This window comes from Flavobacterium sp. (assembly GCF_044361015.1).
GTDB lineage: Bacteria > Bacteroidota > Bacteroidia > Flavobacteriales > Flavobacteriaceae > Flavobacterium.
This window is the reverse complement of record NZ_JBIKJL010000003.1, coordinates 1-115,343: the sequence shown is the minus strand read 5'-3', so window position 1 is coordinate 115,343 and position 115,343 is coordinate 1. Positions and strand designations below refer to the sequence as shown.

Annotated in this window: 105 protein-coding genes, 1 tRNA gene and 1 other RNA gene (1 of these 107 running past the window's edge); 45 read left to right on the top strand and 62 right to left on the bottom strand. The window is 33.9% G+C overall.

The window, feature by feature from the left end; genetic code table 11:
- Positions 1 to 349, bottom strand: the 5' portion of a protein-coding gene (locus ACIQ2Z_RS02325; protein ID WP_396182555.1) for a S41 family peptidase. It extends 1,103 nt beyond the left edge of the window; only the first 349 of its 1,452 coding nucleotides appear in the window; the start codon lies at positions 347 to 349; its stop codon lies off the left edge, out of view.
- A 118-nt stretch (positions 350 to 467) separates the two neighbouring features.
- Here ACIQ2Z_RS02325 and ACIQ2Z_RS02320 point away from each other — a divergent pair, with 118 nt between their 5' ends.
- From ACIQ2Z_RS02320 to ACIQ2Z_RS02300, 5 genes are all read left to right on the top strand, one after another.
- The gene (locus ACIQ2Z_RS02320) at positions 468 to 977 is read left to right on the top strand and encodes an RNA polymerase sigma factor (protein ID WP_396182554.1); all 510 of its coding nucleotides are present in this window, start codon (positions 468 to 470) and stop codon (positions 975 to 977) included.
- Positions 964 to 1,422, top strand: a complete 459-nt coding sequence (locus ACIQ2Z_RS02315; RefSeq protein WP_396182553.1) for a hypothetical protein — start codon at positions 964 to 966, stop codon at positions 1,420 to 1,422. The genes ACIQ2Z_RS02320 and ACIQ2Z_RS02315 overlap by 14 nt, the downstream gene beginning before the upstream one ends.
- A gap of 4 nt (positions 1,423 to 1,426) precedes the next feature.
- Entirely contained in the window at positions 1,427 to 1,960 is a 534-nt protein-coding gene (locus ACIQ2Z_RS02310; protein ID WP_396182552.1) for a DUF4252 domain-containing protein, read from the top strand.
- A 100-nt stretch (positions 1,961 to 2,060) separates the two neighbouring features.
- Positions 2,061 to 3,275: a carboxypeptidase-like regulatory domain-containing protein gene (locus ACIQ2Z_RS02305; protein ID WP_396182551.1), complete on the top strand. Its 1,215-nt coding sequence runs from the start codon at positions 2,061 to 2,063 to the stop codon at positions 3,273 to 3,275.
- A complete protein-coding gene (locus ACIQ2Z_RS02300; RefSeq protein WP_396182550.1) occupies positions 3,276 to 3,809 on the top strand; it encodes a DUF4252 domain-containing protein in 534 nt (177 codons plus the stop codon).
- A 69-nt stretch (positions 3,810 to 3,878) separates the two neighbouring features.
- Here ACIQ2Z_RS02300 and ACIQ2Z_RS02295 read toward each other — a convergent pair whose 3' ends face one another.
- The gene (locus ACIQ2Z_RS02295; protein WP_112084757.1) at positions 3,879 to 4,130 is read right to left on the bottom strand and encodes a type B 50S ribosomal protein L31; all 252 of its coding nucleotides are present in this window, start codon (positions 4,128 to 4,130) and stop codon (positions 3,879 to 3,881) included.
- A 237-nt stretch (positions 4,131 to 4,367) separates the two neighbouring features.
- On the opposite strand from ACIQ2Z_RS02295, the gene ACIQ2Z_RS02290 reads away from it, so the two are divergent.
- Genes ACIQ2Z_RS02290 through ACIQ2Z_RS02265 form a run of 6 tightly spaced genes read left to right on the top strand, consistent with a single transcriptional unit; the run spans position 4,368 to position 10,705 of the window.
- The gene (locus tag ACIQ2Z_RS02290; protein ID WP_396182549.1) at positions 4,368 to 4,898 is read left to right on the top strand and encodes a DUF4199 domain-containing protein; all 531 of its coding nucleotides are present in this window, start codon (positions 4,368 to 4,370) and stop codon (positions 4,896 to 4,898) included.
- A complete protein-coding gene (locus ACIQ2Z_RS02285) occupies positions 4,898 to 5,857 on the top strand; it encodes a glycosyltransferase family 2 protein (protein WP_396182548.1) in 960 nt (319 codons plus the stop codon). Before ACIQ2Z_RS02290 ends, ACIQ2Z_RS02285 begins: the two co-directional genes overlap by 1 nt.
- A 39-nt stretch (positions 5,858 to 5,896) precedes the next feature.
- Positions 5,897 to 6,388, top strand: a complete 492-nt coding sequence (locus ACIQ2Z_RS02280; RefSeq protein WP_396182547.1) for an ORF6N domain-containing protein — start codon at positions 5,897 to 5,899, stop codon at positions 6,386 to 6,388.
- A gap of 5 nt (positions 6,389 to 6,393) precedes the next feature.
- On the top strand, positions 6,394 to 8,121 hold the full coding sequence (locus ACIQ2Z_RS02275) for a phospho-sugar mutase (RefSeq protein ID WP_396182546.1): 1,728 nt from the start codon (positions 6,394 to 6,396) through the stop codon (positions 8,119 to 8,121).
- Positions 8,121 to 9,950 (top strand): ABC transporter ATP-binding protein, encoded by a 1,830-nt coding sequence (locus ACIQ2Z_RS02270; protein ID WP_396182545.1) that lies wholly within the window; start codon positions 8,121 to 8,123, stop codon positions 9,948 to 9,950. Before ACIQ2Z_RS02275 ends, ACIQ2Z_RS02270 begins: the two co-directional genes overlap by 1 nt.
- Before the next feature lie 53 nt (positions 9,951 to 10,003).
- Positions 10,004 to 10,705 carry a hypothetical protein gene (locus ACIQ2Z_RS02265; RefSeq protein WP_396182544.1) on the top strand — a complete coding sequence of 234 codons (702 nt, stop codon included), beginning with the start codon at positions 10,004 to 10,006 and terminating at the stop codon, positions 10,703 to 10,705.
- Here the strand turns inward: ACIQ2Z_RS02265 and ACIQ2Z_RS02260 are convergent.
- Genes ACIQ2Z_RS02260 through ACIQ2Z_RS02250 form a run of 3 tightly spaced genes read right to left on the bottom strand, consistent with a single transcriptional unit; the run spans position 10,702 to position 15,644 of the window.
- Positions 10,702 to 11,427, bottom strand: a complete 726-nt coding sequence (locus tag ACIQ2Z_RS02260) for a hypothetical protein (protein ID WP_396182542.1) — start codon at positions 11,425 to 11,427, stop codon at positions 10,702 to 10,704. The genes ACIQ2Z_RS02265 and ACIQ2Z_RS02260 overlap by 4 nt on opposite strands.
- Before the next feature lie 44 nt (positions 11,428 to 11,471).
- Positions 11,472 to 13,937, bottom strand: a complete 2,466-nt coding sequence (locus tag ACIQ2Z_RS02255; protein ID WP_396182541.1) for a carboxypeptidase-like regulatory domain-containing protein — start codon at positions 13,935 to 13,937, stop codon at positions 11,472 to 11,474.
- 9 nt (positions 13,938 to 13,946) lie between these two features.
- Positions 13,947 to 15,644, bottom strand: coding sequence for a M23 family metallopeptidase (locus ACIQ2Z_RS02250; RefSeq protein ID WP_396182540.1), 1,698 nt, complete (start codon positions 15,642 to 15,644; stop codon positions 13,947 to 13,949).
- Between the two features lie 186 nt (positions 15,645 to 15,830).
- Between ACIQ2Z_RS02250 and ACIQ2Z_RS02245 the strand changes: the two genes are divergently transcribed.
- From ACIQ2Z_RS02245 to rny, 4 genes are all read left to right on the top strand, one after another.
- Positions 15,831 to 16,121 (top strand): hypothetical protein, encoded by a 291-nt coding sequence (locus ACIQ2Z_RS02245; RefSeq protein ID WP_396182539.1) that lies wholly within the window; start codon positions 15,831 to 15,833, stop codon positions 16,119 to 16,121.
- A gap of 6 nt (positions 16,122 to 16,127) precedes the next feature.
- Positions 16,128 to 16,421, top strand: coding sequence for a cell division protein ZapA (locus ACIQ2Z_RS02240; protein ID WP_396182538.1), 294 nt, complete (start codon positions 16,128 to 16,130; stop codon positions 16,419 to 16,421).
- 54 nt (positions 16,422 to 16,475) lie between these two features.
- Positions 16,476 to 16,584, top strand: a non-coding RNA gene (ssrS, locus tag ACIQ2Z_RS02235) — 6S RNA.
- A 49-nt stretch (positions 16,585 to 16,633) separates the two neighbouring features.
- Complete coding sequence (gene rny / locus ACIQ2Z_RS02230) at positions 16,634 to 18,199, top strand: ribonuclease Y (protein WP_396182537.1); 1,566 nt, start codon at positions 16,634 to 16,636, stop codon at positions 18,197 to 18,199.
- 160 nt (positions 18,200 to 18,359) lie between these two features.
- On the opposite strand, the gene xerD is transcribed toward rny, so the two are convergent.
- From xerD to ACIQ2Z_RS02215, 3 genes are all read right to left on the bottom strand, one after another.
- Positions 18,360 to 19,256, bottom strand: a complete 897-nt coding sequence (gene xerD, locus ACIQ2Z_RS02225; RefSeq protein ID WP_396182536.1) for a site-specific tyrosine recombinase XerD — start codon at positions 19,254 to 19,256, stop codon at positions 18,360 to 18,362.
- A 79-nt stretch (positions 19,257 to 19,335) separates the two neighbouring features.
- Entirely contained in the window at positions 19,336 to 19,920 is a 585-nt protein-coding gene (locus ACIQ2Z_RS02220) for an outer membrane beta-barrel protein (RefSeq protein WP_396182535.1), read from the bottom strand.
- Between the two features lie 101 nt (positions 19,921 to 20,021).
- Positions 20,022 to 20,639: an outer membrane beta-barrel protein gene (locus tag ACIQ2Z_RS02215; protein WP_396182534.1), complete on the bottom strand. Its 618-nt coding sequence runs from the start codon at positions 20,637 to 20,639 to the stop codon at positions 20,022 to 20,024.
- 385 nt (positions 20,640 to 21,024) lie between these two features.
- On the opposite strand from ACIQ2Z_RS02215, the gene ACIQ2Z_RS02210 reads away from it, so the two are divergent.
- Positions 21,025 to 21,567, top strand: coding sequence for a porin family protein (locus ACIQ2Z_RS02210; RefSeq protein ID WP_396182533.1), 543 nt, complete (start codon positions 21,025 to 21,027; stop codon positions 21,565 to 21,567).
- A gap of 689 nt (positions 21,568 to 22,256) precedes the next feature.
- Here the strand turns inward: ACIQ2Z_RS02210 and ACIQ2Z_RS02205 are convergent.
- Both ACIQ2Z_RS02205 and ACIQ2Z_RS02200 read right to left on the bottom strand, forming a co-directional pair.
- The gene (locus ACIQ2Z_RS02205; RefSeq protein WP_396182532.1) at positions 22,257 to 24,026 is read right to left on the bottom strand and encodes a M14 family metallopeptidase; all 1,770 of its coding nucleotides are present in this window, start codon (positions 24,024 to 24,026) and stop codon (positions 22,257 to 22,259) included.
- Between the two features lie 8 nt (positions 24,027 to 24,034).
- A complete protein-coding gene (locus tag ACIQ2Z_RS02200) occupies positions 24,035 to 25,675 on the bottom strand; it encodes a M14 family metallopeptidase (protein ID WP_396182531.1) in 1,641 nt (546 codons plus the stop codon).
- 130 nt (positions 25,676 to 25,805) lie between these two features.
- Between ACIQ2Z_RS02200 and aroQ the strand changes: the two genes are divergently transcribed.
- Together aroQ and ACIQ2Z_RS02190 are read left to right on the top strand one after the other, a co-directional pair.
- Complete coding sequence (gene aroQ / locus ACIQ2Z_RS02195) at positions 25,806 to 26,222, top strand: type II 3-dehydroquinate dehydratase (protein ID WP_396182530.1); 417 nt, start codon at positions 25,806 to 25,808, stop codon at positions 26,220 to 26,222.
- A gap of 53 nt (positions 26,223 to 26,275) precedes the next feature.
- Positions 26,276 to 28,756 carry a DUF5686 and carboxypeptidase regulatory-like domain-containing protein gene (locus tag ACIQ2Z_RS02190; RefSeq protein WP_396182529.1) on the top strand — a complete coding sequence of 827 codons (2,481 nt, stop codon included), beginning with the start codon at positions 26,276 to 26,278 and terminating at the stop codon, positions 28,754 to 28,756.
- Positions 28,757 to 28,963: 207 nt separating this feature from the next.
- Here the strand turns inward: ACIQ2Z_RS02190 and murA are convergent, their stop codons facing one another.
- Genes murA through ACIQ2Z_RS02175 form a run of 3 tightly spaced genes read right to left on the bottom strand, consistent with a single transcriptional unit; the run spans position 28,964 to position 31,289 of the window.
- Positions 28,964 to 30,274, bottom strand: a complete 1,311-nt coding sequence (murA, locus tag ACIQ2Z_RS02185) for a UDP-N-acetylglucosamine 1-carboxyvinyltransferase (protein ID WP_396182528.1) — start codon at positions 30,272 to 30,274, stop codon at positions 28,964 to 28,966.
- Positions 30,275 to 30,289: 15 nt separating this feature from the next.
- Positions 30,290 to 30,994 carry a DUF4290 domain-containing protein gene (locus ACIQ2Z_RS02180; protein ID WP_396182527.1) on the bottom strand — a complete coding sequence of 235 codons (705 nt, stop codon included), beginning with the start codon at positions 30,992 to 30,994 and terminating at the stop codon, positions 30,290 to 30,292.
- Between the two features lie 10 nt (positions 30,995 to 31,004).
- The gene (locus tag ACIQ2Z_RS02175; RefSeq protein ID WP_396182526.1) at positions 31,005 to 31,289 is read right to left on the bottom strand and encodes a DUF493 domain-containing protein; all 285 of its coding nucleotides are present in this window, start codon (positions 31,287 to 31,289) and stop codon (positions 31,005 to 31,007) included.
- Between the two features lie 234 nt (positions 31,290 to 31,523).
- Between ACIQ2Z_RS02175 and ACIQ2Z_RS02170 the strand changes: the two genes are divergently transcribed.
- From ACIQ2Z_RS02170 to ACIQ2Z_RS02150, 5 genes are all read left to right on the top strand, one after another.
- Positions 31,524 to 32,063 carry an AAA family ATPase gene (locus ACIQ2Z_RS02170; protein ID WP_396182525.1) on the top strand — a complete coding sequence of 180 codons (540 nt, stop codon included), beginning with the start codon at positions 31,524 to 31,526 and terminating at the stop codon, positions 32,061 to 32,063.
- Between the two features lie 3 nt (positions 32,064 to 32,066).
- Entirely contained in the window at positions 32,067 to 33,959 is a 1,893-nt protein-coding gene (locus ACIQ2Z_RS02165) for an ATP-dependent DNA helicase RecQ (protein WP_396182524.1), read from the top strand.
- A gap of 1 nt (position 33,960) precedes the next feature.
- Positions 33,961 to 34,908: a methionyl-tRNA formyltransferase gene (gene fmt, locus ACIQ2Z_RS02160; protein ID WP_396182523.1), complete on the top strand. Its 948-nt coding sequence runs from the start codon at positions 33,961 to 33,963 to the stop codon at positions 34,906 to 34,908.
- A 178-nt stretch (positions 34,909 to 35,086) separates the two neighbouring features.
- A complete protein-coding gene (locus tag ACIQ2Z_RS02155) occupies positions 35,087 to 35,359 on the top strand; it encodes an HU family DNA-binding protein (protein WP_129464469.1) in 273 nt (90 codons plus the stop codon).
- Positions 35,360 to 35,480: 121 nt separating this feature from the next.
- The gene (locus tag ACIQ2Z_RS02150; protein ID WP_396182522.1) at positions 35,481 to 36,041 is read left to right on the top strand and encodes a YqgE/AlgH family protein; all 561 of its coding nucleotides are present in this window, start codon (positions 35,481 to 35,483) and stop codon (positions 36,039 to 36,041) included.
- Here ACIQ2Z_RS02150 and ACIQ2Z_RS02145 read toward each other — a convergent pair.
- A complete protein-coding gene (locus ACIQ2Z_RS02145) occupies positions 36,038 to 36,874 on the bottom strand; it encodes an aminotransferase class IV (RefSeq protein ID WP_396182521.1) in 837 nt (278 codons plus the stop codon). The two genes, ACIQ2Z_RS02150 and ACIQ2Z_RS02145, sit on opposite strands and share 4 nt — an antisense overlap.
- 47 nt (positions 36,875 to 36,921) lie before the next feature.
- Positions 36,922 to 37,314, bottom strand: a complete 393-nt coding sequence (locus tag ACIQ2Z_RS02140) for an START-like domain-containing protein (RefSeq protein ID WP_396182520.1) — start codon at positions 37,312 to 37,314, stop codon at positions 36,922 to 36,924.
- Between the two features lie 147 nt (positions 37,315 to 37,461).
- Here ACIQ2Z_RS02140 and ACIQ2Z_RS02135 point away from each other — a divergent pair.
- Positions 37,462 to 37,535: transfer RNA gene (locus ACIQ2Z_RS02135), tRNA-Met, on the top strand.
- Between the two features lie 417 nt (positions 37,536 to 37,952).
- Positions 37,953 to 40,598: a LamG-like jellyroll fold domain-containing protein gene (locus ACIQ2Z_RS02130; RefSeq protein WP_396182519.1), complete on the top strand. Its 2,646-nt coding sequence runs from the start codon at positions 37,953 to 37,955 to the stop codon at positions 40,596 to 40,598.
- Between the two features lie 110 nt (positions 40,599 to 40,708).
- Here ACIQ2Z_RS02130 and ACIQ2Z_RS02125 read toward each other — a convergent pair whose 3' ends face one another.
- From ACIQ2Z_RS02125 to hisS, 3 genes are all read right to left on the bottom strand, one after another.
- On the bottom strand, positions 40,709 to 41,878 hold the full coding sequence (locus ACIQ2Z_RS02125) for an acetate/propionate family kinase (RefSeq protein WP_396182518.1): 1,170 nt from the start codon (positions 41,876 to 41,878) through the stop codon (positions 40,709 to 40,711).
- 8 nt (positions 41,879 to 41,886) lie between these two features.
- The gene (pta, locus tag ACIQ2Z_RS02120; RefSeq protein WP_396182517.1) at positions 41,887 to 43,977 is read right to left on the bottom strand and encodes a phosphate acetyltransferase; all 2,091 of its coding nucleotides are present in this window, start codon (positions 43,975 to 43,977) and stop codon (positions 41,887 to 41,889) included.
- A 123-nt stretch (positions 43,978 to 44,100) separates the two neighbouring features.
- Entirely contained in the window at positions 44,101 to 45,468 is a 1,368-nt protein-coding gene (hisS, locus tag ACIQ2Z_RS02115) for a histidine--tRNA ligase (protein WP_396182516.1), read from the bottom strand.
- A 178-nt stretch (positions 45,469 to 45,646) separates the two neighbouring features.
- Here hisS and ACIQ2Z_RS02110 point away from each other — a divergent pair, with 178 nt between their 5' ends.
- Complete coding sequence (locus ACIQ2Z_RS02110; RefSeq protein WP_396182515.1) at positions 45,647 to 46,894, top strand: ABC transporter permease; 1,248 nt, start codon at positions 45,647 to 45,649, stop codon at positions 46,892 to 46,894.
- A gap of 15 nt (positions 46,895 to 46,909) precedes the next feature.
- On the opposite strand, the gene prmC is transcribed toward ACIQ2Z_RS02110, so the two are convergent.
- Positions 46,910 to 47,761, bottom strand: a complete 852-nt coding sequence (gene prmC / locus ACIQ2Z_RS02105) for a peptide chain release factor N(5)-glutamine methyltransferase (RefSeq protein WP_396182514.1) — start codon at positions 47,759 to 47,761, stop codon at positions 46,910 to 46,912.
- A gap of 9 nt (positions 47,762 to 47,770) precedes the next feature.
- Entirely contained in the window at positions 47,771 to 48,250 is a 480-nt protein-coding gene (locus ACIQ2Z_RS02100; RefSeq protein ID WP_396182513.1) for a GNAT family N-acetyltransferase, read from the bottom strand.
- An 80-nt stretch (positions 48,251 to 48,330) separates the two neighbouring features.
- Between ACIQ2Z_RS02100 and ribD the strand changes: the two genes are divergently transcribed.
- Genes ribD through ACIQ2Z_RS02080 form a run of 4 tightly spaced genes read left to right on the top strand, consistent with a single transcriptional unit; the run spans position 48,331 to position 51,449 of the window.
- Positions 48,331 to 49,371: a bifunctional diaminohydroxyphosphoribosylaminopyrimidine deaminase/5-amino-6-(5-phosphoribosylamino)uracil reductase RibD gene (gene ribD, locus ACIQ2Z_RS02095; protein ID WP_396182512.1), complete on the top strand. Its 1,041-nt coding sequence runs from the start codon at positions 48,331 to 48,333 to the stop codon at positions 49,369 to 49,371.
- On the top strand, positions 49,364 to 49,972 hold the full coding sequence (locus tag ACIQ2Z_RS02090; protein ID WP_396182511.1) for an HAD family hydrolase: 609 nt from the start codon (positions 49,364 to 49,366) through the stop codon (positions 49,970 to 49,972). The genes ribD and ACIQ2Z_RS02090 overlap by 8 nt, the downstream gene beginning before the upstream one ends.
- The gene (locus tag ACIQ2Z_RS02085; protein ID WP_396182510.1) at positions 49,969 to 50,829 is read left to right on the top strand and encodes an EamA/RhaT family transporter; all 861 of its coding nucleotides are present in this window, start codon (positions 49,969 to 49,971) and stop codon (positions 50,827 to 50,829) included. Before ACIQ2Z_RS02090 ends, ACIQ2Z_RS02085 begins: the two co-directional genes overlap by 4 nt.
- Before the next feature lie 5 nt (positions 50,830 to 50,834).
- Positions 50,835 to 51,449: an IMPACT family protein gene (locus ACIQ2Z_RS02080; protein ID WP_396182509.1), complete on the top strand. Its 615-nt coding sequence runs from the start codon at positions 50,835 to 50,837 to the stop codon at positions 51,447 to 51,449.
- Here the strand turns inward: ACIQ2Z_RS02080 and ACIQ2Z_RS02075 are convergent.
- Positions 51,446 to 51,862, bottom strand: coding sequence for an acyl-CoA thioesterase (locus tag ACIQ2Z_RS02075; protein WP_396182508.1), 417 nt, complete (start codon positions 51,860 to 51,862; stop codon positions 51,446 to 51,448). The genes ACIQ2Z_RS02080 and ACIQ2Z_RS02075 overlap by 4 nt on opposite strands.
- A 197-nt stretch (positions 51,863 to 52,059) precedes the next feature.
- On the opposite strand from ACIQ2Z_RS02075, the gene dnaA reads away from it, so the two are divergent.
- The 3 genes from dnaA to ACIQ2Z_RS02060 are packed head-to-tail and all read left to right on the top strand — an operon-like array spanning position 52,060 to position 54,739.
- Positions 52,060 to 53,487 (top strand): chromosomal replication initiator protein DnaA, encoded by a 1,428-nt coding sequence (gene dnaA / locus ACIQ2Z_RS02070; RefSeq protein ID WP_396182507.1) that lies wholly within the window; start codon positions 52,060 to 52,062, stop codon positions 53,485 to 53,487.
- A 59-nt stretch (positions 53,488 to 53,546) separates the two neighbouring features.
- The gene (locus tag ACIQ2Z_RS02065; RefSeq protein ID WP_396182506.1) at positions 53,547 to 54,020 is read left to right on the top strand and encodes a low molecular weight protein-tyrosine-phosphatase; all 474 of its coding nucleotides are present in this window, start codon (positions 53,547 to 53,549) and stop codon (positions 54,018 to 54,020) included.
- Positions 54,017 to 54,739, top strand: coding sequence for an SAM-dependent methyltransferase (locus ACIQ2Z_RS02060; protein ID WP_396182505.1), 723 nt, complete (start codon positions 54,017 to 54,019; stop codon positions 54,737 to 54,739). Before ACIQ2Z_RS02065 ends, ACIQ2Z_RS02060 begins: the two co-directional genes overlap by 4 nt.
- 3 nt (positions 54,740 to 54,742) lie before the next feature.
- On the opposite strand, the gene ACIQ2Z_RS02055 is transcribed toward ACIQ2Z_RS02060, so the two are convergent.
- The 5 genes from ACIQ2Z_RS02055 to dapF form a co-directional block, all read right to left on the bottom strand.
- Positions 54,743 to 55,381 (bottom strand): peptidoglycan-binding protein LysM, encoded by a 639-nt coding sequence (locus tag ACIQ2Z_RS02055; protein WP_396182504.1) that lies wholly within the window; start codon positions 55,379 to 55,381, stop codon positions 54,743 to 54,745.
- Positions 55,382 to 55,478: 97 nt separating this feature from the next.
- Positions 55,479 to 56,330, bottom strand: coding sequence for a DUF2279 domain-containing protein (locus ACIQ2Z_RS02050; RefSeq protein WP_396182503.1), 852 nt, complete (start codon positions 56,328 to 56,330; stop codon positions 55,479 to 55,481).
- A gap of 49 nt (positions 56,331 to 56,379) precedes the next feature.
- Positions 56,380 to 57,420, bottom strand: a complete 1,041-nt coding sequence (gene mltG, locus ACIQ2Z_RS02045) for an endolytic transglycosylase MltG (protein WP_396182502.1) — start codon at positions 57,418 to 57,420, stop codon at positions 56,380 to 56,382.
- 28 nt (positions 57,421 to 57,448) lie between these two features.
- Positions 57,449 to 57,973: a GNAT family N-acetyltransferase gene (locus ACIQ2Z_RS02040; protein ID WP_396182501.1), complete on the bottom strand. Its 525-nt coding sequence runs from the start codon at positions 57,971 to 57,973 to the stop codon at positions 57,449 to 57,451.
- 2 nt (positions 57,974 to 57,975) lie between these two features.
- Positions 57,976 to 58,767 (bottom strand): diaminopimelate epimerase, encoded by a 792-nt coding sequence (gene dapF / locus ACIQ2Z_RS02035; RefSeq protein ID WP_396182500.1) that lies wholly within the window; start codon positions 58,765 to 58,767, stop codon positions 57,976 to 57,978.
- 135 nt (positions 58,768 to 58,902) lie between these two features.
- On the opposite strand from dapF, the gene ACIQ2Z_RS02030 reads away from it, so the two are divergent.
- The 4 genes from ACIQ2Z_RS02030 to ACIQ2Z_RS02015 all read left to right on the top strand — a co-directional run bounded on the left by ACIQ2Z_RS02030 (position 58,903) and on the right by ACIQ2Z_RS02015 (position 62,859).
- Positions 58,903 to 60,291, top strand: a complete 1,389-nt coding sequence (locus ACIQ2Z_RS02030) for a S1C family serine protease (RefSeq protein WP_396182499.1) — start codon at positions 58,903 to 58,905, stop codon at positions 60,289 to 60,291.
- A gap of 152 nt (positions 60,292 to 60,443) precedes the next feature.
- On the top strand, positions 60,444 to 61,895 hold the full coding sequence (locus ACIQ2Z_RS02025; RefSeq protein WP_396182498.1) for a glyceraldehyde-3-phosphate dehydrogenase: 1,452 nt from the start codon (positions 60,444 to 60,446) through the stop codon (positions 61,893 to 61,895).
- Positions 61,896 to 61,934: 39 nt separating this feature from the next.
- A complete protein-coding gene (locus tag ACIQ2Z_RS02020) occupies positions 61,935 to 62,699 on the top strand; it encodes a hypothetical protein (protein ID WP_396182497.1) in 765 nt (254 codons plus the stop codon).
- The gene (locus ACIQ2Z_RS02015; protein ID WP_396182581.1) at positions 62,692 to 62,859 is read left to right on the top strand and encodes a T9SS type A sorting domain-containing protein; all 168 of its coding nucleotides are present in this window, start codon (positions 62,692 to 62,694) and stop codon (positions 62,857 to 62,859) included. Before ACIQ2Z_RS02020 ends, ACIQ2Z_RS02015 begins: the two co-directional genes overlap by 8 nt.
- Positions 62,860 to 63,270: 411 nt before the next feature.
- Here the strand turns inward: ACIQ2Z_RS02015 and ACIQ2Z_RS02010 are convergent, their stop codons facing one another.
- The 3 genes from ACIQ2Z_RS02010 to ACIQ2Z_RS02000 all read right to left on the bottom strand — a co-directional run bounded on the left by ACIQ2Z_RS02010 (position 63,271) and on the right by ACIQ2Z_RS02000 (position 68,458).
- Entirely contained in the window at positions 63,271 to 64,386 is a 1,116-nt protein-coding gene (locus tag ACIQ2Z_RS02010; protein ID WP_396182496.1) for a Fic family protein, read from the bottom strand.
- A gap of 501 nt (positions 64,387 to 64,887) precedes the next feature.
- Complete coding sequence (locus tag ACIQ2Z_RS02005; RefSeq protein ID WP_396182495.1) at positions 64,888 to 67,152, bottom strand: aconitate hydratase; 2,265 nt, start codon at positions 67,150 to 67,152, stop codon at positions 64,888 to 64,890.
- Positions 67,153 to 67,336: 184 nt separating this feature from the next.
- Positions 67,337 to 68,458 (bottom strand): acyltransferase family protein, encoded by a 1,122-nt coding sequence (locus tag ACIQ2Z_RS02000; protein ID WP_396182494.1) that lies wholly within the window; start codon positions 68,456 to 68,458, stop codon positions 67,337 to 67,339.
- A 33-nt stretch (positions 68,459 to 68,491) separates the two neighbouring features.
- On the opposite strand from ACIQ2Z_RS02000, the gene ACIQ2Z_RS01995 reads away from it, so the two are divergent.
- Positions 68,492 to 69,634, top strand: coding sequence for a hypothetical protein (locus ACIQ2Z_RS01995; protein ID WP_396182493.1), 1,143 nt, complete (start codon positions 68,492 to 68,494; stop codon positions 69,632 to 69,634).
- Between the two features lie 9 nt (positions 69,635 to 69,643).
- On the opposite strand, the gene ACIQ2Z_RS01990 is transcribed toward ACIQ2Z_RS01995, so the two are convergent.
- From ACIQ2Z_RS01990 to ACIQ2Z_RS01975, 4 genes are read right to left on the bottom strand one after another with little or no spacing between them, the layout of a single operon-like run.
- The gene (locus ACIQ2Z_RS01990) at positions 69,644 to 70,597 is read right to left on the bottom strand and encodes an AAA family ATPase (protein WP_396182492.1); all 954 of its coding nucleotides are present in this window, start codon (positions 70,595 to 70,597) and stop codon (positions 69,644 to 69,646) included.
- A gap of 42 nt (positions 70,598 to 70,639) precedes the next feature.
- Complete coding sequence (locus ACIQ2Z_RS01985; protein ID WP_396182580.1) at positions 70,640 to 72,076, bottom strand: peptidylprolyl isomerase; 1,437 nt, start codon at positions 72,074 to 72,076, stop codon at positions 70,640 to 70,642.
- The gene (locus ACIQ2Z_RS01980) at positions 72,039 to 72,890 is read right to left on the bottom strand and encodes a hypothetical protein (RefSeq protein ID WP_396182491.1); all 852 of its coding nucleotides are present in this window, start codon (positions 72,888 to 72,890) and stop codon (positions 72,039 to 72,041) included. Before ACIQ2Z_RS01980 ends, ACIQ2Z_RS01985 begins: the two co-directional genes overlap by 38 nt.
- Entirely contained in the window at positions 72,890 to 74,857 is a 1,968-nt protein-coding gene (locus ACIQ2Z_RS01975) for a peptidylprolyl isomerase (protein ID WP_396182490.1), read from the bottom strand. Before ACIQ2Z_RS01975 ends, ACIQ2Z_RS01980 begins: the two co-directional genes overlap by 1 nt.
- 187 nt (positions 74,858 to 75,044) lie before the next feature.
- On the opposite strand from ACIQ2Z_RS01975, the gene ACIQ2Z_RS01970 reads away from it, so the two are divergent.
- The 3 genes from ACIQ2Z_RS01970 (at position 75,045) to ACIQ2Z_RS01960 (ending at position 77,765) form a co-directional block, all read left to right on the top strand.
- Positions 75,045 to 76,634 (top strand): peptide chain release factor 3, encoded by a 1,590-nt coding sequence (locus ACIQ2Z_RS01970; RefSeq protein WP_396182489.1) that lies wholly within the window; start codon positions 75,045 to 75,047, stop codon positions 76,632 to 76,634.
- Between the two features lie 120 nt (positions 76,635 to 76,754).
- Entirely contained in the window at positions 76,755 to 76,964 is a 210-nt protein-coding gene (locus ACIQ2Z_RS01965; RefSeq protein WP_396182488.1) for a hypothetical protein, read from the top strand.
- Between the two features lie 114 nt (positions 76,965 to 77,078).
- Entirely contained in the window at positions 77,079 to 77,765 is a 687-nt protein-coding gene (locus tag ACIQ2Z_RS01960) for a tyrosine-protein phosphatase (protein ID WP_396182487.1), read from the top strand.
- On the opposite strand, the gene ACIQ2Z_RS01955 is transcribed toward ACIQ2Z_RS01960, so the two are convergent.
- The 28 genes from ACIQ2Z_RS01955 to recR form a co-directional block, all read right to left on the bottom strand.
- On the bottom strand, positions 77,745 to 80,135 hold the full coding sequence (locus ACIQ2Z_RS01955; RefSeq protein WP_396182486.1) for a GumC family protein: 2,391 nt from the start codon (positions 80,133 to 80,135) through the stop codon (positions 77,745 to 77,747). The genes ACIQ2Z_RS01960 and ACIQ2Z_RS01955 overlap by 21 nt on opposite strands.
- A 3-nt stretch (positions 80,136 to 80,138) precedes the next feature.
- Entirely contained in the window at positions 80,139 to 80,900 is a 762-nt protein-coding gene (locus ACIQ2Z_RS01950; protein WP_396182485.1) for a polysaccharide biosynthesis/export family protein, read from the bottom strand.
- A gap of 70 nt (positions 80,901 to 80,970) precedes the next feature.
- Positions 80,971 to 82,932, bottom strand: a complete 1,962-nt coding sequence (locus ACIQ2Z_RS01945; protein WP_396182484.1) for a polysaccharide biosynthesis protein — start codon at positions 82,930 to 82,932, stop codon at positions 80,971 to 80,973.
- 181 nt (positions 82,933 to 83,113) lie between these two features.
- Positions 83,114 to 84,253 (bottom strand): DegT/DnrJ/EryC1/StrS family aminotransferase, encoded by a 1,140-nt coding sequence (locus ACIQ2Z_RS01940; RefSeq protein WP_396182483.1) that lies wholly within the window; start codon positions 84,251 to 84,253, stop codon positions 83,114 to 83,116.
- Complete coding sequence (locus ACIQ2Z_RS01935) at positions 84,246 to 84,854, bottom strand: acetyltransferase (protein ID WP_396182579.1); 609 nt, start codon at positions 84,852 to 84,854, stop codon at positions 84,246 to 84,248. Before ACIQ2Z_RS01935 ends, ACIQ2Z_RS01940 begins: the two co-directional genes overlap by 8 nt.
- A 1-nt stretch (position 84,855) precedes the next feature.
- A complete protein-coding gene (locus ACIQ2Z_RS01930) occupies positions 84,856 to 85,458 on the bottom strand; it encodes a sugar transferase (protein WP_396182482.1) in 603 nt (200 codons plus the stop codon).
- A gap of 126 nt (positions 85,459 to 85,584) precedes the next feature.
- Entirely contained in the window at positions 85,585 to 86,739 is a 1,155-nt protein-coding gene (locus ACIQ2Z_RS01925) for a glycosyltransferase family 4 protein (protein ID WP_396182481.1), read from the bottom strand.
- A complete protein-coding gene (locus ACIQ2Z_RS01920) occupies positions 86,726 to 87,853 on the bottom strand; it encodes a hypothetical protein (RefSeq protein WP_396182480.1) in 1,128 nt (375 codons plus the stop codon). The genes ACIQ2Z_RS01925 and ACIQ2Z_RS01920 overlap by 14 nt, the downstream gene beginning before the upstream one ends.
- Before the next feature lies 1 nt (position 87,854).
- Entirely contained in the window at positions 87,855 to 88,811 is a 957-nt protein-coding gene (locus tag ACIQ2Z_RS01915; RefSeq protein ID WP_396182479.1) for a polysaccharide deacetylase family protein, read from the bottom strand.
- A gap of 4 nt (positions 88,812 to 88,815) precedes the next feature.
- On the bottom strand, positions 88,816 to 90,000 hold the full coding sequence (locus ACIQ2Z_RS01910; protein ID WP_396182478.1) for a hypothetical protein: 1,185 nt from the start codon (positions 89,998 to 90,000) through the stop codon (positions 88,816 to 88,818).
- Between the two features lie 3 nt (positions 90,001 to 90,003).
- Positions 90,004 to 90,945: a GNAT family N-acetyltransferase gene (locus ACIQ2Z_RS01905; RefSeq protein ID WP_396182477.1), complete on the bottom strand. Its 942-nt coding sequence runs from the start codon at positions 90,943 to 90,945 to the stop codon at positions 90,004 to 90,006.
- A complete protein-coding gene (locus tag ACIQ2Z_RS01900) occupies positions 90,942 to 92,060 on the bottom strand; it encodes a glycosyltransferase (RefSeq protein WP_396182476.1) in 1,119 nt (372 codons plus the stop codon). The genes ACIQ2Z_RS01905 and ACIQ2Z_RS01900 overlap by 4 nt, the downstream gene beginning before the upstream one ends.
- Positions 92,047 to 93,138: a glycosyltransferase family 4 protein gene (locus tag ACIQ2Z_RS01895; RefSeq protein ID WP_396182475.1), complete on the bottom strand. Its 1,092-nt coding sequence runs from the start codon at positions 93,136 to 93,138 to the stop codon at positions 92,047 to 92,049. The genes ACIQ2Z_RS01900 and ACIQ2Z_RS01895 overlap by 14 nt, the downstream gene beginning before the upstream one ends.
- A complete protein-coding gene (locus ACIQ2Z_RS01890) occupies positions 93,135 to 94,274 on the bottom strand; it encodes a glycosyltransferase family 4 protein (RefSeq protein ID WP_396182474.1) in 1,140 nt (379 codons plus the stop codon). Before ACIQ2Z_RS01890 ends, ACIQ2Z_RS01895 begins: the two co-directional genes overlap by 4 nt.
- 5 nt (positions 94,275 to 94,279) lie before the next feature.
- Positions 94,280 to 95,875 (bottom strand): hypothetical protein, encoded by a 1,596-nt coding sequence (locus ACIQ2Z_RS01885; RefSeq protein WP_396182473.1) that lies wholly within the window; start codon positions 95,873 to 95,875, stop codon positions 94,280 to 94,282.
- A 70-nt stretch (positions 95,876 to 95,945) separates the two neighbouring features.
- Positions 95,946 to 96,473 (bottom strand): glycosyltransferase, encoded by a 528-nt coding sequence (locus tag ACIQ2Z_RS01880; protein WP_396182472.1) that lies wholly within the window; start codon positions 96,471 to 96,473, stop codon positions 95,946 to 95,948.
- A 3-nt stretch (positions 96,474 to 96,476) separates the two neighbouring features.
- The gene (locus ACIQ2Z_RS01875) at positions 96,477 to 97,634 is read right to left on the bottom strand and encodes a polysaccharide pyruvyl transferase family protein (RefSeq protein WP_396182471.1); all 1,158 of its coding nucleotides are present in this window, start codon (positions 97,632 to 97,634) and stop codon (positions 96,477 to 96,479) included.
- On the bottom strand, positions 97,631 to 98,824 hold the full coding sequence (locus tag ACIQ2Z_RS01870) for a PQQ-binding-like beta-propeller repeat protein (protein ID WP_396182470.1): 1,194 nt from the start codon (positions 98,822 to 98,824) through the stop codon (positions 97,631 to 97,633). The genes ACIQ2Z_RS01875 and ACIQ2Z_RS01870 overlap by 4 nt, the downstream gene beginning before the upstream one ends.
- 1 nt (position 98,825) lies before the next feature.
- Positions 98,826 to 100,130, bottom strand: coding sequence for a flippase (locus tag ACIQ2Z_RS01865; protein ID WP_396182469.1), 1,305 nt, complete (start codon positions 100,128 to 100,130; stop codon positions 98,826 to 98,828).
- 2 nt (positions 100,131 to 100,132) lie between these two features.
- Positions 100,133 to 101,155 carry an NAD-dependent epimerase gene (locus ACIQ2Z_RS01860; RefSeq protein ID WP_396182468.1) on the bottom strand — a complete coding sequence of 341 codons (1,023 nt, stop codon included), beginning with the start codon at positions 101,153 to 101,155 and terminating at the stop codon, positions 100,133 to 100,135.
- Positions 101,156 to 101,182: 27 nt separating this feature from the next.
- Positions 101,183 to 102,406, bottom strand: coding sequence for an ATP-binding protein (locus tag ACIQ2Z_RS01855; protein ID WP_396182467.1), 1,224 nt, complete (start codon positions 102,404 to 102,406; stop codon positions 101,183 to 101,185).
- 170 nt (positions 102,407 to 102,576) lie between these two features.
- Positions 102,577 to 103,623, bottom strand: a complete 1,047-nt coding sequence (gene rfbB, locus ACIQ2Z_RS01850) for a dTDP-glucose 4,6-dehydratase (RefSeq protein ID WP_396182466.1) — start codon at positions 103,621 to 103,623, stop codon at positions 102,577 to 102,579.
- Positions 103,624 to 103,626: 3 nt separating this feature from the next.
- Positions 103,627 to 104,904, bottom strand: a complete 1,278-nt coding sequence (locus ACIQ2Z_RS01845; RefSeq protein ID WP_396182465.1) for a nucleotide sugar dehydrogenase — start codon at positions 104,902 to 104,904, stop codon at positions 103,627 to 103,629.
- Between the two features lie 12 nt (positions 104,905 to 104,916).
- Entirely contained in the window at positions 104,917 to 106,308 is a 1,392-nt protein-coding gene (locus ACIQ2Z_RS01840; RefSeq protein ID WP_396182464.1) for a UDP-glucose 6-dehydrogenase, read from the bottom strand.
- Between the two features lie 16 nt (positions 106,309 to 106,324).
- Positions 106,325 to 107,308 carry an SDR family oxidoreductase gene (locus ACIQ2Z_RS01835; protein WP_396182463.1) on the bottom strand — a complete coding sequence of 328 codons (984 nt, stop codon included), beginning with the start codon at positions 107,306 to 107,308 and terminating at the stop codon, positions 106,325 to 106,327.
- On the bottom strand, positions 107,299 to 109,779 hold the full coding sequence (locus ACIQ2Z_RS01830; RefSeq protein ID WP_396182462.1) for a polysaccharide biosynthesis tyrosine autokinase: 2,481 nt from the start codon (positions 109,777 to 109,779) through the stop codon (positions 107,299 to 107,301). Before ACIQ2Z_RS01830 ends, ACIQ2Z_RS01835 begins: the two co-directional genes overlap by 10 nt.
- A 12-nt stretch (positions 109,780 to 109,791) precedes the next feature.
- Positions 109,792 to 110,580, bottom strand: a complete 789-nt coding sequence (locus ACIQ2Z_RS01825) for a polysaccharide biosynthesis/export family protein (protein WP_396182461.1) — start codon at positions 110,578 to 110,580, stop codon at positions 109,792 to 109,794.
- Positions 110,581 to 110,645: 65 nt separating this feature from the next.
- The gene (recR, locus tag ACIQ2Z_RS01820) at positions 110,646 to 111,266 is read right to left on the bottom strand and encodes a recombination mediator RecR (protein WP_396182578.1); all 621 of its coding nucleotides are present in this window, start codon (positions 111,264 to 111,266) and stop codon (positions 110,646 to 110,648) included.
- A 118-nt stretch (positions 111,267 to 111,384) separates the two neighbouring features.
- Here recR and ACIQ2Z_RS01815 point away from each other — a divergent pair, with 118 nt between their 5' ends.
- Positions 111,385 to 112,824, top strand: a complete 1,440-nt coding sequence (locus tag ACIQ2Z_RS01815) for a sodium:solute symporter (RefSeq protein WP_396182460.1) — start codon at positions 111,385 to 111,387, stop codon at positions 112,822 to 112,824.
- A gap of 66 nt (positions 112,825 to 112,890) precedes the next feature.
- Here the strand turns inward: ACIQ2Z_RS01815 and ACIQ2Z_RS01810 are convergent, their stop codons facing one another.
- Positions 112,891 to 113,250 carry a CoA-binding protein gene (locus ACIQ2Z_RS01810; RefSeq protein WP_396182459.1) on the bottom strand — a complete coding sequence of 120 codons (360 nt, stop codon included), beginning with the start codon at positions 113,248 to 113,250 and terminating at the stop codon, positions 112,891 to 112,893.
- Between the two features lie 171 nt (positions 113,251 to 113,421).
- Between ACIQ2Z_RS01810 and ACIQ2Z_RS01805 the strand changes: the two genes are divergently transcribed.
- The 3 genes from ACIQ2Z_RS01805 to ACIQ2Z_RS01795 all read left to right on the top strand — a co-directional run.
- Positions 113,422 to 113,850, top strand: coding sequence for a hypothetical protein (locus ACIQ2Z_RS01805; RefSeq protein ID WP_396182458.1), 429 nt, complete (start codon positions 113,422 to 113,424; stop codon positions 113,848 to 113,850).
- A 66-nt stretch (positions 113,851 to 113,916) separates the two neighbouring features.
- Positions 113,917 to 114,540 carry a MarC family NAAT transporter gene (locus ACIQ2Z_RS01800; RefSeq protein ID WP_396182457.1) on the top strand — a complete coding sequence of 208 codons (624 nt, stop codon included), beginning with the start codon at positions 113,917 to 113,919 and terminating at the stop codon, positions 114,538 to 114,540.
- A gap of 48 nt (positions 114,541 to 114,588) precedes the next feature.
- Positions 114,589 to 115,343, top strand: a 755-nt coding sequence (locus tag ACIQ2Z_RS01795) for an NAD(P)H-binding protein (protein WP_396182456.1), incomplete at its 3' end; no start/stop codon positions are given.

The window sequence follows — 115,343 nt, the reverse complement described above, 5'->3', positions numbered from 1 at the left end:
CAACCCCATTACTTTTTGCCGTTCCCTGCAAAAGTCCTTCTAAAACTGTATAATCATTAAAAATAACACTAAACCGATCGGTCGTTCTGGCTACTAATAAATCTTCAAACAGCAATTCAGGTGTTTCATATCCTTCCAAAAAAACATTCAAATCCCGTTGGGTTTCAAAACGATTATCGGCTAAATTTAGCTCATCGGCTTGCCAAAAATAATATAAATTGAGTCCTTTCCATATAAAATCTTTTACTTCTAAAGAAGTTGGAACCGGATTGTCATCATAGTCTTCACAAGATTGGAAAACCAAAAAGGCTAAAATAATGCCTAATGAAAATTTTAAAGCTGATCGCATAGCATTTTTAATTTTTTAAAATGTAAATTTAATAACTTTAGTTTAATAAATGTTTTCTTTGTAACAAATAAGTGGGTTAATCGTCTTGCTTATATAATCAACTATTAAAACCTGATAAATGAATCAAAATGAGTTTATACACTTCATTGAACCATTCAAAGACAAACTCTTTCGGTTAGCTAAGCGTTTGCTGGTAAGTAGTGAGGAAGCTCAGGATGCCACTCAGGATATTTTGGTAAAGTTATGGGATAAGAAAAATGGATTAGAGCAATATAACAATCTAGAAGCATTGGCAATGACCATGACGAAAAATTATTGTTTAGACCAATTGAAGTCGAAAAGAGCTTCAAACCTGAAAATTGTACACACCAATTTTACAGACAGAGAAGCAGGCTTAGACCAAAAAATGGAAGACCAAGACAGTTGGAGTTGGGTTGAAAAAATAATTAATGATCTTCCGGAACAACAAAAGTTAATCATACAAATGCGGGATATCGAACAATATGATTTCGAGGAAATGGCAAAAATGCTGGACATGAATGAAACAGCTATTCGAGTTGCTTTATCAAGAGCCCGAAAAACAATTAGAGAAAAAATGACTAAAACCCATCAATATGGAATTAGCTAGAATAGAAGAATTAATAGAAAAATACTTTCAAGGAGAAACAACACTTGTAGAAGAAAAACAGTTGAAACAGTACTTTTCAACTGAAACAGTAGCCGCTCATTTAGAGCATTACAAACCGTTGTTTAATTATCTTACCGTCAATGATAAGGAACTATTCAACAAAGAACTTTCGTTACCTTCAAAAAAACGGTTTTCGGCAGCTTGGATAGCGATTGCGGCAAGTTTAGTTTTCTTTGGCGTGCTTTTTGCTTATCTGAATTACAAACCCTCTCCCGCACCTGCTCAGGTAGTTTCCGATTTAGGAAGTTTTGACAGTCCGGAAGAAGCCTTCCAAGAGACACAAAAGGCTTTGGCTTTGCTTTCAGAAAATGTGAATGAGGGCGTTAAAAGTATTGCCTATTTAAATGAGTATGAAAAATCAAAACAACTAATATTTAAAAAATAAAAAAATGATAAAATTTGTAACAACCTTAGTCGTATTTTTAGTTTCAACCATCATGTTTGGTCAATCTGTTTTTGACAAATTTGACGGTCAGGAAGAAGTTAACACCATCATCGTAAACAAAAAAATGTTTGAAATGATGGGTAAAGTAAAGATGGATCCTGCTGATAAAGAAGCTCAACAATATTTGAACCTAATAAAAAAATTAGATAATTTAAAAGTGTTTGTCACATCCAATCCAATAATCACTGCTGAAATGCGTTCAACAGCTGATAAATATTTAAAAACTGCCGGATTAGAGGAATTAATGCGTGTTTCTGATGGTGGCAAAAACGTTAGAATCTACATGAAAGCCGGTGCGAACGACAATGAAGTACGCGAGTTATTTATGTTTATGGAAGGTGGCCCGAAAGATAAAGAAACCGTTTTATTATCGTTAACCGGAAATTTTGATTTAAATGAAATATCGGCTTTAACCGAAAAAATGAATCTACCCGGTGGTGATGATTTGAAAAAAGTTTCAACTAAAGGAAAAAAATAATTAATTCAAGACTTTGTCAAAAATTGATTTGACAAAGCCTTTTTTTTATATAATTCTGGATTGTCTCAACAATGTTGTTCACACCTTATCTATCATTAAAATGAGAAAAATATTTTTGACCCTTTTTAACTTGACCCTTTTTACAGTTAATGCACAATCAACTGTTTTTGAAGGTAAAATAATGGATAAAACAACCAAAGAATCCATTCCATTTGCAAATGTTATTGCCTTACAAACTGCTCAAGGAGTCATTTCAAATGAAGATGGTGTTTTTAAATTTTACATTCCAAAAAATGTGACGACGATTGAAATTAGTTCGTTAGGTTATCAATCTGAAAAATTTGAAGTATCAAAAATTGATTCCACTTTTACAACCGTATTTTTAGAAATAGATGAAATTGCTTTGGAAGAAGTAATTGTGACCAACAAACCGATTGCAACAATTTTATCAGGCATCATCAGTCATTCCAAAACACTGTTAGACAAAAGTGTAAAACTTGAAACCTATTATCGTGAATTTGTAAAAATCAATAATAAGTATTCAAAATTTGCCGACGGATTAATTGATTTTTATTTACAACCTAAAAAGAAGGATAAACTGGAAACAAAACTTATTGTTAATCAAAGCAGAGCTTATCAACTTATTGGCGCTAATGAAATCGAAAAAAAAGGAAAAGCAGATTTGGCAGAAATGGATTCCTTTTTTGATATTCAAAAAGCAGCAAATGGATTTTTTAGTTATGATTATATTGAAAAAAATATCTTAAGTAAAAAAAATGAACCAAATTATGACTTTGAACTCCGTTCAAAAAAAGACCAATACGGAAATGCTATTGAAGTAATTTATATAATTCCTAAACCTAACGTAGAAGAAGTTTTATTAGAAGGCAAAATCACGTACGACCCTGTTAACCGTATTGTACTGGATATAGATATAAAAATGTCGGAAAAACACAAAAAAAATGTTGAAATAACCAATATGTTGTTGTTTAAATATGCTTTTTATGACATCCAGATTAAACAATCCTATAAATATATAAACGGAAAATATATTCCAAGTTATAAAAAAACACTTTTGGATGTTTACATCAAATTTGGTGGCCAAATGAATGACCGAATGATGTCTATCAGTGATTTAATGGTGACTAATTTTGATGATACCATTACCATTATTCCGGACAAAAACGCTGCTTTTAAAGAGCGAAATTTATATCCGAATGGGATGAATTACAAGGAAAATTTTTGGGAAACAAACAATGCTATGCCTCTTTCTGAAAATGAAGAACGAATTTTAAAAACATTAAAAAATAATTAAATGAAAAAAATAATAGCTTCTCTTATGCTAGTCATTTTGATAGCTTGTGATCAAAATCCATCTTTACAAAAGTATTTCGTAGAGAACACCGAATCCAGTGATTTTATTTCCGTGGATGTTTCTCCTAGTATTTTAAATATAAAACCGGATGCATTGACTGCTGAACAACAAGAAGCCTTAAAAACGTTCAAAAAAATGAATGTTTTAGCATTTAAAGCAAATAAACAAAACAAAGCAAAATTTGATACGGAACGAACTAAAGTAACCGAAATTTTAAAAGATGAAAAGTACCAAAAATTAATGAAATTTGGCTCCGGAAAAGAAGGTGCTGCTGTTTATTTTGTTGGAAATGATGATGCCATCGAAGAATTTGTTTTATACGGTAATAAAAAAGAAATCGGATTTGCCGTTGTTAGGATTTTAGGAGATAAAATGAATCCGGAAGATTTTATGACCTTGTTTTCTGCTCTTCTAAAATCAGATATTGACATGGAGCAATTAAAACCATTAGAAGATTTATTCAAGAACAATTAAAATTTAAACTTTTAGAAAACAAAAAATCCCGATTGCTCGGGATTTTTTTTATAAAATTTAAGGCAAAAATTATTTTGCTCTTGAAGCATATTTAGTTTTGAATTTATCAATACGACCTGCTGTATCAATAAGTTTAGATTTACCGGTATAAAATGGGTGAGATGTTCTAGAAATCTCCATTTTAAACACAGGATATTCAACTCCTTCGTGTGTAATTGTTTCTTTCGTTTCAACAGTTGACTTAGTAATAAATACATCTTCATTCGACATGTCTTTGAAGGCAACTAATCTGTAATTTTCTGGGTGAATTCCTTTTTTCATTTTTTGTAAATCTTTTTCTATTAATGGTTGTATGCCGTTCCGAAGCTTTTCTTCAACGAAAAGGTGTAAATAACACACAACTTTTTGTTTATAATCTTTTACTTTTTTTAAGTGTGCAAATTTACAACTATTTTTTAATAATCAAATGTTTAATTACTTTTTTTTGAAGTCTTTTAAATCTTGATTTTCTGAACCATAATTGGAATATTGTTATATTTGTACATTAAAACAAATAATATGGAAAATAGTATCAAAAAGAACGGTTTTACTTTAGGCATTATAATGGGTGTAATTTTAGTATTAATTACCACAACCATGTATGTTGTCGATTTATCCTTATTTACCAATTGGTGGGTTGGAATAGTGAATTTCATAATTATAATCGGTATTGCAATTTATTGTTCTATATCAAACAAAAAAGCATTAAAAGGACAAATGAGTTATAAAGAAGCTTTTCTAAGTTTCATTTTACCAATCATTGTTGGAATTGCCATTTATATTTTATACAACATCATTCTGTTTAATGTAATAGATCCTGATGCTAAAAATGTACTGACCGAAAATGTCATTACTATGACAAAAGAAATGATGGGAAAATTTAATGTACCTACTGCTGAAATTAATAAGGCAATTGCCGATATTGAAAGTAAAGATAATTTTGGTCCTTTATCACAATTCCAATCATACTTTTTCCAAATTGCTTTTTATGCCGTTTTAGGATTGCTCGTAGCTCTGATTTTTAAAACGCCAACTTCTGCTAAAGAATAATGAATTTATCCATAGTTATTCCTCTCTTAAACGAAGAAGATTCACTTCGTGAGCTTCATGATTGGGTTGTTTCCGTAATGAATAAAAGTAGTTTTACTTATGAAATTATTTTTATTGATGACGGAAGTACGGATAATTCATGGAAAGTTATAGAATCATTATCCAACGAAAACTCAAATGTAAAAGCGATTCGGTTTCTCAAAAATTTTGGAAAATCACAAGCTCTTCATGCAGGATTTAACAAAGCCCAAGGGGATGTAGTGATAACGATGGATGCTGACTTGCAAGATAATCCGGAAGAAATTCCCGAATTATATGAACTCATTACTTCCCAAAATTTTGATTTAGTTTCCGGCTGGAAAAAAAAGCGATATGATTCAGTCATGTCTAAAAATTTACCTTCTAAACTTTTTAATTGGGCCGCCCGAAGAACTTCAGGCGTTCAATTAAATGATTTTAATTGCGGATTAAAAGCTTACAAAAATAAGGTCATCAAAAACATAGAAGTCTCCGGTGAAATGCACCGCTATATTCCCGTTTTAGCAAAAAATGCCGGTTTTTCAAAAATTGGTGAAAAAGTAGTAAAACACCAAGCTCGAAAATATGGTGAAACCAAATTTGGTATGGAACGTTTTATCAATGGATTTTTAGACTTGATTACCATTTGGTTTTTATCAAGATTTGGTAAACGACCTATGCATCTTTTTGGAGCTTGGGGTGTTTTGATGTTTTTGATAGGTTTCACTGCAACAGGATATATTGGAATTTCAAAACTATATAGGCTTTATAATGATTTACCATACGATTTAGTCACCAATAGCCCCTACTTTTACATTGCCTTAACGACAATGATTATTGGTTCTCAATTATTTTTAGCCGGGTTTTTAGGAGAAATAATCCTAAGAAATAAAGAATCAAATGAAAATTATAAAATTTCAAACGAATTAAATATGAATTAAAAAACTAAAAGCCATTTAAAATTTATATACGCCAAAATCATGAATTTAGAAATTATTGAAAATAGAATTATTGAGTTAAGAGGTCAAAAAGTGATGCTCGATTTTCACTTAGCCGACTTATACGAAATTGAAACAAAAGTTTTAAAACAAGCAGTCAGGCGAAACCTACATCGGTTTCCATCTGATTTTATGTTTGAACTGAGTCAAGTTGAGTTTGACAGTTTGAGGTCACAATTTGTGACCTCAAAAAGAGGTGGATTACGTTACATGCCATTCGCTTTTACTGAACAAGGAGTGGCAATGCTTTCAAGCGTTTTAAATTCCGAAAAAGCCATTGCTATTAATATTGCAGTTATGCGAACTTTTGTTTCACTAAGACAATTTGCATTGAATTACAAAGATTTAAATAATAAAATCACAGAAATTGAAAAACAATTTCCGGATATTTATAAAATTTTAAACTTCTTGATGGATAAAGATAAAACGCTTTCATCAACGAAAGAACGTACAAAAATAGGATTCAAAAAATAACAATTATGCATATTCCAGCGACTATACTAGAAAAAGTAAATGAATGGTTAACGCCAACTTTTGATGAAGCTACCCATGCATCCATTATCGAAATGATGACTTCGTCTCCCAAAGAATTGGAAGAGAGTTTTTATAAAAATCTCGAATTTGGCACAGGTGGCATGCGAGGCATTATGGGTGTTGGTACCAACCGCATCAACAAATATACGTTAGGAAAAAATACACAAGGACTTTCAGATTACATTCTAAAGTCATTTCCAAACGAACAAACAAAGATAGTGATTGCTTATGACTGCCGTCACAACAGTGACACGTTGGCTAAAGTAGTAGCTGATGTTTTTTCCGCAAATGGAATTAAAGTGTACCTGTTTTCAGCTTTACGACCTACTCCGATTCTTTCATTTGCATTGAAATATTTAAACTGTCATGCAGGAATAGTATTGACTGCTTCTCACAACCCACCGGAATACAATGGTTATAAAGTGTATTGGCAAGATGGTGGTCAAATTGTGCCACCACAAGACGAAGAAATCATCAAAGTCATTGAAGATTTAAATTACAGTGAAATAAAATTCACTCCAAACGAAAGTTTGATTGAATATATTGACACCGATGTAGATCAAGCATTTATTAATTCTTCCATTGAAAATGCCAGTTTCAATACTCCAAAAGCGGCAAAAGAAGATTTAAAAATTGTATTTACTTCCTTACACGGAACATCGATTACTTTAGTGCCCGAAATGTTAGCAAAGGCGGGCTATACGAATGTGAATATTGTACCGGAACAAGAAGTTCCGGATGGAAATTTTCCAACCGTAAAATCTCCAAATCCCGAAGAACCCGAGGCGTTGACAATGGCTTTGGCTTTGGCTGAAAAAGTAAATGCTGATATTGTTATTGGAACCGACCCGGATGCCGACCGACTAGGAGTTGCTGTTCGTAACTCGGAAGGAAAGCTGACTTTATTAAATGGTAACCAAACAATGGTTATCATGACGGCCTTTTTATTGGAACAATGGAAAAGAGCCAATAAATTTAAAGGAAATGAATTCATTGGTACAACCATTGTTTCTACTCCAATGATGCTTGAATTAGCCGCTGCTTATGGCGTGGAATGCAAAGTAGGATTAACTGGTTTCAAATGGATTGCCAAAATGATAAAAGATTTCCCAAACCAGAAATTTGTGGGAGGAGGCGAAGAAAGCTTCGGATTCATGGTAGGCGATGCCGTTCGAGATAAAGATGCCATTGCCGCTACCCTACTCGTTTGTGAAATTGCTGCTCAAGCAAAAGCAGCGGAAAGCACCTTGTATCAAGAACTTCTGAATTTATATGTTGATCACGGCTATTTCAAAGAACATTTAATTTCTATCACCAAAAAAGGAATAGAAGGTGCCAATGAAATCAAACAAATGATGATTGATTTACGCAACAATCCATTAAAAGAAATCAACGGTCAACTTGTAATTTGTGTGGAAGATTATCAAAATTCTACTGTTTTAAATCTACTATCCAATGAAAAAGAACCTTTAGATATTCCAAAATCAGATGTATTGATTTATTACACCGAAGACGGTACAAAAATCTGTGCCCGACCCAGTGGTACCGAACCAAAAATTAAATTTTATTTCAGTGTGAACACTACTTTGGATGCTATTGAAAACGTCACTACTGTAGAAGCTGAATTAGATGCAAAAATAAAAGCTGTAATTGCTGATATGAAACTGAACTAATGGATCAAAACTTAAAAAAGATAATTCCGTTTGCTAAAAAATTTAAAGGACATATTTTTTGGAATGTGACCTTTAATGTTTTGTACGCCTTGTTTAGCACGCTTTCATTTGTTGCCTTATTTCCTTTAATGGAAGTATTGTTTAAAATGAATGAACGTGTAATTACTTTACCAAAGTACAATGGTATTATGGAATTGGGCTCCTACGGAAAACAATATCTCCAATACTATGTAACTAAATTATCGGAAGAAGAAGGGCCACAATATTCCTTATTACTAACGGTTGCCTTAGTCATTTCTACTTTTTTATTTAAAAATCTTTTTAATTATTTGGCGTCTCAGCATTTAACAAAAGTAAAAAATGGGGTGCTTCGTGATCTAAGAGAACAAATGTTTAGTAAAATCATAGCTCTGCCCATTTCATATTATTCAGAGAAAAGAAAAGGTGATATCATGGCCAGAATGTTAGGTGATGTAAACGAAGTTCAAAACTCCTTTTTTATGATTTTGGAACTAATTGTAAAAGAACCACTTACTATTTTGTTTGCCATCATAGCGATGATGAATATCAGTTTAAAATTGACGCTTTTTGTTTTTATTTTTATTCCAATTTCAGGATTTATCATTTCTAAAATTGGTAAAAGTTTAAAATCTAAGTCTCAAAATGCACAAAAAGAAAATGGTTTTCTAATCTCAATTGTTGAAGAAAGTTTAGGCGGGCTAAAAGTTGTAAAAAGCTATAACGCTGAAAGTTATTTTAAAAATATCTTTAACAACTCGATTGACAAATTACTCCGATTAAATAACAGCATCGGTAAGAAAAATAATTTGGCTTCTCCGATGAGCGAATTTATGGGAATTGTTGTGATTGCTATCTTACTTTGGTATGGTGGTAATTTAGTTTTAGTAGAACAATCCTTAAATGGTGCGTTGTTTATCGTTTATTTAGGATTAGCCTATAACATATTAACACCTGCAAAAGCAATTTCAAAAGCATCTTATGCTGTAAAAAACGGATTGGCAGCTGCTGAACGTGTTTTTGAAGTTTTGGAAGTAGAAAATACAATCACCGACAATCCTGATGCTATTCAAAAAAATTCATTCGATCAAAATATTACGATTGAAAACATTAACTTTAAATATGAAGATGAAATTATTCTGAAAAATTTCTCTTTAAAAATTCCAAAAGGAAAAACGGTTGCTTTGGTTGGACAATCCGGTAGTGGAAAAAGTACGATTGCCAATTTGCTCACCCGTTTTTATGATGTGAATGACGGAAGTGTAAAAATTGACGGAATAAACATTAAAGAAATGTCGTTAGAATCGTTGCGAAATTTAATGGGATTAGTTACACAAGATTCTATTTTATTTAACGATACAATCAAAAACAATATTCTTTTAGGAAAGCAAGATGCTACAGATGATGAAATCATCGAAGCCTTAAAAATTGCCAACGCCTATGAATTTGTGAAAGATTTACCGAACGGAATCAACACAAATATTGGTGATGCAGGCGGAAAATTATCCGGTGGTCAAAAGCAACGTCTTTCTATTGCACGAGCAGTTTTGAAAAATCCACCGATTATGATTTTGGATGAAGGAACCTCTGCTTTGGATACCGAAAGTGAAAAAATTGTTCAGATAGAATTAGAAAAGTTAATGCAAAATAGAACTTCAGTAGTCATTGCTCACCGTCTTTCTACCATTCAAAATGCAGATTTAATTGTGGTGATGCAAAAAGGTGAAATTGTTGAACAAGGAACACATGATGAATTGTTATCTCAAAATGGAATGTATTCCAAATTAGTAATGATGCAAAGTTTCGAATAAAAATTAAAAATAATAGCTTATATCCTTTAACTTTTTAACTTATTAGGAATAAAATGTATATTCATAATTCCGACATAAAACTTCCCGAAGATCCGGACACTATTGTGTGGAAATACTTGGATTTGTCTAAATTTTTGGATTTGTTACTTTCAAAAAAGCTCTTTATGTCTAGGTCGGATAAATTTGAAGACCAATACGAAGGAACGTTTAGCGAGCCAACCTTCGAAGAAATTCGAAAAATTGCCGAAAATAATCCTGAGTTTTTAGATTATTATAAATCCCATCGCGAAAAAATTGTGATTAGTAGTTGGCACATCAATGAATATGAATCGTTTGCTATGTGGCAAATTTTCACCAAAAACAACGAAGGATTAGCTATACAATCTACCGTTAAAAGATTACAGGAAGCAATGAAACCGGAAACTAAAACAACTCAATATATTGGGGAAGTAAATTATATCGATTATAAAAAAGAATACATTCCTTTTGATGACACTTTTTTTCCCTTTTTATTTAAACGAAAAAGTTTTCAATACGAACGAGAGGTGCGCATTATTTCTGATGTGACTCAAAATAATATTTTGATAAATGAAGGATTAAAAATTGATGTCGATATTCACCAACTCATTGAAAAGATTTATATTCATCCGAAATCAGAAAACTGGTATAAAAATTTAGTGATTCAGTTAATGGAACAACTGGGTTTTAATTTTTCAATCGAAAAATCTGATTTAGAAAGTGATATTCTGATTTAATGAAACGGTTTATATTCGTTTAACTTCCATTCTTTATCCATTAAATCAACAAAATAATAAAATACAGTATCATCTTTATCAAAATCGCCGTTTTTGTTGGTATCTTCAGTTGTTCTAAAATAAAGTCTGTTTTTTGTTTCAATTAAATTCCAATCAATTAATTCTTGAAAATCAGGTGATAATTTAATAAAATGATTTCCTGAAATTTCACTGATGTAAAGCGATTTGATATCATTAGCATCTAGCTTTCCATCTTTGTTAGTATCCATATCAGAAATAGAATAAACTAAAATCTGTTTTTTTGTTTTTTCCGCAATTGTATTTAAAAAAGTAGCGGTTTGTATAATAACAATTTTATCGGTTAATGGTCTTGTTGCTGTTGAATCTAGATGTTGAAAACGGATATTATTCAAGTATCCTGTTATTTCGAATCGATTATAATTTGAAATAGAATAACTCACCCGACTTGTACTTGATGAACCATAACTGGATTTTGAACTGCCATCATACACTCTAACATCTCCAATTGGATGCAGCAAAAAACTGGTTCCTTCCATGTGAATGGGTAAATCAGCAATTTTGATTTGAGTGGTATCTTTTTTCACTTCCACTTGTGCAGGCGATTCTTTATAGGTTACTTTTGGCTTCTCCTTTTCACCTTCTTTACAACCAAAAGTTACTACTAAAATCAATAATAAAACAGCTTTAATAAAAGTCTTCATACGATTATGAGTTATTATCCAAAGATATAAAATTTAATCTTTAGTTAGAGTCGTGCAGTCAATTTCACATTAAAAACTCTGGTCGTCATATAATTTGGTATACCATATTGAGTTTTGGTATACACATCGCGTACCCATGTATTTGTTATGGCATTTTGATTATTAAACAAATTAAATATTTCCAATCCAACAGACAGGTCTTTAAAATGTTTTAACCAATGTCCTTCAGGCCTTAAATCATTTTTTTCTGTCAGTACATAGGAAAAACCAACATCCGCTCTACGATAATCTTTCAAACGCAATTGGTAATCATATGGATCAGCATAAGATGGAGAACCACCAGGAAGACCTGTATTATAAACCAAATTTAAGTACATTTTTAAACTTGGAATAGACGGAACATAATCCTGAAAAAGTACGCCAAATTTCAACCGTTGATCCGATGGTCTAGCAATATATCCTTTATCCTGAATGTTTTCCTCAGTTTTTAAATAACCTAAACTAAACCAAGATTCTGTTCCGGGAACAAATTCACCGTTAATTCTAAAATCTGCACCATAAACATAGGCTTCCGTTTCATTATCAGCTCGGTAACGAATTCGAACATTATCAACGGTATAAGCATTTACATCAGCGAGCGTTTTATAATATAATTCGCTGACCAATTTAAATGGTCTGTTCCACATTTTGAAACTGTAGTCATTACCCATAATAAAATGAATGGATTGTTGAGCTTTAACATCCGGTTGGATCACCCCGTCATAATCCCGCAGTTCACGATAAAATGGAGGTTGGTAATAAAATCCTCCGGAAACTCTAAAAACCATATCACTATTCCAATCGGGTTTAATAGCAAATTGTGCTCTCGGACTAAATACTGTTTGTGCTTGAGATTGAACGCCGTCACCAGAAACTTGCCAATGTTGCATCCGTACACCGGCATTATACCAAACTTCACTGGTACCTAAAGTAGCTTTTTTACTCCATTGCCCATATCCTGAAAAGCGATCGATAGTTACAAAATTAGTTGCCCTAACATCTTGATAGGGAACTAAGGGGCCTATATAAGGGTTGTAAGGCTGATCATTTACCGGAAAATCGCGAGGCGGATTAATAGAAAATCCTGCAGAATCGATTACTTCCCATTCCACTAATCTATCCCTGATGTCTTCACGGGTATATTTAACGCCCCATTCAATGGCGTGCGTTTCTATTTTGTGAAAACCTTTCACTTCAGCATTAATAATCAAGGCATCTAAATTGTTACGCCCATGATTAAGTTGTGTACCAATCCCACGATTAAAGGTTACATCTCCAAACGTTTCTGAACCAATATTACTGTCTACTTCGCCTAAATAATAAGCAGCCAATATATCAAAATACTCTTGCTCTTGTGTGTGATAAACTGAACCGATAAACTTTAAGGTTGTGTTGTCATTTACAGTAAAGGATGTTTTTATCGCCCCAAATAAAGTTTGGTATTTATCTTTTTCCTGACCTTCATAAAAAACCTGTAAAGCAATCGGTTCATCGATTGTTCCAAAATTAGTCTGTCGTGTCAAAGGCTCATAATTATAGGTATTCTGAGAAATATTTCCTAAAAATCCCCATTGCCATCTTGCATTAGGCGTATAAGTCAAATACGTTTGAATGTCTGCAAAAGTCGGATTGAAATTTGACTCTGTTTCCTGACTGTTAACCAATAAACTATTATCTCTGTAGCGAACTCCGGTGATATTAGCCCACTTTTGATTCTTGCTCACTCCTTCTAAAGTTAAACTTCCACCTAATAAACTGGCTTCTAAAGCCGCTGCAAAATGAGTTGGAATTCGATAAGTAATATCTAATACTGAAGATAATTTATCGCCATATTTAGCTTGAAAACCACCAGCAGAAAAATCAACATTCTGCACCATATCCGTATTTGTAAAACTCAATCCTTCCTGTTGACCGGAACGAATCAAAAACGGACGATAAACTTCAATTTCATTGACATAAACTAAGTTCTCATCATAATTTCCACCCCGAACAGAATATTGTGTACTTAATTCGTTATTTGAATTTACGCCGGGTAAAGTCTTTAAAATATTTTCAACGCCTGCATTTGCACCTGGAATTTGGCGAATAATAGCGGGTTCGATTGCCGTAATCCCTTCTACTCGTTTCTGTTTTCCGGAAGAAATGATAACCTCTCCCAAAAGTTCATCCGAATCACTCATTTGAAAATTATATTCATAATCTTCGTTAGTTTTTAATTCTATTCGTAAAGTAGCTCTTTTTAAGGAAATATGTGTAAAAACCAAAGTGATTCTTTGATTCGCAGGAATAGTTAAGATATAAAACCCATTTTCGTTGGTAACGGTGCCTTTATCCTGAAAATTAATACTGACTCCTTCAACCGGATTGTTGTTTTCATCTAATATAATTCCTTTAATTCTGGCGGTTTGGGCATTTGAGGCAAATCCGACACAAAAAAGCAGGAAAGCCAATAAAATTTGTTTTGTTTTCAAAAGATAGGTTTAAGGTTGCTGACTTCTAAAAAAATGTGATTCAAATATAGTAGAATTTCCAACATTATCGGTTACTACAATTTTTAATTCATTTCGTCCTTCTATAACGACATTATCTGAAAAATCGTGTGTAATTTTATTGGTCTTGTAATCATAATCAAATAATATCCATTTTCCGTTCAAGTAACCCGTATAAGTTTTAATCCCTGAAAGATCATCAGTTATTGCAAATTGAATATCATTTTGCTTACTTAACCATTTACCTTCCTGAAAGTTAACAGAAGTGATTTTAGGCGAAACAGAATCTTTTATTAATCGAAATTCCCCTAAATTACGCGTCCATGTTGTAAATTTTTTTTCTTTTATTTTCGTTGAATTATAATATGTTTTTTTACCGTTAATGGTGGCAATGAAAAACTTATCACGGTCAGCATCAGGAATCGAATCCTCTTCAAAAGTGACAGAAAAATTGGAATGAACGGGCGTTGAATCATCGTGTAAATACAAAACCTTGTCTTTTACGTCAAATTTTAAATGAAAATCATAGTAAAAAGTTTGCTCTGGTATAAATACTGAAATCTTATCTTTTTCAAAAATATATTCGTTTTCTGATTTAATAAAATAATTTGTTTTTTTAATCACTTTTGGAATTTTAACTTCCTGATTAGCAGATTCTATAGGAATAGTTATTGCTGTTTTATTGCCATGAAAATCAGCAATTTCTACTTTATAAATTGAAGAAATATTAGGCGGAATTGTAATAATCCCATCCGTTAAACTGGAAGAAATTAAACTGAGGGGATATTTTTTTGTATAATACAATTTCTGAACCCGTTGATTCATCTTTTTATACCGATAATAATCAATATACGCATTAATATAACGGGTTTCTTCATAGCTAAATGTATTAAAAGCAATGTCAAAAGCAGGTTTTCCATCTAAATATGTTTGCATTTTATAAATTCCGTTTTTACCGTAATTATTATCAGATCCGTCATAGGTATTAACCCCTATACCGATTTTCCCTTTAGCTAAAACTTTTGAGGATAAATAAGTTCCGTCTTTTTGTAATGATATGGGAATAGAAATTGGCTGTTGAGATTGATTCACAACAGCATCATCACTGATGGGATAAACCACAATTTCATTCACAACCGGAACTTTAGTGTCTTTTATTTTAGCATTTAATCCAAAAAACAACGGATTGATTATTTTTTCAGTTTGTGTATCTCGGTATTCAAAATGCAAATGCGGACCGCCGGAACCTCCGGAATTTCCGGACAAAGCAATAATCTCTCCCTGTTTTACAGGCAGAACGCCTTCGCCCAAAATAAGGTCAACTTCGAAACTTTGTTCTTTGTAATGTTGTTCTTTTAAATAGGCGTCAATCTTAGGTGAAGTCTTCAACAAATGTCCATAAACCGAAGTATACCCGTTTGGATGGATAATATAAAGTGCTTTCCCATAACCAAAAGTGGAAATTTTAATTCTGGATATATACCCATCTCCGGTAGCATAAACATTAAAACCGGTTTTTGATTGTGTTCTAAAATCTAAACCGGAATGAAAATGATTAGAACGCAACTCACCGAAAGTGCCGGAAAGTGAAAGCGGAATATCTAAAGGAGAAATAAAATCATTTTGCGGATAGTTCACCTGTGAAAAGGCATTGATTGAGGCAAAAAGTAATAATAAAGTGTATTTCATGGCTTCGGATTTTTGCTAATTTAAAAAAAGTATAGCAAATTTCAAACCAAAGCTAAAAAATACTATTTCAATGATTTACCAACAGTTAGTGAGAAATAAAAATTGAATATAAAATTTACTTTTTTTATTTGCGTTAATCGTTTAGGAATACTAACTTTGTAAATCGTGTAATGAATATATGCTCCAATGAGTGAAATGGTAGAAATTGTTGATTCTCTTGAAAATAGACTCTCCAAACTGATAAGCAAAATGCAAGGTTTAGAGACAACTATACAAGATTTAAAACAGGAATTAAACAAGGCAAACCAAAACATACAAATTCAAGCCAGTGAGATGGAAAGCTTAAAAAAACAGTATGAAAAACTCAAAATAGCCAATTCGTTATTAGGCAGTGACGAAAACAAAAGAGATACGAAGCTTAAAATAAATTCATTAATTCGTGAAATTGATTACTGTATTGCACAGTTATCTGATTAATACAGCATGAACGAAAAGCTTAAAATTAAATTATCAATTGCTGACCGCGTTTATCCGTTAACGGTGGACCCAAGTCAGGAAGAAGGATTGCGAAGTGCTTCAAAAAAAATTGATGTGATGATTAAGCAATTCGAACAAAATTATGCTGTGAGAGATAAACAAGATGTTTTGGCCATGTGTGCCTTGCAGTTTGCCTCGCAATTAGAGCAAAAACAAATCGAAAAAACGGAAGATAATCAGGAATCGTTAGAGAGACTGAAAAAAATAAATGATTTATTAGACAATTATCTGGAAAAATAAATACGTTCTTACTCACTAATTAAGATACTGCCTACATTAGTTTCTATTTGATAAACTCAACACTAACAATTTAGAATGAGCAAATCTTCATTACTAAAGCATGCCCTCCTTGTAGTGGGATCCTTGAACAATGAGTTAGCTCAAAACTTGTCTTATCGAGTTTATACAATCACCTAATGTAGGCTTTTTTTATATATAAACCTTAAAAACAAATGGACAGTACATTACTACTTATTATCGCAGGAATTATTGGAATTACAGCGGGTTTTTCTATCGCAAAAGTCATTGAAAAAAGCAACGTTTCCAACCTTATAAAAAACGCAAAAAAGGAAGCTGCTTCCATCTTAAAAGATGCAAAAGTTGAAGCTGAAAATATCAAAAAAGACAAACTCCTTCAAGCGAAAGAAAAATTTTTAGAGTTAAAATCAGAACATGAAAAAGAGATTTTATCCAAAGACAAAAAAATAGCGGAAGTTGAAAAAAGGACAAGAGATAAAGAATCTCAAGTTTCGAGTGAACTAGCTAAAGCAAAGAAATCAGCAGATGATTTTGAAATCAAAATTGTAGATTACAATAACCGAATTGAAATTTTAGACAAAAAACAAATTGAACTGGAAAAACTTCACAAAAGTCAGGTGCAACAATTAGAAGTTATTTCCGGTTTATCAGCTGAAGATGCCAAAGAACAATTAGTTGAAAACTTAAAAGCAGAGGCTAAAACAAAAGCAATGGCTCATATTCAAGACACTTTGGAAGAAGCCAAATTAACCGCACAACAAGAAGCTAAAAAAGTAATCATCAATACGATTCAACGCGTAGGGACTGAAGAAGCAGTTGAAAATTGTGTATCTGTTTTCAACATTGAATCAGATGACGTAAAAGGAAGAATCATTGGTCGTGAAGGTCGAAACATACGTGCTTTAGAGGCTGCAACCGGAGTAGAAATCATCGTAGACGATACCCCGGAAGCAATTATACTTTCTTGTTTTGATCCTGTTCGAAGAGAAATTGCCCGTTTAGCATTACATAAATTAGTTACCGATGGTCGTATTCACCCAGCCAGAATTGAGGAAGTAGTTGCTAAAACCACTAAACAAATTGACGATGAAATCATTGAAGTTGGTAAACGCACCGTAATCGATTTAGGAATTCACGGTTTACATCCGGAATTGATTAAAGTGGTTGGTCGAATGAAATACCGTTCTTCGTACGGACAAAACTTATTACAACACTCTAGAGAAGTAGCCAAATTGTGTGGAATCATGGCCGCTGAATTAGGATTAAATGTAAAATTGGCCAAACGTGCCGGATTATTGCATGATATCGGAAAAGTGCCAGATGCTGAAAGTGAACTGCCTCACGCCATCTTAGGGATGCAATGGGCTGAAAAATTCGGCGAAAAAGAAGAAGTATGTAACGCTATTGGAGCTCACCACGATGAAATTGAAATGAAATATTTAATTTCACCGATAATTCAAGTGTGTGATGCAATTTCAGGGGCAAGACCCGGAGCAAGAAGACAAGTATTGGATTCGTACATTCAACGTTTAAAAGATTTGGAAGCCATTGCTTTCGGATTTAATGGTGTGAAAAGTGCTTATGCTATTCAAGCAGGACGTGAGTTGCGTGTAATTGTTGAAAGCGAAAAAGTTTCCGACGATCAAGCGGCAAAACTATCCTTTGAAGTTTCTCAAAAAATTCAAACAGAAATGACTTATCCCGGACAGGTAAAAATTACTGTGATTCGTGAAACCAGAGCAGTGAATATTGCGAAATAATTTAGTGTTCAGCTGACAGTCCCTGTTTTCAGTTACCGTATTTAAAAAGCATAACTAATAAAAAAGCAATTTCTGCAATAGAATTGCTTTTTTTATTTTAACTAAAAATCTGTAAACTGTGACTTAAAACAGCAACTCTACTATACACTGCGACTGTATACTATTTCCTCGGGTGAAACTTGTTGACAATTTGCGTAAGATGTTTTCGATCCAAATGCACATATATTTCAGTAGTTGTAATCGATTCATGTCCTAACATCAACTGAATCGAACGCAAATCGGCACCATTTTCCAACAAATGTGTAGCAAAAGAATGGCGGAAGGTATGCGGACTAATCGATTTGTTCAAATTGATTTTTACAGCTAAATCTTTGATGATAGTAAAAACCATCGCCCGCGTTAATTGCTTTCCTCTTCTGTTTAAAAACAAAGTATCTTCGTGGCCTTTTTGAATGGGAATATGTGTTCGTATCAAGTTTTTATACGTTTCCATGTATTTTTGGGTAGTCTTACCAATAGGAACAAAACGTTGCTTGTTTCCTTTACCGGTAATTTTGATAAAACCTTCGTCAAAAAATAAATCAGAAATTTTTAAAGAAACAAGTTCAGAAACTCGAAGACCACAACCGTACAAAGTTTCAAGCATTGCTTTATTGCGTTCGCCTTCTTCCTTTGATAAATCAATGGCAGCAATCAATCGATCGATATCTTCAATTGATAAAGTATCCGGAAGTTTTCTTCCTAATCGTGGAGTTTCAATCAATTCCATTGGATTATCAGTCCGATAATCTTCAAAAATTAAATAGTTAAAAAAACTTTTTAAACCTGAAATAATTCTGGCTTGCGAACGTGGATTCACTTCTTTGGAAACTGCATAAATAAATTGCTGAATTTCTTCTTCACTAATATTTATTGGATTTTTAGAAATTCCGTGAGTTTCTAAAAACTGTGTCAGCCGCACTAAATCAAAAGTATAATTGGCTAAAGTATTTTGCGACATTCCCCTTTCTATTTTTAAATAGGATTGAAAACTTTTTATATACGTTTGCCAGTTCATGTTTCAAATGTAATCTGATTTAAGGAAATAAAAAAACCTTTCAGTGATTGAAAGGTTTTGAATTGTAAATTATTTAAAATTAATTTTTCTTCCATTTTCCTCCACCTATATAAAAACCTAGGTTTACAGCAAAATAAGAATTAGAAATATCTTCAGTGGTTAATGGTCCATTTAAATAAAGCGGTGTTTTAGGTACAAAGTTGTACTCTAAATTCATTCTGAATTTTCCCCATTCAAATCCACCTCTAATAACTCCTCCAAAGCCACTATCCGAATCCAAATTATCCACCTCTACATCCTCATCAGCACGAACGCTCAAAGCAGTTGCGTAACCAATACCACCACCAACAAAGGGTACAAAAGATTTACCCGATGGAAAATAGTAATCAAAAGTTCCAAAATAGGAACCTATTCCTGTGGCTGTTACTAATGTTGTATTACCAATCTCTTCCAAATCACGTACAATGGCAGCACCACCTATACGTAAACCAACGCTCATGTTTTCTTTAATATTGTATTTTGGTTCAATATCAAATGAAATACCTAATCCCCCACTAGCAGGAATAATTCCCATATCTAATCCAACACGAAAACCTCCCTCGCGTTGTGCTTGAGTAAACCCGAAAATTAACAAGGCTACAACTGATAAGATTATTTTTTTCATACTTTATATTATTTTTATTTACACAAATTTAGGAATAAAATTCTGTATTTAAAACAAAAACCACACAGATTGCGTGGTTTTTGATATTAAACAAAAACGGACTACCATCTATATAATAATCCAAACTGTGGTTGAGCAAAAATGTTATTAAACAAATTTACATTTACATTTAAATCACTTGAGTTATCACCATTTTCAGGATTAGTACTATTGTAACTCAAAATATTAGCTAGTTTAAATGTAGCTGCCCAATTACCTGTAAAAAAGTAATTGATTCCCAAATCAATGTTAGCATTCAAATCGCCATTGGTTTGATCTTTACCAAAAGGATTAAAATCCCCATTTGCGTCATAAAAACCGTTAGATTTAACACTTGAATATCCTAACCCAACTTCTCCATAAGCTTGAAAATTCTTTTTTTCGCCAAGAGACAAAAAGTAATAACGACCAAATGCAGTTACACCGAACTTATTTTCCTCGAGTGCATTATTGTCTGATCCTGAAAAATTCAATCGTCCACCAATAGCCCACTTTTCAGTTAACAAATAGCCTATACTTGGATTAAATGACCAGCTGTCTACTACATCTCCTGATCTAAAGCTGAAGCTTCCTTCTACAAACATATCTCCCTCAGAGAATCCATATGTTGTAGCTTCATCTTGAGCGTTAGCAATTCCAAAGGAAGCAACTGCTAAAATCGATAAAATAATTTTCTTCATATTTTACTTGTTTTAAAATTTATAAAGCAAAATTAAAATATTAAAAATACTTGTATATGAAGGCATTTTGTAGTTGTTAACAAAGTTGTTAACATCCTGTAAGTATAATGTTAATAACATTGTCGATTAAAAGCGTTTGATTTAACTTATTAAAATCTATTCTCGAGAAATTAAATTATCCTGTTCTTTACACATCTTTAATGAATAGCTTCGTTTTTATATTAATAGTATCAAAGCTATATTTTTCATAATGTCAGTAAAATTTGATGCTTTTAGACTTATCAACATTTTAGTCAACAAACAAGGTGATTCATTAACAATAAAAAAAAATATTGCTCCATAAAAAAAATTTTATACATTTGATAAATTTTAAAAATTTATAAAAATGAAAAAAATCAGTTTAGTTATTGCATTTTTTGCAATTGGAATTTTTAGTAGCAACGCACAAGTATTGAAGTTTGGTGTAAAAGCGGGGGTTAACTTCTCTAGTCTCGAAGGAGATAACATTGAAGCATTAGACACCTATACCAGTTTTCATTTTGGAGGTTTGTTAGAAGTTAAGTTATTGGAAAACTTTTCTATACAACCCGAGTTATTGTACTCGTCTCAGGGGGCAAAAGTTGATGTTGCTGGTCTTGAAGATATTAATTATAACTACATCACAGTACCCGTTTTGGCAAAATTTTACTTGATTTCAGAGAAATTAAGCATAGAAGCTGGGCCACAATTTGCGTTTTTAATTAACGAAGATGTTCCGGATCAATTTGAGACAGAAAGTTTTGACTTTGCCGCAGTTGGTGGTTTAGGATTAAATCTTACTGACCATATCCTTGTTCAAGCAAGATATGTTCTTGGTTTAACCGAGGCTGATAAAGAAGCCGAAGTAACCAACAGAGTCATTCAACTTTCAGTGGGATACCGCTTTTAATTGGTGATGTAAAATAAAAAGGCTATCTAAACTATTTTAGATAGCCTTTTTATTTAAACTTACTCTATTATTTACAACATTTTCCTCCTCCAACGAAAAAACCGAAAGTAAGAGCAAAATAAGAATTATAAATGTCGGTTGTGGCAATTCCGCTTACTAAATACAATGGTGTTTTTGGAACTAATTTTTACTCTAATCCCAATCTGAACTTACCCCATTCAAAAGCGCCACGAAGAACAACAGCAAGTCCACCTTTAAACTGCACTTCCCTGACATCTTCATTTTCTTCATTTTCATTAATCAAACTTAATGCACTTGCAAATCCCTATTCCCCCTCCAAAAAATGGAACAAAATTTTTCCATTAACAAAATAATAATTACAAGTCACCAAAAACGAATAAACATACCTTTCAGTGGTTTTTAAGGTGATAAAAATGAAAAAATCCGCATCTCTAATAATACCTGTTCCAGCAACGCGTAAACCAATTTTTAAATTTTTTTGGATTACGTATTTAGACTCTAACATTAAAGTGAGCCCTAATCCATCTTTAACAAAAGCATAACAGGCATCCGTTCCATTCTAAATTGACCTTCCTGCTTTTAAAAAGAATTAAATGAAAGCAATCCAAATACAATAATCGGCATCAATTTTTTCATTTATAATCGGATTTTTCTACTGTTTACAAATACTATTTAGCAAGTTTTTCAGAAACTTTTTCTGATACTAATCCGCCTTTAGCACTTGAAACTTCAACCGTTGCATTGGATGGATTTCCTTTTACAATCCAGCGAACTTTTACACTGCCCATACCGCTGATGTTGGGCACTTCAATTTGTTCAGGTCGGTATTTTTGTTCTGTAAATAAATTTAGATCTTCGTTTTCAACAGTCATTCCTACAACCACAGTACTTCCTTTTAAAGTAATATAATTGGGTTGCTCGATTTTGTTTTTCACATCATGTGTTGAATGCGTTGGAATAATACGCGTATTCATAATTGTTGCAGTAACGGCTACTAAATCGCCTGATAACTTTTCGGTTTTGATGTCTACTATTTCCAATTTTGGGGTTTGATACGCGTGGTATAAAGTAAATGCCATATTCCGATGGGCATCTTCTTGCAACATAAATCCCGGATGGTTTCGAATGTAATTCTTTTTTGAACCTCCTACTTCAATCTCGCCAAATTGCGGATGAACAAACGTTTTCCATTCAACATAACCATCTCCAAATAGCAGATATTTATCAAATTCATTGAATTCATCGTTATCCCATCTACTCCATGAACTTTTTTGATTGAATAATTTATAAGAAGTCATTAATTCGTTACTAAAGGTAAATATTCCACGAGTCAAACATAGAAAATCAATTTCTCCTCCATAAACAGTATATAAATCTTTGTGTAAAATAAAATAGTTATAACCCGGAATCAACTTCTCACCTAATTTTCCAATGTTGTCATATACTTCAATATCTTGTCTGCTAAACAGTGGGTCATCTTCGGCAGCACCGGGACCTCGTAAAAACATCCCCCCGTAATTGTGGTAACTTTGAGCTCCGGCAATGTTAGGATGATTCACTACAAAATCTTTGACCGCTCTTGTTTCAGGTAATGTTCCCGGATAAAATAACGCTCCGTTTTGAACATAATTGGGTTGCCAATTCCAAGCCCAGTCACGGTTAGGGTCATAGGTTCCGGTGTTATCTTCATTTACTAATCCGTCTTTGTCGTTGTCAATTCCTTCATAACCTAACATTTCATAGTCTCCTTTTTCATCGCCGCGAACTTGATACATGCGACTGGGATATTTAGGATCGACTTTCCAACGACCGGTTTTCGATTTTCTACGCATCATGACGATATTTCCATCTCCGTCTAAATCGTCTAATTTATCTTCATTAACCAAATCATCACCATCATTGTCAAAAGCACGCATACCGGAACGTGAGGTGTTGGCATTATTTGGCGTGTGAATAAAATTTTCTCTGGAATCAGGACTGATAGTCACTGCTATATAAAACACTTTTTCTTTCAACAAAGTGTTGATAAACTTAACTGTTTGAAAACTTTCTGCCAAATACCAAGCGGTGTACATCGAAACCTCAACACCTTGAAGTTCGTTGGCATGAATACCGCCGTCGATGTAAAAACCGGGTTTGTGTTCAATTTTCCCTGTTTTAAAATCAGAAATCGTTAATACCCAAATATCTCTATTTTCATAGGACTTCCCGATGGATTCCATTTTAACTAAGTTAGGATAGGACTTTACTAAATCTTTACAGAATTGGGTAATTTGAGCATAATCGTGGTAACGGTCCCACGACATGGGAACCTTCGGATTGGCAGGCGAACCTATCGCTCGCATCCCATTTAAATCTTGTGAAGCACTATCGTTTTTCTGAGCTGAAACACTCCAAAAAGAAAAACTTAATAAACTATAGAGTATGTATTTTTTCATCTTTTTACTTATTTCAATTCAACGATTAGTTCTTTTACTCCGGTTGTAGCACACCCTGTTTGAATAGTCACTTTTCCCGAACCGGAAATTAGCCATGAATATTCTTCAGATTCTCCGGCTTGCATGGCGTTTCTTAAAAAGTATTTTCTTCCGGATACAATGGACTGATTTTTAGTTAGAACCACTTCCGTTTTCATACGCGATACAAAACGAATTTTATCGCCAATTTCCGTGTACGTTGGCAATAAGCCTTTGTTGACCACCTTTACTGTCACACGATATAAATCGTTTTGAACTTTTTCCACAACCGGTGTAGTAGTTTCAATTTTAGGCATGGCTGCTAAAAATTCTTCCAAAAAAAGTTTATGTTTCGTAGTGCTTTCCTCTAAATATTTAGCTGGTGGATTGTTTAAAGCATAAGGCACAAAACCGCCCACTTCAGCTTTTTGATTAGGAAAGTCGGGATGTTTCACAGGAGTCCAATTTACAAACACATTGGTCAGATTTTCTTTGGTTGCCCAATTTAAATAGGCTAATTCCTGATTTGGTTCAACAGAGTCCTTTTTGGGTTTTTCGAACTTTACTTGGGAGGAATCTTTTTTTACCTCCTCTTTCGGAATCCACCAACCCGGCGTTGAAAAACTGAGTCTTCCGGCATGATAATAAGCTGTCTGAGCAAAATTTCCTTTGGTCATTGGTGACTTTGGAGCATCCTTTATTTTGGCTTTTTCAGTGTATAAAGAGGAAACCAACTCGCCAGTTTTTACATCTTTTTCTAACCAACTTTTAATGATTCTGCTACTCGCCATTTTCGAATCATACTTAGGAGCTTCCGAAAGGTTGTTATGCATTCCAAAAGTAAAAACAGCATAAATATTCTGATTCAGATATAAAAAATCTAAAAGTGCACGGGTTTCAGGTTCTGAAGCGACATAAACACCAGAGCCTTTTTCAAAAACAGGGTGATCAAACGTGAAATTTTTATCGATATTCACGCCTTCGGAGAAATCTTCATTGAAATTTCCATCCTTATCGTTGTCAAATCCTTCGGATAAAACAAGATACTTTCCTATTTGATTTTTAGTTGGATCTGCTTTAACCAACAATCGAGGATCATCCGGACTTTCAATATACGTTCCGGAAACATCCTCAATACGAATTTGCGTAATTAATCCGTCATTATTCATGTCTTCAAACGGATCTTCCCCAATTTGGCCATCGCGGTCGTCATCAGTTTTTGTGGCATTGCCGCTTTTTTCCATTTTTAATTTTCCAAAAAAAGCATCCATTGCATCCGGATTTACGGAAGGAACAAAATAAAGTGTTTTCTCAGAAAGTAATTTTGATAGATTTTCACTTTTAAGCAGTTGGTCAATTAACTGAACGGCCATTTGTGTTCCCACCTGATGTTTGCCATCAATTCCGGCAGTAATTAGTAACGCTGGTTTTGGTTTTGTAGATTCCGAAAGTGTCACCAGCCACAAATCCTTGCCGCCACTACTTTTTCCAATGGATTTAACCTTACAGAATTTACTTTTTGATTCAAATTCCTTCAGTTTTTTAGAAAGACTTTCATAATTGAGGTAATCACTTTGGCCATAGGTTAGTGCAAATGAAAACAACAATAAAAACAGTATTCTTTTGTTCATACAATGATTGTTAATTAGAATTTTAAAAATAGTAGATTAAGTTGTAGTAAAATGTTAATTTTAAACTAATCTTTTTAATCTTTAGTTTTTAGCTATCAATTTTTGATATTTTTACCTAAATTGTTATAGTATGAAAATTATCATCATCAATGGTCCCAATTTGAATTTACTCGGAAAAAGAGAGCCTGAAGTATATGGTTCAGAAACATTTGATTCTTTTTTTAATCAATTAAAAAATGATTTTCCACAAATGGAGCTATCCTATTTTCAAAGTAATATTGAAGGAGAATTGATTGATAAAATTCAGGAGGTCGGATTTTCATACGACGGAATCATTTTAAATGCCGCGGCTTACACGCACACTTCAATAGGTATTGGCGATGCGGTAAAAGCTATTGCCACACCCGTTATTGAAGTGCATATATCGAACACCTTTGCAAGAGAAGCATTCCGACACCAATCATTTATTTCTCCAAATGCTAAGGGGATTATCATTGGTTTTGGCTTGCAGAGTTACGTTTTAGCTCTCCAATCGTTTTTAAGATAAAATCCATACAACCTTTTCATTGATAAAATTGTCTCTTTATAAAACCTCCTTTTATGAAAAACATCTTTACATTACTTTTTTTATTTGTTACTTCTGTTACTTTTTCGCAGATAAAAGGAACGATAACCGATGAAGCCAACAAACCACTACCTTTTGTAAACATTTATGTCGAGAACACCTATGTTGGAACTACCTCAAATGAAAAAGGACAATATGAACTCAACGTTCAAAACAAAGAACAAGTGACAATTATTTTCCAATATTTAGGGTATAAAACTCAAAAACACACTTTAGCTATTGAAAAATTGCCTTATACTTTTAATGTTACTTTAAAAGAGGAAAATTATAAATTAAATGAAGTCGTCCTGAGTTCAAAAGACAATCCGGCAAATGCAATCATCCGAACTGCAATTGCTAACAGAAAAAAGAACTCCGATAAAACAGCCCGATTTACGGCAGATTTCTATTCTCGAGGCATATTTAGATTGAAAAATGCTCCCAAGAAAATCTTAGGTCAGGAAATTGGCGATTTTGATGGAGCTTTAGATTCAACCGGAAGTGGAATTTTATATTTATCGGAAACAGTTTCTAAAATTACTTTTGAAAAGCCGGATCAATTAAAAGAACGAATCATCGCGTCTAAAATTAGCGGTCAAAACAATGGTTTCAGTTACAACACGGCTCAAGCAACATCTTATGATTTTTATGATAATACCATTGAACTAGGCACTAATTTGATTTCGCCAATCGCCGACAATGCTTTTAGTTATTATAAATACACTTTGGAAGGAACTTTTTATGATGATAATAATAATTTAATTAATAAAATTAAAGTGACTCCCAAAAGAGATGTAGACCCTGTTTTTGAAGGTTTTATATATATTGTAGAAGATAGTTGGGCAATTTATGGTGTTGATGTGGATATCAAAGGGTATCGAATGAAAGAAGAGTTTTTAGATGTCATGAATTTAAAACAAAACTTCAGTTACAATAAAACCAATCAACTTTGGGCAAAAAATTCCCAAAGCCTAGAATTTGAAGCGGGTGCTTTTGGCATTAAATTCAATGGGAAATTTACATACGTTTACAGTAATTACGACTTCAAAGACCAATTTGAAAAGAAAACGTTCACCAAAGAAATCTTGAGTTTTGAAGACAATGCTAATAAAAAGGATTCCACTTATTGGAATATGATGAGGCCTGTTCCGCTGACAGATGAAGAAAATAATGACTACTTACGAAAAGACAGTATTCAAACCTTGCGGAAATCAAAACCCTATTTAGATTCCATTGATGCAAAAAATAACAAATTTAAAATTTTAAAAATCTTAACTGGTTACAGCTATAGAAATTCATTTGAAAACTGGAATTTTAATTATGAAGGTATCATTAAGTTAATTCACTTTAATACCGTTCAGGGTTGGCATGTTTCTACAGGAATCTCATATATTAAACGAAATGAAGAAACCAGAAAATATTTAACCTATGGAGCTGATTTTAATTATGGTTTTTCGGAAGAAAAATTCAGAACTACCGGCTTTTTCAACACTCGGTTAAGCACGAAAACCAATAGTAACCTGTCAATTACCGGTGGTAGCAAAGCCGAACAATTTAATACCAGTGAACCGATTAGTCTCTTAATAAACACTGTTGCAACACTCTTTTTTGAAGAAAATTTCATGAAGTTATATGAAAAGAATTTTGCAAAAGCAAGTTATCAGCAGGAAGTGACCAATGGACTATTCATGTATGTTTCACTTGAATACAGTGAACGAAAACCCTTATTCAACACTACCAATCAAGTTTTTTTTCCAAATGACAATAAAATTTATACTTCCAATAATCCTTTAGATCCGAACGATTATTCGAGTGGCGGAATTGTAAAACACAATTTAATGAAAGCCAACATCAATGCTCGAATTAATTTTGGTCAAAAATATATGAGTAGACCCGATGGAAAATTTAATATGAGCAGCGATAAATATCCGTCTTTGTTTGTAGGTTACGAAAAAGGATTTGCGGGAAATGAAGCCATTTATAACTATGATTTTGTTGCCGGACGCGTGTTTTATGAAAAAACGTTAGGAAACAAAGGTAGCTTTGCCATCAATTTGAAAGGCGGACAATTTTTTAATGCAGACGATATATCATTTGTTGACTACAAACATTTTAACGGAAACCAAACCTATGTAGGCACCTCAGACCGTTATTTGAACGTATTTAATTTGATGCCGTATTATGGTTTTAGCACTAATGACAGCTACATGGAAACACATGTTGAACACAATTTTGAAGGATTTATCATGAACAAAATTCCATTGTTAAACAAGCTGAAATCAACCATGATATTAGGCTATCATCATTTAGCCACACCGGATGTAAAACCATATCAGGAATTTACAGTTGGTTTAGATAATTTAGGTTTTGGAAAATTCAGAATGTTACGTGTGGATTATGTAAGATCATACCAAGGAAGTGCTTACATGGGTGATGGTGTGATTTTTGGATTGAAATTTTTGAATATAATTAATTAACTATTTTTCCTATAGTGCTTTTTCTAATTCTTTTCTCGCAGAGTTGCAAAGCCGCGAATACAGCAGTCAAAATTTTGCGACTTTGCGAGAGAAAAATAAATCACATAGCTAAATTAAATTTTTCAAAAAATAACTGCGTGCAATAGTTGAAGTTACAAACACAAAACCCGACCAACAGTCGGGTTTTATTATAAAAAATTCTTTGAATTACATTCGAACAATATTCGCACCAATCGCTCGTAATCGTTCGTCAATTCGTTCGTAACCTCGATCAATTTGCTCTATATTTTGAATAGTACTGGTTCCTTTTGCCGAAAGTGCTGCAATCAATAACGAAATACCGGCACGAATATCAGGAGACGACATGACAGTTGCTTTTAATTGTGATTGGAAATTGTGTCCGATAACCACGGCTCGATGTGGGTCACATAAAATAATTTTGGCTCCCATATCAATTAATTTATCAACGAAGAACAAACGGCTTTCAAACATCTTTTGATGAATCAAAACATCACCATTCGCTTGCGTGGCAACGACTAAAATAATACTTAATAAATCAGGAGTAAATCCCGGCCAAGGGGCATCGGATACATTTAGAATTGAACCGTCAATATCTTTTTTTATTTCGTAACCGTCTTTATGTTCCGGTATAAAAATATCGTCACCTCGTCTTTCTATGGTGATTCCTAATTTTCTGAAAACACTTGGAATCATACCTAAATTTTCCCAACTTACATCCTTAATTGTAATTTCACTTCGAGTCATAGCAGCTAAACCAATCCAGCTACCAATTTCAATCATATCCGGTAAAATCCGATGGGTACAACCACCTAATTTTTCAACCCCTTCAATAGTTAATAAGTTAGAGCCAACACCAGTGATTTTTGCACCCATGGAGTTTAACATGCGACACAACTGTTGCAAATAAGGTTCACAAGCCGCATTATAAATGGTCGTTGTTCCTTCTGCTAAAACGGCTGCCATTACAATATTGGCAGTACCTGTAACAGAGGCTTCATCCAAAAGCATGTAAGCTCCTTTCAATCTACCTTTATTTTCAACACCATAAAAATGGTCTTCGCGGTTGTATCTGAATTTGGCTCCTAAATTGATAAATCCTTCAAAGTGGGTATCTAATCTTCTACGACCAATTTTATCGCCTCCCGGTTTTGGAATATATCCTTTTCCGAATCGAGCTAAAAGAGGTCCAACAATCATAATGGAACCACGTAACGAACCACCTTCTTTTTTAAAAGCTTCGGTTTCAAGATAGCTAACATTGACGTCGTCTGCTTGAAAAGTGATAGAGCCCGGGCCATTTTTTTTCATTTTCACACCTAAATTACCCAACAGCGTGATCAGCTTGTTCACATCAATAATATCAGGAATATTGTTTATGGTAACTTTCTCCGAAGTAAGCAATACTGTACATAAAATTTGTAAAGCCTCATTTTTGGCTCCTTGAGGATGAATCTCCCCTTTAAGACGGTGTCCGCCTTCTATCTTAAATGTTCCCATATCCGTATTCCGTGATTACTTTTGATTATTGTTTTTAAATGGTTTTGGTTTGATATTTTTATTTTTCTTAATCAATAAATTTTTCTGAATAGGTGGCATATTTTTATTTGACACCTTTTTATTGGTTCGCATTAAATCAGAAGTGTTCAACAATTCTTCCGTGCTTTGATGTAAATCTATTCTACCTCCGGAAAGTTCATACAAATGATTGAAAATAGCCTTATCATCAACCGTGTCTTTATTCCAACTTAAATAGGATTTTTTCATATGATTTGCAATCACTTTTACTAAGGCACTTTTTAATTCACCATCTTCCCAACTATTAGCAACATCAATCATATACTTGATATTGTTACCATAAAAACGATATTTTGGATTTTTTTGAGGATACTCTAATCGTTCCGGTTTTAAATTTATAACATCTCTTGTGGGTATGGGATACGGACTATCGACCACCAGTTTAAAATCAGACATAATAAAAAGTTGATCCCAAAGTTTATGCTGAAAATCAAGTACATCTCGCAAATGCGGATTCAAACTTCCCATTACTTTAATAATATAGCGAGCGGCCTTATTACGTTCTTCGGTATCTTCAATTAGAGTTGCTTGGTTGATTAATTTTTGCAAATGACGTCCGTATTCCGGAATCATTAAATGTGGTCTTTCGGCATTGTATTCTAATTCATGCACTATTTCATGTGCTTTTTCGTTGTGCGTCATTTGATTTTTTTTAAAGCGAAATTATTCCTTCAACAGAAGAAACATCTATATATTTTTCTACAACATGTTCAGGACTTAACATGCTAACATTTATAGAGATACTGGTAAATTTACCTGTTTTAGATTGTTGCGTATTAATAACCGCACCCATGTTATCAAAAGCATTTTCTATAGCTAAAATTTTAATAGTATCGGTAGGAACAATGAATTTGTAAAGGTAAATTGATGGCCAATCCGAAGTAGTTCGCAATTCTTCTTTTAAACGTTCATAAAATTCTTCCGTCTTCTTATCCATATTCTAATTTATTATAGGCAAATATACAGTTTTGATTTTAGATTAGAGAAATTTGAAATTGAATTTTGAGTTTTATGAACTAATAAAAGAGAGACTATTATTTGAAAATTTAGACCACAAAATTTACTTTTAAAAGTTCAAATCTATGATAAACGACTTAATCAAACTTAAAAGTGAACGAAAGTTTTTATTTAAACTAACTATTTATCTAAATTTACCCCTTTATTTAGTGTTGTGAGCAAAGAAATAATTGTGATAACCGGTGGTCCCGGAACAGGAAAAACAACAATCATCGATGGTTTAATCGAGAAAGGATATATGTGTTTTCCTGAAATATCAAGAGAAATTATTACGGAAGCCAGAAAACAAGGCATTGAACAATTATTTTTGGAAAAGCCATTACTGTTTAGTGAATTACTACTGGAAGGAAGAAAAAAACAGTTTCAAAAAGCTGAAAAACATACGAATTCTATACTGTTTTTAGACCGGGGCATACCTGACATTCTGGCCTACATGCATTATATTGGCGACAGTTATCCTGCTTTTTTTGATGAAAATTGTCGGCAAAATAAATACACAAAAGTATTCCTTTTGCCACCTTGGCAAGAAATTTATCAATCCGACGAAGAACGGTATGAAAACTTTGAACAAGCAAAACTCATCTATAATCACCTAAAAGAAACCTACGAAAATTATGGCTACGAACTCATAGAAGTTCCTCAAGGTCGTTTAGAGAACAGAATTCTTTTTATCTTAGAGGCAATTTCAAAATAAAGTATGCAAAAAGCAGAAAGTATTTTAAAAAAATATTGGGGTTACGATGAGTTTCGTTCCCCCCAAAAAGAAATCATAACATCCATATTATCCTCTAAAGATACACTAGGCTTAATGCCTACCGGTGGAGGAAAATCAATCTGTTTTCAAATTCCGGCTTTAATGACGGATGGCATTTGTCTGGTTATTTCTCCGCTTATTGCTTTAATGAAAGACCAGGTAGACAATTTGATGAAACGCGACATCAAAGCATTGGCATTAACCGGCGGAATTTCATCAGACGAAGTCATTACCCTTTTAGACAATTGCTTATATGGGAATTATAAGTTTTTGTACCTCTCTCCCGAACGCTTACAACAAGATTGGGTTTTAGAAAAAATCAAAAACCTTCCCCTAAATTTAATAGCCATTGACGAAGCTCATTGTGTTTCGCAATGGGGTCACGATTTTCGCCCCTCCTATTTAAAAATTAGTGTTTTAAAAACTTTTTTTCCGTCTATTCCTTTTTTGGCTTTAACAGCTTCTGCAACAGAAAGAGTTAAAACAGATATTATTGAACAGTTAAAATTTGAAAATCCTGCCATTTTTCAAAAATCTTTTGCTCGGGAAAATATTGCCTATTTAGTGGTTGAAACGGAAGATAAACTATTTAAAATAGAACAAATCCTAAAAAAAAATCCAGAATCTTCCATTATATATGTTCGCAATCGAAAATCATGTTATGAAATTTCGAATCAATTACAACAACTGGGAATCAAAGCTGCTTTTTATCACGGGGGCTTACCAAGAAGAGATAAAACGAAAAATATGGATTGGTGGATGCAGGAGAAAGTGCAAGTGATGGTGGCCACTAATGCATTCGGAATGGGAATTGATAAAGCGAATGTTAAAACAGTCATTCATTATCAACTCCCTGAAAATATTGAAAATTATTATCAGGAAGCCGGAAGAGCCGGTCGTAATGGCGAGAAATCTTTTGCTGTTTTACTTGTTGCCCCCTCTGATTTGGCTATTGCTGAAGCTCAATTTATTGCTAATTTACCGGACAATGATTTTTTGAAACTTTCCTTTATCAAATTATGCAATTATTTTCAAATTGCTTACGGCGAAGGCATTGATGAGCAATTTGCCTTCAATTTAAATCATTTTTGTTCACTTTATCAATTTCCAGTGCTCAAAACTTTCGCCGCTTTACAATTTTTAGACCGTCAGGGAATTATAACCTTCACCCAAGAATTTTCAGAAAAAATTACTTTACAATTTATTATTGAAAGCAAAGAAGTAATTCGTTATATGAGTTTAAATCCCCAGGAGGAAGAAATTATTCTTTTGTTTTTACGAACATATCCGGGCATCTATGAAATCCCGACTGCCGTAAACCTATCTTTAGTGGCAAAAAAAAGTAATAAAGAAGAAAGCAAAATTGAAGAAATTTTAGAAAAACTAAAAGAAAAAGGAATTGTAGACTTTATTGCCAAAAATAACGATGCCACAATTACTTTTAATGAAGTCAGAGAAGACGAAAGAACCATCAATAGAGTAGTAAAATACTTGGAAGCTCAAAATAACTTGAAGAAAGAACAACTCAAACAGGTAGTTAATTATGTCACAAATACAGAAACCTGCAAGAGTCGTTTAATTTTAGCATATTTTGGAGAAAAAAAAACGACTGAGTGTGGAATTTGTTCCTATTGTATTGCTAAAAAAAACAAATCTTCAGACACTAAACCACTCGTAATTTTAATAATTGAATTACTTTCTGAAAAAGCACAAACGTCAAGAGAACTTTTAAAAACATTACATTGTAATGAAGAGCTGCTTATCTTTGCTTTACAAGAACTTTTAGACGATAAAAAAATAAAAATATTAGCCAATAATAAATATAGTATAGTATAAAATGGAAAAATTACGCATTGTTTTCTTGGGAACACCTGATTTTGCTGTTGGCATTTTGGATACCATTTTAAAGAATAATTATAATGTAATCGGTGTAATTACTGCGGCAGATAAACCGGCAGGAAGGGGTCAAAAAATGAACTATTCTGCGGTTAAAGTATATGCCATGGAAAAAGGCTTAAACCTATTACAGCCCACCAACCTTAAAGACGAAACCTTTTTAGCAGAATTAAAGAGTCTCAAGGCCAATTGCCAGGTTGTGGTTGCTTTTAGAATGCTACCGGAAGTAGTTTGGCGAATGCCAGAATTTGGTACTTTTAATTTACACGCTTCTTTATTACCAAACTATCGCGGTGCAGCACCTATAAATTGGGCTATTATTAATGGAGAAACAAAAACCGGAGTGACCACTTTTTTTATTGATGATAAAATTGATACCGGGGCAATTATATTGGCCAAAGAAACACCTATTGATGAAAATGAAAATGCCGGTCAACTTCATGACCGATTAATGGTATTAGGCAGTATAACTGTAATTGAAACATTAGCACTTATAGAAAAAAGAGTCGTTTCAACAACTATCCAAAAAGATAATCCAAAAATCAAAACAGCGTATAAACTTAACCGGGAAAATTGCAAAATTGATTGGACTAAACCGGGAAAGGAAATTTACAACCTAATTAGAGGGCTAAGCCCATACCCTTGCGCTTGGTGCATCATAAAACAAGATAATCAGGAATGGAATGTCAAAATTCACGAAACAAAACTACACACTGAATCTCACCACTTCCCTATCGGCTCTATGCATATTACCAAAAAAGAAATGAAATTAGCAGTGATAGATGGATTTATTGAAATTTGTAGTATTCAATTTCCGGGAAAGAAAAAAATGACCGCTTCAGAATTACTCAATGGTATGCAATTTTCAGCTACCTGCATCGCCCTGTAAGGGTTGAAAACACTCAAATTAAGTAAATATCCGACGAACTGCTCGTTGTTATCAACAAAAATACTTAAGTTATTAACAAATGTAACGAAAACTCACGAAAACACTTGTGCGGTAAGGAAATCCTATTAAATTTGTTACAATTAACTTTATGTTTAACCAACAATTAATAACTATTATTATGAACAAATCAGAATTAATCGATGCTATCGCTGCAGATGCAGGAATTACTAAAGCAGCTGCTAAATTAGCTTTAGAATCATTTTTAGGAAACGTAGGTAAAACTTTGAAAAAAGGTGGAAGAGTTTCTTTAGTAGGTTTCGGATCTTGGTCAGTTTCTAAAAGAGCTGCTAGAGATGGAAGAAATCCTCAAACTGGAAAAACAATTAAAATTGCTGCTAAGAATGTAGTTAAATTCAAAGCAGGTGCTGAATTAGAAGGTACTGTAAACTAGTCTAATTAAGTCGATATAAAGAAAAGTCTTCCACTTCGGAAGACTTTTTTTTTAGATTTTTAATAAAGTAATTGGATTATTGAAAATAATTTTACTAAATTTAACTAAAAATTGTAGGTAAATGATATCAGAAATAATCAAAAAAGGTCATTTGCTCATTGCAGAGCCTTCCATATTAGGCGATTTATCTTTTAATCGCTCTGTTATTTTATTAGCCGATCACAACGCCGAAGGTTCTGTAGGCTTCATTCTCAATAAACCCCTTGATTACTCCGTAAATGATTTGGTTCCGGAGGTCGATGCTACTTTTACCATCTATAATGGTGGTCCGGTAGAACAGGATAATCTTTATTTTATCCACAATATCCCAGAATTGATTCCGAATAGCGTAGAAATTTCCAATGGTGTTTTTTGGGGCGGAGATTTCGAAAAAACACGTGACTTAATTAATAATGGTAGCATCAACAAAGACAACATCCGTTTCTTTTTAGGCTACACTGGTTGGGATGCCAATCAATTAGAAACAGAGATGAGTGCTAATTCATGGATTTTAATTGAAAATAGTTACAAAAATAATATACTGAAAAAATCGTCTTCTGATTTTTGGAAAGAACAGATCATGGAATTAGGCGGCGAATACATTATTTGGTCTAATGCTCCTGAAAATCCAATGCTGAATTAAAATAAATTCACTGCTTCATTAAGTTTTTCAAGCAATACTTTTGCTAAGACCGACTCAAATTCCTTTTTACGATATTGGGTGATTGGTTGAATTCCTGAAATCACATTGGTAATAAATAATTCATCCGCTTTTTGAAGATCAAAAGGAGAAATAGGCTCCTCAATCACTTCGATTTCTGCTATTTTTTTTGCAATAGTAAGGATTTGTTTACGCATAACGCCATTTAAACATCCTTCTGATAGTGGCGGAGTGGTTAATCGATTCCCGATAAACATAAATAAATTTCCATTTAAAGCTTCCACTACATTTTTTTCTTCATTAAGTAAAAGGCAGTTTTGATAGCCATTTTCTTCAACAAAAATACTACCAACTGTATTGATTAGTCGATTAGTCGATTTGATGGTGGAAAGCAACTGCTTAGTAACATAAAAATCTTTGAATAACTCGACTTCATAAGGTTCATTTGCAAAAGCATAAACTTTGTTATCCAAGGGTTTAACCGAAATTAAAAATGAAACACTTCGGGATAAAGGCAAATAATAACCCCCATCATTGCGGTAAACCGTTAGTCGAATCCGACAAGAAGCTGAAAAGAAATTACGTTCAGCCAACTGTATAATTTGCTCTTCCAAATATTCTAAAGTAAAATTCATTGGAATCTGCATCCGAATGATTCGCATAGAAGCCATCAAACGGAAATAATGGTCTTCCATAAAAAGAACTTTGCCGTTGACAAGTTTAAGGGTTTCAAAAACTGCATCGCCATATAAAAATGCCCGATTATGCATTAATATCGAATCCGCTTCAACTAATTTTCCGTTTAGATTAATCATAAAAAAAGCCCTAAATTAAAGGGCAAATATACTGTTTATTCCACAAATTAAACGGATCCGATTACGTGTTTTAAATCAGAAACTTGATTCTCCCAAAGCTGTTTAGATTCTGTTAACTCATCTTCAAAAGCAAAATCTACTACTACTAAAGAAACGTCTTTGGTGATTTCATCTTCTGAAATTCTCAATTCAAAAAAATAGTCGGTGTCTTTATCTTGGTCATCAATCCACCTGAATTTTACTCTTTCATTTGATTTTTTGGAAGCTAATCGGGCTCTTTCTTTAGAACCATCCCAAATAAAAGTAAATAATTCACCTCTGGAATTCACATTATCAGCAAACCATTCTGACAAACCGGAAGGAGTAGAAATATATTGATATAGCAATTGCGGAGAAGAATTAACCGCAAACTCTATTTCATATCGTACTTTTGTATCCATAAACTTAATTTTTGAGCAATATATTGAATATTAATTCAAAAAAAAAGGGAATTTATAAATAAAAATAATTTCTTATTTTATGTTTGTAAGGTTTGCGATTATTTCTATATTTGCACCCGCGTTACGGTACATGTACCAAATGATTTTGGCGAGGTAGCTCAGTCGGTTAGAGCGTTGGATTCATAACCCAAAGGTCGGGAGTTCAAATCTCCCTCTCGCTACAAGGTTACTACTTTTAAAGTAAACGGATTAAGGTTCTTAATCCGTTTTTTTTATGGCCTCTATTTTGCTACTTTTACAAACCGTACACCAAATTGATTGACTATTCAATTTATAGATATCTTTTTTTATATGGAATTGATATCAATTTGTACCACAGTAAAATAGTATTAACTTTTAGCTAGGATAATTATTACTCCTGTTTACAGTTTCTACTTTCTAACAAATTCCAAAAAAATATCTTACTATCCTTGAAACATAAAATCACTTAAAAAATAATTATATTTTGTAAGTTTTTATATATATTTATCATTTATATATGTATTTCATCGATTATTTTATTCACTTTATCGATTATTCAAATTTGATTGCTACTTTTGAAATGTCAAAAATAAAAAATCAACTTAACCTCATTAATAATGAAAAAGATAATTTTAAAAAAAACTATATTTTCACTTCTACTCATGGTATTGTGGAGCATAGAAAATCACGCAAAGAATAATGACAAGGAAATTAGAAATGTTTATTCCCTGTCACAGCATCAGGAACCTATATTGAACATTAACCAAAAAGCATTTTTATACTTCAACGGAAGCAATGATTATGGAAATGCAAATGTTTTTTTAGAAGGGTTGGAAAGAACTACAATAATGGGCTGGATAAGTTTATCACCTCAATTTGAAAATTACGCTTTTATAATGGGTGAAAATAACTTTAATATCAGTTGTGATGCCAACAGAAAAATAATTGTTAAATGCAATTCTGCTTTTTTAACGAGTACGATTTCATTGGATACTTCACGCTGGTATCACATTGCGGCTTCTTATGACGGCTCAATAGTTAAATTCTACCTGAACGGAAACCTAATCAATCAACAAGCTGCTAACGGATCAATTGGGCAAACTTTGAATTCATCTTTTACAATTGGAAAAAATCCTATAAACAATATTCATTTTTTCCAAGGCAAGATGGATGAAATAAGAATTTTCAATAAAAACTTGACCGATTACCAAATACAACAAATGGTTTATCAGGAAATTACAAATCATAATGGAATGATAAGAGGTGCTGTTATCCCCAAAAATATTCCCGGTTTGAATTACAATTCATTGATTCGATATTATAAAATGGATCTTATCCAAAATAATCTTGTGCAAAATCAAACGCAAAATAATCCGAATGTTATTGAAGGAATTCAACTTTTCAATATAAATATTGTTGGAATTCAAGAAGCGCCAATGCCTTTTTTGACCAAGAGAAATGGTGATTTTCCTACAGCCATTCATGATGATGAACATGATATTTTTGGAAAAGATGCTGAAAATTATCCGTGGTCGATTATTCAAGTGAGCAATGATATAACTCAATATGAAAATATTGGAAACTTTGGCTTGATTGTCGATTCAGGTAAAAAAATCACCATGTTGAATGATACCAAAATCGAAAACCGCGGTTATTTAAAATTAAATGGCCAAATAGATTTAGAAGGTGAATCGCAATTGATCCAAACAACAGAAAGTGAATTGGACCCAACTAGTTCAGGAACCATTGAAAGAGACCAACAAGGTCAATCAAATAAATATAATTACAATTATTGGTCATCACCGGTAAGCACTCCAAATACTTCTTCAATCAACCATGGTTATACTGTAGCCGAAGTGATGAAAGACGGAAGTATAATAGCTCAACCGCAAAACATTGGATGGGTTAGCGGAATGAACAATCCTACGACGAGTAACCCAATAACATTGAGCAGCTATTGGATATTCAAATTTCAAAACCTGACTCCTGATTATGCAAATTGGGCCAGCGTAGGTCAAAACGGTCTTTTGCTAGCCGGTCAAGGCTATACACTTAAAGGAAGTGGAGCCACCAGTGGCTCACAAAATTTTACCTTTATTGGAAAACCAAATAATGGGCAAATTATCAATATCGTTTCAGCCAACAATCTAAACTTAACTGGTAATCCATATCCTTCTGCTTTAGATGCAGATAAATTCATAAAAGATAATTTAGCAACCATCAATGGAACTTTATACTTTTGGGAACATTTCAAGACAAATAATACACACACTTTAGGAGAATACCAAGGTGGATATGCTGTCCGGACCTTAGTGGGGGGGACGGCTCCTATGTCTCCAGCAGACATTAGTGAATTAGGTTCAAGCATACGAATTCCTGGCAGATTCATCCCGGTAGGGCAAGGTTTCTTTGTGACAGGAAATGCAACGGGTGGAAATATCATTTTTGATAACAATCAACGCCTTTTTGTCAAAGAAAGTAATATTGACTCAAATAGCTTATTCAGAGCCAATCAAAATGCTACTGCTCCAAATTCAGGATTAGTAACCAACGAAGAAGACCCTTATACAGAAAATGCTTTCATGAAATTTCGTATCGGATTCAATTCCAATAACAATTTTCATAGACAACTATTAATTGGTTTTATGGATGATTTAGCAACGGAATCTGTTGATCCGGGTTATGATGCAATTCATATTGACAACCAACAATATGATATGTATTTTTTAAATAACGGAACAAAATTAATAATTCAAGGTGCTTCTCATTTTGAAACGAGTAAAGTTTATCCGTTAGGAATTAAAACCTATGTAGCCGGTGATGTTCAATTTACTTTAGACGGTTTAGAAAATGTAGAGCCAACACAACCTATTTACATTCACGATATTGTGACTGGTTTATACCATGATATCAGAAATGAACATTTTACAATCAATTTACCGCAAGGTGAAATCCACAATCGTTTTGAACTGACTTTTCAAAATCATGCTTTATCAGCATCGGATTTTGAACTTGGAAAACAAATCACGGTGGCTTATACTAATGCCCAAAATCTACTAACTATAAAAAATAACTTAACTGATGTAACTGTGAAAACAGTGAGCATCTTTACAATCCTGGGTCAGACCCTTGCTACATGGAATGTTGAAAACCAAACCCAAAACAACATTTCGCTACCGATAAGCAACCTAAGTGCTGGCCCATATATTGTTCGAGTGAAAACCACTCATGGAACAATTAGCAAAAAAATCATTATTAAATAGGGTTTTGATAATTGATTTTTGACACCGAAAAGCCCCTCAAAATTGAGGGCTTTTCATTTATAATAAATAGGCACTTATAACCAAACTGAGGGTACGGAAAAATATTTTTTTTAAGTTAAAAGACCATAAGCCTGCTCCGCCATTTCAAACTCCTCATTCGTTGGAATGATTAAAATTGGCACTTTCGAACCTTCTAAAGAAATGGAACGGATATTTTTGGAACGCTTCTTGTTTTTTTCTTCATCCAATTGAATGCCAAAGTAATCCATTTGCTGACAAATTAACGAACGCATAACATCACTATTTTCACCTATTCCCGCTGTAAATACCAACGCATCTAAACCATTCAATGCCGCAATATAAGACCCTATAAATTTTTGTACACGATAAGCCATCATCTGAAGGGCAAGCAAACACTCTTTATTCCCTTTTTGGGCCTCGTTTTGTATGTCTCGTAAATCGGAAAAATCGGTCAAGCCCTTTAATCCACTCTCTTTTTGCAATAAATCTTGTACTTGACTCGAAGAATAATTCAAGGTATCCATTAAGTAAAAAATAATTGCTTGATCAACATCACCACTTCGGGTTCCCATAATCAAACCGTTGGTAGGACCATATCCCATAGAATGTTCAATGCTTTCTCCATCTTTCACAGCTGTAATACTGCAACCGTTTCCTAAATGAACAGTAATAATTTTAGAATGTTTGAATTCTAAAAATGCAATGGCTTTTTTAGAAACATATTTGTGGCTGGTTCCGTGAAAACCATATTGACGAATTTGATGCTGGGTATAAAATTCATTTGGAATCGAATAGCGATAGGCCTTTTCAGGTATTGTCTGATGAAAAGCCGTATCAAATACCGCAACTTGTGTTGCTTTTGGAAAAACAACCTCAGCCATTTCAATACAAGCCAAATTGGCCGGATTGTGTAAAGGTGCCAAGGTACATAATTCGCGAATCTTATCCTTAACTTCCGTGGAAATAATCGTGGTTTTTGAAAACTGTTCTCCGCCGTGAACCACTCGATGAACGATAGTATCAATAGTTTGATAGTTACTTTTACTCAACATTTTTTGAGCTAATGCTTCAAAAGCTTCTTTGTGATTGGCGAATTCCACCGTTTCTGTAAATTCTTCTGATTGAATCATATAGTGAAACTTAGTATAGTCTAACCCTATTCGCTCTACCAAACCCGAAGAAATAACAGCTGCCAAAGGCATTTCAATAAGCTGAAATTTTAATGACGAACTTCCGGCATTAATGACTAATATGTTCATAGGCTGTTTTAAATATCCTGTGCCTGAATGGCGGTTATAATTATCGTATTGTAAACATCTTCAACGGTGCAACCTCTACTCAAATCGTTTACAGGCTTATTTAAACCTTGTAACATGGGTCCGATAGCAACCGCACCGGTTTCCCTCTGAACGGCTTTATAAGTATTATTACCCGTGTTTAAATCGGGGAAGATTAATACATTTGCTTGACCGGCAACCAAAGAATCGGGCATTTTACTTTTTCCGACGGTCATATCTACAGCGGCATCGTATTGAATTGGTCCTTCAATTTGTAAATCGGGACGCAAAGTTTTAACTAATTCAGTTGCTTTTCTAACCCGCTCCACATCTTCACCAATACCTGAACTTCCCGAGGAGTAAGACAACATGGCTATTTTAGGCTCAATTCCAAATGCTTGGCTGCTTTCTGCAGAGGAAATGGCAATTTGAGCTAATTCTTCGGCCGTTGGATTAGGATTAATGGCACAGTCGCCAAAAACCGAAATACGATCTTCCAAACACATGAAAAACACCGAAGAAACTATTGAGATTCCTTTTTTAGTTTTAATAATTTGTAAAGCTGGACGAATCGTATATTGTGTGGTATGAATAGCTCCCGAAACCATTCCGTCTGCCAATCCTTTGAAAACCATCATGGTGCCAAAATAAGAGACATCCGACATCAAATCTTTGGCAATATCGTGATTCACATTTTTATGTTTTCTCAATTCATAGAATGTCTCCACAAAATCAGCATAATAGACCGAATTTACCGGGTCAATAATAGTTACTTTATCCAAGGGTAGAAGTATACCGGACTTAATCAAACTCTTTTCGATAGTCTCTTTTTTACCCAACAAGGTGATATCCACCACATCGGCAGCAATTAATCGGTCAGTTGCCTCTAAAATTCGTAAATCTTCCGATTCAGGTAGAACGATATGTTTACGCACTTTTCTTGCCTTTTTTAATAAATTGTATTGAAACATTTTAGGCGTAATTCCTTTTGAGGTAAAATTAGTTACATTCTCAATCAGTAAATCGGAATCAACATATTTATAAAATGTTTCAAGGGATAATTGAATTTTTGTTGTATCATCGGGTCTTATTTTACAATTAATCCTACCTATTTTATTAGCGGCTTTAAAAGTATTCTCTTCCACACTAATGATAGGAATAATATCATCCAAGCCTTCAATCAGTTTTAGAATAGACTCTTCTGGAATAAGTCCTCCCGTTAAAATAATTCCAACCATTCTTGGATAACTGGCCGATTTGTGTGCTTGTAAAACGCCTATAATAATATCTGCCCGATCCCCGGGAGTAATCACCAAATTATTTTGACCAATATGAGTAAGATAATTGTGTAATTGCATAGCACCCACACTAAAACTGCCTACTATACCATCTAACAAATGCTCGCCAAATAAAACCTTTCCATTCAAAGCTTCTACTACTTCCCGAACACTAGGGTTGCTCAATAATTCATTGACCGGTATAGCTAAAATCTGAACCTCATCTGCACAAAATTTTTGAATTCCTTTAATAAATTTAGACCTATTTTTTTCTTGAATTTTATTGATAACAATAGCCATTACACCAATTTCCTTTCCTAAAAAGGACTTGTAAGCTAATTCTAAATTTTGAATGGAATCCTCTATAGAATTGTCTCCCGAGGCATTTATCAACACGGGCAATCCTAAATTTTTAGCAATTTGGAGGTTAATTTCAAATTCAAAAACAGAAACTTCATCTTCAAAATCACTTCCCTCTACCAATACAAAATCGTATTCCTCTTCCAATCTTTTATAATCGTTCATAATGGTATCAATCACCTCCCCTTTCTTTCCCAAATTAACCAACTGAATCATCTTTTGCTTGGTATAAGAATACGCATTCTCATAGTCAAATTTTAAATTAAACGTTTGAAGAATTAATTGCAAATGGCTATCAATTTTAGATTTCTTACCTTCGGTAATAATGGGTCGGTAATAAGCTACTTTTGCCATACGGCTTAGCAACGCATCCATTAATCCTAAACTTAAAAGTGACTTCCCGCTTCTGGGTTCAATAGTGGCGATATATAATCCTTTGTTCACGAAATGGTTTTTATGAATTGGAAAATCTATATTATTAGTGTATCGATTCAAAACAATACTTTTTTTGACAACCATTGCTTTAAATAAAATTAAATGAATTCAAAAAAATATATAAAATTCAAGCTATTTTAATACCTCTTTCAATTCCTCAAAATCTAAAGCAGTTTGCGCTCCGGTTTGCAAGTTTTTGAGTCCAAATTCCATTCGATCCAATTCTGATTGACCGGCAATAACAGCAAAAGGAATGCCGCGTTTATCCGCATATTGAAATTGTTTGGCTATTTTGGCGGCATCCGGATATAATTCCACCTTAATGCCTGCCCGACGCAATTTGGAAATAGCTTCCATCGCATACAAACTTTCATGTTTTCCGTAATTGATAAACAACGCTTTTGTAGTTGCCGAAACCGTATCAGGAAACAAACCTAATTCTTCTAAAACCAAATAAATTCGGTCTAATCCAAAGGATATTCCAACCCCACTCATGTTTTTCAATCCAAAAATTCCAGTCAAATCATCATACCGACCGCCTCCACCAATAGAACCCATCGCAACTTGTGGAGCTACAACTTCAAAAATGGCTCCGGTGTAATAATTTAATCCTCTGGCTAACGTGACATCCAAATCAATCAGTGCAGATTGCAAACCTAATTTTTCAACGGTTTCGCAAATAAATTGCAGCTCGGATACTCCTTTTTTTCCTTCTTCGGATGAAGATATTAACACATTTAACTTTTCAATTTTCTCTGCAACTGTTCCGTTAAACTGAAACAAAGGTTGCACTTTTTCGATGGCGGATTCCGAAATTCCTTTATCAAGCATTTCTTTTTTCACCCCGTCATCACCTATTTTATCTAATTTGTCTAAAGCAACAGTAAAATCAATTAATTTATCTTTCGCTCCAATTACTTCCGCAATACCTGACAAAATTTTTCGGTTATTGATTTTGATGGTTACTCCGCCTAAACCTAATTGCGTAAAAACCGCATCATACAATTGAACCAACTCCACTTCTTGCCACAACGAAGTGGAACCTATAACATCGGCATCGCATTGGTAAAACTCTCTGAATCGGCCTTTTTGCGGACGGTCAGCACGCCATACGGGTTGAATTTGATATCGTTTAAACGGAAACTCAATTTCATTTTGGTGTTGCACAACATAACGGGCAAAAGGAACGGTTAGGTCGTAACGAAGGGCTTTTTCAGAAATTTTACCGGAAAGTTTTTTATAATCGATAACATTCAATTCATCGGAACCAACTTTATCTAAATAATCTCCCGAATTCAAAATCTTAAAAATCAATCGATCGCCTTCTTCCCCATATTTTCCCATCAACGTTTCTGAATTTTCAAACGAAGGTGTTTCAATTGGCTGAAAACCAAACACCTCAAAATGATGCTTCATAATAGAACTGATGTAGTTTCGTTTTGCGACCTCCGCCGGTGAAAAATCTCTGGTTCCTTTAGGAATACTCGGTTTTTGTGCCATTATTGTTTTTTAATATAATTTTGAAAATGGTTTTACAATTGATTTTTGATAGTGTCATTGCCTTTTGTCATTGTAATTGATTTTTGCCACTGTCATTTCCTTGTGCAAATATCTTACTTTTTAAAGAAAATAAAGAAACCTTGTAACAATTATTGTAATTTCGTGTCAAATTAAGCATATGGCTCGATTAGTTAAAGAAAATATCAAAATTGCACTGGGTTCTATTAAAACACAGTTGCTTCGTACTATCCTGACGATTGTAATTATTGCAATAGGAATTACTGCTCTGGTAAGTATTTTAACGGTAGTATCAGCTCTTGAAAATACCCTGTCAACCAATTTTGCATCGATGGGAGCCAATACCTTTACCATAAGACAATATGAACTGGAAGTTCGTGTGGGAAATGGTAGCAGGCAAGAACGCGAAATCATCAACCCGATTATTTCCTATCCGGAAGCAAAAGGATTTCAAGAAAAATATAATTATCCTTTCACCCATGCCTCTTTGTCATTTACCGCTACTGCTGCTGCCGAAGTAAAATTTGAAAATAAAAAAACTGACCCTGAAATTACAGTACTAGGTGTTGATGATTACTTTTTAACCAATTCAGGATTGGAATTAGCCGATGGTAGAAACTTTACCGGTTTCGATATTGAAAATAACAATTTTGTTTGTGTAGTGGGCTCCGATTTTGAAAATGGCCTTTTAAAAGATGTGAATCCTATTGATAAAATCATTTCTATTCGCGGGGCCAAATTTAAAGTCATTGGAATACTTAAAGAAAAAGGTTCAACCTTTGGTAATAGTCAGGATTTAAGGGTAATGATTCCAATTCAGGTAGCTCGTTCACTATTTACACAACCCAATATTAATTATAACCTTAGTGTTTTAGTAGACAAAAAAGAGTTATTGGATGCTGCCATAGACAACGCAATCATTACGATGCGAAAAGTTCGAAAACAAAATCCGGTTCAGGATAATAATTTTGGAATTGTTCGAAGTGACGAATTAATCAATCAAATTCTATCGTTAACTTCTGTTTTAGGAATTTCGGCGTGGATAATTGGGGTAATTACCATATTTGGTTCCTCTATTGCTTTAATGAATATTATGTTGGTTTCCGTGACAGAACGAACCAGAGAAATTGGTGTACGAAAAGCGTTGGGAGCTAAAAAAAGTACGATTGCTTTTCAGTTTTTTACCGAAACAATTGTAATTGGCCAATTAGGTGGGATTCTTGGTATTATTTTAGGTATTTCAATTGGCTCAGCTTTTGCAGCCTTACTCGAATTTGATTTTATTATTCCATGGATGGCAATCATTGCCGCGGTGATTACCAGCTTTTTAGTTGCAGTTGTTTCCGGTTTATATCCGGCTATAAAAGCGGCAAAACTAGACCCGATTGAAGCATTACGCTACGAATAATAATTTTTCCTTTTTCTAAAAACTTTTTACCGCTCTGAGCATTCGGTCATTTCCATAAACATCCTGTCGAAGTTCTATTTCTGTAAAACCATAAGAAGCTATTAATGCAATCATTTCAGTCCCTAAATACTGATTAATTTCAAAAAACAATTGTCCGTTAGGCTGTAAATATTCTTGAGCCAACTGAGCGATTTTTCGATAAAACAACAAAGCATCATTATCTGCAACAAATAAAGCCAAGTGGGGTTCAAATTTTAAAACGTTGGTATTTATTTCCTTTTTTTCAAGCTCCCGAACATAAGGCGGATTCGAAACAATTACGTCAAATTGCTGCTCCAACATTGTGGTTGCTAAAATATCATTTTGAAGAAAAGTTACATCAACTTGATTCATTGAAGCGTTTTTAGTGGCAACTTCTAAAGCTTTCTCCGAAACATCCAAGGCAAAAACAGTTACTTTTGGTAATTTTTTTTTCAATGTAATCGGAATGCAACCGGTTCCTGTTCCTATATCCAAAAGGCTGATTTGTGAATTGGTTGGATAAGTTTCAAGAATCCATTGCACCAATTCTTCTGTTTCCGGTCGCGGAATCAAAGTATGCTCATTTACCTGAAAAGTTAACCCATAAAAAGAGGTTTCTCCTAAAATGTATTGAATGGGTTTTTGCATTTTCAGTTGGCTTAAAACGGAATCCCAATACTGTTCTTCTTCAACAGTGATTTCAAAATTTGGATTCAAAGCCAAGTCAAGACGCTTCAATTGATGCCTCTTTTCTAGGGTTAAATAGAAAAACTGATCAATCTCCATCACATCAAAAAAGGGCGATAGTTCGTTTTGAAAAAAGGATTTGTATTTTTTTACTTCCATTGAATATAATTACAAGTCTTTTAACATCCAAACCGGACACGATGTATGGCCGGTGCAACCCATAGGAGCATCGATATATTGAAAACCAAATTTTTTATACAATTTCTGAGCATCTTCCATATAGGGCATAGTTTCGAGATAACATTTTTCATACTTAAAAGAGATTGCTGCTTGCAAACACTTCTCTATCATTTGCGAACCTAATCCTAGCCCACGAGCTTCCGGTAAAAAATACATTTTTTGTAACTCACAAATAGTTTCTGCTTCATTTGCTAACTGACTCACTCCGGCTCCACCTGTAATTTTACCATCATGTTCTACAACAAAATAAGAACTTCCGGGGATATTGTACGTTTCAAACATAGCGTCTAAAGAAACATCTGCATAAGCCGTTCCTACTTTTGGAACATTGTGTTCAATTAAAACGGAACGGATAACAGCTGCTATAGCTTGGTTATCAGTATAAAGTATTGGTCGAATGATTATCATACAAATTGATAGCTATTTAAAAACTGTAAAAGTAAAACTATTTCAACTTTATTAGTCAAAAAGCGTAATTTTGTCTTACCATGTGTCATGAAATTTACATCCAACGTTGCCTCGAATTAGCTCAAAATGGGTTGGGTTCTACTTATCCTAATCCAATGGTTGGAAGCGTAATTGTGCATAGGGGAAAGATAATAGGGGAAGGTTGGCATCAAAAAGCAGGGGAACCACATGCAGAAGTCAACGCAATAAATTCCGTAAAAAATAAATCTCTGCTAACCAAATCAACTATCTATGTGAGCTTGGAACCATGCAGTCATTTTGGAAAAACCCCACCTTGCAGTGACTTAATTATCCAACATAAAATACCAACAGTAATTGTCGGAACTGTTGATCCTAATGATAAAGTAGCCGGTAAAGGCATTGAAAAACTTCAAAAAGCAGGCATTAAAGTTAAGGTTGGTGTTTTAGAAAAAGAATGTCGGGAATTGAATAAACGTTTTTTTACTTTTCACACCAAAAAACGTCCGTATATCATTTTAAAATGGGCCGAAAGTGTCGATGGTTTTCTTTCGCCATTGAATAAAAAAGAGCAAAAACCGTTTTGGGTAACCAATGTGTATTCACGACAATTGGTTCACAAATGGAGAACGGAAGAACAAGCAATACTAGTTGGAACCAAAACTGTTTTAGACGATAACCCCCAATTAAATGCTCGGGATTGGTTTGGAAAAAATCCAATTCGAATTATTTTAGACCGCTGCGGAAAAATTTCGGAGGATTATGTCGTAAAAAAAGGAAATCAAAAAACAATCATCTTAACAGAACAGGAAATTTTAACAAAAGATGAAAATTGTATTTATGAAAATCTTATCTTTGGAGAGCAACTTCCTGAAAAAATGAGTAATTTGCTTTATCAATACCAAATTCAATCAGTCATTATAGAAGGAGGACTTCAAACCTTACAATCTTTTATCGACAATAATTTATGGGATGAAGCTCGCATTTTTAAAGGAAACATCATAGTACATCAAGGAACTAAAGCCCCAATCCTGAAAGGTGAAATTGTAGTAAAACAAAAAAGCATAAATGACGAACTTATAATCATTAAAAGCCATGATTAACGCTATCATTTTCGATTTCGGAAACATATTTATTGATTTAGAGAAAGCTGCTGTAGAGAAAGCCTTCCGTGATTTAGGTTTAACCGAATGGCACGCTGATCTAGATGAACTAAATAAGCGTTTTGAAGTGGGCAAAGCAACGGAATTGGAATTTATTAAAGGCTTTCAAAAACATTTACCCAACGCTTCAATTGAAGATATACGAGAAGCATGGAATGCAGTTTTGGGCGATTTTCCATTGAAAAGATTAGAATTCCTTCAGAGCTTAAAAGGTAAATACCGTATGTTTTTATTGACTAATACCGATATGATTCACATTGACCGCTTTGAACACAAAGAAGGAATGTCGATTACGCGGGATTTCTACAACTGTTTCGAAAAGGTATATTATTCCTATGAAATGGGAATTCGTAAACCTAATGTAGAAGTCTTTAAATTCATATTGCATAAACATGAATTATCACCCAAACGAACTTTGTTTATTGACGATAGAAAAGAAAACACTGATGCAGCAGCTTCCTTAGGTATTCAAGTTTGGAATTTACAAGTTGGAGAAGAAGAGGTAACTGATTTATTCGCAAAAAAAATAATTAGCTTGTGATTTATATTGTTTTAAGTGTTCTTTTCAACGCCGTTCTTTTTGTAATTCTAAAACTGTTTTCCCGTTTTAATATCAATACGCTACAAGCCTTAGTAGTCAATTATTTTACTGCTTTTGTGATTGGTTTAGTACTTTATGACCAATCCTTTAACTTGTCCGAAATAGTTCAAAAACCATGGTATCCGGGCAGTTTCATGTTGGGTTTTTTGTTTATTTCCGTATTTTATGTCACGGCGGTTACATCGCAACGAAACGGACTTTCTGTAGCCTCGGTGGCCTCAAAAATGTCTGTCATTATTCCAATTTCTTTCGGCGTTTGGCTTTTTGGCGAAGAATTGGGAATAGCCAAAATTTTAGGTGTTATTTTAGCCTTAATTGCCGTTTATTTCACCGCTAAAAAGGAAGAAGGAGCTGTAACAGATTCCAAAAATTTGATTTTCCCTATATTGGTTTTTTTTGGTGCCGGAGCGATTGATACCAGTTTGAAAGTATTACAGAATGACTATCTTCCGACTGAGGAAATTTCATTATTTTCTTCTCACACCTTTTTAATGGCTTTTACGATTGGAGTTTTTTTAATTGGAATCGCTATCATTAAAAATAAAATGAAAATAACCGGTAAAAGTATTTTGGGAGGTATTGTATTAGGTATACCAAATTATTTTTCACTCTATTTCTTAATCAAAATGTTAGACAGTGAAGTATTTGAAAGTTCAACCATTTTCACCATTCACAATGTGGCAATAGTAATGGTTTCAACATTGGTTGGTATTGTATTTTTCAAAGAAAAAATATCATTTCGAAACGGAATTGGAATAGCATTGGCGCTCACCGCTATCTTTTTAGTAACCAGTTAAAAACAATGGCTGATTCAAAAGATACATACAAAACAATCCTCACCCCTTCAGAAGAAGTCTTGTTTAAAGAAAAAAACAATAAATTTTTCGGGTATGCTTTCCCGATTACCAATGAAGAAGAGGTAAAAATACAGTTAGAACATCTAAAAAAGATACATTTTTCAGCTAGACATTGGTGCTATGCTTATCAATTGGGTACCGAAAAAATCAGTTTCAGAGCCAATGATGATGGCGAACCAACTAACAGTGCAGGAATGCCAATTTACGGACAAATCCAATCTTTTGAAGTAACTAATGTATTGGTAGTGGTAGTTCGGTATTTCGGTGGTGTAAAATTAGGTGTAGGCGGACTCATATCTGCCTACAAAACAACTGCTCAAATGGCTTTGGAAAATGCTGAAATCATCGAAAAAACCATTGACCTTTATTATACTATTTTTTTTGATTATAAAAACATGAACAAAGTCATGCGAATCATTAAAGAGAAAAACCTGGAAATTGTCTCTCAAAAAATGGAATTAAATTGCGAAATCAAAGTAGCAACGAGAAAAAAAAATGCCGAAACGATTTTCGACATTTTTTCTTCTCTTTTTGAAGTTTCCATAAAAAAGGAAAATTAATTTTCCAATAATTCCATGCTGTCAATAATCGCTTTTATATTTGACGGTGGCAACATGGGTTTACCAGTTTTAAGGTCAACAAAGACCAAAATAAAATCGGCTGTTGTTAATAACTCCCTATTTTCACTTTGAATTTTACATTCAAATTCTATCTTTACGGAACTCTGTTTTTTGAGTTTGGTAATGACTGTAAGTAAGTCATCATAACGTGCTGGTTTTTTGTAACTTATATTAATATTAACGATAGGAAGTGCAACCCCGCTCTCTTCCATGCTTTTATAAGAAATCCCATGATTCCTTAGCCATTCCACCCTACCTATTTCAAAATAAGGCAAATAGTTACCATGATACACTACGCCCATTTGGTCAGTTTCCGAATAGCGAACACGGACTTGTAATTGATGTTCTTTCATACTTTTCTGTAATTTTTTTCTTAGTATATTTTTGAAGCCTTAAAACGTCTTTACAACATTTTTTCTATAAAATCAATAGCATTTTATTTTTTTTTAAGTTTTTTTGTTCACATATTTGTTATCCCAAAAGTTAATAAAGAAATGACCTAATTTCTTTGTAAGATAACCTTTAATAAACAATATTATTTTTAGAATTTATGAGTAAAACTGCGGAATCGGTATGGGAAAACTGTCTATCCTTTATAAAAGACAATATTCAGGAGCAAGCTTACAAAACTTGGTTCGAACCTATTCGATCAGTGGAACTCACAGACAATGCTTTATACATTCAAGTACCCAGCAAATTTTTCTATGAATGGCTTGAAGAACACTATGTGAAATTACTCAAAGTGGCCTTAACTAAAGAACTTGGGAAAAATGCAAAGTTACTCTATAAAATCAAAATGGAAAACACTTATGGCAATAAACAACCGTTTACTGAACAACTGCCTAGTGCTCACCGTAGTCCGGTCAAACCACAAGATGTTGACGCTCCATTAAAAAACATAAGTCCTGAACTTAAAAATCCATTTGTGATTCCCGGTATCAGAAACCTTAAAATAGAATCACAGTTAAATGCAAATTACAGTTTTGATAATTTTTTGGAAGGAGATTCAAACCGTTTAGCTCGTTCTGCAGGGATGGCTGTGGCCAATAAACCCGGAGGTACTTCTTTTAATCCGCTTTTAATTTTCGGTGGTGTTGGTCTAGGAAAAACCCACTTGGCTCATGCTATCGGTGTTGAGATCAAAGATAAATACCCTGACAAAACCGTATTGTATATTTCAGCAGAAGTTTTTACGCAACAATACATTGACTCTGTTAAGAAAAATACACGAAACGATTTTATACATTTTTATCAATTAATTGATGTATTAATTATTGATGATGTACAATTTCTTTCCGGAAAATCAGGAACTCAAGATGTATTTTTCCATATTTTTAATTTCCTGCACCAAAATGGCAAACAGGTTATTTTAACCTCGGATAAAGCTCCTGTTGATATGCAGGACATTGAACAACGTTTATTGTCGCGTTTTAAATGGGGATTGTCTGCCGAATTATACCAACCAGATTATGAAACCCGTATTTCCATTCTAAAAAATATTTTATACCGTGACGGTGTAGAAATTCCGGAAGAAATTATTGAATATGTTGCCAGAAATATCAAATCGAATGTAAGGGAATTGGAAGGAGCCATTATTTCATTGATTGCTCAATCATCTTTCAATAAAAAAGAAGTAACATTAGATTTAGCAAAAAATGTCGTTGAGAAGTTTGTGAAAAATGTCAAACGCGAAATTTCTATCGATTACATTCAAAAAGTAGTGTCCGATTATTTCCAGTTAGATTTAGACACATTACAATCTAAAACCCGTAAACGACATGTTGTGCAGGCCAGACAGTTAGCTATGTTCTTTGCCAAAAAATTCACCAAAGCTTCCTTAGCAAACATAGGCTCGCAAATTGGCGACCGTGACCACGCTACCGTTTTACATGCTTGCAAAACAGTAGACAATTTAGTTACGACAGACAAGCAATTCAGAAAATTTGTGGATGATATTCATAAAAAACTTTCTTTATAAAAAATAGTTTCAATATTCTTAGTACTTTTGAATGCTGAAATTTTTTAGTTTACTATTTTATGCCTATAAAAATATTGATGGTTTGTTTGGGAAACATTTGTCGTTCGCCTTTAGCGGAAGGTATTTTAGCCTCCAAACTTCCAAAAGAAAAATTTTTTGTCGACTCTGCCGGAACCGGTCATTGGCACGTTGGAAATCCTCCTGACAAACGCTCAATCCTGACAGCCGAAAAAAATGGCATCTCTATTTCCAACCAAAAGGGAAAACTGTTTAAATCCTCTTTCTTTAAAGAATACGACCACATTTATGTAATGGACAACTCTAACTATGATGATGTTATCAGTATGGCTCCCAATGAGGAAGCAAAACAAAAAGTGATGTTAATTCTTGATGAACTTTTTCCGGGGGAAAATGTGGATGTTCCGGATCCTTACCATGGTATCCAAAGTAATTTTGACCAGGTTTTCGAAATGTTGGAAGAAGCGTGTGATACCATTGCAACCAAAATGTTGAAAAAATATTCCGAAGAATGAAACCTATCTCCTTCATAGGAAAATTATATTTGATACCCACAACCTTAGGTAACGTGACACCCGATGAGGTGTTGCCACAAACGGTAAAAAGAGCCATTGATTTCATCAACGATTATGTAGTAGAAAACGAAAAAACAGCTCGGAAATTTATAAAATCAATCAATGCTGAAAAAGTTCAGGCTAATTTAAGACTTCATGTCCTGAATAAATTTACAGATGCATCTGAATACAATGAAATGCTTAAGGCTTGCTTAGAAGGTCGCAATTTAGGCTTAATGAGTGAAGCAGGTTGCCCCAGCGTTGCAGATCCGGGTGCAGTGATTGTAAAACTAGCCCATGAAAAAGGCATTCAAGTGGTTCCCTTAGTTGGCCCCTCCTCTATTCTGCTGGCTTTAATGGGTTCCGGCATGAACGGACAAAGTTTTGCTTTTAACGGTTATTTGCCAATTGATAAAAGTGAAAAAAAAGCGGCTTTAAAAAACTTAGAACGCCTTTCGATGGAAAAAAATCAAGCACAGATTTTTATCGAAACACCTTATCGTAATAACAAATTATTGGAAGATATTTTGCAATCGCTTCAAAGCTCAACTCGACTTTGCGTTGCAACGGACATTACCTTACCAACCGAATACATAAAAACCCTGACAATAAACGATTGGAAAAAAACAAAGGTCGATTTACACAACCGACCTACTATCTTTATAATTCAAAAATCGTAGTAATTACTTAACTTTAGCTTTCCCATTAGCAACAATATGCGAGGTATCATATCCGCCAAATTGTTTGATGTAACTTTTTAAGGAAGTACCGTAACCATCTTTTAAAGCTCGTTTACCATTGCTTTTCAAAAACTTTTTAACCGAACCGGAACCACCTAAATGGGCAGCCGCTAACAATCCCGATTCTGTAATTTTTACACCATTAATGGTTTTTCCTTTATACTTTTCAATTTCATTTTTCAAAACATGCTTATTGATTGCTAAAAGAGCTTTAAATGCTTTTTCCTGTAAATGAGGTGAATTCATAAAAGCAGCACTATCGGTAATACCTAAAGTACGAAGCGTCCCAACACCAAACTGGTATTTACCCATATAACCTAATGTATTCACTAAATTATATCGACCTTGTGATTCTTTAAAACTGAGAGCTTGCTTAAATCCGGTAAAAGTTTTTCCTGTTTGTGGAATGTTTAAACTTACATATTGTAATTCCTCTTGGGTAGGAACAGTATAATTCAATCCTTCTACCGCGTGATCCACATAAAACCAACTCATTTTTTCTATTTCGAAAGGTTTAAAACCTGAACTGATTATGGCCACTATAAGGGCAATACAAGAATAAAAGTACCATTTTTTCGACATACCAATTTATTTCTCAAGTGCTGTCACCGGCTTGAATTTCACGGGGCAAATATACAACTTTTTATTATAAATTTGACAATCAGCGAGTTAAAATTTCCTAAAAGTAGAATAGATAAAATCTAGTACCTCCGGAGGCATTGATTTCAAACGTTGGAGTAGGAATTTTAACCGAATTGAAAATAGAAAAAAGGGTGCTTAAAAAAGGTGATTTCGTTTTAATTCTAGACAAATCTATATCTAAACTCAGGTAAAATTGGCGAAAACTTTCGTCATTTTCAGAAGGTATTGCCGTTATCATACCCTCTGCTCCATACCCTAAAGCAACATTTAACCAGGAAGGTATTGGTGATTGTTTTAAAAAAGAATGCAAATTAACAGATAACCAATACGTTTGTCCGTTATAATCTTTCAAAATTTGCTCACTTAATGAACTACCTAATACGTCCGGTCTTTGATCAGCATAAGCTGTAGTATGAAACGAAAACTTTGGAATGATTCGTTGCTCATTCCACAACAAGGATTGCGAAACATAAAGTGCCGTTCCGGTAGCATTAGCAGCCACATCGCCCCAAGAAAATCCCCATTCCGATGAATAACCGTCAAATACCTCAACCGCAGTTAAAAACACAAATCCATAACCCGCACCGTATAGTAATTGATTCTTTTTTGAAACACCTGACCATGCTAACATTTCTGCACTGAATCGCCCAAGATGATAAGCCGAATAAAAATGGCCCAATTTATCCATCTGCAACCAATTGGTATTGTCATTCGCATAATGAAAATCAGATTTTGGATAATCTGCATACCAAAGCTCATTTAAACCAACGAGTGCAGTTGCCGTTAAAACAGATTCAGTAATTATTAAAGTATTTCTTCTGCCTATATTTAATGAATCAGAAGGTTTAAAAAAAGAATCAAAAGAGGATTGCGAAAAAACAATGTTCATAAAGAACAAAGCTAAAAGGAATACAACTATGCTGAATTTTACTTTCAAATTACTGTGGAACAGTTTGATTTGTCAACCAAGCAATGTACTTTCTGGCATTTACATTATGTTGTTCCAGTGTCGTAGCAAATTCATGATAACCAAAATTAGTTACACTGGCACAAAAATAGAAAAAATCATGCTGCTCCGGATTCAATACGGCTTCCACCGCATTAACATCAGGCATATAAATAGGTCCGGGAGGCAATCCTCCATATTTATAAGTATTATAAGGTGAATCCGTAATTAAATGTTTATTAACTACTCTTTTAATCACTTGCGTGAAATCATTTGTCTCTTTTTTGTAGGCATAAATTACCGTAGGATCGGCTTGTAAAAGCATTCCTTTTTTTAACCGATTCAAATAAACTTCTGCTACTCGGGGACGTTCGCTAACCTTTGCGGTTTCTTTTTGAACAATGGAAGCTAAAATAGAAACCTCTATCGGGGTAAGTCCTTGTCGTTCAGCCTTCGCTTTTCGCTCTTCATTCCAAAAACGATAGTATTCTTTGGTAAATTGATTTCTTAACTTCTCCGAGGAAGTATTCCAATAAAATTCATAAGTGTTTGGCAGAAAAAGAGTAAAAACAGTTTCTTCGGTAAAGCCGTTTTCCTTTAAAAAGGCAGGCTCTTTAAACAAGTTCAAGACTTCCAAACTATCCAGTTCCAACTGTGAACCCAATCGTCCGGCAAAATCTTCCAATCGTTCCTGGTTATTAAAAGTCACTTTCACCGGTAGATTTAAACGCAAAGCAGTAATAATCTTGTTATTATTCATGCCTTGGGTTATTTCAAATTTTCCTGCTTTGATATTATTAGAGTAGGATCTTCTTTCGGCTAAAGAAACGAACGTACCCATGTCTTTTATATAGGGCAAAAGAATAGTTTGAACTTCTTCAAACGAAGCATCAGTAGGAATATAAACAGCAACTTTCGCATCTGAAAATTGAGTATTGGGTGTAAAAATAATTTGGTAAACATTAAAACCAAAATAGGCCACAACAACTAGAACAGCCAACGAAATATAAAGAATTATTTTTTTGATTTTCATAAGTAATTAAAATAGTGTAATTGCAAAATTATCGAATTAATTGGTAAAGTGCTTCATCTGAAAAAATGCCATGATTAAAATTCCAATCTTTTTTGATTCCCACACATTGAAAACCAAAAGTAGTGAAAAGAGAAATACTGGCTTGATTAGAGGTCGCAATAGTGGCAAACAATTGATGTAAGAGTAAATGTTCAAAGGAATAATCTATCAATAATTTCAATGCCTGCTGACCAAAACCGTGGTGTCTGTTTTCAGGATTTTTAATTAAGATACCTATCCCTGCCCGTTGATTTTTAGGATCATAATCAAACAAGTCAATTAAACCAATAGCTTCAAAGGAATTATTCTTACAAATCGCTAAACGCAATTGCTTCGCTTCATAAATATCTTGATGAGCATTGTCTAAATATTGCCGAATTAAAAATTTGCTGTAAGGTGTTTGTGTCTGACTGATTTCCCAAACCGAAGTATCATTTTCTAACGCATAGACAAATTCTAAATCTTCCGGTTCTAATGCTCGTAAATAAATATGTTGTCCTTGAAGTGAATTCATTTTTATAGGGTTGCTAAGTCAATTTCTCCTCTAAACACATTGGTTGCCGGGCCTGTTAAAAACACATGAGTATAGTTTCTACCCTCTTTTTCAAAACGTACCTGAAGTGATCCGCCTTCCACCAATAATGAAATTTCATTTGAAGTTGTTTTTCCAATGGCATTCATGGCAATGGCCACTGCTGTAACGCCGGTTCCACAAGACAAGGTTTCATCTTCTACCCCTCGCTCATAGGTCCGAACAGCAAAAAGTGTTTCGGATAAAGGTTCTACAAAATTCACATTACTTCCGGCTTGTCCATACAAATCACTGTACCGAATTTGGCTTCCAAGTTCTTTCACTGGAACCGATTTTACATCATCGACTAAAGCAACATGATGTGGCGAACCGGTATTCATAAAAACGTAATCGGAGGCTACTTGAATGGTTGTAACATTTTTCATCTGTAACGAAACTAAACCGGCGGTTGTAAATCTTGCAAAATGCTCCCCGTCAACCGCTATAAATATTGTTTCTTGTTGAATAATTCCCAATTGTTTAGCAAAAGCAACGATACATCTTCCGCCATTACCACACATTGAACTTTCATTTCCGTCTGAATTATAATAAACCATACGAAAATCTACATTTTGATCATTTTCAAGTAAAATCAAACCATCGGCTCCTATTCCAAAACGGCGGTCACACAACTTTTCAATTAATTTTGTGTCCTTTTTTGGAAAAATTTCTAAACGATTATCCACCATGATAAAATCATTTCCCGTCCCTTGATATTTGAAAAATTGAAACTTCATTTTTATTTTTGTGTCTCACAAAAGTACAATTATTTTAAAGAAAAGTTAAAGATTGTTAAGGTTCGTTAAACCTATTTTAAGAAAACAATAAATCGTATAATTTTACATTTGTATAACTAATAATAGATGTTAACCATGAAAAATACAACCAATTTATTTTTAGTATCCTTGTTAAGTGGCATTACGACAATAGGGGCTTACAAATTATTCATCGAAGAGACAACTACTTCAAAAAACATAATTACAACAGCAAATGCTTTATCTGCCAAAACTGTGGGACTTTCAACCGAAACAATTGATTTTACAGAAGCTGCCGAAACAGCATTACACCAAGTTGTTCACGTTAAAAACGTATCATATCGTACCGTTTCTAATCCAATCATGGAATTCATGTATGGCTATAAAGGAGGACAACAACAACAGCAAATTGGAACAGGTTCAGGGGTAATTATTTCGGAAGATGGCTATATCGTCACCAATAACCATGTAATTAATGAAGCCCAGGATATTGAAATCACCCTAAACAATAAAAAAACATACAAAGCCAAATTAATCGGAACAGATTCAAAAATGGACATTGCTTTATTAAAAGTAGATGCCGAAGAAAAATTACCCTATGCAGTCTTCGCCGATTCTGATGAAGTAAAAGTGGGTGAATGGGTATTAGCGGTCGGAAATCCATACAACCTCAATTCAACAGTAACAGCCGGAATCGTTTCAGCAAAAGCCAGAAATTTAGACACCGGTGGAATTCAATCTTTTATTCAAACTGATGCGGTGGTAAATCCCGGAAACAGCGGAGGGGCATTGGTAAACACACATGGTGAACTAATCGGAATTAATACAATGATTTCATCTAATACCGGGAGTTACGTGGGCTACTCGTTTGCCGTACCTTCTAATATAACCCGAAAAATTATTGAAGACATCATGGAATTTGGAAATGTTCAACGTGGCATTTTAGGTATTGAAGGATATGAATTAAACGGAAATGCTTCAAAAGAATTAAACCTTTCAGAAACACAAGGTTTTTATGTAAATAAAGTAACCAAAAATTCGGGAGCGGAAAAAGCAGGAATAAAAACGGGAGATGTGATAACAAAATTAGACAATCAAAACATTACCTCCTTTGCTGAGCTTTCTGGCTATGTAAATACAAAACGACCAAATGATGAAATTAAAGTAGCGGTCAATCGCGAGGGAAAATCACTGATTATACCGGTGAAATTAACCAAAAAAGAACACATTAACTACGAATTTTATGGGTTGGAAATAGAAGATTTAGACGCTGCTGACAAAAAACAATTCGGCATTAAAAGCGGCGTAAAAATTAAAAATATTACAAATGAAAAACTGGTTCCTTACAGTGAAGAATTAAAAGGAAGCATCATTTTAAGCATAGATGGCATAAAAGCGACTGATGTGGAAAGCATCTCCAGAAATTTGGGTAGTAAATCTGAAAAACAAGGTGTACGGGTAGAACTGTTGCTTAAAAACGGACAAGTAATGAGAATCATAATATAAGTTGATTAGTTAGTTTGGGGTAAATCCTGCAAAGTCCACGGTTGGACTTTGCAGGATTTTTTATTTTTAAAAAAACCAAAAAAAAGTTTACGAAAACGTTTGAAATCTATACTTTTGCACCAAAATCAAACAACACTAACTAATTTAAACGCATGAAAAGTAATCCATCTTTATACGAAAAAGAACTTTCATTTCAAGCAGACCGTCGTAGAGCCGGAGTTGAATTTATCAAAATTATCAGTGATTTATGGTATGACAAATCCATCGAAGTGGTTTTGTTCCGAAACCAATTAATCGACAAAAATGTATCTGAAATTCTAAACTTGCATGAATATGCCGGTGAATTTGTGGGTAAACCAATTTCTATTTTTGATTCTGTGGAAATTGCTCGGGAAATGTTGTCACTAGACTTACCACCATCCAAACTAGATATTGGAAAATTAACATTCGAGTACCATTTAGAAGATGATAAATACCACAATACCAAATCATTTGTAATAGATAAATTACGCAAAGCCAAAGATGTTGACAGCATTAAACCAAAAGATGTTGTGTTATATGGTTTTGGTAGAATCGGACGATTATTAGCTCGGGAATTAATGTCCAAAACCGGAAAAGGAAACCAATTACGCTTGCGTGCCATTGTAACCCGTGATAAAAATGATGCGACGATTTTAGAAAAAAGAGCTTCCTTATTACGGTATGACTCAGTGCATGGCAATTTTCAAGGTTCTGTGAGTGCAGACGTAGAAAATAATGCATTAATTATCAACGGCACAACCGTACACATCATTACGGCCAATGGACCGGAAGAAATAGACTATACAAAATATGGCATTAAAGATGCTTTAGTCATTGACAACACCGGTGCTTTTACCAACGAAGAAGCCTTAAAAAGACATTTAGTTTCAAAAGGAGTTTCAAAAGTATTACTAACTGCTCCTGGAAAAGGGGTTCCAAATATTGTTTATGGCGTAAACCATAACGACCATAATCCGGATAAAATAGATATTTTTTCTGCGGCTTCCTGCACAACCAATGCCATAACACCTATTTTGAAGGCTATTGAAGACACATTGGGTGTTGTAAAAGGACATTTAGAAACCATTCATGCCTATACAAATGACCAAAATTTGGTGGATAATATGCATAAAAAATACCGCAGAGGTCGTGCTGCCGCATTAAATATGGTTATCACCGAAACCGGAGCAGGAAGTGCAGTGGCAAAAGCATTACCTTCATTGGCCGGAAAACTAACATCGAATGCAATACGGGTGCCGGTTCCGAATGGTTCGCTAGTCGTATTGAATTTAGAAGTGGGTAAAGAAACTTCAATCGCTGAAGTCAACGAAATAATGAAAAAATATGCCTTGGAAGGGGAATTAGTGGAACAAATTAAATATTCTTTGAGCAACGAATTAGTTTCTTCAGACATTGTGGGCACCAATGCTCCTTCCATTTACGACAGTAATGCTACTATTGTATCAGGCGACGGGAAAAATATTGTACTTTATGTATGGTACGACAATGAATTTGGATACAGCCATCAAGTAATTCGATTAGCTAAATACATTGCTAAAGTAAGACGTTATACATACTATTAATAGTTAATAATCAAAATATTATCATCCGTTTTATGTTTCATGAAACGGATTTTTTTATCTTTAGATTCTAATTATAGCATGATGAACTATTTTTATTTATGTTTTTTGTTGATTTTACCTTGTTCGGGAATTTGTCAAATACAACCGACTCCAAAATCATATCATAAAATTAAATTTTTATACCAAAAAAAATCAACCCTACGATTGGATGAAAAAGGAGTATATGCAGACACCCTTCAACTGAAAAAAATGTTTCCGGATGTTGAATTTGAAAAAATAAAGCTCTCCGAAGAAAATAATAATACGGTAGTTGGCTTCGTTCCAATTGAAAAATTGAATGGGATTCATAAAAACGAAATTTTGAATCATCTTTCCACCAATAATTGCCTGATTTATGGAACGGCCTATCCCAAAAAAGACCTGATTGATTTTACTGTCGATTATAATTCACCGGAAACTGCTCTGGCTTATTATTTATTCGGAAAAACACAAACTCAATTCAGCCATACGTATTCGTATACTTATTTAGAAAAAAATGCACGGCTTGAAATTAGTTCTTCTGGAACTAAGCAAGCGTTACCAATAACTAAAAATCAATTGACCTGGATAAACAAAGACCAACTGACTGGAACATTTTCTGTAACCGAAAAACCTAATACTAAAAAAAATCAGTTAATTCAAATAGAGAAAAATTTACCCCGTTGGATTTCGCCAATTCCTTTTTTTGAAAATGTTCAAATGGGCATAAAATCAATTTATGATGTAGAAAACGACTACCAACTGATTGCTGTTTCGTATGAATAATGGTTTTTCAAAAATACAAGTATATAGTCCCATCGGACAATTGGTACTCGAAAAAACAGCCACTACCGAAATTGATATCGCTCATTTAGCCAACGGTATCTATCTCGTTAAGGTTTTTGATAGCGAAAAGGTTACTGTTATCAAGGTGATGAAGGAGTAAGAAAAAGTTTAAAAGGGCAAAATTAATTTGAAAAATAGCGTTAATTCTCCATTAAAACATAGCAAAAAGTCTGCGTTAACCCAATTATTGGATTTGCAAAGCCATTATTTTCTATACTAAACAATCAGCGAATCTGCGGCTAAAATTACCTATCATCATTAATAAAAAGGTAATGAATCTTAATACCTTAATGGTTAAAAAATAAACTAGTGTACAATCTTAAATAGTGTAATTTGTTACTGAAATTTTAAAAAAGAGGATAAAGATCATAGCTAATTTGATAAAACAAAAAACTCCCGAATAATAGGGAGTTTTCTATGTTAAGAAACGTTGAATTAAGCTTTTTCGGCTGCATGAACTGGCTATAAACTGGCTCTGCAAACCGAAATAGATTTAGCAAATTTATATTAATCAAGAAAACAAGGTCCAATTCAAATGATACTTTACATTTCTACCATCACCTGCTCTTATCAAAGCTCCAATTTCAAATAAAAATTGTAAATCTCGGGTTGCTGTTGCTTTTGAAGTTTTGGTGATTGAAATGTATTTCTTGGCTGTCATTCCTCCTTCAAAACCTGACTTCCCTTTTTCAGTCATTTTTTGCAAGACTTTTGTTTGACGTTCATTCAATTGATGGTTATAACGTTTAAAGAATAGGGCTTTTTCAACAACATACAGCACTGTTTCTTTTACTTCTTTTTGTGCTCCAATTAAAATTGTAAAAAAATATCGTAGCCAATCACTAACATCTTGTTTTCGTTGTGCTTGTTTTAGTGTCTCGTAATAGGCTTGTTTGTTTTCTTCAATTTTCTTGGAAAGACTAACTAAAATTGGCTTTTCAAGTGTTTCTGCCAATGCTTTTTCAGCTAAAGCTCTCCCTATTAGTCCATTTCCATCTTCAAAGGGATGTAATGTTTCAAAATACAAATGAACTAAAGCGGAACGTAACATAGCTCTCCCAATTTGACCAATCTCATGGTAAGGAAAATGGCGATACCATTTTTCAAAACGAGTTAAAAGGTTTACTAATTCAGTAGATGGTGGTGCATCAAAATACACTTCAATCTTCCTTGTTCTACCGGAAATAATTTGCATCGGCTCTGTGCTGCTTCGCCATTCACCCTCTTTCACCGTTTTGTCAAACTTCATTAACGTGCGATGCCATTCCTTTAACATAGCTAATGAGAAAGACTGTTGATAATCTTTCCGAACTTGCAACATCAATGTTGAAATGGCTTGTGCTCTTTTATCTTTTGAAACAATAGGTGCATCTAAAATACCTAATTGTTTTTGCAAAGAGGACATGACATCTGCTCGACTAAAGTATTCGCCCTCAATTTCAGATGTTTTTATAGCTTCCGACAAAACAACTTGTAGCAATAGTTCGCTTTTATCTTCTTCGGATACATTTACAAACAATCCGTTAACTTCGCCAAATTCTGTGGCAAATTCTTGTATTTGACTTATAAAATCATCTACTTTAAATTGAAAATTAGGAAAATCAGTCTGTTGCCAAAAATAATCCATGAGCCGTTTATTTTTACTATTCGGCTCAAATATACAAAAAAAATGAGCCGATTAACCTAACTAATCGGCTCAAAATAACAAATCAATAGCTCAGCTAACAGCTGCTGATTTTGCTTAATTTATCAAGAAAACGAATTGAAAACATGACCATTTTTTTTACTGTTTTAAACCCGTTGAGCTTAAGTAATACAAAATTTATTTTTTAAAAAATAGGTGATTTCACCTTTCAAACATAATCAAAAGTGAGTATCAACTCAATTATTTTGCATAGCCATGATTTTCTGTACTAAACTAAACAAACTGCGAATCTGCGGATAAAATTAACTATAACCATTAATAAAAAGGTAATGAATCTAATACCTTAATGATTAAAAAATATACAATTTTACAATCTTAAATAGTGTAATTTGTTACTGAAAATAAATTAAGTAGGTCAACCAACCCTTATCAATAAAAAAACTCCCGATAAATCAGGAGTTTTCTATGTTAAGTAACGTTGAATTAAGCTTTTCCGGCGGCAATTAAATTCAATGCAGAACCTGCTACAAACCAACCTATTTGACTTTCGTTATAGGTATGATTGGCTAAAATGATATCCTTCGTTCCATCCGCATGAACAAATTCCAGTGTTAATGGTTTGCCCGAAGCAAATTCCGTTAAGTCTAAAAAGTTAATGGTATCATTTTCCTGAATTTTATCATAATCCGCTTCGTTGGCAAAAGTTAAAGCTAACATACCCTGTTTTTTCAAATTTGTTTCATGAATACGGGCAAATGATTTTACCAATACCGCTTTCACACCTAAGAAACGGGGTTCCATAGCAGCATGTTCACGTGAAGATCCTTCACCGTAATTGTGATCACCTACAACAATCGAAGAAACTCCGGCTGCTTTGTAAGCCCGTTGAACAGCTGGTACAGCATCATAAATTCCGGTTAATTGATTTTTAACTTTGTTAGCTTCCTGATTGAACGCATTAACAGCTCCAATCAACATATTATTAGATATATTATCCAAATGACCACGGAAACGCAACCAAGGTCCGGCCATAGAAATATGGTCTGTCGTACATTTTCCAAAAGCTTTGATTAACAATTTTGCTCCGGTGATGTTATTTCCATCCCATGCCTCAAAAGGAGCAAGCAATTGCAAACGGTCGGAAGTTGGTGAAACAGCTACTTGAACACTACTTCCATCTTCTGCAGGGGCTTGAAAACCGGCATCCTCTACGTCAAATCCTCTTTTAGGCAATTCATCTCCAAAAGGAGTTTTCAACATTACTTCTTCTCCTTTATCGTTGATTAAAGCATCCGTAAGCGGATTAAAATCTAATCTGCCTGAAATAGCTAAAGCAGCAACCATTTCTGGTGAAGTGACAAAAGCATGTGTATTTGGGTTTCCATCGGCACGCTTAGAAAAGTTTCTATTAAACGAATGCACAATCGTGTTTTTTTCTCCTTTATCTGCTCCTTCTCTGTCCCATTGACCAATACAAGGTCCACAGGCATTGGTAAATACTTTTGTTCCCATTTTTTCGAACGTTGCGATGATTCCGTCACGTTCAATCGTATAACGAATTTGCTCAGAACCCGGATTTATACCGAATTCAGCTTTAGGCGTAATGCCATTATCCACGGCTTGTTGAACGATAGAAGCAGCTCTCGCCATATCTTCATAAGAGGAATTGGTACAAGAACCGATTAATCCCCATTCTACTTTTAAAGGCCATCCATTAGCAGCAGCTTCCTCTTTCATTTTAGAAACAGGAGTTCCTCTGTCAGGAGTAAATGGTCCATTAATATAAGGCTCCAATTCTGAAAGGTTGATTTCTATTAATTGGTCAAAATAACGTTCCGGATTAGCATATACTTCATCATCTGCCGTTAAATAAGAAGCTACTTTATCTGCTGCATTTACAACATCTTGACGACCCGTAGCTGCTAAATATCTTCTCATGGAATCATCATAACCAAAAGTAGAAGTAGTAGCACCAATTTCAGCACCCATATTACAAATGGTTCCTTTTCCTGTACAAGACATGGAAGTGGCTCCTTCACCAAAATATTCAACAATGGCTCCTGTCCCTCCTTTTACGGTTAAAATATCGGCCACTTTTAAAATAACATCTTTAGGTGCGGTCCAACCTGATAATTTACCGGTTAATTTTACGCCTATTAATTTGGGAAATTTTAATTCCCAAGACATACCAGACATTACATCAACGGCATCAGCACCACCAACACCAATGGCTAACATTCCTAATCCTCCTGCATTAACCGTATGTGAATCCGTTCCTATCATCATTCCTCCCGGAAAAGCATAATTTTCTAAAACAATCTGATGAATAATACCGGAGCCCGGTTTCCAAAAACCGATTCCGTATTTATTCGAAACGGAAGAAAGAAAATCAAAAACTTCTTTTGATTGTGAATTAGCTAAAGCTAAATCTGATTTAGCACCATTTTTAGCAAGAATTAAGTGGTCACAATGTACCGTGGTGGGTACAGCTACAGTCTTTTTTCCTGCATGCATAAATTGCAATAACGCCATTTGAGCCGTTGCATCTTGACAAGCAACTCTATCCGGAGCGAAATCTACATAATCTTTTCCACGGGTAAAAGCGGTGGTGGGATTTCCGTCCCAAAGGTGAGAATATAATATCTTTTCAGATAACGTAAGTGGACGACCAACTAACTCACGAGCTTTATCTACACGAGCAGTAACGGTTGCATACACTTTTTCAATCATTTTAATATCAAAAGCCATGGTAAAAAAGATTTATTTTGTTTGTGATGCGAATTTACGAAAACGATAGAACATTGGAAAATTAATAGCAAAATATATCTTTTGGAATTGATTTTTTACAGAAAAGTTACTTTTTTAGCCTTATTTTCAATAAAAGCTAAAATAAGGGCATAAAAATGTAAAATTGACAATTTTAGAGTACAAATTACTTGTCCCTTAAATCAGTCATCGGCTTTTCGTAGAATTTATACAATAGCGTACTTAAGAAAAAAGTTATAATTAAATAAATAAAAGTAAAAAAATGCAATTGATGGAGAGATAAACCCTCCGTATTAAAGTAATGTTTCATAAGTTGCAAAACGACTCCATAATGCAATAAATAAACAGAATAGGAAATGACGCTGATAAAAACAATTGGTTTTCGGATAAAAGCTAATTGAATCGTTTTCCATTCCGCTAAAAAAGGAAGGAACAAAGCAAACGTTAAAGAGGTTAAAGGCAAATAAAAAATAGCCCAAAAAAGAGGGAATGAAGCAAACGTAAGTTGAAAATAGCCAACTCCGGCAAATAAAAATCCAAATAAAAACAAACCCAGAACTGCCATAACATACTTGCCTTTTATCCAAAGAGCAGTAAAATTTAAACTAATCCAACTAAATAGAACCCCTAAAAAAATGGCATCCAACCGATAAATAACCACCGCTTTTAAACCAAGGTTCCATTGATTGATATCTGAAAGTGGTGTGATGAAAGCATACCAGACTTTAGTGAAGAAAAAAAAGAAAATAAACCCTATAACTACATATAAAAAAAAACGAGATTTGTTAATCGGTTTGACTAGTAGCGTTTTTAAAAACAAGGCAATTGGAAAAAGCAAATAGGCAAACTCTTCTAAGGAAAGACTCCAGGATTCCGTAAAAAAAGGAAGCATGGGTGAAGCAAAATTTTGCAAAAAGAAAAAATATTTCCAACCCTCCTGAATCGAATAACCAACAATAAAACTGATTAGAACATTAATTAATAAAACTAGATAATAATTGGGCAACGTTCGAAACCAACGCCGTTTTAAAAAATATAAAACGCTTGAAATAGTAAAATCATCCTGTAAATAAAGTCGGTAAACAATTCGGCCAATCAAAAATCCGCTGAGTACAAAAAAAATTTCAACGCCTAAATAACCAAACAACTGAAAAACTTGCGAAATAATGCCATTATCTGGCGGATAAATCCACAATAAATGAGAACTCAACACCATTAAAATAGCAACCGCTCGCATCAAATCTAATCCGAATATTCGTTTTTCAGAATGAAGGTGCAAAAGAGACATTAAATTATGTATTTTTGAATTAAAATTTGGCAATTGGCTAAACCAAAGATACTAAAAATCACATTACTTTTAATAGTGCTCTCCTTGGCAGGTGGCGTCATTTGGTATACTCAATTATCTAATCGGCACAAAGCGATTGTGAAAACTACTTTTTTACACAAAACGGGATTAGTTGACAGTGATTGGAAAATCGAAAAAGCTAATAAAGAATACAAAATGCTGTCGCCCACATTTATTGTAGACAACATTTACAAATCAATGGAGGGGCCAAAAGCAACCAATACAGTAATGCTGTCACAAGATTCTACTTTGTTGTGGATTACCGGTTTTAAAGTGGTTGCTCAAGATGTAGATACAGAAAAAAGGATAACAAATGATTTTATTTGCCACATGAATGTGGATATTAATGATGCAAAATATTACTCCCATTTTGGATTAGAAAACCGCATTGGCAAACAATACCCTAGACTGACTTCCCTTTCACATGGAATGGAATCATTCGAATTCCCGAAGGGTTTTGGTATCCCTATGAAAGGAAATGATTTGCTGTTTGTGACCACACAAACCTTAAACCACAACCTGAAAGAGGTCTATAAAAAAGTAAAACATAAAGTAACTATAAATTATCAAGACAAGCCTTCGCTATTCCCTTTAATGAGCAAAACAGCTTTTATCATGCTTCCGTATGATCAATATGACCCATATAAAAGTCCAACAGACCCGGGAACTGATTTTTGCATTCCGGTGGAAACCAAAAACCATAGTTATGAAGATGGAAAAGGAAATAAAGTGTCCGGTCATTGGGTAATCCCAAAAGGAAAAAACACTTACCGAAGTGATATCAACCACCAATTAGAAATCAAAGACAGTCTGCGTTTACATGCCGCGGCAATACACGTGCATCCTTTTGCCACAAGAATCATGCTCTACAACAAAACTAGTAAAAAACTGGTTTTTGTGAGCAAAATTACGAACCATAAAAACAGTATTGGATTGACCAACATTGAAAATTTTTCCTCTACAGAAGGAAAATGGCTATATGCAAATCAGGAATATGAAATAATACTAGACGTTAATAACACCTCTTCAGAAAACCAAGATATGATGGGGAGTATGTTCCTCTTTTTTTATGATTCAGAAATGGACGAAATTCTCAAAAACTCAGTAATTCAGTAACTCAGCCCTCTAAACCAGCTTCGCAATAATCGCTTCCACACTCAGTCCTTCTGCGTCTGCTTTGTAGTTTTTTACAACACGATGACGTAAAATCCCTTCAGCAACCGCTTTCACATCTTCAATATCGGGTGAAAATTTACCGTTAAAAGCAGCATTGGCTTTAGCAGCTAATATCAAGTTTTGAGAAGCTCTGGGACCTGCCCCCCAATCGATGTAGTTTTTAATAAAATCTGTTGCTAAATTACTGTCCGGACGGGTTTTAGTAACCAACATAACAGCATATTCGATAACATTATCAGCTACCGGAATACGACGAATCAAATGTTGGAAATCGATAATTTCCTGAGCCGTGAATAAAGAGTTTATAACCGGCTTATCATCAGAAGTGGTGCTTTTTACAACTTGAACTTCCTCAGCAAAAGAAGGATAGTCTAATTTTATGGAAAACATAAAACGGTCTAATTGTGCTTCCGGTAAAGGATAGGTGCCTTCCTGCTCAATCGGGTTTTGAGTTGCCAAAACAAAATAAGGCAAACTCAATTTGTAATTTTGACCGGCAATGGTTACGGCACGCTCTTGCATCGCTTCTAACAATGCAGCTTGCGTTTTTGGTGGCGTACGGTTTATCTCATCCGCTAAAATAATATTGGAAAAAATGGGTCCTTTGATAAACCTAAACGTTCTGTTTTCGTCTAAAATTTCACTCCCTAAAATATCAGAAGGCATCAAATCGGGGGTAAATTGAATACGTTTAAAATCCAACCCTAATGCTTGTGCAATAGTATTAACCATTAATGTTTTCGCCAAACCGGGCACACCAACCAAAAGAGCGTGTCCGCCGGAAAAAATACTCAAGAGTACTTGATCAACTACTAAATCTTGTCCAACAATAATTTTTGAAATTTCTTTTTTTAACGCTAATCTTTTTTGGACTAGGGTTTGTATAGCGGTTACATCTGACATAATGGTTATGGATAATGGGTTATGGTAATAGGCTAAAAAGCTTTATTTTTTTAGCCAATTATTAGTAAAATCGCAATCGCGGTATTCCGCATTAATTCGGATGTAGGTTTCTAATATTTTTTCGTTAGACCATTTTCCGATAGCTTCAAATTGTTTTTCCTTTAAAGCTAACTCTTTAATCTTAACATAATCCGTAGCATAATCGGCCACGTGGGAATCAATTCGATTAGTTACCATCAATAATTTATATTTCTTCATCCCTTTTTGATCTTCATCTAAAACAGGTTGCGAAACTTCATTTGGCTTTAAACTGGAAACTTGACTATATAAGCTTGGATCCATTTTAGTTAACTCAAAACGGGTATCCAATGTTTTCGGATTCAGCAAAATACCCCCATTCGCTTTGGTTTCTTTTTCATCGGATAAATTACGGGCTGCCTCAGCAAAAGTTAATTCGCCTGAAACAATCCGACTTCTGATTAAGGTTACTTTTTCTTTCGCCTCTCGTAAGTCGTCATCCGTTATTTTTGGTGTTAAAAGGATATGACGCAATTCAACTTCTTGTCCTTTTATTTTTTCTACTAAAATAATATGGTACCCAAAATCAGTTTGAAAAGGCATCGATATTTCTCCTTCATTTAAACTAAAGGCAACGTCTTTAAATTCTTTGACGAAGGGTGTTTTTCGATTCATTTTATAAAAACCACCGGAGGAACGGGAACCTGGATCTTGTGAATACAATACCGCTCGTGTTCTGAAACTGGAACCGTTTTCTAAAACGTCTTTCCTGATTTCTATTAACTTATCAATTACTTTTTGTCTTTCTACATCACTTACTTTGGGTTCAATCACAATTTGAGATAACTCTAATTCCGCTCCAAAAACAGGTAATTCTTCCGTTGGGATTTTCTTAAAAAAAGTTCTCACTTCTTCTGGCGTAATCTCTACATCTGCTACCACTTTATTACGCATTTCAGACGATAACTTTCCTTGCTTTAAAACATCAAAAAAGAAGGAACGAAATTCTTCCTCATTTTTCTTGTTATAGAATTTTAGCATTTTATCCATCGACCCGATTTGCTCTAACATATAGGTAAGCCGTTCGTCCATCATGTTTTGTATTTCACCATCATTCACCACAATGGTACTGTCTTGTAACGCTTGATGTGCATATAAACGGTCTTCCATCAACTTCCCTAATAATTGGCATCTGGTGATGTCATTAACAGAAATACCTTGGCTGGTAAGCTCAATATATTCCATGTCTATATCTGAATCTAAAATAATAAAATCCCCTATGGTGGCAATAACACCATCCACTTTTTTGCGTTGGCTTACTTTTTTAACTGTATCTTTTTTAACAGCAGCCTCCTCCTGAATTACTTCTTGTGCTGTTGCAATAACAGTAAAAAAAGCAAATGTAAACAGTAGGAGAAACTTGTTATTTAAAAATTTCATAGTTTTTATTTTTAATGGCATCATCGGTAATTTCTTTCTCAAATTTTTTAATTAATTCTAATTTTCTTCTGTTTATGATTAACTCTTTTAGAGTAGATTTCACATATTCATAGGGACTCACCTCATTTTTATCAATTACATTACTAATCTTCACCAAATAAACATCCGTTGAATCGGGATATTGAATCGTTTTTCCCGGAGCAATATAATTTTCACTGTTATCCGGAGTTATAAATGGCAATTTTTGATAAACCTGATTCATTTCTACCCAAACACTGTCATTCATGGCAGAGCCTTTAAATTGCAATTGATAGGTTTCCCAAAATTTAGCATCACTTTTTTTAGTATCAAAAAACTTACTCTTAATCAAATCGAATTTCGGATGCTCTATAGACAAATGAATATACCGCAACCTAATTAAGACTCCATTTGTTCTGAAATTCTCTTTATTCTCTTGATAATAAGCTTTAATTTCAGCATTGGATACTGACGTATCTACCTCTCTTTTAACAATGGCTTCTAAATAGGCTTTCGTATATAAATCAACTTTGTACTGCTGAATCAGTTTATCAAATGCTATTTGCTCTTCTTTCGTAATATTTAATTCAGCGGCATTAATCAATAACTTTTGAGTAGCCCAACGATTAATGAAATTTTGTACAATAAGTAGACTGTCTTCTTTCGTAGTACCTTCCGGCAATAAATCGGCTATGTCGCTTTTATACAAATAACTTTCTCCAACTCTGGCAATGGCTTCGGGTTTTGCTTCGGGTTTAAAATAAGAACACGAAACAAAAACAAAAAACACAAGCACGATGCCAAGGGGTTTCAACATTAGTTTTTAATTTGCTTTTTAACACTTTCAAACACACTTTGATTAACAGTAACGTTGAATTCTTGCTTCAAATTAGTAAACCAATTTTCTTCCAAATATTGTTGATAGTCATTGATTACCCTGCCTTTACATTCTACTAATGTTTTTGGTCCGGCTTCTTGAACGGTATTGACTTGAACAACATAGAAATAATTTTCTTCATGAACTACCGGTTGTAATCCTTTTTGATAGGAAACTGTTTTAGGTAAAATAGCATTATCTTCCTCAAAAATTCCGGCAGTTGTCATCACATTAACAACATCTTTCGTATTCAATTCCTTTTTAATTTCCTCAACTGATTTTCCTTGTTTAAGTAATTTATGAGCTTTTTTAGCAATATCTGCTTTGGTAGAGGAAATAATCAATACATCATATCTTTTTTTCCAAAGGTATTTATTAGCATTCTCTGTGTGAAACGCTTGTAGTCCTAGTGTGTCTGTTTTAGATTTTTCCCAAATCTCTTTCTCCATTAAATCAAACAACAATAATCCGTCACGGTATTCATCCATCACAGCGGCAAATTCAGGAAATTCATTTTCTAAATTGTCATTGTAATAGGTATTTAATTCAGCATCAACAAAATTAGAATAATGAAAATCAACCAATTTAGCAACAGGTCTCACTTGGACAGGATTTTTTTGTTGGGAATACAAATAATTTAAAAACACTTCCCCACTCACGTTTTGATTAGCAAAAGTAAACAAAGAACCTGTAAAGTCTTTCATGCTTTCAGGCAATTTCCAGGTAGAGTCATAAAAACTGTCATTCACCGTCTTTTTAACTTTAGTAAACATCGCATCCGAACGTTTAACCGGATACTTAGCTCTCAATTTTTCATTCAGTGACTCAGTGATTTTTCTGGAACGCTCATCACGACCAATTTTAGTTTCAATATCTGGCTTTGCCTCTTCATAGGTTTTGACAGGATGTTTTTCAATCAATTTCATAATATGCCATCCAAATTGGGTTTGAAAAGGCTTCGAAATTTCACTCGTATTTTGAAGAGAAAAAGCAACGGTTTCAAACTCTTCTGAACTCAATTGACCGGAACCAAAACGATTTAAAAGACCTCCTTTTGACGCTGAAGATTTGTCTTGTGAAAACTGCTTTGCCAATGCTTCAAACGATTCTCCTTGTTGAATTTTATTGTAAATTTCAAAAATGGTAGTTTTATTTTTCTCCAGTTCTGTCGGACTGTCATCCGTGGGATTCATCAACATAATGTGAGCAACCGTAACGTCGCCACGATTATCCCGAATGTCTTTTACTTCTATGATATGGTAACCGAAACGGGTTCGAACAGGTTGCGAAACAGCCCCCTTGGAAGTAGTAAAAGCAGCTGTCTCAAAAGGATAAACCATACGGAAAGCAGAAAAATAACCTAAATCACCTCTGTTTTCTTTAGCACTAGGGTCTTGAGAATATTGAAAGGCCAATTGACCGAAATCTTCCCCTTTTAAAACCCTGTTTCGCAATTCTATAATACTTTTATAGGCAGCTAACGTATCTTCCGGCTTAGCATTTTCGTCTATGGTTAACAAAATATGAGCCGCTCGAACTTCTTTCAAGGAACGGGCATAGCCTTCATCAATTAATTCTTTCGTAACTTTTGAATCAGTCAAATAATTTTTAGAAAGCTGTGTACGATAGGATTTTAATTCATTTTGATATTGCGGATTATTTTGCAAGCCCAAAGCATTAGCTTTAGTAACTTTCAATTTGTACCCTACAAATAATTCTAAATAATGATCCAAATCTTTCTGCGATTCATCTTTAACCAAGTCTAAGTTTTTATTATAAACCCTAATAAATTCATCAGTATAATAAGGTTTATCATTAATCGTAAAAAGCACTTGCTCAGAAGATTGGGCAGAAAGTAATGCCGTCACAAAAAAGGCAAATCCCAAACAAAATTGTTTAACAGTCATTTTTAAATGATTTAAAAGAATGATTTTTATAATAGACAACAAATTATAGCTGTTGCAACTCACAAAATTAACAATTCAAAGACATTAAACAAGTATAGCCCCTACTATTAACAAAAATTTATTAACGTAAAATGTTTATACTTTTTTGACTAAGAAATACTATTTTTGCACACCTTTAAAAAGTGTTATGAGTTTTATAGAAGAAATCAATAGAAGAAGAACTTTTGGTATTATCTCGCATCCCGATGCCGGTAAAACAACCTTAACCGAAAAGCTTTTGCTTTTTGGAGGAGCAATCCAGGAAGCGGGTGCCGTAAAAAATAACAAAATCAAAAAAGCGGCAACTTCCGACTTTATGGAAATTGAGCGACAAAGAGGGATTTCTGTGGCCACTTCTGTTTTGGCTTTCAATTATAAAGACAAAAAAATAAACATTTTAGATACGCCGGGTCACAAAGACTTTGCGGAAGATACGTTCAGAACGTTAACGGCTGTTGATAGCGTGATTGTAGTGGTGGATGTGGCAAAAGGAGTCGAAGAGCAAACTGAAAAATTGGTGGAGGTTTGTCGCATGCGAAACATTCCAATGATTGTTTTCATCAATAAATTAGACCGTGAAGGAAAAGATGCCTTTGACCTAATGGATGAAGTGGAACAAAAGTTGAAATTAAAAGTTACTCCTTTGAGTTTCCCTATCGGAATGGGTTATGATTTTCAGGGGATTTATAACCTTTGGGAGAAAAACATCAATTTGTTTAGTGGGGATAGCCGAAAAAATATTGAAGATACCATTGCTTTTTCAGATTTAAACAATCCGGAATTGGATAAAATTATTGGTCAAAAAGCGGCTGACAAACTCAGAGAAGAATTAGAATTAATCAGTGAAGTCTATCCTACTTTTGACAGAAAAGAATATTTAGAAGGACATTTACAACCGGTGTTCTTTGGTTCTGCCTTAAATAATTTTGGTGTTAGGGAATTATTGGATTGTTTTATTAACATTGCCCCTTCACCAAAAGCGAAACATTCTGATACGAGACTCGTACAACCAAGCGAAACAAAAATGTCTGGCTTTGTTTTTAAAATTCATGCTAACATGGATCCAAAACACAGAGACCGTTTAGCTTTTGTCAAAATTGTTTCAGGAACTTTTGAGCGAAACAAACCCTATTTACACGTACGTCTAAATAAAAGTTTAAAATTTTCTAGCCCTAATGCTTTTTTTGCAGAAAAAAAAGAAATTGTAGATATCTCCTATCCGGGTGATATTGTGGGACTTCATGACACGGGTAACTTTAAAATTGGCGATACCTTAACGGAAGGAGAAGTAATGAATTTCAAAGGAGTTCCGAGTTTTTCACCGGAACATTTCAGGTACATCAATAATGCCGACCCTATGAAAGCGAAGCAATTAGAAAAAGGAGTTGATCAATTAATGGATGAAGGGGTTGCCCAGCTTTTTACCTTGGAAATGAACAACAGAAAAATAATTGGAACCGTCGGTGCTTTGCAATATGAGGTAATACAGTACCGCTTAGAACACGAATACGGAGCTAAATGTACGTATGAAAATTTTCCGGCTCACAAAGCCTGTTGGGTAAAACCGGAGGACCCTAAAAATGAAGAATTTGCAGAATTCAAACGGATTAAACAAAAATTCTTAGCCCATGACAAATACGGTCAATTGGTTTTTTTAGCAGATTCTGAATTCACAATTCAAATGACACAAAGCAAATTTCCTAGGGTCAAACTTTTATTTACGTCTGAATTTGAATAGCAAGTGGTTCAAAAATAAATCGTTGTAAATTTATTTTACTATTAATTATTCTAAAAAGTATAATTTTTACTTTTATTTTTAAAAATGATTACTATCTTTGCTGCTGATTCCATTTGAAATATGAAAAGTTTATATAAAATTTACATTCTCGCATTTGTTTTATTATCTGACGTAATGTTGTTCGCTCAACCGGGTGATGATGATGGAACTGGGGGATTAGAAGGTAATGATACACCGGCCGCTCCAATTAATGGGAAATTAATATGGCTAGCTTTAGTTGGAATAGGTTTTGCCTTTTATTATTTTAATAAAAAAAGACAAAAAGCATAATAGTTAACCCCTTTCAAGGGGTTTTTTTATACCTGATAATTTCTCATACAAATTAGTTTGATTTTCTTTTCCAAAAAAAAAACAAAGCTCAAAGATATAATTCCTGATAATTTCGTGGATATACATTCCCATTTAATTCCCGGAGTTGATGATGGGTCAAAAAGCATGGAAAGTACTTTAGGAATGATGGAAAGCTTAAAATCGTTAGGCTTTGAACAATTCATTACAACGCCGCACATTATCCAAAATGTTTGGAAAAACAACCGCGAAATTATTCAACAAGGAGAAATTGCAGTCTTAGAATCACTGTCAAGTAATAACCAAGAAATACCATTCAAAGCTGCAGCAGAATATATGTTTGACACTTCCTTCTCAGAACTTTTACAAAAAGAAAAACTACTGACCCTGAAAGAGAATTATGTCTTGGTAGAAATGTCCTACCTGAATCCCCCCATGCAATTAGTAGATTTGATTTATGAAACTCAACTGGCAGGAAATATTCCCGTTTTAGCTCATCCGGAGAGGTATTTGTTTTACCACAACAATATGAGTGAATATGAAAAACTTAAAAAAGCAGGTTGTTTATTCCAAATGAACTTACTCTCGTCTGTCGGATACTACGGAGAAGGGGTTGCCAAAACAGTAGATAAACTATTAAAAAAAGGAATGATTGACTTTGTGGGCTCTGATGTACACCACCAAAAACACATTGATGCTTTTTCCGGAAAAATCGTTATAAAAGAAATGATCCCTTTAAAAGAGGCCATTCAAAACAATCAGTTATTTCGATTTCTTTTGTAATATTTTTTTGTGCCAAGGCAATTGTTCTAGCTCTGAATCTGCTCCATAGCCATACCCATAGCCGTAGCCATAGCCGTAGCCGTAGCCGTAGCCATAACCATAAGTCTTAGAAGGATCTGTACCATTCAAAATCATGGCCATGTTTGGCAATTTATTCTCTTTGTGTAATGATTTTGGAATAATCAAGGAATGTTTTTTCAGGAAATTAGCTCGAACAACATAAACAAAAACATCAGCAAATTTACTAACCAATAGTGTGTCTGTCACCAAACTAACGGGAGCTGTATCCACAACAATATAATCGTATTGCTTTTTCAATTCATCGAAAAGGTCACTAATTTTAGTACTATTCAATAATTCAGCAGGATTTGGAGGAATAACTCCGGATGGCATGACCCAAAAATCCTTATGTCCTTCTTGACGATAAACGATATCTTCAATTTTTAATTTATCATTAGAAAGATAATTACTTAAACCAACTTTCGATTTAATTTTGATATACTCCATGATTTTAGGGTGTCTCAAGTCCATTCCTATCAAAAGTACTTTCTTACCATATAAAGATAGTGTACTGGCAATATTAACAGCCACAAAAGTCTTCCCTTCTTTTGGAATAGTAGAAGTGATAAATATTGTTTTGGCCTGTTCTTTGTCAGTGGTAGCTAGCATAAAATCCAAGTTGGTCAACAAAATCCTGAAAGATTCAGCGGTACTAGACCTACTTTCTGAAGTCATAATCTCATCACTGGTTTCCGATAAAGGAATATCGCCTAAGAAAGGTAATTTCAAATACTTTTCTAAATCATGACGGGAATGTATTTTAGTGTCCAACAACTGTATTAAATAAATAACAGAAAATGGAATTAGCAAACCAAGTAACAAAGCAATCAGGTAAATATTTCTGGTATTTGGCGAAACGACACCAATAGAGTAAGCAGAATCAATCACTTTAGCCTTAGGAGAAGTAACGGCCATGGTAATGGCTGTTTCTTCTTGCTTTTGTCTCAAATATAAGTATAAGGCTTCCTTAATATTTTGTTGTCGTTCAATGTTTCTGTATTTTCTGTCAAGCGTAGGAACTTGAGAAACTTTACTGTTAAATTTCGATTCTTGTTGAAGCAACTGTTTTTTGGCAATAGTCAATGAACTTTGTACATTTCTGAGACTCTGTTGTATGGTACCTTTTAGTGCCGTGATTTGCTGATTATAATTAAGCACATTTGGGTGATTGGCCGAAGTGCTTTTCAAAAGGCGGTTTCGCTCTAACACCATAACATTATATTGATTAATCAGCGAAGTGGAAGCATTTTCCGTGGGAATAATATTCTCTGGAATAGTCTGATCAATATCGGAATTCTTAATGGAATTCAACATAAATTCTACGACCATTAATTCTTTCCCGTTATTGGCTAATGCCTTTTCATATTCGGAAGAGGTGGTAAGGTTTAATCCTGCATCGGTTACTAAGTCGGTTAATCGATTATCTTTTTTAAATCGCTCTGCACTGCGTTCAACGGTATCTAATTCACCAGTAATAATACTTAAGCGTTCATCAATAAAATCTTGTGTGTTTTTAGCTACTAAATTCTTATCATTTAAAGCATCTTCATTAAATTTCATGACCAACGTATTGAGGTAATCCATTCCTTTTGAAGGCAATGGATCTACTACAGAAAGCTGAATAATACTGGTCTTTTCACCTACAGGAGCTACCGTTAAAATATTTTTATAAGCAATAGCAGCAGTCATCAAAGGGGTAATTTTAATGATTATAGTATTGGTGTTGATAGTAGCTTTTTTATTGCGATTAATTACAATATTACCTAAAGAAGTAGGTATAACTTCACCAAAAGTGTGTACCTTATCTGTTGATTGTTCATTATACTGAAGTTCAAAAGAGTTATCTTTCAGAAATTTAAAATAAAACAATCCCCACTTATTTTCGATAGATTTATCATTTTCAAAAACTAGCTCAATGGGTGATTCAGTATAAAGCTCAGGGGTTAAAATCCTTCCTTCAGCATAATAAGAAACATTAAATTTTAATTCTTTAACGGTATTTTGGGATAATATACGAGAACGAAACATCTCAATTTCATTCTCTAAATTACTCTTTTTGACTCCTAAAATACCCAAATCATTAAAAGCATCTAATTCAGTTGCTGTACCTTTTTTGTCATCTTTAATTAATATTGTCGTGGTTAAACCATACTGAGGCATCTGATACCGCAAGTAAATATAAGCAATCGATACAGCGATTAAAACACTTAACACAAACCATTTCCAATTCCGTAAATATTTAAATAACTGTTCAGTTAAATTAATTTTAGAATCTACTTCTTCGGTTGAATTAATAAAAGAATTTTGCATGTTTTAATCTGTTAATAGTATTATGGTAGTCAAAGCAAACCCAAGCACAGAAATTGCTGCTAAGATATTAGGTCCAATAGCAGTGGAATCAATTTTTCGTTTATTGGGCTCTACGTACAAAACATCGTTTTGAGTAAGATAGTAATAGGGAGAATTAAGCAGGTTAGGGTCAGTCATATTAATTCGCACTGTTGTTTTTACACCTTCTGTTTCTCGAATCAAGAGCACATTTTCCCGTCTGCCAAACAAAGTCATATCACCGGCTAAAGCTAAAGCTTCCGGAATAGTAATTCGGTCACTTGAAATAGTATAACTCCCTGGATTAGCAACTTCTCCCAAGACTGAAACTTTATAGTTTACAATTCTTAAATTGATTACAGGATCTTTAGCATATTCAGAAATTTTGGTATACAATATTTCTTTAACTTGATTTTTATTTAACCCACTTACTTTTAAGGTGCCAAGAACAGGAAATTGAATAGTTCCGGCATTGTCTACTAAATAAGTAGAACGCTCCATTTGCATAGCATTAGTCGTTGTTCCTGCTTCTGAATTACCAATATTGAAGGGTTGTGAAGCTTTTGGGTCTAAAGTGGTTACATTAATATATAAAACATCATCCGTTTTGATAACGGGTTCATAGTTTGATTTATTCTCGGTTGAGGCGGTGTCAATTTCCTGAAAGTAAATCACTTTCTTTTTGGAAACACAAGAAGTGAATAAAAAAGCTGAAAGTATAAAATATAAAAAAGAAAATTTTTTCATAGATAGAATGCTGATTTGGTGCAAATATAAGTTTATTAATCTTAAGCCTAGTAGTGTGACAGTAAATTATTTAAGAATCCAACTCTTGAAAAACAGAATTCATACTCTTAAATTCAGGAACGATTTTTTTCATCTTTGAAACAAGTATATCTTTTGATTTCACATGAGCACTGATAATTAAATCTTCTATTAAATCACTAACTACCTCAAACTCATCACAAATTTCCTCAGCTATCATTATTTTTTCATGATGAGTAGCTAAATTTTTAGCAGAATCATTCAATAGCTCTTCATACAATTTTTCACCGGGTCGCAAACCAACAATCTTAATTTTAATTTCTTTATCTGGCGTATATCCGGCTAATCGAATCATTTTTTTAGCTAAATCAATAATTTTAACCGGATCACCCATGTCAAAAATAAAAATCTCACCCCCTTTACCCATAGCTCCGGCTTCTAAAACTAATTGACAAGCCTCCGGAATGGTCATGAAATAACGAATAATTTCCGGATGGGTAATCGTAATAGGCCCACCTTCCTGAATTTGCTTTGTGAAAAGTGGCACAACGGAACCATTGGAACCCAATACATTACCAAAACGTGTCGTGATAAATTTTGTCTGACTGTCAGCATTTATTCTGTTTTTTTTGAAATGCAGGGATTGAACATACATCTCCGCAATTCGCTTACTGGCTCCCATCACACTGCTCGGGTTAACTGCCTTGTCGGTGGAGATCATTACAAATCGTTCAACATAGTATTTGCAGGATAAATCAGCTACGTTTTTTGTCCCCATAACATTTGTATAAACAGCTTGTGCAGGATTTTCTTCCATCAAGGGAACATGTTTGTAGGCAGCCGCATGATAAACGACTTGGGGTTTATAGAACTTGAATTTGCGTTCTAAAAACTCATAATTTCGAATATCCCCAACTAAACTTTTGATGGGATAGTTATAATTCATCGCCTCGATTTCAAGGGTCAAACTATGCAAAGGGGTCTCAGCTTGGTCTAACAAAATGATGGAAGATGGCTCAAAACCTAACACTTGACGTACAATTTCACTGCCAATAGAACCGGCAGCACCGGTTATCATAACTGTTTTTCCACGCAATTGGGATGAAATAATGCGGGTATCCAAAACAATGGGTTTTCGCTCTAATAAATCCTGAATTTCAAAATTCTTAATATTCTTAGAAATTTCTTTTTCGTTTTCCCAGTCGGTTACTAAGGGGATAGTAAATACTTTATAATTAAAATCGATGCATTCATCTACCAATTGCGAACGTTCTTCCTTGGTTAAACTTTTGTCAGCTATTATTAAAGCATCGGCTTTATTCAAACGCATCAAAACAGGAACTCGTCTTTTGAACTGAAGAATAGGAAGGTCTAATATTCGTTTCGTATTATTTTGATTCTTCTTATCTATAAAACCAATCAATTTAAATCGTTTGGGTACTTCTGATTTCAAAGCATTAGCAACAGCAATAGCATTGGCATCCGTTCCATAAATTAAAGCCGTCGTTTTGGGTGTCTCTGCAGCAATAGTAAAATATTTTTCAAAAACTTGTTTAACTACAACACGGTAAAAAAACAAAAAACTAAAAGACAAAACAGCATGTATAAAAATACCGGTATTCAAATAGATTTTATCCCAACCGATCAAAACAAAGATAAAATTGACTAGAACAAACGTACCTAAAGTAGCAAATTGAGAAAAAAACAATTTTAATGCATCTATGTAAGAAGAATGGCGAATAATACCTGAATAAGTTCTGAATATCCAAAAATAGAAAATATTAACCCCCAAGTAAAGAGGAAGGGCTATAAAAATTATTTCCGTTTCAATATAATGAAAACGAATACCACTCAATAGGATAAACGTCACTAAACCGGAAAAAAGTACAATCGAGGAATCTAACAAAAGGACAACCCATCGCGGTAAATAACCAAGATTTTTAAAATTAAAATGCAATTGCAACTGAGCAAAATAGTTTAAAACATCTTCCAGTATAGTTGTCTTTTTTTTCAAAATTCTTTTTTAATAATTTTGTAACATGTAAAAATAAGTATTTTTTTTAAAATCTTAAAAAAATCTTAATTTTTAACCAAATCTTTATTTAAACCAACAGAAATAAAGAATTTAAATGAGCTATCTCTTATCTCCTTCCTCAATTATCTTTCTTCTTTCTTCTATTCTCTAAATTCATCTCCTACTTAAAAACCGCTTGGACCAAATCCGTAATCCTATTTCGTTCCGCATCCGTTAAATTAGAACCGGACGGAAGACATAAACCATCGTTAAACAAATTTTCCGATACGGTTCCGCCGTAATACGGATACTTTTCAAAAATAGGTTGCAAGTGCATCGGTTTCCATAAAGGCCTGCATTCAATATTTTGTGCTTCCATTGCTAAGCGTAAAGTTTCTCTCGTAATACTATTAGTCAAAGCAGGATTAAGTAAAATAGCAGTCAACCAATGATTGGAAAAATAAGTATTATTAGGTTCAGAAAGCACCTTAACCCCCTGAATATCAGCGAAAAGATCAACATAAAAAGCATGCATTTTTCTACGTAAAGCAATGTGGTCATTCAACACTTCCATTTGACCTCTTCCGATTCCGGCACAAATATTACTCAAACGATAATTATACCCGATTTCACTGTGTTGATAATGAGGGGCGTTATCACGAGCTTGGGTAGCTAAAAAAACCGCTTTATCTTTTAAAACTTTATCAGGGGCAACTAAGGCTCCACCACCGGAAGTGGTAATAATTTTATTTCCGTTAAAGGATAGCACCCCAATTGTTCCAAAAGTACCGCATTTTCGACCTTTATACGTACTGCCTAAAGCTTCCGCACTGTCTTCTAAAACAGGAATTTCATACGTTGAAGCAATGGCATTGATTTCATCCACTTGATAAGGCATGCCATATAAGTGAACAGCAATAATGGCCTTAGGCTTTTTGCCTTTGGAAATCCTGTCTTGAATGGCTGTTTCCAGGGCAATCGGACACATATTCCATGTCTCCGACTCACTGTCAACAAATACCGGTGTTGCTCCTAAGTAGGCAATAGGATTAGCTGAAGCTGAAAAAGTCATACTTTGACAAATCACCTCATCACCGGGTTTCACGTCTAATAATATCAACCCTAAATGCAACGCCGCTGTTCCCGAACTCAAAGCCGCCACAAATTTATCCGCTTGGATATACTGCTCTAAATCAATTTCAAAGCCGGTCACATTCGGACCCAAAGGAGCAACCCAATTGGCGTCAAAAGCTTCTTGTACAAATTTCTGTTCATTTCCGCCCATGTGCGGCGAGGAAAGCCAAATTTTTGAATTATTCATCTTGTAAATTAAATTTAATTATTATACCGGGATTACCTACTACAACGGCATAATCCGGAACATCTTTAATAATGACTGCTCCTGCCCCTATCGTAACCCATTTACCAATTGTGATGCCTTGAATAACACACGAACCGATTCCTACATGCGTTCCTTCACCAACAGTAACATTTCCTGCTAATGCAACACCTGGGGAAAGATGAGCAAAATGACCTATTTTGCAATCATGCTCTACAATAGCTCCTGTATTCAAAATACAATGTTTCCCTATAACAGCATTTGGATTAACTTTTACACCGGCCATAACTACCGTTCCCTCACCAATTGCTATATGTTTGGAAAGTATCGCAGAAGGATGAATAGCGTTTTCAAAGGTAACATTTAGTTTTTTAGCTAATCGTTTTCTTACTCTATTATTACCAATAGATAAAATCAAGGAATCAATTTTTTCGGAATCTAATAAAGAAGCAGGAACTACAGGCACTCCTAATAAACTGGGCTGTTTAGGATAATCATCATAAACAACGTCTACAGATTGTCCTATCAATTGTAGAATATCTAAAATTACTTTACCATGTCCACTGGCTCCGAATAGCGAAATTTTAATTGCCATCAAATGGTTCTATTGTGGCTGCATCGGCAGCGTTAATTCCTTCTTTTTTGATTACTTTTTGAATAGTTTTGAATAATATTTTAACGTCCAAACCAAAACTCAAATGGTCCACATACCAAACGTCATACTCAAATTTTTTATCCCACGAAATGGCATTTCTCCCGTTTACTTGTGCCCATCCGGTAATACCGGGCTTTACTTCGTGACGACGATTTTGAAAATCACTGTATAAATGTAAATAATGAGCTAACAAAGGTCGGGGACCTATCAAACTCATATCGCCTTTGAGCACATTTAGTAATTGGGGTAATTCATCTAAGGATGTTTTACGGACAAAAGAACCAATAGGAGTTAGCCGTTCAGCATCAGACAGCAATTTACCTTCATTATCTTTTTTATCATTCATTGTTTTAAACTTAACAATATTAAAGATAACGCCGTTTTTTCCGGGGCGGGGTTGTATAAAAAAAGGCTTGCCTTGATTTGCAAAATACAGAAAAATTGTAATTATCAAAAAAATTGGGCTTATGAGACTGAGTCCAACCAATGAGGCAATAAAATCCATTAATCTTTTGATGTATTTCTTATACATTACTTTACTTTCTGTTTTGAGGTGTAAAAGTATAAAATTATTACTGAAAGATGTTTGAGTTTCATACACTATCTATACTTTATCTATGCTTTAAAATCAAAGAAGCTAACTTCATCCTATGTAGAATTATAATTTTTGATATTCCTTCAAAATAGCCTGCCAAACAACTTGCTGTTCATACCGATTAACAATCATAGGCCTCGCGTATTCCCGCAATTGTTCATAATAAGCCTTGTTTTCCATCAGTTCTATCATGACCTCCAACAATGTTTTTTCATCCTTAGTAGGAATGATAACCCCGTTTTGATGAGGAACAATAATTTCATTACAACCGTTAATATTAGACACAATCGAAGGTAGCTCCATCGCACCGGCTTGCATCACCACATTGGGAAAACCTTCGCGGTAGCTAGGAAAAACAAGACAATAAGAGATGGAAAAAAACAACCGAACATCTTGTTGATAACCCACCGCCTTAATTTGTTTTACATTTTCAATAGCTTCTAATGTTTGGGGAAGTAAAGGGTCTAGTTCGGTTTCCAAGGGGCCTACCAATAAAAGCTTCGCCGTAGGATGATTAATTTTTAATTTTTTAAAAGCGGCAATCAATTCATTAATTCCCTTATCTGTAACCAATCGACCCACAAAAATAAAGACAAAATCGGTGTCTTGAATATCATAACGGGCTTTCAGTTCCTCTTTTTGGGCAAAACTGAAATGGTCGTTAGAAAAATAAGTAGTATTGATGCCATTCGTACTGCCGTTGGCCAATACTTTCAATTTTGAAGCCTTACAATATTCGTTTTGAAGAATAATTTCTTTCAATCCATTCGAATTGGGATATACCCGAGAAGCAAATAAATACGTTAGTTTTTCCACAAAATCGAGCATCTTTCTTTTACTACCTGTTTCTTCTAACAAAGGTAAACCGGCTACCGTATGAAAACGATGCGGAACTCGGGCTAAAAAAGCAGCCATCATTCCAACAATTCCTGCTTTAGGTGTGTGTGAATGCACAATATCCGGTTTCGTTTTTAATAAGAACAAAGTAAGCTTAATAACTGCCATTAAATCGTGTAGGGGCGTAATTTTTCTGGTCATTTCCAAGTGAAATGTAGCCACACCCTCTCTAGCTCCTACTTTTTCTAAATATTCCTTTTCAGAAGAAACTGCAATTACATCATACTGTTCTTGCATAAACTTTAGTTGCCCTTCTAACAATTTATCTAAAGACAAAGGAACTGTAGTAATGCGAATTAATTTAGGTTTATTTGTTTTCAATTGATTGATTTTTTTGAATTGTAGACAATAACCACAAAATAGCGACAACCATAAATGGAGCATACATAAGTTTTGTTCTCATAAAAATACCAAAATTGGCATACCGGAAGATATACACACTCCCGCAATACAAACTTAGAAAAACGGCAGTAGACCACCACAAAGGCAAGTGTATATTTTTAATTTTTTTCCAATAAAAAACTAGTACATAAATAAACAATAGGTGCAACAGTAAATAAACTGCATTCTCAAACCCGGCCAACCATCCTTTTAAAGTATTGATCTCACCAATAAAGGGTCTAAAATAAAAGGAAACAAACCGATAAAATAGTGAGTAATCTTCCATAGGAACATAGGTTCCTGAACGCTCAAAAGACAAAACCGATCCTTTGTTAAAACGAATAATTCTATCCCAATCCAAATAACGAATATGCGAAAGTTGCAAAACCATATAACCCAAAATGCCACTGGCGGAAATCCCAAAAAATGTCCATGCAAGTTTTCTTCTAACGTGGTCTTTACTAAAAATTATATAACTTGTTCCAAAAGCAAACAATAGCAATAAAGCAACATGAGGTCGGATAATCAATAACAAAACAGAACAAATGATAAACGAAAAAGACACTGATTTGTAGTTTGAAATCGTCCTAAAAATCTGCACCAAGCACATAAAAAGCAAGGGCTCTTTTCCTAAACCGGCTGTCCAGTAATGTAAACCGGGCCAAAAAGCAAGAATAGACAACAAGTTAATATTTCCAAGAGATAGCGAAGAATCGGTTAGGGTTTGCAACCACTTTATAAAGTGTAAAATAGCAAAATAACCCAGTAAACCATGGAGTAAAAAACCACCCCAAAAAGGAACACCCATAATGATAAATGGATAATTAAGCCAAACGATAAAATCGGTGCCGTAAGAAAAGAAGTCAAACCAACTATGTTGTGAAATATCAAAATTTTGAGCCCAGTAATAATGAGCATCGGAATGACCTTTTTGCACGCGTTCTTGCCATACAAAAAAAACAAATACTAAATGCCAACACAAAAGCAACCATTTAAAACCTAATGATTCCGGTTGATTTAAAAAACCTATTATTTTTTTGTTGAATAAACGCAAACTAGTAAAGTTTAGCAGTTAAATCAGCCATAGTAACCGATTCAAAACCAAATTTAGCCTGCAAATGCAAATACCATTTAGCAATTTCCTGCAAGGCTTCCATTGATTCTTTGGGATGATCACCAAAATTATGCGGGTGCCACCATAAATGATATACTGCTCCCTCTTTAGCGGCCTGCAACATTTCATTTTTAATTCGTTGCAACCGTAATGAATTTAAAAAGGACAAACCATGGTGGGGTCTTAAAAAACGACTAGCAGGTTGAGCTGTTACAAAATCAGCAGTTACTTTTTCCATCGGATACGAGGTAGAACCCAAAGGCAAATAGGCATCGCCGGTTCGGAATAACTTAGTGGCTAAGGTGGATTGTGAGGTATCTTTCCAATACCATGCATCAGGGTTGGAACGCAATTGCGTAATGCCTCTTTCCTGGCAACTAAATAGATAATCCGGGTTCCACTGATTTCTGGGAAAAACTAAAGAATGTAAGGTAGCTCCAAATTGAGTCGCCATTTTTTTGGCTAAATCCAAATCACATTCAAATTGTCTTTTAGTCTGTCCCGTCTCTAAACAATAATAATGAGAATAAGTGTGAGTTGCTAATTCTTGACCGGGGGTTGATTGTATGAATCGAATTAAATCTGGTGCAAAAAAGAAACGGTCTAAACCCGCTGAACGATGTTCGAGCCCATAAGCATAAGCATCTAATTTTAAATTGGTGTAGGTTGGCTTTTCATCCGGCAAATTAGCTAGCCATTCTTCCCAATTTTCGTTGAAAAGCATCCCAACCGTTGCCCAAGTTACCTTGATCTCATGCTTTTCAAAACATGCTAACATATGGGGAATAACCTTTCGGGTATTGTCAAAATAGGCAATTTTTTTGTTTAGTGTAATGTGGTCAAACACACCCCAAACCAATTCAAAATCCAACGAAATGACAAATTTTCCTTTCTTCATATTCCTAGTCTGTTGTTTGATTTAGTGTAGCTTGCAATCGTTGTTGCCGATCATACTCTTCCTGAGCCAAAAAATAATAAATAACAAAAAAAGCAAAATACATCACCATAGATTTTTGTCGCATGATAATACCAAGATTTGACATCACAAAAGTCATTGCAAAAGAAGTCAACAAAAAAGCAATGGCCGACATTTTAACCATATATACTGAATTTTTGAAAAACCGAATAAACCGCTTATTGAGTATTTTGGAGAATAATAGTAAATATAATAAATTTTCCAAGGAGCTAAAAACACCTAAAAGGCTAGGGGAATCCACAAAAAGGGGTCTGAACCAAAAGGTAAATAATTTAACAGGGAGCGAATAATTACTCATTGCCACACCTGAGCCAGATTTTTCTGATAATCCTTGGGACCGGGCCTCTGCAAACGCTTCAAAATCGGAAATCACATTTTCGGAGTTTTCTAATTTAGCCACCGCTAAAATTGAATTACTGGCGGCAGCTAAAAACCCGATAGAGGCAATAACTATCAAAACTTTTAACCCGGAACTCATTCGCTCTTTCCCAAACCAAAGTCCAACCATGACCGCTACCAACATAAACAACATAACATGAGGCCGAACCATATAAACAAAAAAGCCCCCTAGCAAGAGCAAAAACCAACGCTTATAAGGGGATTTTACGGCATAAGTAAAAATCATCAAACCCATAAAAATAACAGAACCTTTTCCTAACGAAACTGTCCAGAAATGCATATTGGGTAAAAACAATAAAAGGGTTAATAAATCATATTTTTTTAAAATCTTAATATCAATCGGAATGTTTTCCCGCATAAAAAGATAGGCAAACACAAAACCCACATAACCAAACCAGGAAAATATAAGCATGAGGGATTCATATGACAACCCTATTTGAACAAAAGGGGAGGCTAAAAAATTAATGAAATTCGTACCGCTTTCAAAAAGACTGGGCCAATCATTACCGATTTGACTGGCTACATAATAATATTGTATTGAATCGGAAGGATTAAAAAGTGTATAGGTATAATATACTAAAAAGAAAAGTAAATGATAAAAATAGAGGTAGTTCAATAATTTTTTATTAAAAAACGGATGTTTTCGGGCAAGACTAGTGAGCAACACTTGGGTTGCTATCAATAATATAACGAAAACAACTATTGCATCCATTGTTTAAAATAATTCTAAATCACCCATGGCGTAGTGCCATCCTCTGCTTTGTTTTGATTGTTGCAAAATTACATTATTTAACGTTAAGTCTTTGCAGGTTAAAATGGGTCCGAATGCACCATAAAAAGCAAACGAAAACAATGACTTCTCCGTGGTAGAAAGCAATAAACATCCTTGTTTGGTGGCATAATTGACAACTTCTTGTTGAATTTCTTTTTTGGCTTTTGAAGTATTTCCGCCAATTACTTCGGCAATACGCAATTCGTTAAAACGTTTGTGTTTTTTAACATACATGGCCACATACCAATCCTTTCCGGTCAAAAAGGTATAGGGTTGCATCGGATTAGTGGCATACCGCCAATGTAAATAAGCCTCAGTTTTAGGCGTAAATAATTCCTTTTTGGCTTGAAGTTCCAAATTGTGTTTAAAACAAATGGCTTCAATTTGTTCTTCATTTAAAGATAAAAGAGCGTCGGCTCGCTTACTAAACAAATAAATAAAACGATAAAGTAAAACAGGTACTAATGCTATTTTTATTTTACCCAATGCCTCCCATCCCATTTTTAAATAACCGGGACGACTTTTTTCGTTGGGAGTATTAAAAATAAAGCAATCATTTTTTTTTCCCACATCGGCTAAAGCCTGCAGGGTTAATTTCTTAAATATTCCTTTGCCTTGATGTTCCGGATGAGTGGCCGTGTCTACCGCTCGGTAGGCTTGCCAAACCTTGTCTCCGAGTTGCCATTTCCATGACATAAAAGCTCGAACACCTATAAACTGACCATTTTCCTCGGCTACCAAAACATAAGAAGCCCCAAAGGGATTTTGAACATGTTTAAAATCCCAAATAGAGGTAGTTTTCTTTAACAACGACTCGCCTAAGCTATCTTTTAAAAGGGCAACAATAGCGGGTATATCTTCGGTTTTGGCTACTCTAACAATCATATAGAATAGTGTTTACGATATAAATCTTCCAAAGTCAAAATCATAGCATCCATGCTAAAACTAGCTTTAGCACGAACTCGGGCTCCTTGTTGAAGATAAGTCAACTTAGCGGGATCATTCTTGAGTTGAACGATGAGCTCTGTTAATTGTTCCCATTGGTCAACACCTACCACCAAACCGTCTTTTTCATTTCGAATAACTTCTTTTATTCCTCCGGCATCAGTGGTGACTATTGCACATTCCATACTCATGGCTTCCAGCAACGCAATGGGTAATCCTTCAAAAGAAGAGCACATCATAAACGTGTCCATTGCCTCATAATAAGATTTGACTTCGATTTGCAATCCGGCAAAAAATACTTTTCCTTCTAAACCCAAAGCCGCATATTTTTGTTCGATTTCCGATTGTAAGGGTCCGGCACCTACTATGATTCCATAGATGTTTGCGTCTTGTTCAATCGCTTTTTTCATGATTTCCAACCACAAATCGAGTCGTTTTTGAAAACGAAAAACCGCTACGGTTCCCACTACAAATGCATCCGCCGGAATACCAAATTGTTTCCGTTTGGATGAATCAGCAAACGAACCTTTTCGTTGAAAACTATCCGAATTTACCCCATTTAAAACCGTTTGCACCGGAATAGTAGGATGTATATTTTTTTGAATGGAATGGGACACATCATCTGAAACACCAATTCCAAGTGATTGACGATTAAAGGTTAATTTATTGATGGTTTTGGTCAAAAAATGGTAGCGTTCCTGCATATTGTGTTCCGTATAAAGCACCGGAATCTTGGTCAAAGAATGCACCAAACGGCTTACAAATCCTGCCCAAGGCAAATGAGCATGAATCAATTGAATTTGATTTTCCCTACAATAGCGAATGATTTTTTTGTATTGCCACAACAAAAGCAAATTATTTTTTGCCGCAAAACAAGTTACTTTTCCACCCGCTTCTTCTATAGCATGTACCATTTGGTCTTTCCAAGGCAAAAAGTAGATATAATGAAATTCAAACGCCTCTTGGTTGTGTTTTTTTAAGGTTTCCGGTAAAAGCATTTCTGCTCCGCCACGCCCCAACGATTTGATGATATGAATTACTTTAATCTTTGCCATGTGTGAGTGCCTTATAAACGGTTTCAAACTGCTGGGCAAGGTACGTATTATTAAATTTTTGTACAACGAGTTCGTTGGCATTTTTAACATATGAGGCTTCTTTGCCGTTAATTTTCACTTGTTCTAAGGCGTGAACAAAACCCATTTCATCCCCTTTCTCCACTAAATATCCGGTTGCACCGTTTTGAATGACTTCTGAAATACCGCCCACATTATAGGCAATCACAGGGGTTTTGGCATACATCGCTTCTAAAATTACACCAGGTAAGCCTTCAATAATACTTGGCAAAACTACTACATCGGCTTGGTGCATGTAGTTAATTGCTTCTTTGCTAAAACCATAAAAAGAAATGTTATCCGCTAGGTTTTTTTCAGCTACCGCTTGCTCTATTTCGGTTCTCAACGGACCATCGCCAATGAGATGCAAATGTGAATCGGGACATCTTTTCAACCACTGTTCAAAAATGGAAAGTAAACCATGGTGGTTCTTTTCAAATGAAAATCCGCCCACATGCACAATCTGAAATGCAGTTAGCGGAGTATTTTTCCAGGCTACCGAAGTAAACGGTTGTTGGTTTATACCAATTGGGATTACAGTTGTTTTAACTTTTGTTTCCGGAAACAATTGATTCAAATCTTTCGCCGACAAGTGCGATACCGAAACAATGGCTTGGGTACGGCTATACAGCCAACGGTTGAGCCTTTTAATCAGTGGATTTTGAATGTACGCACTCACCATGCTCGCATTCCGGGCGATGATTGGGACTTTCCATCCACAAAAAAGTTGCGAAAAAACCGCAAATTTTAGCGTATCGCCGGCATTGCATTGCACAACATCAACATGATGTTTTTTGATTAAATTGGCTAAAGCTTTCCAACCTTCAAAATCATTCCACCGTTTGTGTTGTGGTCTGTTTAAAGGGATAAACGTCGCATTTATTGGCAAAGTGGACTCACCCGGAAACAAGGCTACAACCAAAACAGTATGCCCCATTTGAACCAATTCATTGGAAAGTTGACTGGCAAACATTTCTGCTCCACGTAATTGCGGTTTTTGAATGAGTTGGAGAATGGTCATTTTATAATTTTAATATATAATTCATACATTTTTTGGTGTACCGATTCAATTTCAAACTTTTCTTTAAATAGCTTTTTACTAATTTCTGAAAATGAATCCCTCATTTCCTTGCTAGAAACCAGCTCACAAATTGCATCGGCGAGCTCAGAACTATTGTCTAAAGTAAAAGTTAATGCATTTTTATTTATCTCTACTACTTCAAGCATCATCGATAAATTAGTACAAACAATAGGAAGTCCCGATGCCTCTGCTTCAATTAATACGCCAGGTAAGCCTTCAAATCTCGAAGGAAAAACAAAAACATCTGCCATTTTTAGTAGCGAAGGAATATCTGTTCTATGACCTAAAAAAGTTATTTTTGAATTTAATTCATTATTTAATACTTGTTCTTGTAAAATCAAGGTAGATTTACCTTCTCTACCAACAATTAGTAAATGTACTTTTTCTAAAACGTCTTTAGGAAGCATTGACATAGCGTTTATTAAAACATCTTGCCCTTTCTGGTATTCTTGTCTTGCAACGTTAATTAATACTAAAGTCTTTTCTTCTATACCGAAATTTAATTTTAAAACTGCTGGAGCATTTTCATAATTACTTGCCTTACGCCCTCTGTACACTACAGTCATCCGTTTGAATGAAATTCCAAGCTTTTCATGATAATGTTGTGCAACTGAATTACCGTTAGGATGAAAATGATCTGTCCCAAAAAAACTACTTACACAGTCTAATATCCTAAAAAATAACAATTTCATCTTAGTAACTCCAACTTCATTTAGTCTGTTTTCACTGTAGGAGTGATTAACTAAACTTTCTAAGTGCACGAACGAACTGTTAAAAAACCGAATCGATCTCACTAATAAATTAGATTTAAATAGCACTGAATGAATCACATCAGGTTTAAATTCGCTTATTATTTTTTGTAATGCTTTTCTTTTTATTAAAAAACTTCCATTAGGTAATGTTGTTATTATATTTTGATCTATATCAAAAGAATCTGAATCATATTCTGGTTTCTTTTCTTTTAATTTACAAATTTTAATATCAACTTGTTTTTCTTTCAAAAAAGCAAATAATTCTAGTGTAGAAAATTCTGCACCTCCTGTAAAAAAAGAATCTATAACTAGGAGTATTCGCATATTACCTATTTGCTTATTGTTTGTTGTGCATCAATAAATTGCCAGCCATCTATTTGATTGTAAGTATGAGTAGCAACTAAATTGCTTTTCCATTTAGGTAATATAGAATCTACCAAAAGCTCCTCATAAATATTTTCATCTAATTTAATTATTTGATAAATTTGAATTGCATAGCCATACTTAGGTGCTCCTAATTGTGCTGGTCTGTATGTTTTGCCTTGTTTTTCAAATATTTTCCCTGCAGACCTTCCACCTCTTACATCAATTTTTATAGGACTGCTAGGATGTTGTTTCCATGAACCTAGAGGTCCATTTTCAAGTATATATAAATTCAATAAGTCATTAGCACTTTGTGATTCTCTAGAACGTTCAGAGGCAAAACAATACCATTTTCCATTAAATTGAAATGGTGTTACATCATACAGCTTTTTATTAGGAATCAAAATATTAAACTTTTCCCATACATATGGAAAAGATATTGATTTGTAAATGATAACATTCCCAAAGTCGCCCGTTTCGGGAATCATAAATATGTTATTTTCATAATTAAAAATATAAGGATACGATAAATGAAATTTTTCTTCTATACAAACCTTTGGATTTGCGAAAATCTTTTTTTCATTTAAATACTCAAAACAAATAATTTTTCCTAAACCATTTGTTTTAAATTCTTCAACAAATAACCAGAGTTTATTGTTAAAAATCATGGGGAATGGATCTGCCCAATTTAATCCCTTTGGCGGAACCAATTCTTTAAAACGATAAATAGATTCTTCGCTATTATTAATTTTAGAATGACTTATAATCCATTGTTCTTGTTTTACTATAGTATAAAATCTTCTTTTTAATACTCTAATAAAATAGATAAATGCTATTTTGATTGCTTTAATATTGCTGGGGTCCTTATATAGAAAATTATTATAGAAATCAAAGGTTGTATTTTCAACTACTATTTTATCTTCAACTAATTTATTTAATTGTTCTTGAAACAAACGAACTCCTGTTTCAAACAAATTTACTTGATTACGATGAAAAGATAATAAATCGGATTTAATAAAAGCTCGACCAATAACAGCACCTCCATCTAAATCTTCAGTTATTTTTTGCAACGTCACGCCTGATATAATTTCTTGATTAACTACCTCCCAAAAACCAGGTGGTCCTCCTCTATTTACTTTATTATCTCCATGATGTAAAGACCAAACTCCTAAACGAGGCATCTTTAATATATCACCTCTAAGAATTCTAAATCCAAATCGTAAAATTAAATCTGGCTGTAGATTATTAATTTGGTCTAAACAATCTTTATCTAACCAATCACTAAATTCTTTCTGAATAGGAATTGTATTAATAATTATTTCTTGTTTTACTGGCAATAAAACTGTTTGAAAAGGATTACTTTTAGTTTTAAATATTTTTCTGTCTATAAGCCTTAAAAATTTATAAGCAACAGAGGATTTTGATTTTTTTGTAGCGTTATTAATTATTACACCAGAAATAACATAGCTAGGAGATGTTGAAATATATTCAACAATATCTGCCACCCATTTTTTTATATAAAGATTATCTGTTAGGATTATAACTTTTATCTGTTGTTGCATATAATTATTTTTTTATATAAAAATTAGTAGATTATTGCTAGATATTAATAGACTTCAATTTGTAAACAATTCATCCTTTTATAACTTTTATCTTTTCCAAAGGTAACTCAAGTGCTTTTGCATTCGACTCCTTAATGGTTTGAGAAGTTGAAATAAAATAATCTACTTTTTTAGCCGTTAAAGCATCATACCGTTGAATGTAAAAAAGTTTAAGTTTTCCCGGTAAAGAAAGTTTTTGATAACGTTCTTCTATATAAGAGTTGTTTTCCAAACTGGAAACTAACGGCGTTTTAAAATAACGTTTTACTTTTCGGTAAACAATATCGGCACGAAACAATGTGACATGAACTAAATCAGGCTGTTCCGCTTCAATAATGGGTTTGAGTTGTTGCACAATTTTGCCGAAAGTATATTTTTCAGGTCGGTTGAGTGAAATCACTTTAATACCCGCCTGTTGGACTACTGCTGCCAATTGATTGCCTTTGTATAAGGTAACAAAAACCGACTCAACTGCTTTGTTTTGGATAGCAATATCGAGTAGGCTTTTTTCTGCTCCACCGGTTTCAAATGTGTCGAGGATGTAAAGGGTTATTTTCAATTATTATTTTATCACATTTAATAAGTGAGTTCTGAATTGACTTTTTAAATTTAATATAACAGTATCAAAATCATCTGCTTTATATGATTCAATTAAATTCGCTATAAGTTCCTTAAAGTCTATAGAATCATTATAAAATTGATGATACTGTAACTTATCCATTTTTGATAATAAATCTACAATTTTTCCTTTATGTTCGGTTGGATACTTTTTTTCTGATTCAATTACTAAAAAAGGAACTTTATTTTTAAGACTAAAAATAGTAGAATGGAAACGATCGGTTACACAAAAATCAAAATATTGATAACAGGTCGCCCATTCTAATGAATTTAAAACATCTGAAAAATTTAAATCACAAAATTTATTGAACTGTCCAATTCCAACCAATTGAATATTGTTTTGTTTTGCAAAGTGATAAATTTGTTCTGAAGCTTTTGAAAAATCAGAATTGTTTGAACTCAAATTTAAAGCAAATCGTTTTCGAGTAAAATCAACGCCAACTTTTTCTAACTTTTCTTTCACTCCACTTGCATGCCAATCTACACCAAAAGTTGGGTCTGGAACTTGATAAAGTGGTGCATCTACTTCTAGACTCTTAATAAAATTAAAAGTATACTGATCTCTAACGGCTATAGCATGAAAATTATTGACAATTTTTTTTGCCTGGTTTTTAATTTCGGTGTTTTGAAGCAATTTTGGATTTGAACCATTTGCAGAAGCGGCAGAAGCTATTCTTTTGGCTTTAATACCTGATGGTAACCAATAGATATTTGGAAATTGTCTGGCATATTTTCTATTTAATATTTTCCAAACTTCATCACTTCCAACAATTACATAATCATAATTTTGATTATTTATAAACTTTACAGCCTCCTCAACATTATCAGAAATTAATTTTTCTTCTGTCAATGGCAAAAGTTCATTCACAAATTTTTTAAAACTGTAATATTTTTTAATTTTAGAAAATGCTCCTTTTTTTAATTTAAGTAAACTTTTAAAAGCTTCTCTTTTTTCAATTTTTTCTATTGTTTTATGTCGATAATCAATGACTTCAATTACTGCATTGGGAAATAACTCTTTCAACGTATTAACATGTCCCAACGTTTGCAATACTGCCCCGTCATTAATCACGTGATGATACGTTAATATTCCAATTTTCATGAATTTACATTTTTAAATTTATAAAAGTCTCCTGCCCAAGTGGCGGTATACAAATTGCCTTGTTCATCAATAGTTGGCACTGATAAAGCTTTGGCATACTCAATTTCCCAAACGATTTCTGCTTTTTCAGAAAGACAAACTAGCGAACCTTTTTTGACTGTTTTTTTGGTATTGATTAAAATATGATCATTGGCCATCAACGAAGGGGAAGTCCATAATCCTCTATCTTTTGAAGCAATAGCTAAAGAATATAATTCCTTTCCGGTGGCTTTGTCCAAAAGATAAACCGTTCCGTTTAAACCTAAAAACACAATGAAATTTTTTCTGCTAATGGCTACCGAGGCACGACATCCATACGTAAATTCTTTTTTCCAAAGAGTAGTACCGTTTAAATCAGTTTTATAAAGAATACTTTTTTTATTATGATAACTTTCAGAATGATAAATACACTTTTCAACCGGATCTATACTCGGATTAGCCCAAGCATTGGAGCGAGAAAAGGCCTTTTTGTGCCACAATAAAGTACCGTTATCCTGAAACAAATGCAATCCGCTGTGTTGTCCACAAACAGCAATCACCTCTTTCTGTTCATGTTTGGTAACCGCAACTCCGGCCAAATGAAAACCGGGTGAACCCAATGACTTCTGCCAAACAACTTGCCCGGAATCCTTATCAAGCAAAACCAAACCTAAACCATAAAAAACAAAAGCGATGTTTTGTTTATTCACCAAATTAGGCGAAACCCAAGTGTTTATTTTCATGAATTTTTTAAACTCATAATCATATGAAATATAATTATAGAGGTTAACAAACAATCGCTTTATTTTTGATTGTTTGGCAAAGGCAAGATAGCCATCATATTTCCACACTAAATCGCCCTCTAAAGTCAAGCAAAGTAAAGTAGACATATTACAGCCAATATAAATTTTCCCGTCTACCAAAAGTGGACTGGAATATACCTTATATTCTGTCACAAACTGCCATTTGATTTGTCCGTTTGGATTCATACAATAAATAGAACCATTGTGTGAACCAAAATACAAATTTCCGTTCATGTCAATTACCGGAGTTGATTCGGCACAACGGATAGGGTCTTGTTTGAAAGTAATTTTCCAAACCGGTTCAGGTAAAGTAGAAAAAATATGTTCTGACGGAATACGACCCGTGCGTTCTTGATCAAATAAAAACATATTATCGTTTTAATTTATGAACTATTTTGTGCAAAATTAGTTTAAAAGGCTCAAAATCTGTCTTTTTATACCGAATAATATCTCTTATTGGAATACCTGTTTCTTTGCTGTAAAAATACAAAAAGAATAAAGAAGCGGAAGAATAACTTATCAAAGACGACAAAGCAGCTCCTTTCGAACCGTAGAGCGGAATAAAATAAAAATTACAACCTAAATTAATCAACAAGGGAACAACCATAGATTTCATAGCAATCCAAGGTTTACCTTTTCCCGCTAAATCCATATTCATCACTTTAAAAACAGTAAGCAAAACCACACCCGGTAATAGAATTTGCATCACAGGTACACTGTCTAAAAAAGCTTCTCCAAATAAAAGTAAAATGACGGGTTTGGAAAGTAACATTAAAACAATTGCCACAAAACTAACCATGATTAGAGATAATCGCAATAATTGAGCTACTTTTCTGGAAAAGGCTAATCCATCTTTGGAAACCGCACTACGGGCAAAAATAATAGAGCTGAACAATAGCGGGATTTGCCATAAATATTGTACAATACTGGCTCCTTTGGAATAAATACCCAATTCATAAGAGGTACTTAAATTCTCCAACAAAACCACATCAATTTTATAATTCAAATTAACAATTAACAAGGCAATAGCATAAACTAATCCTAAGGATAACATTTTTTTGATTACTTCTGCATCAAAGGATAAGCTTTTGAGGTGCAAATTATCTCTCTTTAAAATCAATGCAATAAATATGGACAAATGGCCTAAAAGGTAGGCCAACATAGCACCCAGAATTTCTAAATTAAAAAAATAAATTAATAAAACTGTCGCTAGAAATGTAATAAAATTTGGTATCCAATTGATTTTATTAAACTCCTTGATTTCATTTTTACCCAAAAATATACCTGAACAATAGGTATTGTGCAAACTAAAAGGTATACAGCTGATGGAAACAAAAACTAAGGTATAATCAGGGATATTTTTAGATAGAAAATAAAACAGAAAGAAACAAACTACCATACTTATAACAGAGGTAATCAGCCAAATCTGGGTGACGGCATTTCTGATACGATCTAATGAAAAGATCTCTTTACCTACAAAATAAGTGGTAGATTGCCTGATACCCATGGACCCCAACACCATAAATAAAGAAGGATAAACAAGCAAGGTGGCAATAATTCCGTTTTGATCCGGCGTAAGTAAGCGAGCAGTGGCAATAGATGTCCCAACTCCAAAAATAATAATATTTACTTTTGAGAAACCTACCCTTACTAAATCACTTAAAAAGGAGGCCATCTTTAATTAGTAATATAAAAGTTCTTATACCAAGCAACAAATTCCTCAACACCCTTTTCAACTGAAGTAGAAGGCGTATAATCAAAATCATTTATTAATCCATCCACATCAGCCCAAGTGCGTTCTACATCGCCCGGTTGCATAGGGAGCATTTCCTTAATCGCTTGCTTACCTGTAGTTTTTTCAATAGCTTCAATAAAATCAAGTAATTTCACCGGTTTGCTGTTACCAATGTTGTACAAAGAATAGGGTTTTTGCACCGCATCTTTTTTAAAGGTGTTGACAATAGTAAGCATACCACCCACTATGTCATCGATATAGGTAAAATCACGGGAAAGATTTCCTTCATTAAAAACTTGAATCGGACGGTCATTTAAAATAGCATCGGTAAACAAAAACATCGCCATATCCGGCCTGCCCCAGGGACCATAGACCGTAAAAAAACGTAATCCCACCGTTTGAATACCAAACAAATGGCTATACGTATGAGCCATCAATTCATTGGCTTTTTTAGTAGCAGCATACAAACTGATAGGGTTGTCTACTGTGTCAGTAACCGAAAACGGTATTTTTTCGTTTAATCCATACACACTGGAACTGCTGGCATAAAGTAATTTTTTCACGCCATGGTTTCGACAACCTTCTAAAATAGATAAAAAACCGGTAACATTGCTGTCTACATACTGAAAAGGTTTTTCCAAACTATAGCGAACGCCGGCTTGAGCAGCTAAGTTACAAACTAAATCAAACTTTTCGGCGGCAAATAAATGATCAATAGCCTGATTATCCTCTAAATTTAATTGGATAAAGCTAAATTGTGCTCCGTGTTTAGAACTGCTTATTTTTACATTATAATCAATTTGATGTTCCGCAATACCCAATTGGGCTAAACGACCAAATTTTAAATTCACATCGTAATAGTCATTGAGGTTATCCAGCCCAACTACCTGATAGCCCTGAGCAATTAATTGTTCGCTTAAGTGGTATCCAATAAAACCGGCTGCTCCTGTGACTAATACTTTCATTTTTTCTGTTTTTTACAATTTCAAAGGTTAAGAAGTCAATAAAAATTCTTCCAAAGATATGTTTTTAATGCCTTCGTATGTATGCCCGGAAAACGCATCGAGTGTAATGACTGTTTTTTGATAATTGTCATGAATACTTTTTAAATTTCCAAACTCGCGTTCTATCGTTTTAATGTCATTAATGGTCAGAGCAACTTGAAAATACTGTTTTTCGCCATTTTTTTGGGCTATAAAATCAATTTCATTTGTATTTAAAACACCAACAACAACAGAATAGCCCTTAAACAACAAATGATTATAGACGACATTTTCAATGATCTTACCTCGGTCTTCCAATCGATATCCCCAAATTCCATTGCGAATTCCAATATTTTCAAAATAATATTTTTCCCCAATTTCAAAAATTCTTTTTCCCACCATATCGTATCGAGGGACTTTGTGAACCAAAAAAGCAGAAATCAAATAATGGCTATAAATTTGTACTTGATTGGCAGGCATATTGGTTCGTTGCGATTTAAGGAAATCACTTATCTTTTTTGCGGAAAAAATGCTGCCAATATTTCCTGCCAAAAACAATACTAATTGTTCTAAAAAAGGAATATTTCGCACCGTGTACCGATTAATAATATCCCGGTAGACAATAGTATTGTAAATATTTTTTAAATACTCAAATACAACGGTATCTTCTAAAGGCAAATGCTTTAAATAGGGTAATCCTCCATATTTCATATATTTTTCAACACTTTCAGCACTAGTTGTTAGTGAATGGAAATCCAAAAACTCAATATAGGAAAGACTATAAATCACAATTTCAATATATCTCCCACTCAAATGGCCTGCAATGTCACCTGATAACAAATTGGCATTGCTTCCGGTAATATATAAATCTAAATCTTCGTATAATAGCAACGAACGTAACGCAGCCTCAAAATTTTGTATATCTTGAATTTCGTCAATAAAAACATAGGTTTTTTGCATTGCCGACTTGTTTTCAATAACATACTGATGAAGGTCTTCGGCATTTTTTATGAACGAAAAGGCCAAATCTTCCTTATTGATGTAAAGTATCTTGACCGTGTTGTCATTTTGTAAAAAATGGATCAATTGAAATAAAAAATAACTTTTTCCAACACGTCTTTGACCCGTAAATACTTTTAGTATATTTTGTCCAATAAACGGCTTTACCTTGTCAAGGTAATAGTGTCTATTGTTAATATTTTGAGGTACTTTAAACATATTTTCTGTAGCCACGCTTACAACTTGTTTGTAAATATACAAAAGTTATAGATATAGCTATAATTATTTTTTAAACCTAACGGGTGATACGCTCATTATTATACTTTTCCAATGCCTCACTCATTATTTTTTTATTTTAAAACGTTCCAATCAAAACAATTCTCAACTCAATATTCTGGTGATGGTTATGAATATTGTTTTTCGTAATATTTTTGATAATCTCCGGAAGTGACATGTTGAAGCCAAACTTCATTGTTCAAGTACCAATCAATAGTTTGCTCTAATCCTTCTTCAAAAGTAACAGAGGGTTTCCAACCCAATTCAGTATTTATTTTTGAGGCATCAATGGCATAGCGTAGATCATGTCCGGGACGGTCTTTCACATAAGTGATCAATTGTGAAGAAGTTCCTGGCATTCTTCCTAATTTTTTGTCCATTTTTTGACACAACAATTTCACTAAGTCAATATTTTGCCATTCATTAAATCCACCAATATTATAGGTTTCATGGTTTCCTCCTTGATGAAAAACCAAATCAATCGCAATGGCATGGTCAAGAACATATAACCAATCACGAGTATATTTTCCATCACCATAAACCGGTAAAGGCTTATTAGTAATTATATTGTGAATAAAAAGTGGAATTAGTTTTTCAGGAAAATGATTAGGACCGTAATTATTGGAACAATTGGTAATCACATAAGGCAAACCATAAGTTTCGCCATAAGCACGAACAAAATGGTCCGAACTGGCTTTGGAAGCAGAATAAGGAGAATTAGGGTCATACGGCGTTGTTTCAGTAAACAAATCGGTGGAGCCTAAAGAGCCATACACCTCATCGGTAGAAATATGATAAAAGCGTTTCCCGGCAAAGTCATTCTTCCAAATTTCACGGGCAGCATTCAATAAATTCATGGTGCCAATCACATTCGTTTTCACGAAAGCCAACGGATCTGTAATGGAACGATCCACATGAGATTCAGCCGCCAAATGGATAACACCTTCAAATTGTTCCTTTTGAAAAAAGGCAGTAATAAAATCGGCATCTGTAATATCGCCTTTTACAAAGGTATAATTGGGTAAATGCTCTATATCGGCAATATTTTCTAAATTTCCGGCATAGGTCAAGGCATCCAAATTAAAAAGTTGATACGTTGGATAATTAGTCACAAAACGTCTCACAACATGTGAACCAATAAAACCTGCTCCTCCGGTAATTAGAATTTTCTTCATACCTTATAATTTTCCGTCTGCTTGATTTTTTAAAATGCCTTTAACATCATAAACAATGCTATTAGCCGCTTTTAAATTTTGGAAATTTAAATTTAAAAACTCTTTGTGTGCAACACCTAATACAATCGCATCAAAAGTTTCCTCCGGTAATTGAGTAGAGGTAATAAGATTATATTCATGTTTCACCTCAGCTGGGTTGGCCCAAGGGTCAAAAATTAAAACTTCAATGCCATAATCCGCTAAAGCAGCAATGACATCAACAATTTTTGTATTACGCACATCCGGACAATTTTCTTTAAAAGTGATTCCAAGCATAAGCAATTTGGCTTTATTCACAGTAATCCCTCTCTTAATCATCAATTTCACTACTTGTGAAGCAACATATTCACCCATGCTGTCATTTAACCGTCTTCCGGCTAAAATAATTTCAGGATGATAACCCGCTTCTTGTGCTTTTTGAGCTAAATAATACGGGTCAACACCAATACAATGACCTCCAACTAAACCGGGTTTAAAAGGTAGAAAATTCCATTTAGTACCGGCTGCTTCCAACACAGCATGGGTATCAATCCCTAACATATTGAATATTTTAGCCAATTCATTCACAAAAGCAATATTGATGTCACGTTGCGAATTTTCAATTACTTTGGCCGCTTCAGCCACTTTGATAGTGGGAGCTAAATGCGTTCCGGCTGTAATGACAGATCCATACAAATTATTTACTTTAATACCTATTTCAGGGGTAGAACCTGCTGTTACTTTCAGTATTTTTTCAACGGTATGCTCTTTATCACCGGGATTAATCCGTTCCGGAGAATATCCGGCAAAAAAATCTACGTTGAATTTTAGTCCACTTATTTTTTCTAAAACGGGCACACATTCCTCTTCTGTTACACCGGGATATACGGTCGATTCATACACCACAATATCCCCTTTTTTTAACACCTTACCTACCGTTTCACTCGATTTATAAAGTGGCGTTAAGTCTGGTCTGTTGTTTTTATCAATCGGAGTTGGAACGGTAACGATAAAATAAGTACAGTCTTTGATATCTTCTAGATTAGTCGAACAAAAAAGCCCGTTGGCTGTTAACGGCTCCTTCACTAAAACGGATTTCAATAATGCTTCTTCTACTTCCAGCGTATTATCTATTCCCGAATTGAGTTCAGCCACTCTTTTTTGGTTTATATCAAATCCAACCACTGGATATTTTGTAGCAAAAAGTCTTGCCAATGGCAATCCAACATATCCCAAACCGATTACTCCAATTTTTATACTCATTTCAATTTTTTATTATGACCCTATAGCCTGGTATTTAAAACCAATTTTTGTTAATTTTTCTTTGTCTAACAAATTTCTACCATCAAAAATAAAGGCAGGTTTGTTCATATCATGATATATCTTCTCCCAATCATAGTGTTTAAATTCATCCCATTCCGTTAAAACGGCGATGGCATGAGCTCCTTTACAGGCTTCATAAGGATTAAGTATAGCTTTAACAAACTTACTGTTTTCAGCTTCCGATCTTGATTGCAAATAATTCAAATCGAAGAGCATTTGTTCTTGAGACACTTTGGGATCATAAACCGCTAATTTGGCTTGTTCAAACAATAAATCATTGGCTACATAAATCGCAGCTGATTCACGGGTATCATTAGTATCTTTCTTAAAAGCCCAACCTAAAAAAGTGATTTTTTTATCGGCAACCGTATTGTATAAAGTAGTGACAATATTTTTGGCGAATCGGCTTTTCTGATGGTCATTCATAATAATAACCTGTTCCCAATAATCTGCCACTTGGTATAACCCATACGATTTAGCAATGTAAACCAAATTTAAAATATCCTTTTGAAAACAAGAACCCCCAAACCCAACGGATGATTTCAAAAATTTAGAACCAATACGGCTATCCATACCAATAGCTCTGGAAACTTCGTTAACATCTGCACCTGTTTTTTCACATAACTCAGAAATAGCATTGATGGAAGAAACACGTTGTGCTAAAAAGGCATTGGCTACTAATTTTGACAATTCAGAAGACCAAACATTAGTGGTTAAAATACGCTCTTTGGGAACCCAATTAGCATAAATTGAAACCAGCGATTGAATGGCTTTATCTCCTTCCAGAGTAGCATCACCACCAATTAAAACCCTGTCCGGACTAAATAAATCCTCTACAGCAGTTCCTTCAGCTAAAAATTCCGGATTGGATAAAATTTGATATTTCACCCCGTTTCCGGTATTGTGCAAAATACTTTTGATGGCCTCTGCAGTTCTAACAGGAAGGGTAGATTTCTCCACTACAATTTTATCTGTTTTAGAAACACGGCCAATTTGACGGGCACATAATTCAATATATTTTAAATCGGCCGCCAATCCTTTACCTGAACCGTAAGTTTTGGTAGGGGTATTCACAGAAATGAAAATCATTTCAGCTTCGTCGATGGCCTTGTCAACTTCAGTTGAAAAAAACAAATTTCGCCCACGAGCATCTTTCACCACATCACTCAAACCAGGTTCATAAATAGGAATATTTTCTACATTAGGGTCATTCCATTTTGCAATGCGTTCTTCATTCAAATCAACAACCGTAACTTTAATATGTGGACATTTTTGGGCTATCACAGCCATCGTAGGACCACCTACATAACCGGCACCAATACAACAAATCTTTGTAATATTCATTTTATTATTCTTGAAATTATATTAAATTATGCCAATACCAATCTACCGCTTCTTTCAGTCCTTCACTAAAGGAATAGTTCGGATGGTAATGCAATAATCTTTTTGCTTTATCTATACTTGCTAAAGAATGAGGAATATCACCGGTCCTATTCGGACCATAAACAATCTCTACCTCAGCAATTTTTGAATCAAACTTGGATAAATAGTCTTTTAAAAGCGTTACCATCTGATTAAGAGTGGTTCTTTCGCCATAGGCCGTGTTATAAACCGTATTGCTCACTGCCGGATTATCAGACAGCATGGCCAATTCATTCATCTGCACCACATTGTCAATATACGTGAAATCCCTTGAAAATAGACCATCTCCATTTATCACCGGACTTTCATGTTTCATCAATTTCATCACAAACTTTGGAATAACGGCCGCATAAGCTCCATTGGGATCTTGTCGTCTTCCAAAAACATTAAAATATCGTAATCCAATCGTTTCTAAACCATAGGTTCTACTAAAAATTTCAGCATATAATTCGTTCACATATTTAGTAATCGCATAGGGAGATAGTGGTTTTCCAATCACATCCTCCACCTTAGGCAATGCTTCAGAATCACCGTAAGTAGAAGAACTCGCTGCATAAATAAACCGTTTCACTCCGGCATCTCTAGCTGCAACCAACATATTTAAAAATCCGGAAACATTCACTTCATTTGATGTAATCGGATCATTAATTGACCTCGGCACTGAACCTAATGCCGCTTGATGTAGAACATAATCTACCCCCGTAACTGCTAGTTTACAAGTCTCTAAATTCCTTATATCACCTTCAATCAATTCAAATTTAGGGTTCTTAAAAAATGGTTCAATATTATACCTATGTCCGGTTGCAAAATTGTCCAGACAAATTACATCATATCCTTTATTTAAAAAATATTCACACAAATTAGAACCAATAAAACCGGCTCCTCCTGTAATTAAAACGGAATACTTATTAATTATTTCCATTTTTTTATTCTAAATTTATGTTTGATTTTATCAAGTAATGTTTTTGGTTTGTCGTCATCGTTATAACCATTCGAATAGTTACCATAAATGTATCCATAACCGTAGCCGTAGCCGTAGCCGTAGCCGAAGCCTGTTCCGTATTTTGCTCTGTTTTCAAAACTATTGAAAACGATACTAACATTTTTCAATTCTTCTCTTTGTACTCTATTATTCAACAAATTAACCATTTCCTTTTTAGTATGGTTTTGTCTTATGATATATAATGTTGCGTCTACATAAGGTATTAATTCAATCGCATCTGCAACTAAACCAACCGGAGGCGTATCTAAAATAATATAGTCATATTTTTCTTTCAAGGACTTCATCAACTCATCCATCGTTTCCCCAATCAACAATTCAGATGGATTTGGTGGAACAGGTCCTGAAGTAATCACATCTAAATAAGGAATGTGAGTTTGCTGAATTATTTCATCTAATGAATATTGACCAATTAAATAATTTACTACTCCAATTTCATTTTTAATTTTAAAATCATCAAAAATTTTGGGTTTCCGTAAATCCAATCCTACGATTACAGTTTTCTTTTCACTCAAAGCAAATACAGTTGCTACGTTAATGGAACAAAATGTTTTTCCTTCTCCACTTATCGATGAAGTTAGCATTAATGTTTTAGAGCCATCAATTTTGTTTTTCTTGTACATAAATTGTAAGGAAGAACGAATTGCCCTAAATGATTCTGATAGAGATGACTTTTGTTTCTCAAAAACTGTTAAATTTGATTTAGTTTGTTTAACCCCTACAATTCCTATTATTGGAATAGTAGTTAATTTACTAATATCCTCAATACTCAGAATTGTATTTTCTAAAAAGAAAATAGTCAATATAGCTATAAGTGGAATAAATAATCCAAGAAAAAAAGCCAATACATAGTTTACTTTAGTATTAGGTCCAATTTGTCCTCCACCAATATCTTTGGCTGGATCAATAAAATGGATATCGGCTAAATTAGCAGCTTTTACAATATTCGCTTCGTTTCTTTTTTCTAAAAAACTAGTAAATATTTCATTGTTTAAATCATATTTTCTATTGATTTTAAGCAACTCTTGTTGTTCTGCAGGGAGTTTACTAATAGTTGCTTCTGATTTACTGATTTTGTCATTTACTAACTTTAAATCGTACTCTAAAGAAATCCTAACAGAAGAAATATTTTCTAAAAGCACCTTTTTAAGAGCTTCAATTTCATTATCTAAATCTTTAAACATTTTTGGGTTTTTGATAGTATAACCCATTTCAGAACGTTGGGTTGATAATGTTATCAATTTTGAAACATTTTGTATAACATTCGGATCATCTATTCCTGCGACAGTGGGTGCTGGAAGTTTTGAAAAATCAACACTTTTTAACAAATAATTTTTTAATGAATTATAGTAGGCGATTTTTCTATTAACTCCATCTCTTTCCACTTCATATTCAAGAAGTTTTCCTGAGGCTTGTTGTCCACCATTATTAATTTGAAAATAATCTTTATTCTTACTGAAATTTTTTACTTCATTTTCATTATCTTTAAGTTGCTTTTCCATAGCAATTAAAGTACTATCAATAAAAGCTATGGTATTTGTAGCAAATTGATTTTTTCTGTCCAATTGCATTTTAATCATAGTTTGGACAGTCTCATTTAAATATTTTACCACCCTATTTTTATTAGTGCCCTCAAGACTTAATTCTATGATAGAAGGTGCATTTTTATCTAAAACAGCTTTAATTTCTTTATATTTTGATACAGTTTCATCAAAATTATTAAATTTAATAAAATATTCTTTCCCTCGATAATCCCCAATAAAATCGGATTTTACCAATTTAAAATTCAAAAAAGGGAGATTAATATCTTGATTAATAGTAAACTTTCCTTTAAAACCCCCTACCTTATTTTTATTCTTTGAAGAAAAATTGGTTTCGTAAATTATTAACTCGGAATTTTCACTTTCAAAATTTATTGATAACTCGAATTGTGAATCATTAATAAATTTTATTTTTATTAATGTTTTTAACAATTGTGGCTTGGCTTTATCTAATACAACTTGGAATGGCACATCTCCGTAGACATCTTTCATATAATACTTGTCTTTTGACAAATAGTCAATATAAAAATCCAAGTTATTTACAACAATTTCATTATGAGATCTTGAACGAAATGTAGAAGCTAATCCTTGTACTTGATCCGATGTTCCTCCCCAATTAAAGACTAAACTTGTATTTGATGTAAAAAAAGGATTGTTTTCCTCCTTAAGCGCTATGGTCGTTTCTAATTTATAGATTTTCTCTTTTCTGATATTTACGTTATAAGCTATTAAAAAAGCTACAATCCAACTTATCAGAAACCATTTCCAATAGCCTGCTGTTTTTATTATAAAGCCTTTAAAATCAAATTTTAATTGGTTTTCAAAAATTGAAAAATCTTTAGATTCAAGCATATTGTCTATAAATTATAACTGCATTAATACTATAATAGTAGTGACCAAAGAAAGGACAGATATTATTGTAGTTAAGGATTGAATACCGGTTGTTCCGGTTCCCCATGATTTTTGTTTTAAAGGATTTACTAATATAAAATCATTTGGTTGTAAATAATAATAAGGGGATTCAAGTGCTTTTTTATCCAACAAATTAATTTTATGCATTTCCACTCCATGCGGGTATTGTCTGACTACAATTACATTTTTGCGATCGCCAGTCATTGTAATATCTCCAGAGTTTGAAATTGCATCCATTATAGTTGCATTTTCAACAAAAAGTGTGTTTGTTCCCGGTGCTTTAATCTCTCCATTGATGGTATATCTCATTCCGGCAATTTTTACGGAGACAAATAAATTCGCTTCAATATTGAAATATTCTTCTAACAATCTTTTTTCAATTAAAATTCGAATCTCTTCTGTTGTTTTTCCAATTACATTAATCTCTCCTAAAACCGGAATCCTTACATTCCCGTGATCATCTACTGTATAACCTTCAAAAAATAAAGTTTGTTCATTGTTAATACTTTGCGTTCTATCTGATGGTTTAAACATTGTTGATACCTTAGGATCAATAGTTTTAATATTAATCATTAAGATATCATTTGTTTGAACTCGATATGGCTTTCTAACTGATTGATTAACAACAATTGAATCTTTAATTTGCCCATTATCTTGAAGATAAGTCAAATCCTTAGTGGGAACGCATGAACTTAAAAAAAGCAGTAGTATAAAAAATATAAATAGGTTGATTTTGTTCATTTTAAAAATTTTAGCAAACAAAGATAGTTTTTCAAATGTAATTACAAAAAAATGTAGTGTTATAATTAATTGTTCTTCATCGTGTTTTCAAACGGAATACGATTTAGAATGCTTCTTCCTAGAGTAATCTCATCGGCGTATTCCAATTCATCTCCTACTGCTATTCCTCTTGCTATCGTTGATGTTTTGACTTCTAAATCTTTAATTTGTCTGTAAATGTAAAAATTCGTTGTGTCCCCTTCCATCGTTGAACTTAAGGCGAAAATAATTTCTTTCACTAATTGAGCCTTGACTTTTTCAACTAATGAAACAATGTTTAATTGGCTTGGTCCTACTCCATCAATTGGAGAAATTTTACCCCCTAAAACGTGATAAATTCCTTTAAACTGTCCGGTGTTTTCAATTGCCATCACATCACGCACATCCTCTACAACACAAATAATTTGGTGATTTCTCTTTTCGTTGGCACAAATTTCACAAATTTCTTTGTCAGAAATGTTATGGCACCCTTTACAAAACTTTATTTCTTCTCTCATTTTTGTTAAGGCTTCCGACAAAAACTGAGTTTGCTCTTTAGGTTGCTTTAATAAATGTAAAACTAATCGCAAAGCTGTTCTTTTACCTATTCCAGGTAATTGAGCCATTTCATTTACAGCTTTTTCTAATAATTTTGAAGAAAATTCCATCGGTGCAAAAATACATTTTTCAAAAGCATTTTTATAGCATTTCACTCTTAATTTTTAGTCCATTATAAAATTATAAATTAATTTCCTTTTTGTATTTTCACAAAAATTTTAATCTCCTATGCAGCCAATATCAATTTTAATTCTCATTCTAGGTTATTTTGGACTTTTAATTCTGATTTCCTATTTCATCAGTAAAAAGGATGAAGGGAATGATGCTTTCTTCAAAGCCAATAAAAACTCCCCTTGGTATTTGGTTGCTTTTGGAATGATTGGTGCTTCGCTCTCGGGTGTAACTTTTATCTCCGTACCCGGAAAAGTAGAAGCATCTCAATTTGTCTATTTTCAATTGGTATTGGGCTATATTGTTGGTTATTTCATTATTGGAACCGTATTATTGCCTTTATACTATAAGTTAAACTTAACCTCCATTTATTCTTATTTAGGTGACCGATTTGGCCGTAATTCTTATAAAACAGGAGCTTGGTTTTTTATTATTTCACGAACTGTTGGTTCAAATCTTCGCTTGATGTTAGTGGCAGATGTATTACAAACATTGGTTTTTGACAAATTAAATTTCCCTTATTGGGCTACCGTTTCTATTACAATTTTACTAATTTGGGTTTATACCAATAAATCGGGTATCAAAACCATTATTTGGACCGATACGTTGCAAACTTTTTTCATGTTGGCTTCTGTGGTATTTTGCATCGTTATTGTTTCGCAGGATTTAGGTTTAAATATCTCAACCATTTCAGGTTTCATAGCAGAAAGTGATTTTTCCAAAACTTTCTTTTTTGATGACATCAGTTCTCCTAACTATTTCTGGAAACAGTTTTTATCCGGAGCTTTTATAGCAATAGTAATGACCGGACTAGATCAAGACATGATGCAAAAAAACCTTACCTGTAGAAGTTTGAAAGATGCTCAAAAGAATATGTTTTGGTTTACCATTGTACTAACTTTCGTGAATTTTTTGTTTTTAGTTTTAGGATTATTGTTTACGGAATATGCACTCAAATACAATATAGATACACACAAAGATCAACTTTTCCCCATTTTAGCAAATGAATATTTGGGTGTTAGCGTTGCCTTTTTCTTTATTTTGGGATTAATTGCTGCGGCTTATTCGAGTGCAGATAGTGCCTTGACCTCTTTGACAACTTCGTTTAGTATTGATATTTTAGAAATCGAAAAGAAATATGACTCCATTAAACAAGTTGTTATTCGAAAACAAATCCATAAACTATTTGTCTTTATCTCAATTATTGTTATTCTTTGTTTTAAATACTTTGTCGAAGATGCCAGTATTATTGATAAAGTATTGAAATTTGCCGGATTTACGTATGGTCCTTTACTCGGACTTTATAGTTTTGGACTATTCACCAAATGGAATGTAAAAGACAAATGGGTGCCAATTGTAGCAATCACAGCCGTTTTTTCGTCGATAATTCTGAATTTGTATAGCGAATCTTGGTTCGGTTTTGCTTTTGGTTTTGAAATCTTAATCGTGAATGGATTGTTAACCTTTCTGGGATTAATGCTCATTCGTAAACGGTAAAAAAGTTTTCAGTCTCAGTTTTCAGTCGCAGTTTTCAGAAAACAAACAACAGACAACCGACAACCCTTAATACTGATTCGTTGAAAGCAAAACCAACGTGCAAGCCACCTCCACTTTAATGTTATTAATCCCTAACAACGCATAAAACTCCGGGTTTTCTGTTCCTGGATTAAAAATCACTCTTTTGGGTTGTAAACCAATGATATAATTATAGTAATCGCGTTGTCGTTTTGGGTTTAAGTACAAAGTTACGGTATGGATATTTTTAAAAGGAATCTGTTTAGTTTGAATTTTCACCCCTGCTACTTCTCCAACTTTTTGTCCGATAGCAACTACCGAATGTTCTTTTTTCAATAAACTATTAATTGCCATAAATGAATAACGTTCGGGGTTTGTGGAAGCTCCAATAACTAAAGTTTTTTTCATCGTATTATTCTATTTCACAAAGGTAATGCTTTTTACAAACTTCATCCAATTTTATAAATAGAACAACTCTTAAACCTTTATTAATTCACTGGAATCAAACAATTTATTTGATTAATTTTACACAAAATGCTAGGTTGACTAATTGATAAATTCACCAATTGAAAAATTAAAATGCTGGTAAACACTTCTTACAACGAAAAAAAAATAAATCAAGCCATTAATGATTTGGTTGGAAATCCTTTTGGTTTAATCGATAATATTAAATTAAATGGTATTGGCTCTCCAAGATTAGACATCATTAAAACCAGTGAAGAGATTGCTACGCTTCTATCCTATGATAATAACCGTAATTTTTGCAATATTGAGTTACGCCCAAATGGGATAATTATTCGCTTTCGGTCTCTATTAGAGACCTTTTCGCTTGTAATTCCGTTTTATAAATTAGTTATTTTTAAACCCGGAAATAGTGTAACGCTTCACATGGATCATCATTTTATTTCTATTGATGCTCCTCCAAAAAATAAAAGTGTGAATAGTTTCATGGAAAAATTAAATCAATTTAAAGCTGAAAATTCTCCTACGTATATTGACGATTTATAGTAACTTTGTTTTATTGATTTGGTAACCTATCAAAAACTAGGTTATTTTTATTTTTGCAAAAAAACGATGGAACTATTTATTTACATTTTCGCAGCTTTGTTTTCTGTATTAAATCCGTTGGGAGCTGTCCCTATTTTTGTGGGATTGACCCAAGATTACACCAAAGTAGAACGTTCACGTGTTTCATTATTAACTTCGTTGAACGTTTTTATTATCCTAATTATCTCCTTTTTTATTGGTGAATATGTATTGAAGTTTTTTGGAATTAGTATTGATGCTCTCCGAATTGCCGGTGGTCTAATCATCGTAAGTTCCGGTTTTTCATTGCTCACCGGAAATTTTAGTAAAACACGTGGAGTGAACAAAAAAGTAGAAAGCGATGCCCAAACACGTAACCAAATTGCTCTTACTCCTTTAGCTATTCCTATGCTGGCTGGACCGGGATCCATTTCACTTTTGATCGCTTTTTACCAAGATTACACCAAAATCAGTGAAAAAATAATTGCCGTTGTCTCCATTTTAGCAGTCGCAGTCGTGATCTATTTTATTCTAAAAAGTGCTCATTACCTTTCCAGAATATTAGGAGCTTCGGGCATCGTTGCCATCTCAAGAATCATCGGATTTATTGTTATTGCAATTGGTGTGCAATATATCAGTAGTTCTGTGGTGAATATCTTCAAAACAATTTAACGATTGTTCTATCATTTTTCTTACTACCTTTAAGAAAAATAACTGATAATGAAAATCCTACTCACGGGTGCCAATGGATATGTGGGCCGAAGATTGTTGCCTGAACTCTTATCTCAAAACCACGAAATCATTTGCTGTGTTCGCGATAAAAATCGCTTAGCACTAGACAAAACTACCTTGGACTCTATTACTATTTGGGAAGTAGATTTTTTAGAGGAAGTTACCTTTGACAACTTTCCTAAAGCTATTGATGTTGCCTATTACCTTATTCACTCCATGTCTTCGTCTACTCAGGTTTTTGATACAATGGAATCGAAGGCAGCTGAAAACTTCAATCATTATATGAGCTACATTGGTGTTAAACAAGTGGTTTATTTGAGTGGTATTGTAAACAATCATACACTTTCCAAACATTTGCAATCACGCAAAAATGTTGAAAATATATTATACCAAGGAAACTTCAATATCACTGTGCTTCGTGCCGGAATAATTGTTGGTTCCGGAAGTTCATCATTTGAAATCATTCGAGACTTGTGTGAAAAATTACCCTTGATGATTACTCCAAAATGGGTTTTAACAAAAACACAACCTATTGCTATACGTGATGTTATTCAATACTTAATGGGTGTCTTGTTAAAAGAAGAATGCTACAACGACTCCTTTGATATTGGCGGACCAAATGTACTGACCTATAAACAAATGATGCAGTTGTATGCAAAAACGAGGGGTTTCAAAAACTGGATTTATACCGTTCCGATTATGACACCAAAACTATCTTCCTATTGGTTGTATTTTGTAACGTC

Coding starts and splice junctions, on each gene's coding strand:
- ACIQ2Z_RS02320 (WP_396182554.1), top strand. CDS start 468: ATGAATCAAAATGAGTTTATACACTTCATTGAACCATTCAAAGACAAA.
- ACIQ2Z_RS02315 (WP_396182553.1), top strand. CDS start 964: ATGGAATTAGCTAGAATAGAAGAATTAATAGAAAAATACTTTCAAGGA.
- ACIQ2Z_RS02310 (WP_396182552.1), top strand. CDS start 1,427: ATGATAAAATTTGTAACAACCTTAGTCGTATTTTTAGTTTCAACCATC.
- ACIQ2Z_RS02305 (WP_396182551.1), top strand. CDS start 2,061: ATGAGAAAAATATTTTTGACCCTTTTTAACTTGACCCTTTTTACAGTT.
- ACIQ2Z_RS02300 (WP_396182550.1), top strand. CDS start 3,276: ATGAAAAAAATAATAGCTTCTCTTATGCTAGTCATTTTGATAGCTTGT.
- ACIQ2Z_RS02295 (WP_112084757.1), bottom strand. CDS start 4,130: ATGAAAAAAGGAATTCACCCAGAAAATTACAGATTAGTTGCCTTCAAA.
- ACIQ2Z_RS02290 (WP_396182549.1), top strand. CDS start 4,368: ATGGAAAATAGTATCAAAAAGAACGGTTTTACTTTAGGCATTATAATG.
- ACIQ2Z_RS02285 (WP_396182548.1), top strand. CDS start 4,898: ATGAATTTATCCATAGTTATTCCTCTCTTAAACGAAGAAGATTCACTT.
- ACIQ2Z_RS02280 (WP_396182547.1), top strand. CDS start 5,897: ATGAATTTAGAAATTATTGAAAATAGAATTATTGAGTTAAGAGGTCAA.
- ACIQ2Z_RS02275 (WP_396182546.1), top strand. CDS start 6,394: ATGCATATTCCAGCGACTATACTAGAAAAAGTAAATGAATGGTTAACG.
- ACIQ2Z_RS02270 (WP_396182545.1), top strand. CDS start 8,121: ATGGATCAAAACTTAAAAAAGATAATTCCGTTTGCTAAAAAATTTAAA.
- ACIQ2Z_RS02265 (WP_396182544.1), top strand. CDS start 10,004: ATGTATATTCATAATTCCGACATAAAACTTCCCGAAGATCCGGACACT.
- ACIQ2Z_RS02260 (WP_396182542.1), bottom strand. CDS start 11,427: ATGAAGACTTTTATTAAAGCTGTTTTATTATTGATTTTAGTAGTAACT.
- ACIQ2Z_RS02250 (WP_396182540.1), bottom strand. CDS start 15,644: ATGAAATACACTTTATTATTACTTTTTGCCTCAATCAATGCCTTTTCA.
- ACIQ2Z_RS02245 (WP_396182539.1), top strand. CDS start 15,831: ATGAGTGAAATGGTAGAAATTGTTGATTCTCTTGAAAATAGACTCTCC.
- ACIQ2Z_RS02240 (WP_396182538.1), top strand. CDS start 16,128: ATGAACGAAAAGCTTAAAATTAAATTATCAATTGCTGACCGCGTTTAT.
- rny (WP_396182537.1), top strand. CDS start 16,634: ATGGACAGTACATTACTACTTATTATCGCAGGAATTATTGGAATTACA.
- xerD (WP_396182536.1), bottom strand. CDS start 19,256: ATGAACTGGCAAACGTATATAAAAAGTTTTCAATCCTATTTAAAAATA.
- ACIQ2Z_RS02220 (WP_396182535.1), bottom strand. CDS start 19,920: ATGAAAAAAATAATCTTATCAGTTGTAGCCTTGTTAATTTTCGGGTTT.
- ACIQ2Z_RS02215 (WP_396182534.1), bottom strand. CDS start 20,639: ATGAAGAAAATTATTTTATCGATTTTAGCAGTTGCTTCCTTTGGAATT.
- ACIQ2Z_RS02210 (WP_396182533.1), top strand. CDS start 21,025: ATGAAAAAAATCAGTTTAGTTATTGCATTTTTTGCAATTGGAATTTTT.
- ACIQ2Z_RS02205 (WP_396182532.1), bottom strand. CDS start 24,026: ATGAAAAAATACATACTCTATAGTTTATTAAGTTTTTCTTTTTGGAGT.
- ACIQ2Z_RS02200 (WP_396182531.1), bottom strand. CDS start 25,675: ATGAACAAAAGAATACTGTTTTTATTGTTGTTTTCATTTGCACTAACC.
- aroQ (WP_396182530.1), top strand. CDS start 25,806: ATGAAAATTATCATCATCAATGGTCCCAATTTGAATTTACTCGGAAAA.
- ACIQ2Z_RS02190 (WP_396182529.1), top strand. CDS start 26,276: ATGAAAAACATCTTTACATTACTTTTTTTATTTGTTACTTCTGTTACT.
- murA (WP_396182528.1), bottom strand. CDS start 30,274: ATGGGAACATTTAAGATAGAAGGCGGACACCGTCTTAAAGGGGAGATT.
- ACIQ2Z_RS02180 (WP_396182527.1), bottom strand. CDS start 30,994: ATGACGCACAACGAAAAAGCACATGAAATAGTGCATGAATTAGAATAC.
- ACIQ2Z_RS02175 (WP_396182526.1), bottom strand. CDS start 31,289: ATGGATAAGAAGACGGAAGAATTTTATGAACGTTTAAAAGAAGAATTG.
- ACIQ2Z_RS02165 (WP_396182524.1), top strand. CDS start 32,067: ATGCAAAAAGCAGAAAGTATTTTAAAAAAATATTGGGGTTACGATGAG.
- fmt (WP_396182523.1), top strand. CDS start 33,961: ATGGAAAAATTACGCATTGTTTTCTTGGGAACACCTGATTTTGCTGTT.
- ACIQ2Z_RS02155 (WP_129464469.1), top strand. CDS start 35,087: ATGAACAAATCAGAATTAATCGATGCTATCGCTGCAGATGCAGGAATT.
- ACIQ2Z_RS02150 (WP_396182522.1), top strand. CDS start 35,481: ATGATATCAGAAATAATCAAAAAAGGTCATTTGCTCATTGCAGAGCCT.
- ACIQ2Z_RS02145 (WP_396182521.1), bottom strand. CDS start 36,874: ATGATTAATCTAAACGGAAAATTAGTTGAAGCGGATTCGATATTAATG.
- ACIQ2Z_RS02140 (WP_396182520.1), bottom strand. CDS start 37,314: ATGGATACAAAAGTACGATATGAAATAGAGTTTGCGGTTAATTCTTCT.
- ACIQ2Z_RS02130 (WP_396182519.1), top strand. CDS start 37,953: ATGAAAAAGATAATTTTAAAAAAAACTATATTTTCACTTCTACTCATG.
- ACIQ2Z_RS02125 (WP_396182518.1), bottom strand. CDS start 41,878: ATGAACATATTAGTCATTAATGCCGGAAGTTCGTCATTAAAATTTCAG.
- hisS (WP_396182516.1), bottom strand. CDS start 45,468: ATGGCACAAAAACCGAGTATTCCTAAAGGAACCAGAGATTTTTCACCG.
- ACIQ2Z_RS02110 (WP_396182515.1), top strand. CDS start 45,647: ATGGCTCGATTAGTTAAAGAAAATATCAAAATTGCACTGGGTTCTATT.
- prmC (WP_396182514.1), bottom strand. CDS start 47,761: ATGGAAGTAAAAAAATACAAATCCTTTTTTCAAAACGAACTATCGCCC.
- ACIQ2Z_RS02100 (WP_396182513.1), bottom strand. CDS start 48,250: ATGATAATCATTCGACCAATACTTTATACTGATAACCAAGCTATAGCA.
- ribD (WP_396182512.1), top strand. CDS start 48,331: ATGTGTCATGAAATTTACATCCAACGTTGCCTCGAATTAGCTCAAAAT.
- ACIQ2Z_RS02090 (WP_396182511.1), top strand. CDS start 49,364: ATGATTAACGCTATCATTTTCGATTTCGGAAACATATTTATTGATTTA.
- ACIQ2Z_RS02080 (WP_396182509.1), top strand. CDS start 50,835: ATGGCTGATTCAAAAGATACATACAAAACAATCCTCACCCCTTCAGAA.
- ACIQ2Z_RS02075 (WP_396182508.1), bottom strand. CDS start 51,862: ATGAAAGAACATCAATTACAAGTCCGTGTTCGCTATTCGGAAACTGAC.
- dnaA (WP_396182507.1), top strand. CDS start 52,060: ATGAGTAAAACTGCGGAATCGGTATGGGAAAACTGTCTATCCTTTATA.
- ACIQ2Z_RS02065 (WP_396182506.1), top strand. CDS start 53,547: ATGCCTATAAAAATATTGATGGTTTGTTTGGGAAACATTTGTCGTTCG.
- ACIQ2Z_RS02060 (WP_396182505.1), top strand. CDS start 54,017: ATGAAACCTATCTCCTTCATAGGAAAATTATATTTGATACCCACAACC.
- ACIQ2Z_RS02055 (WP_396182504.1), bottom strand. CDS start 55,381: ATGTCGAAAAAATGGTACTTTTATTCTTGTATTGCCCTTATAGTGGCC.
- ACIQ2Z_RS02050 (WP_396182503.1), bottom strand. CDS start 56,330: ATGAACATTGTTTTTTCGCAATCCTCTTTTGATTCTTTTTTTAAACCT.
- mltG (WP_396182502.1), bottom strand. CDS start 57,420: ATGAAAATCAAAAAAATAATTCTTTATATTTCGTTGGCTGTTCTAGTT.
- ACIQ2Z_RS02040 (WP_396182501.1), bottom strand. CDS start 57,973: ATGAATTCACTTCAAGGACAACATATTTATTTACGAGCATTAGAACCG.
- dapF (WP_396182500.1), bottom strand. CDS start 58,767: ATGAAGTTTCAATTTTTCAAATATCAAGGGACGGGAAATGATTTTATC.
- ACIQ2Z_RS02030 (WP_396182499.1), top strand. CDS start 58,903: ATGAAAAATACAACCAATTTATTTTTAGTATCCTTGTTAAGTGGCATT.
- ACIQ2Z_RS02025 (WP_396182498.1), top strand. CDS start 60,444: ATGAAAAGTAATCCATCTTTATACGAAAAAGAACTTTCATTTCAAGCA.
- ACIQ2Z_RS02020 (WP_396182497.1), top strand. CDS start 61,935: ATGAAACGGATTTTTTTATCTTTAGATTCTAATTATAGCATGATGAAC.
- ACIQ2Z_RS02015 (WP_396182581.1), top strand. CDS start 62,692: ATGAATAATGGTTTTTCAAAAATACAAGTATATAGTCCCATCGGACAA.
- ACIQ2Z_RS02010 (WP_396182496.1), bottom strand. CDS start 64,386: ATGGATTATTTTTGGCAACAGACTGATTTTCCTAATTTTCAATTTAAA.
- ACIQ2Z_RS02005 (WP_396182495.1), bottom strand. CDS start 67,152: ATGGCTTTTGATATTAAAATGATTGAAAAAGTGTATGCAACCGTTACT.
- ACIQ2Z_RS02000 (WP_396182494.1), bottom strand. CDS start 68,458: ATGTCTCTTTTGCACCTTCATTCTGAAAAACGAATATTCGGATTAGAT.
- ACIQ2Z_RS01990 (WP_396182492.1), bottom strand. CDS start 70,597: ATGTCAGATGTAACCGCTATACAAACCCTAGTCCAAAAAAGATTAGCG.
- ACIQ2Z_RS01985 (WP_396182580.1), bottom strand. CDS start 72,076: ATGCCATTAAAAATAAAAACTATGAAATTTTTAAATAACAAGTTTCTC.
- ACIQ2Z_RS01980 (WP_396182491.1), bottom strand. CDS start 72,890: ATGTTGAAACCCCTTGGCATCGTGCTTGTGTTTTTTGTTTTTGTTTCG.
- ACIQ2Z_RS01975 (WP_396182490.1), bottom strand. CDS start 74,857: ATGACTGTTAAACAATTTTGTTTGGGATTTGCCTTTTTTGTGACGGCA.
- ACIQ2Z_RS01970 (WP_396182489.1), top strand. CDS start 75,045: ATGAGTTTTATAGAAGAAATCAATAGAAGAAGAACTTTTGGTATTATC.
- ACIQ2Z_RS01965 (WP_396182488.1), top strand. CDS start 76,755: ATGAAAAGTTTATATAAAATTTACATTCTCGCATTTGTTTTATTATCT.
- ACIQ2Z_RS01955 (WP_396182486.1), bottom strand. CDS start 80,135: ATGCAAAATTCTTTTATTAATTCAACCGAAGAAGTAGATTCTAAAATT.
- ACIQ2Z_RS01950 (WP_396182485.1), bottom strand. CDS start 80,900: ATGAAAAAATTTTCTTTTTTATATTTTATACTTTCAGCTTTTTTATTC.
- ACIQ2Z_RS01940 (WP_396182483.1), bottom strand. CDS start 84,253: ATGAATAATTCAAAAATTTGGCTTTCCTCGCCGCACATGGGCGGAAAT.
- ACIQ2Z_RS01930 (WP_396182482.1), bottom strand. CDS start 85,458: ATGTATAAGAAATACATCAAAAGATTAATGGATTTTATTGCCTCATTG.
- ACIQ2Z_RS01915 (WP_396182479.1), bottom strand. CDS start 88,811: ATGAAGAAAGGAAAATTTGTCATTTCGTTGGATTTTGAATTGGTTTGG.
- ACIQ2Z_RS01910 (WP_396182478.1), bottom strand. CDS start 90,000: ATGGATGCAATAGTTGTTTTCGTTATATTATTGATAGCAACCCAAGTG.
- ACIQ2Z_RS01905 (WP_396182477.1), bottom strand. CDS start 90,945: ATGATTGTTAGAGTAGCCAAAACCGAAGATATACCCGCTATTGTTGCC.
- ACIQ2Z_RS01900 (WP_396182476.1), bottom strand. CDS start 92,060: ATGGCAAAGATTAAAGTAATTCATATCATCAAATCGTTGGGGCGTGGC.
- ACIQ2Z_RS01895 (WP_396182475.1), bottom strand. CDS start 93,138: ATGACCATTCTCCAACTCATTCAAAAACCGCAATTACGTGGAGCAGAA.
- ACIQ2Z_RS01890 (WP_396182474.1), bottom strand. CDS start 94,274: ATGCGAATACTCCTAGTTATAGATTCTTTTTTTACAGGAGGTGCAGAA.
- ACIQ2Z_RS01885 (WP_396182473.1), bottom strand. CDS start 95,875: ATGCAACAACAGATAAAAGTTATAATCCTAACAGATAATCTTTATATA.
- ACIQ2Z_RS01875 (WP_396182471.1), bottom strand. CDS start 97,634: ATGAAAATTGGAATATTAACGTATCATCACGTGATTAATGACGGGGCA.
- ACIQ2Z_RS01870 (WP_396182470.1), bottom strand. CDS start 98,824: ATGTTTTTATTTGATCAAGAACGCACGGGTCGTATTCCGTCAGAACAT.
- ACIQ2Z_RS01865 (WP_396182469.1), bottom strand. CDS start 100,130: ATGGCCTCCTTTTTAAGTGATTTAGTAAGGGTAGGTTTCTCAAAAGTA.
- ACIQ2Z_RS01860 (WP_396182468.1), bottom strand. CDS start 101,155: ATGAAAGTATTAGTCACAGGAGCAGCCGGTTTTATTGGATACCACTTA.
- rfbB (WP_396182466.1), bottom strand. CDS start 103,623: ATGAAGAAAATTCTAATTACCGGAGGAGCAGGTTTTATTGGTTCACAT.
- ACIQ2Z_RS01845 (WP_396182465.1), bottom strand. CDS start 104,904: ATGAGTATAAAAATTGGAGTAATCGGTTTGGGATATGTTGGATTGCCA.
- ACIQ2Z_RS01840 (WP_396182464.1), bottom strand. CDS start 106,308: ATGAATATTACAAAGATTTGTTGTATTGGTGCCGGTTATGTAGGTGGT.
- ACIQ2Z_RS01835 (WP_396182463.1), bottom strand. CDS start 107,308: ATGGAAATAATTAATAAGTATTCCGTTTTAATTACAGGAGGAGCCGGT.
- ACIQ2Z_RS01830 (WP_396182462.1), bottom strand. CDS start 109,779: ATGCTTGAATCTAAAGATTTTTCAATTTTTGAAAACCAATTAAAATTT.
- ACIQ2Z_RS01825 (WP_396182461.1), bottom strand. CDS start 110,580: ATGAACAAAATCAACCTATTTATATTTTTTATACTACTGCTTTTTTTA.
- recR (WP_396182578.1), bottom strand. CDS start 111,266: ATGGAATTTTCTTCAAAATTATTAGAAAAAGCTGTAAATGAAATGGCT.
- ACIQ2Z_RS01815 (WP_396182460.1), top strand. CDS start 111,385: ATGCAGCCAATATCAATTTTAATTCTCATTCTAGGTTATTTTGGACTT.
- ACIQ2Z_RS01810 (WP_396182459.1), bottom strand. CDS start 113,250: ATGAAAAAAACTTTAGTTATTGGAGCTTCCACAAACCCCGAACGTTAT.
- ACIQ2Z_RS01805 (WP_396182458.1), top strand. CDS start 113,422: ATGCTGGTAAACACTTCTTACAACGAAAAAAAAATAAATCAAGCCATT.
- ACIQ2Z_RS01800 (WP_396182457.1), top strand. CDS start 113,917: ATGGAACTATTTATTTACATTTTCGCAGCTTTGTTTTCTGTATTAAAT.